Origin of the sequence: Streptomyces sp. A0592, from assembly GCF_004795115.1 — a bacterium.
GTDB classification, from domain to species: Bacteria; Actinomycetota; Actinomycetes; order Streptomycetales; family Streptomycetaceae; genus Streptomyces; species Streptomyces erythrochromogenes.
The window spans coordinates 1-81,529 of sequence record NZ_SSBM01000031.1 but is presented as its reverse complement, the minus strand read 5'-3'; the positions used below and the strand labels follow the sequence as shown (position 1 = coordinate 81,529).

70 protein-coding genes, 1 tRNA gene and 1 pseudogene are annotated in these 81,529 nt (G+C 72.6%); 29 read left to right on the top strand and 43 right to left on the bottom strand.

What is annotated here, in order from left to right:
* Positions 1 to 589: 589 nt before the first annotated feature.
* On the bottom strand, positions 590 to 1,921 hold the full coding sequence (locus tag E6U81_RS31190; RefSeq protein WP_136233382.1) for a tetratricopeptide repeat protein: 1,332 nt from the start codon (positions 1,919 to 1,921) through the stop codon (positions 590 to 592).
* A gap of 250 nt (positions 1,922 to 2,171) precedes the next feature.
* On the opposite strand from E6U81_RS31190, the gene E6U81_RS31185 reads away from it, so the two are divergent.
* A complete protein-coding gene (locus E6U81_RS31185; protein ID WP_136233381.1) occupies positions 2,172 to 2,573 on the top strand; it encodes a hypothetical protein in 402 nt (133 codons plus the stop codon).
* Positions 2,574 to 2,607: 34 nt separating this feature from the next.
* Positions 2,608 to 3,486, top strand: a complete 879-nt coding sequence (locus tag E6U81_RS31180) for a fused MFS/spermidine synthase (RefSeq protein WP_136233380.1) — start codon at positions 2,608 to 2,610, stop codon at positions 3,484 to 3,486.
* A gap of 157 nt (positions 3,487 to 3,643) precedes the next feature.
* On the opposite strand, the gene E6U81_RS31175 is transcribed toward E6U81_RS31180, so the two are convergent.
* Entirely contained in the window at positions 3,644 to 4,528 is an 885-nt protein-coding gene (locus E6U81_RS31175) for a LysR substrate-binding domain-containing protein (RefSeq protein WP_206310053.1), read from the bottom strand.
* Positions 4,529 to 4,678: 150 nt separating this feature from the next.
* Between E6U81_RS31175 and E6U81_RS31170 the strand changes: the two genes are divergently transcribed.
* A complete protein-coding gene (locus tag E6U81_RS31170; protein WP_136233378.1) occupies positions 4,679 to 5,092 on the top strand; it encodes a hypothetical protein in 414 nt (137 codons plus the stop codon).
* 73 nt (positions 5,093 to 5,165) lie between these two features.
* On the opposite strand, the gene E6U81_RS31165 is transcribed toward E6U81_RS31170, so the two are convergent.
* Entirely contained in the window at positions 5,166 to 5,714 is a 549-nt protein-coding gene (locus tag E6U81_RS31165) for a hypothetical protein (protein ID WP_136233377.1), read from the bottom strand.
* Between the two features lie 79 nt (positions 5,715 to 5,793).
* Here E6U81_RS31165 and E6U81_RS31160 point away from each other — a divergent pair, with 79 nt between their 5' ends.
* The 6 genes from E6U81_RS31160 to E6U81_RS31140 all read left to right on the top strand — a co-directional run bounded on the left by E6U81_RS31160 (position 5,794) and on the right by E6U81_RS31140 (position 9,941).
* The gene (locus E6U81_RS31160; RefSeq protein ID WP_030655573.1) at positions 5,794 to 6,483 is read left to right on the top strand and encodes a response regulator transcription factor; all 690 of its coding nucleotides are present in this window, start codon (positions 5,794 to 5,796) and stop codon (positions 6,481 to 6,483) included.
* Positions 6,484 to 6,526: 43 nt separating this feature from the next.
* Positions 6,527 to 7,927, top strand: a complete 1,401-nt coding sequence (locus tag E6U81_RS31155; RefSeq protein WP_136233376.1) for a HAMP domain-containing sensor histidine kinase — start codon at positions 6,527 to 6,529, stop codon at positions 7,925 to 7,927.
* 52 nt (positions 7,928 to 7,979) lie between these two features.
* On the top strand, positions 7,980 to 8,144 hold the full coding sequence (locus E6U81_RS40110) for a DUF5993 family protein (protein WP_168714778.1): 165 nt from the start codon (positions 7,980 to 7,982) through the stop codon (positions 8,142 to 8,144).
* Between the two features lie 2 nt (positions 8,145 to 8,146).
* A complete protein-coding gene (locus E6U81_RS31150; RefSeq protein ID WP_136233388.1) occupies positions 8,147 to 8,797 on the top strand; it encodes a disulfide bond formation protein B in 651 nt (216 codons plus the stop codon).
* Positions 8,798 to 8,833: 36 nt separating this feature from the next.
* Entirely contained in the window at positions 8,834 to 9,496 is a 663-nt protein-coding gene (locus E6U81_RS31145; protein WP_136233375.1) for an NAD(P)-binding domain-containing protein, read from the top strand.
* Positions 9,497 to 9,641: 145 nt separating this feature from the next.
* Positions 9,642 to 9,941 carry a hypothetical protein gene (locus E6U81_RS31140; protein WP_136233374.1) on the top strand — a complete coding sequence of 100 codons (300 nt, stop codon included), beginning with the start codon at positions 9,642 to 9,644 and terminating at the stop codon, positions 9,939 to 9,941.
* 72 nt (positions 9,942 to 10,013) lie between these two features.
* Here the strand turns inward: E6U81_RS31140 and E6U81_RS31135 are convergent, their stop codons facing one another.
* The 3 genes from E6U81_RS31135 to E6U81_RS31125 form a co-directional block, all read right to left on the bottom strand.
* Positions 10,014 to 10,193 carry a hypothetical protein gene (locus E6U81_RS31135; protein ID WP_136233373.1) on the bottom strand — a complete coding sequence of 60 codons (180 nt, stop codon included), beginning with the start codon at positions 10,191 to 10,193 and terminating at the stop codon, positions 10,014 to 10,016.
* A gap of 168 nt (positions 10,194 to 10,361) precedes the next feature.
* Positions 10,362 to 11,657, bottom strand: a complete 1,296-nt coding sequence (locus E6U81_RS40105; protein WP_168714777.1) for an MFS transporter — start codon at positions 11,655 to 11,657, stop codon at positions 10,362 to 10,364.
* A gap of 147 nt (positions 11,658 to 11,804) precedes the next feature.
* Positions 11,805 to 12,305, bottom strand: coding sequence for a MarR family transcriptional regulator (locus E6U81_RS31125; RefSeq protein WP_136233372.1), 501 nt, complete (start codon positions 12,303 to 12,305; stop codon positions 11,805 to 11,807).
* A 115-nt stretch (positions 12,306 to 12,420) separates the two neighbouring features.
* Between E6U81_RS31125 and E6U81_RS31120 the strand changes: the two genes are divergently transcribed.
* Positions 12,421 to 13,239, top strand: a complete 819-nt coding sequence (locus E6U81_RS31120; RefSeq protein ID WP_136233371.1) for an NAD(P)H-binding protein — start codon at positions 12,421 to 12,423, stop codon at positions 13,237 to 13,239.
* A gap of 46 nt (positions 13,240 to 13,285) precedes the next feature.
* Here E6U81_RS31120 and E6U81_RS31115 read toward each other — a convergent pair whose 3' ends face one another.
* From E6U81_RS31115 to E6U81_RS31100, 4 genes are all read right to left on the bottom strand, one after another.
* On the bottom strand, positions 13,286 to 14,671 hold the full coding sequence (locus E6U81_RS31115) for a GH1 family beta-glucosidase (RefSeq protein WP_136233370.1): 1,386 nt from the start codon (positions 14,669 to 14,671) through the stop codon (positions 13,286 to 13,288).
* Positions 14,668 to 15,492 (bottom strand): carbohydrate ABC transporter permease, encoded by an 825-nt coding sequence (locus E6U81_RS31110; protein WP_136233369.1) that lies wholly within the window; start codon positions 15,490 to 15,492, stop codon positions 14,668 to 14,670. Before E6U81_RS31110 ends, E6U81_RS31115 begins: the two co-directional genes overlap by 4 nt.
* Complete coding sequence (locus tag E6U81_RS31105) at positions 15,489 to 16,394, bottom strand: sugar ABC transporter permease (protein WP_240804119.1); 906 nt, start codon at positions 16,392 to 16,394, stop codon at positions 15,489 to 15,491. The genes E6U81_RS31110 and E6U81_RS31105 overlap by 4 nt, the downstream gene beginning before the upstream one ends.
* Before the next feature lie 97 nt (positions 16,395 to 16,491).
* The gene (locus E6U81_RS31100) at positions 16,492 to 17,841 is read right to left on the bottom strand and encodes an ABC transporter substrate-binding protein (RefSeq protein WP_136233367.1); all 1,350 of its coding nucleotides are present in this window, start codon (positions 17,839 to 17,841) and stop codon (positions 16,492 to 16,494) included.
* 105 nt (positions 17,842 to 17,946) lie between these two features.
* Here E6U81_RS31100 and E6U81_RS31095 point away from each other — a divergent pair, with 105 nt between their 5' ends.
* Complete coding sequence (locus E6U81_RS31095; protein WP_136233366.1) at positions 17,947 to 18,990, top strand: LacI family DNA-binding transcriptional regulator; 1,044 nt, start codon at positions 17,947 to 17,949, stop codon at positions 18,988 to 18,990.
* 65 nt (positions 18,991 to 19,055) lie between these two features.
* Here the strand turns inward: E6U81_RS31095 and E6U81_RS31090 are convergent.
* The 4 genes from E6U81_RS31090 to E6U81_RS31075 form a co-directional block, all read right to left on the bottom strand.
* Positions 19,056 to 19,128, bottom strand: a tRNA-His gene (locus E6U81_RS31090).
* 108 nt (positions 19,129 to 19,236) lie between these two features.
* Entirely contained in the window at positions 19,237 to 19,839 is a 603-nt protein-coding gene (orn, locus tag E6U81_RS31085) for an oligoribonuclease (RefSeq protein ID WP_136233365.1), read from the bottom strand.
* Between the two features lie 105 nt (positions 19,840 to 19,944).
* Positions 19,945 to 21,117 (bottom strand): helix-turn-helix domain-containing protein, encoded by a 1,173-nt coding sequence (locus E6U81_RS31080; RefSeq protein WP_031145357.1) that lies wholly within the window; start codon positions 21,115 to 21,117, stop codon positions 19,945 to 19,947.
* Between the two features lie 376 nt (positions 21,118 to 21,493).
* Entirely contained in the window at positions 21,494 to 21,805 is a 312-nt protein-coding gene (locus E6U81_RS31075; protein ID WP_136233364.1) for a hypothetical protein, read from the bottom strand.
* 436 nt (positions 21,806 to 22,241) lie between these two features.
* Between E6U81_RS31075 and E6U81_RS31070 the strand changes: the two genes are divergently transcribed.
* Both E6U81_RS31070 and E6U81_RS31065 read left to right on the top strand, forming a co-directional pair.
* Positions 22,242 to 22,775, top strand: a complete 534-nt coding sequence (locus tag E6U81_RS31070; RefSeq protein ID WP_030655530.1) for a universal stress protein — start codon at positions 22,242 to 22,244, stop codon at positions 22,773 to 22,775.
* Positions 22,776 to 22,873: 98 nt separating this feature from the next.
* Entirely contained in the window at positions 22,874 to 23,443 is a 570-nt protein-coding gene (locus tag E6U81_RS31065) for a GPR1/FUN34/YaaH family transporter (RefSeq protein WP_136233363.1), read from the top strand.
* Positions 23,444 to 23,526: 83 nt separating this feature from the next.
* Here the strand turns inward: E6U81_RS31065 and glmS are convergent, their stop codons facing one another.
* From glmS to E6U81_RS31050, 3 genes are all read right to left on the bottom strand, one after another.
* On the bottom strand, positions 23,527 to 25,344 hold the full coding sequence (glmS, locus tag E6U81_RS31060) for a glutamine--fructose-6-phosphate transaminase (isomerizing) (RefSeq protein ID WP_136233362.1): 1,818 nt from the start codon (positions 25,342 to 25,344) through the stop codon (positions 23,527 to 23,529).
* 70 nt (positions 25,345 to 25,414) lie between these two features.
* Complete coding sequence (locus tag E6U81_RS31055; RefSeq protein ID WP_030025937.1) at positions 25,415 to 25,690, bottom strand: hypothetical protein; 276 nt, start codon at positions 25,688 to 25,690, stop codon at positions 25,415 to 25,417.
* A 97-nt stretch (positions 25,691 to 25,787) separates the two neighbouring features.
* Positions 25,788 to 26,675, bottom strand: coding sequence for a DUF4429 domain-containing protein (locus E6U81_RS31050; RefSeq protein WP_136233361.1), 888 nt, complete (start codon positions 26,673 to 26,675; stop codon positions 25,788 to 25,790).
* Between the two features lie 52 nt (positions 26,676 to 26,727).
* On the opposite strand from E6U81_RS31050, the gene E6U81_RS31045 reads away from it, so the two are divergent.
* Entirely contained in the window at positions 26,728 to 28,308 is a 1,581-nt protein-coding gene (locus tag E6U81_RS31045; RefSeq protein WP_136233360.1) for a beta-N-acetylhexosaminidase, read from the top strand.
* Positions 28,309 to 28,442: 134 nt separating this feature from the next.
* Here the strand turns inward: E6U81_RS31045 and E6U81_RS31040 are convergent, their stop codons facing one another.
* From E6U81_RS31040 to E6U81_RS30995, 10 genes are all read right to left on the bottom strand, one after another.
* Positions 28,443 to 30,224, bottom strand: coding sequence for an IucA/IucC family siderophore biosynthesis protein (locus E6U81_RS31040; RefSeq protein WP_136233359.1), 1,782 nt, complete (start codon positions 30,222 to 30,224; stop codon positions 28,443 to 28,445).
* The gene (locus E6U81_RS31035; protein ID WP_136233358.1) at positions 30,221 to 30,808 is read right to left on the bottom strand and encodes a GNAT family N-acetyltransferase; all 588 of its coding nucleotides are present in this window, start codon (positions 30,806 to 30,808) and stop codon (positions 30,221 to 30,223) included. The genes E6U81_RS31040 and E6U81_RS31035 overlap by 4 nt, the downstream gene beginning before the upstream one ends.
* On the bottom strand, positions 30,805 to 32,106 hold the full coding sequence (locus E6U81_RS31030; protein WP_136233357.1) for a SidA/IucD/PvdA family monooxygenase: 1,302 nt from the start codon (positions 32,104 to 32,106) through the stop codon (positions 30,805 to 30,807). The genes E6U81_RS31035 and E6U81_RS31030 overlap by 4 nt, the downstream gene beginning before the upstream one ends.
* Positions 32,090 to 33,580 carry an aspartate aminotransferase family protein gene (locus E6U81_RS31025; RefSeq protein WP_136233356.1) on the bottom strand — a complete coding sequence of 497 codons (1,491 nt, stop codon included), beginning with the start codon at positions 33,578 to 33,580 and terminating at the stop codon, positions 32,090 to 32,092. The genes E6U81_RS31030 and E6U81_RS31025 overlap by 17 nt, the downstream gene beginning before the upstream one ends.
* A gap of 147 nt (positions 33,581 to 33,727) precedes the next feature.
* A complete protein-coding gene (locus tag E6U81_RS31020) occupies positions 33,728 to 34,627 on the bottom strand; it encodes a siderophore-interacting protein (RefSeq protein ID WP_136233355.1) in 900 nt (299 codons plus the stop codon).
* Between the two features lie 106 nt (positions 34,628 to 34,733).
* Entirely contained in the window at positions 34,734 to 35,774 is a 1,041-nt protein-coding gene (locus tag E6U81_RS31015; protein WP_136233354.1) for an ABC transporter substrate-binding protein, read from the bottom strand.
* Positions 35,775 to 35,921: 147 nt separating this feature from the next.
* A complete protein-coding gene (locus E6U81_RS31010; protein WP_136233353.1) occupies positions 35,922 to 37,082 on the bottom strand; it encodes an acyl-CoA dehydrogenase family protein in 1,161 nt (386 codons plus the stop codon).
* A gap of 7 nt (positions 37,083 to 37,089) precedes the next feature.
* Positions 37,090 to 38,007, bottom strand: coding sequence for a hydroxymethylglutaryl-CoA lyase (locus E6U81_RS31005; protein ID WP_136233387.1), 918 nt, complete (start codon positions 38,005 to 38,007; stop codon positions 37,090 to 37,092).
* A gap of 11 nt (positions 38,008 to 38,018) precedes the next feature.
* Positions 38,019 to 40,076 carry an acetyl-CoA carboxylase biotin carboxylase subunit gene (locus E6U81_RS31000; protein ID WP_136233352.1) on the bottom strand — a complete coding sequence of 686 codons (2,058 nt, stop codon included), beginning with the start codon at positions 40,074 to 40,076 and terminating at the stop codon, positions 38,019 to 38,021.
* A 16-nt stretch (positions 40,077 to 40,092) separates the two neighbouring features.
* Positions 40,093 to 41,709, bottom strand: a complete 1,617-nt coding sequence (locus E6U81_RS30995; RefSeq protein ID WP_136233351.1) for a carboxyl transferase domain-containing protein — start codon at positions 41,707 to 41,709, stop codon at positions 40,093 to 40,095.
* Between the two features lie 120 nt (positions 41,710 to 41,829).
* Between E6U81_RS30995 and E6U81_RS30990 the strand changes: the two genes are divergently transcribed.
* The 3 genes from E6U81_RS30990 to E6U81_RS30980 all read left to right on the top strand — a co-directional run bounded on the left by E6U81_RS30990 (position 41,830) and on the right by E6U81_RS30980 (position 44,199).
* A complete protein-coding gene (locus E6U81_RS30990) occupies positions 41,830 to 42,408 on the top strand; it encodes a TetR/AcrR family transcriptional regulator (RefSeq protein ID WP_136233350.1) in 579 nt (192 codons plus the stop codon).
* 56 nt (positions 42,409 to 42,464) lie between these two features.
* Complete coding sequence (locus E6U81_RS30985) at positions 42,465 to 43,271, top strand: phosphatase (protein WP_136233349.1); 807 nt, start codon at positions 42,465 to 42,467, stop codon at positions 43,269 to 43,271.
* Between the two features lie 85 nt (positions 43,272 to 43,356).
* Complete coding sequence (locus tag E6U81_RS30980) at positions 43,357 to 44,199, top strand: DUF4253 domain-containing protein (RefSeq protein WP_136233348.1); 843 nt, start codon at positions 43,357 to 43,359, stop codon at positions 44,197 to 44,199.
* Positions 44,200 to 44,232: 33 nt separating this feature from the next.
* Here E6U81_RS30980 and tesB read toward each other — a convergent pair whose 3' ends face one another.
* From tesB to E6U81_RS30965, 3 genes are all read right to left on the bottom strand, one after another.
* Positions 44,233 to 45,108 carry an acyl-CoA thioesterase II gene (gene tesB / locus E6U81_RS30975; protein ID WP_136233347.1) on the bottom strand — a complete coding sequence of 292 codons (876 nt, stop codon included), beginning with the start codon at positions 45,106 to 45,108 and terminating at the stop codon, positions 44,233 to 44,235.
* Between the two features lie 6 nt (positions 45,109 to 45,114).
* Positions 45,115 to 46,272: an acyl-CoA dehydrogenase family protein gene (locus E6U81_RS30970; RefSeq protein WP_136233346.1), complete on the bottom strand. Its 1,158-nt coding sequence runs from the start codon at positions 46,270 to 46,272 to the stop codon at positions 45,115 to 45,117.
* A 125-nt stretch (positions 46,273 to 46,397) separates the two neighbouring features.
* Positions 46,398 to 47,795 (bottom strand): PucR family transcriptional regulator, encoded by a 1,398-nt coding sequence (locus E6U81_RS30965; RefSeq protein ID WP_136233345.1) that lies wholly within the window; start codon positions 47,793 to 47,795, stop codon positions 46,398 to 46,400.
* Between the two features lie 116 nt (positions 47,796 to 47,911).
* Here E6U81_RS30965 and speB point away from each other — a divergent pair, with 116 nt between their 5' ends.
* The 3 genes from speB to E6U81_RS30950 all read left to right on the top strand — a co-directional run bounded on the left by speB (position 47,912) and on the right by E6U81_RS30950 (position 51,339).
* The gene (gene speB / locus E6U81_RS30960; RefSeq protein ID WP_030655465.1) at positions 47,912 to 48,874 is read left to right on the top strand and encodes an agmatinase; all 963 of its coding nucleotides are present in this window, start codon (positions 47,912 to 47,914) and stop codon (positions 48,872 to 48,874) included.
* An 18-nt stretch (positions 48,875 to 48,892) separates the two neighbouring features.
* Positions 48,893 to 50,578 (top strand): thiamine pyrophosphate-binding protein, encoded by a 1,686-nt coding sequence (locus E6U81_RS30955; RefSeq protein ID WP_136233344.1) that lies wholly within the window; start codon positions 48,893 to 48,895, stop codon positions 50,576 to 50,578.
* A 128-nt stretch (positions 50,579 to 50,706) separates the two neighbouring features.
* The gene (locus E6U81_RS30950; protein WP_136233343.1) at positions 50,707 to 51,339 is read left to right on the top strand and encodes a hypothetical protein; all 633 of its coding nucleotides are present in this window, start codon (positions 50,707 to 50,709) and stop codon (positions 51,337 to 51,339) included.
* Here the strand turns inward: E6U81_RS30950 and E6U81_RS30945 are convergent.
* Positions 51,329 to 52,273: a hypothetical protein gene (locus E6U81_RS30945; RefSeq protein ID WP_240804118.1), complete on the bottom strand. Its 945-nt coding sequence runs from the start codon at positions 52,271 to 52,273 to the stop codon at positions 51,329 to 51,331. The genes E6U81_RS30950 and E6U81_RS30945 overlap by 11 nt on opposite strands.
* A gap of 220 nt (positions 52,274 to 52,493) precedes the next feature.
* Here E6U81_RS30945 and E6U81_RS30940 point away from each other — a divergent pair, with 220 nt between their 5' ends.
* Entirely contained in the window at positions 52,494 to 56,354 is a 3,861-nt protein-coding gene (locus E6U81_RS30940; protein WP_136233342.1) for an ABC transporter ATP-binding protein, read from the top strand.
* Between the two features lie 22 nt (positions 56,355 to 56,376).
* Here the strand turns inward: E6U81_RS30940 and E6U81_RS30935 are convergent, their stop codons facing one another.
* Complete coding sequence (locus E6U81_RS30935) at positions 56,377 to 56,931, bottom strand: EF-hand domain-containing protein (protein ID WP_136233341.1); 555 nt, start codon at positions 56,929 to 56,931, stop codon at positions 56,377 to 56,379.
* Between the two features lie 716 nt (positions 56,932 to 57,647).
* On the opposite strand from E6U81_RS30935, the gene E6U81_RS30925 reads away from it, so the two are divergent.
* On the top strand, positions 57,648 to 59,081 hold the full coding sequence (locus E6U81_RS30925; RefSeq protein ID WP_136233339.1) for a S28 family serine protease: 1,434 nt from the start codon (positions 57,648 to 57,650) through the stop codon (positions 59,079 to 59,081).
* 69 nt (positions 59,082 to 59,150) lie between these two features.
* Here the strand turns inward: E6U81_RS30925 and E6U81_RS30920 are convergent, their stop codons facing one another.
* Together E6U81_RS30920 and E6U81_RS30915 are read right to left on the bottom strand one after the other, a co-directional pair.
* Positions 59,151 to 60,971 (bottom strand): glycoside hydrolase family 3 protein, encoded by a 1,821-nt coding sequence (locus E6U81_RS30920; RefSeq protein ID WP_206310052.1) that lies wholly within the window; start codon positions 60,969 to 60,971, stop codon positions 59,151 to 59,153.
* 83 nt (positions 60,972 to 61,054) lie between these two features.
* Complete coding sequence (locus E6U81_RS30915; RefSeq protein WP_136233338.1) at positions 61,055 to 61,954, bottom strand: LysR family transcriptional regulator; 900 nt, start codon at positions 61,952 to 61,954, stop codon at positions 61,055 to 61,057.
* An 89-nt stretch (positions 61,955 to 62,043) separates the two neighbouring features.
* Here E6U81_RS30915 and E6U81_RS30910 point away from each other — a divergent pair, with 89 nt between their 5' ends.
* A complete protein-coding gene (locus tag E6U81_RS30910) occupies positions 62,044 to 63,048 on the top strand; it encodes an EamA family transporter (protein ID WP_136233337.1) in 1,005 nt (334 codons plus the stop codon).
* Here the strand turns inward: E6U81_RS30910 and E6U81_RS30905 are convergent.
* Both E6U81_RS30905 and E6U81_RS30900 read right to left on the bottom strand, forming a co-directional pair.
* Positions 62,999 to 63,490: pseudogene (locus tag E6U81_RS30905) on the bottom strand (GNAT family N-acetyltransferase); the annotation flags it as partial. The gene E6U81_RS30910 and the pseudogene E6U81_RS30905 overlap by 50 nt on opposite strands.
* Before the next feature lie 143 nt (positions 63,491 to 63,633).
* Positions 63,634 to 64,188 (bottom strand): DUF937 domain-containing protein, encoded by a 555-nt coding sequence (locus E6U81_RS30900; protein ID WP_136233335.1) that lies wholly within the window; start codon positions 64,186 to 64,188, stop codon positions 63,634 to 63,636.
* 277 nt (positions 64,189 to 64,465) lie between these two features.
* Here E6U81_RS30900 and E6U81_RS30895 point away from each other — a divergent pair, with 277 nt between their 5' ends.
* Together E6U81_RS30895 and E6U81_RS30890 are read left to right on the top strand one after the other, a co-directional pair.
* Positions 64,466 to 66,724, top strand: coding sequence for an ATP-dependent RecD-like DNA helicase (locus tag E6U81_RS30895; RefSeq protein WP_136233334.1), 2,259 nt, complete (start codon positions 64,466 to 64,468; stop codon positions 66,722 to 66,724).
* A 182-nt stretch (positions 66,725 to 66,906) separates the two neighbouring features.
* Entirely contained in the window at positions 66,907 to 68,196 is a 1,290-nt protein-coding gene (locus tag E6U81_RS30890; RefSeq protein ID WP_136233333.1) for a citrate synthase, read from the top strand.
* A 381-nt stretch (positions 68,197 to 68,577) separates the two neighbouring features.
* Here the strand turns inward: E6U81_RS30890 and E6U81_RS30885 are convergent, their stop codons facing one another.
* From E6U81_RS30885 to E6U81_RS30865, 5 genes are all read right to left on the bottom strand, one after another.
* A complete protein-coding gene (locus tag E6U81_RS30885) occupies positions 68,578 to 70,839 on the bottom strand; it encodes a heavy metal translocating P-type ATPase (RefSeq protein WP_136233332.1) in 2,262 nt (753 codons plus the stop codon).
* Between the two features lie 113 nt (positions 70,840 to 70,952).
* A complete protein-coding gene (locus tag E6U81_RS30880) occupies positions 70,953 to 71,186 on the bottom strand; it encodes a heavy-metal-associated domain-containing protein (RefSeq protein WP_136233331.1) in 234 nt (77 codons plus the stop codon).
* A 140-nt stretch (positions 71,187 to 71,326) separates the two neighbouring features.
* The gene (locus tag E6U81_RS30875) at positions 71,327 to 71,527 is read right to left on the bottom strand and encodes a MerR family transcriptional regulator (RefSeq protein WP_030655426.1); all 201 of its coding nucleotides are present in this window, start codon (positions 71,525 to 71,527) and stop codon (positions 71,327 to 71,329) included.
* 257 nt (positions 71,528 to 71,784) lie between these two features.
* Complete coding sequence (locus tag E6U81_RS30870) at positions 71,785 to 72,798, bottom strand: Gfo/Idh/MocA family oxidoreductase (protein ID WP_136233330.1); 1,014 nt, start codon at positions 72,796 to 72,798, stop codon at positions 71,785 to 71,787.
* A gap of 21 nt (positions 72,799 to 72,819) precedes the next feature.
* Positions 72,820 to 73,734, bottom strand: coding sequence for a sugar phosphate isomerase/epimerase (locus E6U81_RS30865; protein WP_136233329.1), 915 nt, complete (start codon positions 73,732 to 73,734; stop codon positions 72,820 to 72,822).
* A gap of 26 nt (positions 73,735 to 73,760) precedes the next feature.
* Here E6U81_RS30865 and iolC point away from each other — a divergent pair, with 26 nt between their 5' ends.
* The 4 genes from iolC to E6U81_RS30845 are packed head-to-tail and all read left to right on the top strand — an operon-like array spanning position 73,761 to position 79,023.
* Positions 73,761 to 74,741, top strand: a complete 981-nt coding sequence (gene iolC / locus E6U81_RS30860; protein WP_276615831.1) for a 5-dehydro-2-deoxygluconokinase — start codon at positions 73,761 to 73,763, stop codon at positions 74,739 to 74,741.
* 7 nt (positions 74,742 to 74,748) lie between these two features.
* Positions 74,749 to 75,630, top strand: a complete 882-nt coding sequence (gene iolB / locus E6U81_RS30855; RefSeq protein ID WP_136233384.1) for a 5-deoxy-glucuronate isomerase — start codon at positions 74,749 to 74,751, stop codon at positions 75,628 to 75,630.
* Positions 75,627 to 77,510 carry a 3D-(3,5/4)-trihydroxycyclohexane-1,2-dione acylhydrolase (decyclizing) gene (gene iolD, locus E6U81_RS30850; RefSeq protein WP_136233328.1) on the top strand — a complete coding sequence of 628 codons (1,884 nt, stop codon included), beginning with the start codon at positions 75,627 to 75,629 and terminating at the stop codon, positions 77,508 to 77,510. The genes iolB and iolD overlap by 4 nt, the downstream gene beginning before the upstream one ends.
* 13 nt (positions 77,511 to 77,523) lie before the next feature.
* The gene (locus E6U81_RS30845; protein ID WP_136233327.1) at positions 77,524 to 79,023 is read left to right on the top strand and encodes a CoA-acylating methylmalonate-semialdehyde dehydrogenase; all 1,500 of its coding nucleotides are present in this window, start codon (positions 77,524 to 77,526) and stop codon (positions 79,021 to 79,023) included.
* 100 nt (positions 79,024 to 79,123) lie between these two features.
* On the opposite strand, the gene E6U81_RS30840 is transcribed toward E6U81_RS30845, so the two are convergent.
* Together E6U81_RS30840 and E6U81_RS30835 are read right to left on the bottom strand one after the other, a co-directional pair.
* Positions 79,124 to 80,332 carry a hypothetical protein gene (locus E6U81_RS30840; protein ID WP_136233326.1) on the bottom strand — a complete coding sequence of 403 codons (1,209 nt, stop codon included), beginning with the start codon at positions 80,330 to 80,332 and terminating at the stop codon, positions 79,124 to 79,126.
* Between the two features lie 59 nt (positions 80,333 to 80,391).
* Positions 80,392 to 81,529: DUF916 domain-containing protein (locus tag E6U81_RS30835; protein ID WP_346766186.1), on the bottom strand; the 1,138-nt coding region annotated here is incomplete at its 5' end.

The window sequence follows — 81,529 nt, the reverse complement described above, 5'->3', positions numbered from 1 at the left end:
GCCGAGGAGATACTCCGCCGGGGCACCGCCCTACCAAGTCCGGCCCCGGCCCGCGAAAACCTGCCCACCCCCGGCGGGAGCCGAACCTTTCCGGCCCCGTCCCGCGGAATCCTGCCACCCCCGGCGGGAGCCGAAGGGCGCCGAGCCGAGGAGATACTCCGCCGGGGCACCGCCCTACCAGGTCCGGCCCCGCCCCGCGAAAACCTGCCCACCCCCGGCGGGAGCCGAACCGTTCCGGCCCCGCCCCGCGACAACCTGCCACCCCGGCGGGAGCCGAACCGTTCCGGCCCCGGCCCGCAGAAACCCGGCCACCCCGGCGGGAGCCGAACCGTTCCGGCCCTGCCCCGCGACAACCTGCCACCCCGGCGGGAGCCGAACCGTTCCGGCCCCGGCCCGCAGAAACCCGGCCACCCCGGTGGGAGCCGAAGGGGAAGCCGAAATCAGCCTCGCCGGCGATTGAGGCGCGGGGTACGGGGCGGAGCCCCGGGAACACCGGCCGACCCGAGGGGATACCTCGGCGGGGCACCCCCGGCCGAACCGTCCGCCCCGCGGAAACCCGCAACCCCGGCGGGAGCCGAAGGGCCGAGCCTCAGGCAGAGGCGTGGCGGGTCAGGAACGCGCCGACCCGGGGCGACCGCTGGTGGGGGACCAGGGCCGTGGCCGTCTCCGCGAGCATCGCGCGGACCCGCGTCGACTGGACCTCGCCCAAGAGGTCCAGTACCCGCCCGCCGGCCCACGCGGCCTCGTCGGGGGCGTCCGCCCGCGCCAGGTCACCGGCCAGCTCGGCGGTGTAGAGGGCCACGTTCCGGGCGAAGTGCGGATCCTGGAGGTCGGCCGCCCGCCGCGCGTGCCGCGCCGCGCGGGCGTGTTCCCCGAGCGCCGCCCAGCAGCGGGCCTCCAGCGACTCCAGCTCCGCCTCGCCGAAGAAGGACATCCACTCGGGGTCGGCCTCCGCCGGTCCCCGGGAGAACTCCCGGTGCGCCCGCGCCAGCGACTCCTCGCAGGCCTTGCGGTCGTCCAGCCCCGCCCAACCGCCCGCCTCCCGCAGCGCCAGCAGCGCCAGGAGCCGGGGCGAGCCGAGGGAGGACGCGGCGCGCCGCCCCGCCTGGGCCGCGCGTACCGCCTCGCGGGCGCGACCGGTGTCGCGGGCCAGGAAGGACATGTTGCTGAAGGCGTGCGCCTCCAGGCCCGCGTCCCGCGCCACCCGGGCCGTGGCCAGGGCCTCCGCGTAGTGCGAGCGGGCGTCGTCGAAGCGGCCGGAGTCGTGGGCCAGCCAGCCGACCGAGACGGCCAGTTCACCGGCGCCCGAGTGCAGCCTGTCCTCGGTGGACTGCCGGGTGGCCCCGGCGTCGAGCAGGGCGTAGGCGGTGCGCAGGGGCTCGGAGGCCCGGCGGTACAGGGCGTCCGCGCCGTGCCGGTCGTCCAGCAGCCGGATCCGGCGTACGGCGTCCTCGACGGCGGCGGCCTCGGACTCGCCGGCGCGCGCGGGCAGCCGGCGGTTGTCGCCGAGCAGGGTGAGGCCGAGCGTCGCGGCCGCCACGGTCGCGGAGCCGCCCGCCATGAACGCGCGACGCAGCACGTCGCTCTCCTTGGCACTGGATGGGGAACGGGGGACGGGGACGGAGAGGGCGGCGGGGCCCGGGCCGCGTTGCGCGGCGCGCCCGCGGACGCTCTCGCGGGGGGAGAAGCCCAGGTCGGCCAGGGCGCGGCCGGGGAACATGTGGAGGAAGACCCGCTCGTAGGCGTAGTTGGGGCAGCGGATCTCGCCGGACTCGACCCGGCCGATGTAGCGCGCGTCGCAGGAAACCGTTTCTCCGATCTCCTTCGCCGCCCGTCGTACCAGGGCCGCGAACTCGGCAGGGGAGTGCTGCCCGCGCAGCCGCCGGAACGTGGAGTTGGGTGAGTGGGGGAACGCCGCCATGGACGTGACCTCTCTGGCAAGGAACCCAGCGCCGGTGCGGTGGCTGGTGCAGTTGGGCCCGGCGCGCATGAACGTACCGCCAGCGACGGGGTGTTCACGCGATGTTTAGCTACAAAACGGATATCTCACCCGCGATCCGCCATGAACTGCCATCCTTTGCGGCGTCTTGGTGCCGCACCCGTTGACGTTCCCGTGCGTTGAACCCATGCGGATACGGATCGAGGAGGGGTTCCCCTTGGTGGAGGCCGGCATGGAGAGCACTGGAACGAACACCGCGCCCGGGCCCGGCGCGGCCCCGGACCTGGACCTGGTGACCGTGCCCGCGCGGCAGGGCCTGGAGGCGGTGGACATCATCCGCCGCTCCGCCGGCCGGTCCGGCCCGGTGGGGCCCGTCCTGCACGACGGGTCCGGCGACACCCTCGGCTTCCTCGTCCCGCCCGGCACCGCCGACGCCTGGGACCTCCCGGGCAGCGCGTGTACGCAGTCCGACGGCCGGGGGATGCGCTTCGGCGACGCCGTCTCGCCCACCGCGGGCGCCACGGGCTGGCTGCTCCCGCCGGAGGCGGTCGGGCCGGTCACCGACCCCGAGGTGCTGCGCGCGGCGCTCGGCGAGGCGGCCCGGCTGATCGAGGCCGCGGACAACTGCCGCTGACCGCTCCCGGCCAGCCGGCCCGCACAATGGGGTGGTGGCAGGCAAGGACAGGAACAAGGGCAGGCAGCGCGGGCGAGGCGGCGCGGAGGCGGTCGTCGGGCAGGTGGACGGCGGCCGGGCGGAGCTGGAGCCGGACCGCGAGCGCCCCGGCGCCTGGACCCTGCTGATCGACGGCGCCCCGCAGTCGCACGTCGACCTCGACGATCCCGCGTACCTGGACTTCTCCTACCAGCGGCGGATCGGCCACCTCATCGATCTCGTCGCGCCCGCCCGCCAGCCCCTGAACGTGGTGCACCTGGGCGGCGGCGCCTTCACCCTCGCCCGCTACACCGCGGCGTCCCGCCCCCGCTCCACGCAGCAGGTCGTGGAGATCGACGCCGCCCTGGTGGCCTTCGTGCGGGAGCACCTGCCGCTGGACCCGCAGGCGCGGGTCCGGGTCCGGGCGGTGGACGCGCGGGCCGGCCTGGCCAAGGTGCCGGACGGCTGGGCGGACCTGGTGATCGCGGACGTGTTCGGCGGGGCGCGGACCCCGGCGCACCTGACGAGCACCGAGTTCCTGGACGACGTACGCAGGGCCCTGGCCCCCACCGGGTGGTACGTGGCGAACCTTGCGGACGGGCCGCCGCTGACCCACCTGCGCGGCCAGATCGCGACGGCGGCGTCCCGCTTCACGGAGCTGGCGCTGGCCGCGGACCCGGTGGTGTGGCGGGGGAAACGTTTCGGCAATGCCGTGCTGGTGGCGGCGGACCGGGAACTGCCCGTCGCGGAATTCACCCGGCGGGTCGCGAGCGACCCGCATCCGGGCCGGGTCGAGCACGGCCGGGCGCTCGCGGCCTTCGCGGGCGGCGCGGCCCCGGTCGCCGACGCCTCCGCGGTGGCCTCGCCGCAGCCGCCGTCCTCCGTCTTCCGCTAGTGCTGTGGCCGGGCAGGTTTGCCGGGTCGCGGTGTCCGGTGCGGTGGACCGCGAGGCGGAGGGCCACGGCCCGTACCGGACGTACTTGCGTGGTTCGACAACGCGGCGAGGTGCCGTGCCGGGCGTCGCGACACGGTGAACCTTTCCGGTCACAGCACTAGGCGGTCTCCGCCCGGCACGGCCGCAGCTCCCGTACGACCTGGGCGAAGGCGCGCACCAGCTCGTTGCGGTCCTCACTGGGCCACACCAGCGCCCACTGGGCGGCCGGGGCGTCGCGGATGGGGAGGTAGGTGATGTCGGGGTAGGGGAAGTACCGGGTGGAGTGCTGGTGCAGGGGGCTGACGACCTGGCCGTCGCCGACGAGGGCGAGGACCTCCTGCAGGGTGCGCGCGGTCGGCCCGCGTTTGACGAGGCGTCCGGCCGGTGTGCGTCTCGGTGTCAGCGACTCCACCCAGTAGGACGGCGCCAGGGAGCCGAGGTCGGCGACCCGGTAGCCGCCCAGTTCCTCCCACGCGACGGAGCCGAGGCCGGCCATGCAGGACCCGGCCGGGACGGCGAGGACGCGCTCCTCGGTCAGCACCACGGGGCCGACGGTGAGGTCGGATTCGGTGACCGGCAGCCAGAGGATCTGCGCGTCCACCTCATGGGCGCGGAGGGGGCCGAGCGGATCGGAAAGCCGGGACTCCACCAGCGCGACGGAAATGTTCTGATGGCGTGACCGGAATTCCTCGATCAACGGCCGGATCTCATGCCCCAGGGCTCCGAGGAAGCCGACCCGCAATACCCCGCCCGTTCCGCGGGCCGCTGCCTGTGCCCTTTCGATCGCCGTCCGGAACAGGTCCCGCGCGTGCGTGAGGTCCTCGCGCAGGCCGCTGCCGACGGGGGTGAGGCTCACCGTGCGGGTGGTGCGCTCGAACAGCGCCGCCCCGATGGCCCGTTCCAGCTTGCGGACGACCTGGCTGACCCGGGCCTGGGAGAGGTGCAGGCGCTCGGCCGTCCGCCCGAAGTGGAGCTCGTCCGCCAGCGTCAAAAAGACGTCCACGTCTCGCATTTCCAATGCCGTTCCCCCGCCTCACCGATAAATCTGGCTTATCGAATTGGGTCCAGACTCTACGTCGATCTTTCCCATGTCGCTTCGATAGCGTCCGTGTTGTCAGTCGAGCACGTTCGAAACGAAGGAGCCAGAAAGAATATGGGCAAGCTCAGCACGTTCGCCGCCGCGGCGGCTTCCGCGACCGCTCTCGTCGCCCTCGCAGGGGCCCCCGCCGACGCCGCGGGCGCGGCGTACAACACACGGCAGCTGACCCTCACGGCGAACCCGACCGCGGGCATGCCCAACGCCTGCGTGAGCCGTCAGATCTTCCTGGCGACCGGGACCTACAAGTGGTCGCAGGTCCTCGACGGCGCGCGCGTACCCAGCCGGGAGATCTACCTCGCCGCCGGCACCTACACCTGGGACGACTGCCTGGTCACCCGCGACGGGTACTACAACCAGTACTCCCACCTGACCAAGGCGGGCTCGTCGACGGCCACCCTGGCCGACACCAGCGAGCTGAGGCTGTCGGGGACCCACACCTTCGGATCGGAACTCGACCCGCGCTTCTGAGTCCGGGGGCCGACCAGAGCAGGGCCGGCGCCAACGGGGGTGCGGCCCTGCAGGGCCGCACCCCCGGGCCGCCTCAGGGGTCGACGATCTCGACCATCGGCGGGTGGTCGTGCCAGGTGCAGAACACCGACACCTCACGGCCGTCCCGGGTGAAGGTGACCCGGATCCAGAAGTCCTGCTTCCACACCTGCATCCGCCAGCCGGCCGCCGGCGTCGCCGAGACCAGCTCGGCCGAGGAGGCGCCGAGGGAGAAGGTGACCCGGCCGCCGGAGACCGGATAGGCCTGCACCTTCCCCGTGTCCTGGCCGTCCGCCTGCCGCCGGCCGTCCGGGGAGGCGGAGGGCTTCGGCGAAGGCGTGTCGGCGGAGGCTCCGGCGGTCGGTGACGCGCTCGGGCCGGGCGACTGAGAGGGCGAGGCCGAGGCGGACGGCGTCGGCGAAGGGGATCCCTGGGGCTGCGCGCGCTGGGTCGAGGAGGACAGCGGCTGCCCGGTCAGCGGTACCGCGAGCGGCCGGTCGTAGGCCGTGCCCGACATGACGGTGTGGACACCCCACCAGCACAGCGTCACCGCCGCCCCGGTCGCGAGCATCCACGCCATGGCATGCACAAGTCCTCTTCGCATCAGGGCACATACTGCACCACGCGTCACAACAGTGGCCCGACACCCCGTGCAGTCGCCCGGATGGACTACGGTGCGGCCCATGGCAAGTGTGCTCGTGGTCGAGGACGACCAGTTCGTACGTTCCGCCCTCATCCGGCACCTGACCGAGGCCTCGCACACCGTGCGGAGCGTCGGCACGGCCCTGGAGGCCCTGCGCGAGGTCGCGCACCACCGCTTCGACGTGGTCATCCTCGACCTCGGCCTGCCCGACCTGGACGGGTCCGAGGCGCTCAAGATGCTGCGCGGCATCACCGACGTGCCTGTGATCATCGCCACCGCGCGCGACGACGAGGCCGAGATCGTCCGGCTGCTCAACGACGGCGCCGACGACTACCTGACCAAACCCTTCTCCGTCGAGCACCTCTCCGCACGCATGGCCGCCGTCCTGCGCCGCGCCCGGGCCGCCGCCGGCGCCGAACCGCCCTCGCGCGTCCTGCGCGTCGGCGGGCTCGCCATCGACCCGCTGCGCCGCCAGGCCGAGCTCGACGGGGCCGTACTGGACCTCACCCGCCGCGAGTTCGACCTGCTGGCCTTCCTCGCCGGGCGGCCCGGGGTGGTCGTGGCCCGGCGCGAGTTGCTCGCCGAGGTCTGGCAGCAGTCGTACGGCGACGACCAGACCATCGACGTCCACCTGTCCTGGCTGCGCCGCAAACTCGGCGAGACGGCGGCCCGGCCCCGGTACCTGCACACCCTGCGCGGGGTCGGCGTGAAGCTGGAGCCACCGCAGTGACCGCGGTGACCGCGGTGACCGCAGCGATCGCAGTGCTGCCGCGATGAGATGGGCCCTGGTCAAGGTGTGCCTCGCGGTCACGGCCATGGTGGTCGTGGCCTTCGCCGTACCGCTCGGGCTCGTCGTCCAGGAGATGGCCAGCGACCGGGCCTTCTCCAACGCCGAGCGGCAGGCCGCCACCATCGGGCCGACACTGTCGATCACCACCGACCCGACGCAGCTGAGCAAGGCGGTGGAGTCCACGCAGATGGGCGCCGCCCGCCGGATGGCCGTCCACGTGCCCGCGATCGGCGACAGCCCGCCGGTGAGCATCGGTGAGGGCCGGGCCGGGGAGCGCGCCGTCGCCGAGACCCGGCGGATGGGGCGGGCCACGACGGCCAAGGTGTCCGGCGGCGGCTCGGCGCTGCTCCAGCCGACCGCGCTCGGGTCCGGGGACATCGCCGTGGTGGAGGTCTTCGTACCGGAGAGCGAGGTCAGCAACGGCGTCGCGACCGCCTGGCTGGTGCTGGCGGGCGTCGGACTGGCCCTGATCGTGGGCTCGGTCGCGGTCGCCGACCGGCTCGGCGCCCGGCTGGTCCGGCCGGCCGAACGGCTCGCGGACGCCGCGCACCAGCTCGGCGAGGGGCGGCTCGGGGCGCGCGTGCCGGAGGCCGGCCCGAAGGAGCTGCGCTCCGCGGCCGTCGCGTTCAACGCGATGGCGGACCAGGTGGTCGAGCTCCTCGCCAACGAGCGGGAACTGGCCGCCGACCTCTCGCACCGGTTGCGTACGCCGCTGACGGTGCTCCGGCTCAACACCGCCTCGCTCGGGGACGGCCCGGCCGCCGAGCAGACCAGGGCGGCGGTGGAGCAGCTGGAGCGCGAGGTCGACACGATCATCCGCACCGCCCGGGAGCAGCGCCCGGCCACCGGCCTGGTCGGGGCCGGAGCGGGATGCGACGCCTCCGAGGTGATCCGCGACCGGATGGACTTCTGGTCGGCGCTGGCGGAGGACGAGGGCCGCGAGGTGCGGCTCGCGGGAGTGGACCGTACGGTACGGATCCCCGTGGCGCGGCCCGAACTCGCCGCCGCCCTCGACGCCATGCTCGGGAACGTCTTCCGGCACACCCCCGAGGGCACCCCCTTCGCGGTGGACGTCCACGACGCGGGCGACGCGGTGATCGTGCTCGTCTCGGACGCGGGCCCCGGCATCTCCGACCCGGACGCCGCCCTGCGGCGCGGCAACGACGGCGGCCGGGACGGGTCCACGGGCCTCGGCCTGGACATCGTGCGCCGGGTCGCGGAGTCGACCGGCGGCGACGTACGGCTGGGGCGTTCGGTGCTCGGCGGCACCGAGGTCCGCGTGTGGATCGGCCTGGACGGCCGGAGCGCGGGCGGCCCGGGCGGGGGCAGGCCCGGGCGCGGCCGACGCGGCAACCGACGTAACCGGGGGCGCGCCACGCCGTGACCGGGGGCGCGCCTAGCAGGCGGGATGTCCTCGTCTCGGTACGGTCCGCGGCATGGACACCCTCATCTTCGGCGGGCTCCTCGCCACGCTGATCGCCATGTACCGGGAGACGTCCCGGATGGTCGTGCTCGGGGCGTGGTGGGCCATGCTCATCGCCGTCACCCTGCTGATGGCACACCACATCACCGGCAGCCTGGCCCTGACCCTGAGCTGGTGACCATGGCGACGATCGAGAGCCTCATCCCGGAGAGCACGCCCGAGGCCACCCAGCCGGGCAAGGTCCAGTACTGGTTCGCCTGCTTCTTCGCCGTCGCCTGGAGCGGCGTGGTGGGCGCCAGCCTCTTCCACGAGTTCGGGGCGCGCGAGTTCCCGTGCCCGCTCTGCGTCGTGCAGCGGATGTTCATGCTGCTGGCGGCGCTGGGAGCGGCGTACATCATCCGTACGGCGCTGCTGCGCGGCTCGGTGACGGGCCGCCACTACATGACGGGCTGGGGCCTGACGCTGATCGCGCTCATGGGCGGCTCCTTCGCGTCCTGGCGGCAGACGGCGCTGCACATCCTGCCGGGCGCCAAGGGGTACGGGGGCGAGGTGTTCGGCCTGCACCTGTACGTGTGGGCGCTGATCCTCTTCCAGGTGTCGGTGGTCGTCGTCGGCATCGCCCTGGCCACCGCGCACACGACGGCGGAGCACGGTGTTCCGGCGACTGCGCCGGGGCTGCTGCGCACGGCGGGGCTGTTCGCGCTCTGGCTCCTGGGCGCGGTCATCGTCGTGAGCATGGCGGCCGTATTCCTGGAGGAGGGCTTCCACTGGTTCCTCCCCGATGCCCCGAAGCGGTACCGGTTCTTCTCCGACATCGGGATCCTGGGCTAGGCCGTCTCTTGCGGATCGGACCGGAAGGAAGCAGAGATGCGCTACGCAGTCCTCGGCACCGGGATCGTCGGCCGTACGGTGGCCGCCCGGCTCGACGCGCTGGGCCACCGGGTCGCCATCGGGACCCGGGACCCCGGGGCCACCCTCGGCCGGGCCGAGTACGCGGACTGGCAGGAGGTCCACCCGGGGGTGGGGCTGGCCGGCCTCGCGGAGGCGGCCCGGGACGGCGAGGTGCTGGTCAACGCCACGGGCGGGCGGGTCAGTATCGCCGCGCTGACGGAGGCGGACGCCGCCCACCTGGACGGCAGGATCCTGATCGACGTCGCGAACCCGCTGGACTTCTCCGGCGGCTTTCCACCGGGCCTGGACCCGGTGAACGACGACAGCCTGGGCGAGCTGATCCAGCGGACGTTCCCGGGGCTGCGGGTGGTCAAGACGCTGAACACCATGAACTGTCAGATCATGGTGGACCCGGCGCGGGTCGCCGGCGAGCACCACGTCTTCGTCTCGGGCGAGGACGCGGACGCGAAGCGGGCCGTCCGCGAACTGCTGCACTCCTTCGGGTGGCCGGAGGCGAGCGTGCTCGACCTCGGCGGCATCGAGACGGCCCGGGGCACGGAGATGCTGCTGCCGATCTGGCTCCGCCTGATGGGCGCGCTCGGCCACACGGACTTCAACTTCCACGTCCAGGGCGCCTGACGGGGACGCGGGCCCTACGCCGCCGCCCGTCCCGCCGCCGCCCGGCTCGCTGCGCCCGTCCCGCTGTGCCGTCCCGTACGGGGGCGCACCTGTTGCCGTGCCCCCGGTCCGCGCCGAGGGTGGGCCGTGACGGAAGGAGCCACGCATGAGGGTCATGCTCAGGGCGCACATGGACACGGCCGCCACCAACGAGTCCGTAAGGACCGGCGGCCTCCCCCGGGCCATCCAGACACTGATGGAGCGCGTGAAGCCGGAGGCGGCCTACTTCGGGCTGCACGAGGGCGTGCGCTCCTGCTGGATCGTCTTCGACCTCCAGGACAGCTCGCTGATGCCGTCGTTGATGGAGGACCTCTTCTTCGAGTTCAACGCCGAGGTCGAGGTGGCCCCCGTCATGAACGCCGATGACCTGGTGAAGGGCCTGGCCGCGATGAAGTCCTCGGCGTAGGGGGCGCCCCCTCCACGGAAGACCCTGCCGGCCGCTGCCGACGGGGTCTTCGGGCTTCGCCGAGGTGGAGCCTCACCGGCCCGTGTCGGCGGCTTTTCCTCCGCGGAGGAAACGCGCCTTGCTGAGCGCCAGTGCGCAGGCTCCGGCCAGGAGGAACGTCGCCACGTATTGCGCCCAGGTGACATCGTGCAGGGCCCGGTTGGCCAGGACGAGCACGACGCCCCAAGCGAGAGTGAATGCGATCTTGGCCATGATGTTCCTGCCGCGGGAGAGAGCTGCGGGACAGCCGGTTTCCTGACTCGCGGAGCACCTGATGGGCAAGGATCATTCCTCGCTGATGGCCCCCTGAGCAGGCACTTCCTCGCCATTCTGTTCATCTGCCGTGGGACATCGGGTACGCGCGGTCCCCCGGCCGGTTCGTCACGGGGTGCCGCGTCGGCTCTTCGCGCGTGGCGGCAGGGCCGAGGCCAGGGCGAGGACCGCGGAGGCGGCGACCGCGGCGCAGGAGACGGCGAAGGCTGCCCGGTGGCCGTGGGCGGCCGCCAGGGGACCCGCGACGGCCGCGGCCAGGGCCTGGCCGAGGATGAGGCCGCTGCCGATCACGGTCATGGCCTCGCCCATCCGCTCCGCCGGGCCGGCTCGTTCCACCAGCCCGAACAGGGCGATCAGGTGCGGGGCCACGGCCAGGCCGATGCCCGCGACCGCGAAGGCGGCCGCCCACAGCCCGGACACCGCGAGCAGCGGAAGCGTGAGCAGGGCCTGGAGGGCAATCGTCCACCGCAGTCGCGCGGCCAGGTCCGCCGAGCCGGGCCGGGCGACCGTGGCGAACCCGGCGATCGAGCTGGTCACGGCCATGGCGGCCCACACGGGCCCGGCCGCGCCCGCCTCGCCCAGTGACGCGGCGAGCGCGTTGACGCCGGTGTTGGCCCCGCTCCACGCGGCCCCCTGCAGCACGGCCATCGTGAACAGCAGGGCCAGACGGGGCGACCACAGCCGTACGCCGGCCCGCCCGCCCGGGGCGCCGGCGGTAGGGGAGCCGGCGGCCGGGCCCGGAGCGGTCGGGTGTACCGCGAACAGGGTGCCGAACACCAGGATCAGCCCGGCCGCGAGGACGAGAGCCGAGGCAGGGTGCACGGTCACGGCCAGGATGCCGGCCAGCGCGGGGCCGACCATGAAGCCGACCTCGTCCAGGGTGGTGTCGAAGGACAGGGCCGATCCGAGCAGCCGCTTGTTCCCACCGGCCAGCCGCGCCCAACGGGCCCTGGCCAGCGGGCCGACCTGCGGGACGGTGAGACCGGCCGCGGCGGCCGGCGCCAGGAGGGCGGCCGGCGGCAGCCCGCCGAGGACGGCCGTGACGAGGGCGAGCAGGACGGCGGCGTTGGCCGCGCAGGCGAGGAGCAGCACGGGGCGGTGGCCGCGCAGGTCGGCGAGCCGGCCGATGACGGGGCCGCCGAGGGCCTGGCCGAGCCAGAGCGCGGCGGCCACGGGGCCCGCGTCGCCGATGCCGTGGCGTTCGGTGATGAGCGTGAGCGTTCCGATGGGGCACAGCGCGGCGGGGAGCCGCGCGAGGAACGCGTGGAGGGGGAGGGCGCTGCCGCCGAGGGCGAACACCGCGCGCAGGCCGCCGGGCGCGGCCCGGGAGCCGGGTGGCGGGATGGGCGCGGATGTGGGCGGGGGCGCAGGGGTGGCTGCGGATGAGGGCGTGGGCTGGGACACGGACAACCTCCGACCGCGCGCCGACCCTCCCGTTTCTCCGGCGCGCGCCGTTGCCCGTTGTCCCGGACCGTAGTGCCGCAGCGGTCCCCGCGGAAGCCCTTCCGCAGCCCGTTCCGCAGTCGGTTCCGCAGCCCGTTCCGCAGTGCGTCAGCCGGGCTCGCCGGAGGTCAGCCGCTTGGCCTGGGCCCGCCCTACCTCGGCGGCACGGTGCAGGTAGTCGGCGATGACGGCGAGTTCGGAGTCGGAGTAGCTCTCCAGAACGGCGCCGAAGGCGCGGCCCGGGGTGTCCCACGCCGCGCCGATGCGCTTGCGGGCCTCGGGCGAGAGGGAGACGAGGGAGCGGCGGCGGTCGTGGGGGTCGGCCTGGCGTTCGACGATGCCCGCCTTGACCATCCGGTCGACGAGGCGGGTGGCCGAGCCGGAGGTCAGGCCGGTGAGGCGGGCGATGTCGCCGGTGCTGACGGGGCCGGGCTCCATGTCGAGGAGGGCGACGCACTGCATGTCGGTGGGGTGCAGGCCGACCGAGTCGGCCATCGCCTGGTTGAAGAGGGAGTAGTCGGCGTAGTGCCGCTGGCTTTCGATGACGATGCGCGCGAGCAGCTCGGCTCGGCTCCACTCGTCACCCGTACGGGGGGAATCGGTTGACATCGGATTCTCCGTGCTCCAAATTTATCTGTGTGACGCAGAGGATGTGTAGTGCAGAATCTGTGTCGCGTAGTCATCCTAGCGTCAGTCCGCACCCTTCCAGCATGAGGAACCAGTCATGTCCATTCTTGTGACCGGCGGCCGCGGTGCCGTCGCCCGCGGTCTCGTCGGCCTCCTCGCCGCCCGCGGCATCCCCTACCGACTCGGTTCCCGTGAGCGCGGCACCCCCGATGCGGTCCACTGCGATCTCACCGATCCGGCGACGTATCCCGGTGCCCTCGCCGGAATCCGCTCCGTCTTCCTCTACGCGGAGGCGTCCGGCATCGAAGCCTTCGTCAAGGAGGCGGTCGCCGCCGGGGTGGAGCACGTCGTGCTCCTGTCCTCCTCCTCGGTGCTCGCCCCGGACGCTGCCGACAGCCCGCTGTCGGCCTCCCACCTCGTGGTCGAGCAGGCCCTGTCGGCCTCCCCGCTGCGCACCACCCTGCTGCGGCCGGGGTCCTTCGCGAGCAATGCCCGGGGCTGGGCCTGGTCGCTGAGGTCGGGCCGACCGGTCCACCTGCCCCACCCCGGCGCCCACTGCGACCCCGTGCACGAGGCCGACCTCGCCGAGGCTGCCCTCGCGGTCCTCACCGATCCGGCCCTGGCCGGCCGCGCGTACACGCTGACCGGCCCGCAGTCGCTGACCTTCGCTGCCCAGCTCTCGATACTGGGCGAAGTCCTCGGCCGGGCCATACCCTTCGAGGCCGTCTCGGCCGAGCGGTGGAAGGCCGAGGTCGACGGCTACATACCCGGCCCCTACGCCGACGCGCTGCTGGACTACTGGGCCTCCACCGACGGCCTCCCGGTCGAGCTCACCGGCGCCGTCGAGCAGCTCACCGGCCACCCCGCCCGCACCTTCAGGACCTGGGCCGAGGACCACGCGGACGCCTTCGCGTGACCTCGGACCGGACTCCCGCCGCCGCGGACTTCGGCCGGCGCGGCGGCTACATGGCCCCCTTTCGGGCCAGTCGGGCGTACCAGTGGGCGCTGGAGCGCGGCGTGCGGACCTGGGTGTCGTAGTCGACGTGCACGATGCCGAAGCGTTTGCTGTATCCGTAGGACCACTCGAAATTGTCCAGCAGCGACCAGAGGAAGTAGCCGCCCACCGGGGCGCCGTCCGCCAGCGCGCGGTGGATGGCCGTGAGGTGTGCCTCCAGGTAGGAGATGCGCTGCGGGTCGTCCAGGTCCGGGGCGTAGGCCGCGCCGTTCTCCGTGACCATCAGCTGCAGGCCGGGTGCCTCGCGGGTGAAGCGCATCAGCAGGTCGTACAGGCCGGTCGGGTCGATCGACCATCCCATGTCGGTCTGGTCGCCCGGCGGCTGGTGGAAGGCCACCGTCTCCGCGGCGGGCCAGGGGGAGTGGGAGGTGGCGCCGTGGCCGTCGGCGCGCGGGCCGTTCCCGTCCGGGGCCGCGGACACCACCGCCGGCGTGTAGTAGTTCACGCCGAGGAAGTCCAGCGGCTGGCGAATCAGCGCCTCGTCGCCGGTGCGGACGAACGACCAGTCCGTCAGGGAGGCGGTGTCGGCGAGGAGGTCCTGCGGGTAGGCGCCGTGCAGCAGCGGCCCGGTGAAGATCCGGTTGGCGAGTGCGTCGATACGGCGGGCGGCGTCCAGGTCGGCCGGCGAGCCGGTCAGGGGCCGTACCGCGCTGGGGTTGAGCGCGATGCCGATCCGGGTGCGCGCCGGCAGGGCCGCCGCGGCCAGGCCGTGGGCCAGGTTGAGGTGGTGGGCGGCGCGCAGCGAGTCGGCGGGCGAGGTGCGGCCGGGCGCGTGCACCCCCGAGGCGTAGCCGAGGAAGGCGCTGCACCAGGGCTCGTTGAGGGTGGTCCAGAGCTCCACGCGGTCGGCGAGGGCGTCCGCGACCTGACCGGCGTACTGGGCGAAGGCGTAGGCGGTCTCCCGCTCGGGCCAGCCGCCGGCGTCCTCCAGCTCCTGCGGGAGGTCCCAGTGGTAGAGGGTCACGCAGGGCCGGATGCCGTGGGAGAGCAGCTCGTCGACGAGCTTGTCGTAGAAGCCGATACCGCCGGCGAGGACGCGTGGCCAGGACACCGAGAACCGGTAGGAGCCCAGCCCCAGTTCGGCCATGAGGGCGACGTCCTCGCGCCACAGCCGGTGGTGGTCGACGGCGACGTCGCCGGTGTGGCCGCCGTACACCTTGCCCGGGGTGCGGCAGAAGGTGTCCCAGATGGAGGGCCCGCGCAGTGCGGCCGCGCCCTCGATCTGGAAGGCCGCCGTGGCCGTGCCCCACAGGAACCCGTCGGGGAAGCGGAGCTCCCCGCCCGGATCCGTCGCGTCCGACGTGTGTGCCGTGTGCGTCGGGGTGTCAGTCATCCCTTTACCGCTCCCTGCATGATGCCGCCGACGATCTGGCGGCCGAAGACGATGAACACCACAAGCAGCGGGAGCGTGCCCAGCAGCGCACCCGCCATGATCACGGACTGGTCGGGGATGTACCCCCGGCCCAGGCCGGTCAGGGCCACCTGGACCGTCGGGCTGCCGTTCTGGGTCAGCGCGACGATCGGCCAGAAGAAGTCGTTCCAGGACATGACGAAGGTCAGCATCCCCAGCACCGCCATCGCCGGCCGGGCCGCCGGGAAGACCACGTGCCACATGACCCGCAGGGAGCTGGCGCCGTCCGTGCGGGCCGCCTCCACCAGTTCCGTCGGCAGCGCGTGCACCAGGTACTGGCGCATGAAGAACACGCCGAAGGCGCACACCAGGGAGGGCAGGACCACCGCCTGGAGCCGGTCGGTCCACGACAGCTTCGCGATCAGCATGTACAGCGGCACCACGCTCAGCTGCGGCGGGATCAGCATCGTCCCCACCACCATCCCCATCAGCATCCGGCGTCCGCGGAAACGGAGTTTGGCGAAGGCGAAGCCCGCCAGGGTGGAGAAGAGGACCGTCCCGACGGTGACGGTGCCCGCCACGATCACCGTGTTCAGCAGGGCCGTGCCCATGTTGGCTTCGGTCCAGGCGATCTGCAGGTTCCGTCCCAGGTTCCCGCCGAACCAGAACGGTGGCGGGGTCTGGGCCAGGCGCGTGTTGGTACGGGAGGCCGCGATCGCCGTCCACACCAGCGGGAAGAGCGAACCGGCGGTGAAGAGGCCGAGCACCACATAGGTGAGCCGTCCCGCGCGCAGCGATCTCATCGCGAGTCCCCCCGTCCGCGCAGCAGCCGGGCCGCCCCGGCGATCAGCAGCAGGATGAGGAACATCGCCCAGGCGATCGCCGAGGCCCGTCCCAGGTGCAGGTTCACCCAGCCCTGCTCGTACAGGTACAGCCCCAGTGTCTGGAACTGGTGGTCCGAGCCGCCCGTCGCGCCCGCCCCGCCGTTGAACAGCAGCGGCTCACCGAACAGCTGGGTCGCCCCGATCGTCGACACCACGCAGGTGAAGAGGATCGTCGGCCGCAACGAGGGCACCGTGACGTGCAGGAACTGCTGCCAGCGCGAGGCCCCGTCCAGTGCGGCCGACTCGTACAGCTCGCCCGGTACGGCCTGCATGGCCGCCAGGTAGATCAGCGCGTTGTAGCCGGTCCACCGCCAGATCACGATGGTGGAGACCGCCAACTGCGAGGCGAAGGTGCCGTTCTGCCAGTCCACCGCCCCGAAACCGACCGCCGAGAGCGCCCAGTTGATCATCCCGTAGTCGCGGCCGAAGAGCAGCACGAAGACGAGCGTGGCCGCCGCCACCGAGGTGGCGTACGGGGTGAGCACGGCGACCCGGAAGAACGCCGAGCCCCGCAGCCGGTAGTTGAGCAGATGGGCCACGCCCAGCGCGATCGCCAGCTGCGGCACCGTCGAGAGCAGCCCGATGGTGAGCGTGTTGCGCAGCGCGTTCCAGAAGAACTCGTCGTCCCACAGCCGGGTGAAGTTGCGCAGGCCCACCCACGTCATGGCGTCCGGGTCGGTCAGCTCCACCTGGTGCAGCGCGGCCCAGCCCGTGTAAAGCAGCGGGAACAGCCCGAAGGCGGCGAAGAAGAGGAAGAAGGGCGCCACGAAGGCGTACGGGCTCCAGCGCAGGTCCCAGCGGTAGCGGCGCGAGCGCCACACCTGGCCCGGCCGGCCCCGGCCGCCCCCCTCCGCCGCCGCCCGCTCCGGGGCGGCGGCGGAGGGGGACAGGAGTGCCGTCTCGTCCGTCACCGGCGCCTCACTGGTCCAGGGCGTTGTCGATGGCCTTCACCGCGGCCTCCCAGCCCTCCTGCGGGCTGCGGCCCTTCTGGTCGACCTGCAGCATCCCGATGTCCGCCAGGTTCTGCGCGATCACCAGGTCCTTCGGGCCGACCACCGTCACCGGCACCCCCTGCGCCGCCTTCGAGAAGATCTCACCGATCGGCGCGCCGCCGAAGTACTCGTGCTTCGCCCCCGACACCGCCGGCAGCTTGTAGGCGGCGCTCGCGCTCGGGAAGCTGCCCCGCTTCTCGAAGAGCTTCGCCTGCTGCTCGGGGGCCGTCAGCCAGGCCGCCAGCTTCGCCGCCGCCTCGGCGTTCTTCCCGGCCTTCGGGACCACCAGGAAGGAACCGCCCCAGTTGCTGGGCTTCGGCGCCTGCGCCACGTCCCACTTGTCCTTGCCCGCCGGACCGGCCTTGTCCTGGATGTAGCCGAGCATCCACGCCGGGCAGGAGACCGTTGCGAAGGCGCCGTTGGCGAAGCCCTGGTCCCAGCCCGGGGTGAACTGCTGCAGCTTCGCGCTGAGTCCCTCGGTGGCGAAGGACGCCGCCAGGTCGAAGGCTCCGCGCACCGCCGGGTTGGTCTTGTAGACGACCTTGCCCTGCTCGTCGTAGAACCGCTGGGCGCTGCTGCCCGTCACCGCGGCCATGACCCCCGACGCCGAGTCCACGAAGGACTTGCCTTCGCCGGCCTTCGCCTTGTAGGCCTTGCCCGTCTCCAGGTACTTGTTCCAGTCGCCCGCCCACAGCGCGCCGACCGCCTCCCGGTCCGAGGGCAGCCCGGCAGCCTCGAACAGGTCCTTGCGGTAGCAGATGCCCTGCGGGCCTATGTCGGTGCCGAGGCCGACCGTGGCCCCGCCCTTCGCCGCCGGCGCCGTGCCCTGCGCCCACTTCCACGGCAGGTACGCGGCCTTGTCCACGCCGGACACCTTGCCCAGGTCCACCAGCTTGTCGGCCTGGGTCGCGGTGATCTCGGCGATGTTGTTGACCTCGACGGCCTGGATGTCGGCGAGCCCGCTGCCCGTCCCCAGGTGCGTGAGGAGCTGGGGGTAGTAGTTCTCGTTGCGCTCGATGGAGGTCTGCTCGATGCGGATCCCCGGGTTCTGCGCCATGTACTCGTCGTAGAGCCCGGCCTCCTGGAGGCCGAAGGCCCCGAAGACGCCCACGGTCAGGGTGGTCTGGCCTTTCCCGCCGGCCGAGGGGCCCGCCTTCGGGTCCGTCTCGGGGTCCTGTGCGCACCCCCCGAGCAGCAGCGCGGCGGCGCCCATCGTGGCGACAGCCGTGACGAGGGTTCTTCGGGCTCGTGCTCGGGCCGGGGACTGGGCTCGCATGGGTTCCTCCCTGAAGGGTGGGCGACAACGTGGGGGTGTCGTGTGACACAGTGTGGGAGCGCTCCCACAGTAGTCAAGGGGTAGATTCACAACCGGGAGGAAGCCATGAACGGGAACGGGCGCAGCGGGGGACGGCCGACCCTGGAAGAGGTCGCGGTACGCGCCGGAGTCGGGCGCGGCACCGTCTCCCGGGTGATCAACGGGTCCTCCAAGGTCAGCGAGCAGACCAAGGCCGCCGTCGAGGCGGCCGTGACCGAGCTGGGGTACGTGCCGAACCGCGCGGCCCGCGCCCTAGCGGCCAACCGCAACGACGCCATCGCCCTCGTGATCCCCGAGCCCGAGGCCCGGTTCTTCGCCGAACCGTACTTCTCCGAAGTGGTCCGCGGGGTCGGGGCCGCCCTCGCGGAGACCGACATCCAGCTCGTGCTCACCCTGGCCGGGAGCGACCGCGAGCGACGCCGCCTCGCGCAGTACCTCTCCGGGCACCGCGTCGACGGCGTGCTGCTGGTCTCCGTCCACGCCGGGGACCCGCTCCCGGAGCTGCTGGCGGAGCTGGGCATCCCGACGGTGATCAGCGGCCGGCGCTCGGCGGCCGAGACGCTGCCCTGCGTGGACTCCGACAACCTGGCGGGCGCCGCCGAGGCAGTGCGCCACCTGCTCGACCGGGGGCGCCGTACGATCGCCACGATCACCGGCCCGCTGGACGTCTACGGAGCCCACTGCCGGCTCGACGGCTACCGGCAGGCCCTGGCCGCCGCGGGCCGCCCCGTCGACGAGAGGCTGGTCGCGGTCGCCGACTTCACCGAGGAGGGCGGCCGCCGGGCCATGCGCGAGCTGCTGGAACGCAGCCCCTCGCTCGACGCGGTCTTCGCCTCCTCCGACGTGATGGCGGCGGGCGCCCGTCGGGAGCTGCGCGCGTCCGGGCGCCGGATCCCGCACGACGTGGCCCTGGTCGGCTTCGACGACTCGGTGGTCGCCCGGCACATGGACCCGCCGCTGACCAGCGTCCGGCAGCCGATCGAGGAGATGGGCCGGACCATGGCGAGGATGCTGCTGGAGCGGGTCTCGGGCCGGCGGGGGAGCGCCGGGGCGGCGGGCGGGCCGGCGGTCGTCCTGCCGAACCGGCTGGTGGTCCGGGAGTCGTCCTGACCACGCCCGCCCGGCGACATGCAGAAGGCCCCGGTCCGCTTCCGCGTACCGGGGCCTTCCCGCAGGGTGAGTGACGGGACTTGAACCCGCGGCCACCTGGACCACAACCAGGTGCTCTACCAACTGAGCTACACCCACCATGTCCGGTCGGAAAACCGACCGGCCGAAGAAAAGGGTACAGGGTTCGGGAGGGTGCTCGCTCCACCGTTTCCCCGCACCCCTCTCCGGAGTGATCGGGCAGGTCCGCTACGCGCCCGGCGCCGTGTGCTTGGCCGCGATGCTGCGGGCCGTGTCCGAGTCGGGCCCGGGCTGCGGCACGAAGACCGCCTCGCGGTAGTAGCGCAGCTCGGTGATGGAGTCCTTGATGTCCGCCAGCGCCCGGTGGTTGCCGTTCTTCGGCGGGCTGTTGAAGTACGCCCGCGGGTACCAGCGGCGCGCCAGCTCCTTGACCGAGGACACGTCCACGATCCGGTAGTGCAGGTAGCTCTCCAGCGCGGCCATGTCGCGCAGCAGGAAGCCGCGGTCGGTGCCGACCGAGTTCCCGCAGAGCGGCGCCTTGCGCGGCTCCTTCACGTGCTCCCGCACGTACGCCAGGACCTGCGCCTCGGCGTCGGCGAGGGTGGTGCCCGCGGCCAGCTCGTCGAGCAGTCCGGAGGCGGTGTGCATCTCGCGGACCACGTCGGGCATGGTCTCCAGGGCCGCGTCCGGCGGGCGGATCACGATGTCCACGCCTTCGCCGAGCACGTTGAGCTCCGAGTCGGTGACCAGCGCGGCCACCTCGATAAGTGCGTCGTCCGTCAACGAGAGCCCGGTCATCTCGCAGTCGATCCACACCATGCGATCGTTCATGTGTCCCACCTTATGCGGTCCCCTGCGGAGCGGACCGCATATGCGGAAGGTCCCCCATCGGCGGTGACCGATGGAGGACCTTCGCTGTCGTACCCGTTGTGGGGGTTACGCGTGTTCCCGCAGGACCCGGTTCGGGGCGTACAGCTCCGTGACCGTGGGGCCCGCCGCGGCCAGGGCCGCCGCCGCCCGGTGGGGCTGCGGAGTGCGCTGGTGCGGCACCGGTCCCGTCGAGATCTCCGCCACCTGCGCGACGTCGGCCTGCGGCCGGCGTGCCCGGTAGGCGGAGCGGTATGCGGCCGGGGAGGACCCCAGCTGCCGTCGGAAGTGACCGCGCAGGGCGACCGGCGAGCGGAACCCGCAGCGTCCGGCGACCTCGTCGACCGAGTAGTCGGAGGTCTCCAGCAGCCGCTGGGCCTGGAGCACCCGCTGCGTGATCAGCCACTGGAGCGGCGCGCTGCCGGTGAGCGAGCGGAACCGCCGGTCGAAGGTGCGCCTGCTCATGTAGGCGCGGGCGGCCAGCGTCTCCACGTCGAACTGCTCGTGGAGGTGTTCCAGCGCCCAGGCGACGACCTCGGCCAGCGGGTCGGCGCCGATCTCCTCCGGCAGCGACCGGTCGAGGTAGCGCTCCTGGCCTCCCGTGCGGCGCGGCGGCACGACGAGCCTGCGGGCCAGGGCCCCGGCCGCCTCGCTGCCGTGGTCGGTGCGCACGATGTGCAGGCAGAGGTCGATTCCGGCCGCCGTGCCCGCGGACGTGAGCACGTCGCCGTCGTCGACGAACAGTTCGCGCGGATCGACGTGGACGGACGGGTAGCGCTTGGCCAGCGTCGGCGCGTACATCCAGTGCGTCGTCGCGGGCCGGCCGTCCAGCAGACCGGCGGCCGCGAGCACGAAGGCCCCGGTGCACAGTCCGACGATCCGGGCTCCCTCCTCGTGCGCCAGACGCAGTGCGTCGAGCGCCTCCGGAGGCGGTGGTGAAGTGATGGAGCGCCAGGCGGGAACGACGACCGTGCCTGCCCGGGCGATCGCCTCCAACCCGTATGGCGCGGTCAGTTCGAGTCCGCCGGTGGTCCTGAGCGGACCGTCCTCACCGGCGCACACGAGCAGTCGGTAGCGTGGAACTCCCGCGTCCTGCCGGTCAATGCCGAACACGGATAGTGGAATGGAGCTCTCGAAGATCGGTCCGCCGCTGAAGAGCAGCACCGCGACGATCTCCCTGCGGCGACGCCCCGCGAGCTTCCTGCCGGCGTCTGCGACGACGGCGGTGGAATCCTGGCTCATGGCGCTAAGCCCCCCTTGGGTGTCGCGACTCCTTGGTCTGGTCGCACCTGCACGTTTCCCCTCGGCCTTGCACGTGGATCCCCCGCCGTAAATACATGATCGAATCTACTGCGTCCCGTGGTGTCGGCGTGACAAGTTCAGCACGCAGCGCTATGTCGACTTCTCAACTTGGCGAAAAGCATTCGATCAGGAAGGGTTCCACTCCGCTACCCGGGTGGGAAGCGCGCATCGTGGCTGTGGCTAGTACCAGTAGGGCCAAAACGCCCCCCGGCGAATGTCGTCGCTGGTGGTGGGCGGGTCGGGCGGACATTCCGGCAAGGGGGGCAACCTGCCGGGAAGTTGGCTGAAAATATGCGGGTGTGGGTGTGCGAATGAGTCAGTCGTGCGGGGAGGCGGAGTCGGAGGTGCGGCAGCTCCGGCGGCCCGCGGGGCCGCCGCGCGAGTGCCGGCGGCGGGGCGCCGACGGAAGCCGCTCCTCCGCCCGGACCCGGGCCGCGGTCCGCTCCGAGTGCCGCAGCAGGACCAGGCAGGCGGCCGTGACGACGAACAGGCCGAGCGTGGCGACTGCCGCCCCGCCGAAGGAGGTTCCGTAGACGACGAGGACCACCGGGACGAGCAGGCAGCTGAAGGCGGCCCAGCGCACGACGTCACCCGCGGGGTCGTCGTGCGGGTGCCCGGAAGACTGCACGGACGGGTGAAGCGGTGGACGGGGAGAGGCGGTGAAGTGCGGGCTCGGGTCGGGGAAGTGGACGGACTGGGTCGGCTGAGCTGGCTGGACGGGGTGAACCGGATGGCCGGGCACGGCGTACTCCCTGCGGGCTCTTCCTGAACGGTCGGACGCATGTCCAACGCCGCCCGGCGGGGCTCGGTCACTGCGCGCACGGGTGGCAACTCCCCGTCTCGTCACTGGCTGTAGGGGACAGCGGCCATTGCCAAGGCGCGCTCGCTCCGGCATGCTCCCTGGGACGCTCTCCAAGTGCGGCAAGCCCTGTGCAGGACAGGAGTGTCGCCGTACCCTGGTGGGTATGGGCTTGGGAAGATGCTTCCCGGACAGAGCTCCGTCACACTGCGTCGCCGATATCGCCCCTGTTGCTTCCTCCAAGGACCTCTTCGCCGAGATACCCATGGCCGGTCACGAATTCTCCGAACCCGCGGACCGCAAGCGCAAACGGCTCGCCGACCCCGCGTCGGCCGCCGAGCTGCGCGCGGTGGAACAGACACGCTCACCCTGCGACCCGGCCTTCCGGCACGGCGTCGTTGTGGGATTCGACGGATCGACGTCCAGTGAGCGCGCGCTCGCGTACGCGATCGGTATGGCCCGCCGCTCCGGATCGGGTCTGATCATCGTCCATGTCGCCAACCGGCTGCCCACCACCGTGTGGGCCGGCTGCGAGCCGCCCGTCTTCGTGGACGTGCCGGACCACCGCACCGAGGTGCTGGGACTGGAGCTCGCCTGCGCCGACTACCTGGCCGAAGTGCCGTGGATCCTGGTCGAGCGCGGTGGTGACATCTGCCATGAGCTGGAGGAGGTCGGCCGGGAGTATTCGGCCGACGCCATCGTGGTCGGCTCCACGCACGGGATCGTGGGCCGGATCTTCGGCTCGGTGGCCGGGCGGCTCGCCAAGCGCGCACAGCGACCGGTTGTTGTCATTCCGTGACCGGTTGTTAAGTCGATTGTGCGGTTGTGCCCTCGTGTAAAGGGTAGATAAATGCTGCTGGGACGCAGCAAACAACTGCAGATCGAAGGGAGCCCGCCGTGGACAATGGTGTCTCTGCGGGAAGCACGGCCTCGACTTCGACCCTCGGGAACATCGCCCTGGGTCTCACCCTTCTCGCATTCGGTATCGGCCACACCGGTGTCATCGACGGTGTGACCGCTGCCAGCTCCGTGTCGCTCGCCACCTACGTCGGCGGTCTGGCCCTGTTCGTGCTCGGACTCCTGGAGTTCCGCGGCGGCAACGGCTTCAACGGCACGGCGTTCGCGGGCCTCGGAGCCTTCTGGTTCACCTGGGCCGCGGGAGCCGACGGAAAGGTTTCGGCAGATGCCGCCGGAACGTTCCTCGTCCTGTTCGCCCTCCTCGGCATCACCCTCACCGTGGGGGCCGCGAGCGGTCTCTTCGGCCAGGGCGTGTACGGCCTGTTCACCCTCTCCCTGCTGCTCCTGGCGATAGGTGCCTTCGCCGACAACAGCATGCTGGCCAAGGTGGCGGGCTGGGCGGCAGCGGTCGGCGGCCTCCTGGCCTGGTACGGGGCCACGGCGGCCCTGGCGCACTGGCCGATGGCCTTCGGCAGGGCCGGGCGCAGCGGCGCGGTCGCGGCGAGCTGAGCACGACACGCAAGAGCCCCCGTGCGCGGTGCGCACGGGGGCTCTCGTGTGTCTCCCGGGTGTCCGGCGACAGCCCGGGGCTGCTACTCGACGGTGACCGACTTCGCCAGGTTGCGCGGCTTGTCGATGTCCCGGCCCATGGCCAGGGCGGTGTGGTACGCCAGCAGCTGGAGCGGGATGCCCATGAGGATCGGGTCCAGCTCGTCCTCGTTCTTCGGGACCACGATGGTGTGGTCCGCCTTCTCCTGCTCGCGGTGGGCGACCGCGAGGATCCGGCCGCTGCGGGCCTTGATCTCCTCCAGGGCCGCCCGGTTCTTCTCCAGCAGGTCGTCGTCCGGGACGATCGCGACCGTCGGCAGCGAGGGCTCGATCAGGGCCAGCGGGCCGTGCTTGAGCTCGGAGGCCGGGTAGGCCTCGGCGTGGATGTAGGAGATCTCCTTCAGCTTGAGGGAGGCCTCCAGCGCCACGGGGTAGCCGCGGACCCGGCCGATGAACATCATCGACTTGGCCTCGGCGAACTCGGCCGCGAGCTTCTTGATGTCCTCTTCGCCGTCGAGGATCTCCTGGATCTGGCCGGGCAGCTTGCGCAGGCCCTCGATGATCCGCTTGCCGTCGGTGACCGAGAGGTCCCGGATGCGGCCCAGGTGCACGGCGAGCAGCGCGAAGGCCACGACCGTGTTGGTGAAGCACTTGGTGGAGACGACGCAGACCTCGGGGCCGGCGTGCACGTACACGCCGCCGTCGGCCTCGCGGGCGATCGCGGAGCCGACCACGTTGACGACGCCGAGGACGCGGGCGCCCTTGCGCTTGAGCTCCTGCACGGCCGCGAGCACGTCGTAGGTCTCACCCGACTGGGAGACCGCGATGTAGAGGGTGTCGGGGTCCACGACCGGGTTGCGGTAGCGGAACTCGGAGGCCGGCTCGGCGTCCGCGGGGATGCGGGCCATGCCCTCGATGAGGCCGGCGCCGATCAGGCCCGCGTGGTACGAGGTGCCGCAGCCCAGGATCTTGACCCGGCGGATGCCGCGCGCCTCGCGCGGGTCCAGGTTCAGGCCGCCCAGGTGGACCGTGTTGAAGCGGTCGTCGATCCGGCCGCGCAGCACGCGGTCGACCGCGTCGGGCTGCTCGGAGATCTCCTTGTGCATGTAGGTGTCGTGACCGCCCATGTCGTAGGAGGCGGCCTCCCACTCCACGGTCTCCGGGGTGGCGTTCGTCGTCGTACCGCTCGTGGTGTACGTGCGGAAGTCGTCGGCCTTGAGGGTGGCCATCTCGCCGTCGTTCAGGGTGACGACCTGGCGGGTGTGGGCGATCAGCGCGGCGACGTCGGAGGCGACGAGCATCTCCTTCTCGCCGATGCCGAGGATGACCGGCGAGCCGTTGCGGGCGACGACGATGCGGTCGGTGAAGTCGGCGTGCATCACGGCGATGCCGTACGTGCCGTCGATCGCCTTGACCGCCTCGCGGACCTTCTCCTCCAGGGTGTCGGCCTGGGAGCGGGCGATCAGGTGGGTGATGACCTCGGTGTCGGTCTCGGAGGCGAAGACGACGCCCTCGGCCTCCAGCTTGACGCGGAGCTCGGCGGCGTTGTCGACGATGCCGTTGTGGACGACGGCGACCTTGTTCTCCGGGTCCAGGTGCGGGTGCGAGTTGACGTCGCTCGGGGCGCCGTGCGTGGCCCAGCGGGTGTGGGCGATGCCGGTGGTGCCGGCGAAGCGCTTCGGGACCCGGGCCTCCAGGTCGCGGACGCGGCCCTTGGCCTTGACCATCTTGAGCGCGCCGGCCTTCGGGCTGTTCACGACGATGCCCGCGGAGTCGTATCCGCGGTACTCCAGCCGTGCCAGGCCCTCCAGCAGCAGCGGTGCCACGTCACGCTTTCCGATGTAACCGACGATTCCGCACATACGGTTCTGCCCCTCCTGAAGTTCGGTTCGTTGCCCGTCGTCCGCCCGCGGCCGCTCCTGCGGCGGCCGGTCAGCCGTAGACGATGCGGCGCAGCTGCCGGAGCGAGAGCTCCGGAGGCGCCACCGCGCGGTGCGGCAGCTCGGCCGCGATCCGCTCGAAGATCTCCGCGTTCACGGCTCCGCCGGCCTGCAGTTCGCGGTGGCGGCGGCGGACGAAGTCCTCCGTCGTCTCGTCGAAGTAGGCGAGCACGTCGAGGACCACCCGGGCCGCTTCGCCCCGCTGCAGCGAGGTGCTGCGCACCAGGTGTTCGACGAGGTCGTCATAGGACGGGCGGCGGTCGAGCACCCGTAGATAGTGACGTCTTCAGTCGCCCAACGCAAAGATCCTGCCCGATTCCGGGCAGGATCCTTCTGGTCTGGACCAGTGGAATGGGTGCATCCGGTCAGAATCTGCGCAAAACGGACTGCTTCGCCGCGGCGAACTCGTCGGCCGTGAGCACTCCCGCCTGGTGCAGCTCTCCCAGCTCCCGCAGCCTCCGCAGCAGGGCGTCGTGGTCCTCCCCGGCGCCGCCGGCCGGCGCGGCGAGCTCCTTCGGCGGGGCGTCCTCGACGGCCCGTTCCTGCGCCGGCGCGGCCGGGTGCGGCAGCCGCAGCGCCACCGCCGCGGCGACCAGCGCCATCAGCGGGTCCTTCTTGAAGCCGAACAGCTCCACCGTGTACGGGTCGTACTTGGGCGCGGCGGGCTGCGCGGCACCGGTCAGGCTGAAGCGGAGCCAGCCGTTCTCCAGCCCCTTCGCCGGGGCCCACTCCACCGTCCGCAGATCCGTCACCCGGAACTCGCGCGGCCCCCCGGAGCGCTTGGCCTCCTCGGTCGTCCAGTTCCACTCCAGTGCGATCCGGTCGCCGTCGAAGGTGACGGTCCCGTCGCCCGCGCCCACTGCCATCGGCACGGCGGGGCCGGGCAGCAGGTAGGTCGCCGAGGGGCCCGGATCCACCTGCTCCAGCAGCAGCGCGTTGCGCACCGCGTCCACGAAGTACTCCGCGACCCCCGTGCGGTCCGGCTCCACGCTCAGCCGGTACGGGTCGGATGCCTCCGGCAGCCGACCGCCCGTCACCTGCGTCAGCGGGTCCGCCCCCTCGCGCAGCCGCAGCCGCAGCCGCCCGGCCTTGCGGCCCGGCTCGTAACTGACCCCCGCGAGCGCGCGCAACGGCACGACCACCTCGCCCAGGGTCTGCCGCAGCAGACCCACCCCCTTGTCCCGGCCGGGCACGATGCGCACCGCGTCGCCGTCGAACGTCCAGGTTCCGTCCTTCTGGATGATTTCCGCCATTCGGCGATTCTCCCACCGCACACGGCAGGCCAGTTGGCCTATACCTGGGCACATGAGAGTCCTGCGACGCGCGCTCGGCACCCTCCTCGTCCTCGGTGCCGTCTCCTGCACCGCCGCCCGCGGCGACGACGCGAGCGCCGGTGACGACCCGCCCGCCGTCCTCGCCCCCTTCGAACGGCTCCTGCCGGCGCCGGTCTCCGCGCGCGCCGCGGGCCCCGGCTACTCCTTCGGGCCCGCCACGGTCGTGCGTACGGGGCCGGGCGCGGGCGAGGAGGTCCGCCGGGTCGGCGAACTCCTCGCGGAGCAGCTGCGCGGCCCGAGCGGGCTGCCGCTGCCGGTGGTCGAGGGGGCGCGGGGGGACGGAATCCGGCTCAAAATCGACGCGGGGGCCGAGGGGGTGGGGGAGGAGGGGTACCGGCTGACGTCCGGGCCGAGCGGGGTCGACCTCGTCGCGCGGACCCCGGCCGGCCTCTTCCGGGCGGGGCAGACCCTGCGCCAGCTGGTGCCGGTGGCCGGGCCCGGGACGGTACCGGGCGGCACGGTCACCGACCGGCCGCGCTTCGCCTACCGGGGGGCCATGGTCGACATCGCACGGCACTTCTTCACGGTGGAGCAGGTGAAGCGGTACGTGGACCAGCTCGCCCAGTACAAGATCAACACGCTCCACCTGCACCTCACCGACGACCAGGGGTGGCGCCTGGCGATCGACTCCTGGCCGCGGCTGGCGCAGTACGGGGGCGCCGGCGAGGTCGGCGGCGGCCCCGGCGGCCACTGGACCAAGGACGAGTACCGCGAGCTGGTCGCGTACGCGGCCGAGCGGTACGTGGACGTGGTCCCCGAGATCGACATGCCGGGGCACATGAACGCGGCCCTGGCCTCCTACGCCGAGCTGAACTGCGACGGGAAGGCGCCGCCCCGGTACACCGGGATCAAGGTCGGCTTCAGCTCGCTGTGCGTGGCGAAGGAGCGGACGTACGAGTTCGTCGACGACGTGCTCGGCGAGCTGGCGGAGCTCACGCCCGGCCGCTACCTGCACATCGGCGGAGACGAGGCGCACGCGACCCCGGCGGCGGACTACGCGGCCTTCATGGACCGGGCGCAGGAGGTGGTGGGCCGCCACGGGAAGACGGTGGTGGCCTGGCACCAGCTGGCGTCGGCGCGGCCGGCGCCGGGCGCGGTCCTGCAGTACTGGGGCCACGACAGGACCTCCGCCGCGGACCGGTCGGCCGTGACGGCGGCCGCGAAGGCGGGGCACCCGCTGATCCTGTCCCCGGCGGACCGGGTGTACCTGGACATGAAGTACGAGGCGGCGACGAAGCCGGGGCTGTCCTGGGCGGGCTACGTCCCGGTGGCGCGGTCGTACTCCTGGAACCCGGGGGCCTACCTGGCCGGGGTGGCGGAGTCCGCGGTGCTCGGGGTGGAGGCCCCGCTGTGGACGGAGAACGTCGCGACGCGGGCCGAGTGGGAGCTGATGGCGTTCCCGCGGGTACTGGGCCTGGCGGAGCTGGGCTGGTCCCCGGCGGCCGCCCTCGACTGGACCACGTACGGCCGCCGCCTCGCCGCGCAGGCGCCCCGCCTGGACGCCCGGGGCATCGGCTACTTCCGCGCCCCGGACGTTCCGTGGGCGCGGTGAGCCCCGGGTCCCGGCCGCGGACATGGCGAAGGCGCGACCGCGAAGAGGGCCTTTGACTTCGCGGTCGCGCCGTCACACTGGCGGGGCGGGGCGGGTGCCGAGGGACCGTCCCGACGCCCGCCCCGCCCCGTGTCTCACCGCCGGGCGAAGGCCGCGACGGGGTTCTTGAGGTTGCCGATCAGCTGGAGCGCGGCGGACGGGTCGGAGAGGTCGACCATCTGCTTGTTGTTGCGCAGCTGGAGGCGGTTGAGGCAGGACAGCTGGAACTCCTCCGCGAAGAAGTCGTAGCGCTCGAACTTCTCCGCGAGGGCCGGCATGGAGTCCTGGTAGTCGTGGGCGCAGTCGGCCACGGCCTGCCAGAAGGTGTCCTCGGTGCAGATGCCCTCCGTGACGAGGATGGAGGACAGGAAGCGGAAGAAGCAGTCGAAGACGTCGGTGAAGATCGACAGCAGCTTCATGTCCTCCGGGACGTCCGCCCGGATCCGCTCGACCGCGGGCGGCAGCACCGCGTCCGCGTCCATGATGACGATCTCCTCGGCGATGTCCTTGAAGATCGCACGCTGGACGACGCCGTCCTTGATGACCAGGATGGTGTTCTCGCCGTGCGGCATGTACGCGAGGTCGTACTGGTAGAAGCAGTGCACCAGCGGCAGCAGGTAGGCGCGCAGGTACGGCTTCAGCCACTCGGCCGCGGTGAGGCCGGACTCCTCGATCAGGGCGCCGACGAACGACTTGCCCTCGGCGTCCACGTGGAGGAGCGAGGCCATGGTGGCCAGGCGCTCGCCGTCCCCGAGGGAGTTCACCGGGGATTCGCGCCACAGGGCCGCCAGCATCTTGCGGTACGGCGAGTAGCGGTCGGTGGCGCGCTCGTACTGCAGGTGCCGGTAGCCGATGGCCGCGCGCTCGCGGATGATCGAGAAGTCGACGGCCTGCAGGACCTCGTCGGACTCGATCAGCTGGTGCAGCCAGTCGTTGATGGCGGGGGTGGCCTCCATGTAGGCGGCCGAGAGGCCCCGCATGAAGCCCATGTTCAGGACGGAGATGGCCGTCTTGACGTAGTACTTCGTCGGGGTGGTGGTGTTGAAGAAGGTACGGATCGACTGCTGCGGGAGGTAGGCGTCCTCGCCCTCGCCGAGCAGCACCAGGCGGCGGCCCGCGATCTCCGCGGCGAAGGTGATCGTGGTCTTGTTCCACCACTGCCAGGGGTGGACCGGGAAGAGCAGGTAGTCCGCCGGGTCCAGGTCCAGGGAGCGCAGCTTCGCGGCGAACAGGTCCACGGCGGCGTCGCCCAGCTCGGCGCGCATGAAGCTGTCGTGCTCCAGGCCGGCGCCCGCCGTGAAGGTGGCGACGTCCTTGTGCGCGGCCGCCCAGATCAGGTGGACCGGGCTCGCGGCCTCCGGGGCGTACGCGTGGTACTCGTGCACGCCGAAGCCGAGCCGGCCGTTGTTGGCGACGAAGCAGGGGTGGCCCTCGGTCATGCCGGTCTCGATGTCCTGGAAGGAGGACTTGGCCAGCACGTCGGCGGGGATCTGCGGCTTGGTGTACTTGAAGGCCGAGCCCGCCAGCGTGGAGGAGATCTCCTCCAGGTAGACCGGCAGGACCTCCGCGCTCAGCCCCAGGGTCTGCTGGAACTCGATGTGGAAGTCGATGGCGTCCAGCGGCAGGGACTGCCCGTCCCGCAGCCGGGTGATGGTGACCTCGTCCACCGACCAGTGGTCCAGGACCTGGCGGGAGGCGTCGAAGTGGTACTCCACCGCGCCGTCGTCGGAGACGACCGAGTAGCGGTCGCCGCCGAGGGACACGGGGGTCAGCAGGCGCTCGTGCGCGAACTCGGCGAGGGCCTTGCGGACCAGGGCGCGGTTGGCGCGGTCCCACAGCTCGGGGGAGAGGTGGGAGACGGCGTCGGAGAGCCTCATATCGACGCCCCCTGGGCGATGCCGGTGGCGGCCTCGAACTGCTCGCGGGTGCAGAAGCTCAGCAGCGCTTCCTTTTCCGGCTTGGTGACCTGCCGCTCCGGCCGGAAGCCGACGGCCTCGTTCAGCGCGTGCACGGCGGTGTTGGCGACGTCCGGCTCGACCACGACGCGGACGGTGGCCGGGTCGGCGAAGATCGCGGCCATGACGGTCGTGATGACCGCGCGGGTGAACCCGTGCAGCGGCCGGTCGCTGGGCGCGACCAGGAAGTGCATGCCGACGTCGCCGGGCCGGGCGTCGTACAGGCCGACCAGCTCCAGCTCGCTCGGGTCGTAGGTCTCCATCAGGAAGGCGGGACGGCCCTCGTGCAGGCCGATGTAGGCCTGGTGGTGCTCGTGGGCCGTGATGCGCATGTACTCGCGCTCGACGTCCGGCAGCGAGGCGTCCTGCATCATCCAGAACGAGGCCTTGGGGTGCGTGACCCAGCCGTGCAGCAGCTCCGCGTCGGCGAAGGGGTCCAGCGGGCGGATCGCGAAGTCCCCGAGGACCGCGTCCGTCCGGGAGTAGAGGGTGTCGGTGGTGCTCATGCGTGGGTGCCTTCCGGGGCGGCGAACTGCTGGAACGCGATGGACTTCTCGACCTTGTAGTACTCGCGGCCGAGCAGCTCACCGACGATGTACGCGTTGCGGTACGCGGCCATGCCCAGGTCGGGGGAGGTCAGGGAGTGGTTGTGGGTGGTGCCGTTCTGGAGGTACACCCCGCGGCCCGTGGTGTCGACGCTGTAGTTGCGGGCGGCGTCCAGGCGCCCGCGGCCGTCGAAGTTGAGGCGGTCGCGCACCGGGTCGAGGAAGTCCGGGGTCCGGTACTTGTAGCCGGTGGCCAGGACCAGGCCCTCGGTGGTGAGGGAGAAGTCCCGCTCCTGCTCCTCCTGGCGCAGCCCGAGGGTGTAGGTGCCCGCGGTGGTGTCGTAGGCCGTGCTGTTCAGCGAGGTGTTGGTCAGCAGGGTCGTCGGCACGGCGCCCGGCATGGAGATCCTCTTCTGGTAGAGCAGGTCGAAGATGGCGTTGATCAGGTCGCCGTCGATGCCCTTGAAGAGGTTCTTCTGCTGGGTCTCCAGCCGGTAGCGGGTGTCCTCCGGGAGGGCGTGGAAGTAGTCCACGTACTCGGGGGAGGTCATCTCCAGCGTCAGCTTCGTGTACTCCAGCGGGAAGAAGCGCGGGGAGCGCGTGACCCAGTTGAGCTGGTAGCCGTACACGTCGATCTCGGCGAGGAGGTCGTAGTAGAGCTCCGCGGCGCTCTGGCCGGAGCCGATCAGGGTGATGGACTTCTTCTTCTGCAGCTCCGCCTTGTTCGGCATGTAGGCGGAGTTGTGCAGGAAGTCGCCGCCGAGGCCGGCGCAGGCCTCCGGGACGTGCGGCGAGGTGCCGGTGCCCAGGACCAGGCGGCGGGCGCGGTGGGTCTCGCCCTTGTCGGTGCGGACCTCGTAGACGCCGGCCCGCTCCTCGTAGGTGACCTCGGTGACGGAGGTCGAGTACAGGACGTTGTCGAGGCGGTCGGCGGCCCAGCGGCAGTAGTCGTTGTACTCGGCGCGCAGCGGGTAGAAGTTCTCCCGAATGTAGAAGGAGTACAGCCGGTCCTGGTCCTTCAGGTAGTTCAGGAAGGAGAAGGGCGACGTCGGGTCGGCGAGGGTGACCAGGTCCGACATGAAGGGCGTCTGCAGGTGTGCGCCGTCCAGGAACATCCCCGCGTGCCACTCGAAGTGCGGCTTCGACTCGATGAACAGGCCGCTCAGCTCGTCGATCGGCGCGGTCAGGCAGGCCAGTCCCAGGTTGAAGGGACCGAGGCCGATGCCGATGAAGTCGAGGGGCTCAGTGGTGGACGGCAAGGGATTCTCCCAGGAACTGCTCGGCGTGTGCGGCGAGGAGGTCGAGGACGGCAGCGATGTCGGCCGTCGTGGTCTGCGGGTTGAGGAGGGTGAACTTCAGGTACTGCTTCCCGTCGACCTTGGTGCCCGCGACGACGGCCTCGCCGGAGGCGAAGAGCGCCTTGCGGGCGTGGAGCTGGGCCTCGTCGAGGAGTTCCGCGGGAACGTCGTCGCCGGGCAGGAAGCGGAAGACCAGGGTGGAGATCTGCGGCTCGACGACGACCTCGAAGCGCGGGTCGGCCGTGATCACGCCGTAGCCGGCGGCCGCGAGGTCGATGACCTCGTCGAAGAGCGAGCCGATGCCGTCGGCGCCCATGATGCGCAGCGTCATCCAGAGCTTGAGGGCGTCGAACCGCCGTGTGGTCTGGATGGACTTGTCGACCTGGTTCGGGATCCGCTCCTCGGCCATGCGCCGCGGGTTGAGGTAGTCCGCGTGGTACGTGGCGTGCTTGAGGGTGTCGCGGTCGCGGACCAGCATCGCGCTGGAGCTCACGGGCTGGAAGAACGACTTGTGGTAGTCGACCGTGACCGAGTCGGCGTGCTCGATGCCGTCGAGGAGGTGCCGGCGGGTGGGGGAGACCAGCAGTCCGCAGCCGTAGGCGGCGTCCACGTGCATCCACGCGGAGTGCTCGGCGGTCAGGCGGGCGATCTCGGGGAGCGGGTCGATGGACCCGAAGTCGGTGGTGCCGGCGGTGGCGACGACGGCCATGGGGAAGAGGCCCTCGGCGGCGCAGTTCTCCAGCTCCAGCGCGAGGACGGAGGTGTCCATCCGCCGGTTGCGGTCCACGGGTACGGAGATGACGGCCTCGTAGCCCAGGCCGAGCATGGCGGCCGACTTCTGCACGCTGAAGTGGCTGGCCTCGGAGGTGAAGATGCGCAGCTTCGGGAGGAGTTCGGCCTTGGTCAGGCCGATTCCGGCGCCCATGGCGCGCTTCATGACGATGCGGCAGGCCTCGTCGCGGGCCAGCAGCAGGGCGTGGAAGTTGGACTGGCTGCCACCGGAGGTGAAGATGCCGTCCGCCTTCTCCCCGAGGCCGATGCGGCGCGTGGTCCAGTCGATGAGGCGGCGCTCGATGAGCGTGCCGCCGATGGACTGGTCCCAGGTGTCGAGGGAGGAGTTGACGGCGGCCATGACGGCCTCGCCGACCACCGCGGGGATGACTACCGGGCAGTTGAGGTGGCCCAGGTAGCGCGGGTGGTGGAAGTAGACGGCGTCGCGGAGGTAGACGTCCTCCAGCTCGGCGAGCGCGGCGGAGGAGTCGCCGAGCGGGGCATCGAGGTCGATCCCGTTGATGACCGGGGCGAGTTCGTCGACGGATATACCGGTGTGGGGCCGTTCGGTGGTGGCGAGCTTGGCGGCGACGCGGTCGACGCCCTCGGTGACAGAACGACGGTAGATATCCGCGGTCGTCTCGTTCAGCAGATGCTGGCGCATCAACTTTCCTCCGGGCAGGGGGGAGAAGGGGAGGGTGGGGTGTGTGATGTTTAGGTTAGCCTAACCTAAGCGGAATGGCCAAATGAAGATGGACCCTGGGTTCGACCAGGGCCCATCTCGAACTGCTGTGGAGGGAAGCGGAGCTGACTACAGCTCGGACGCGGGGTCCTCGCTGGGAGCCTTGCCCGCATACGCCTCGGCGAGGAGCTGCTCCTCGCTCGCGCCGAGCCGCCAGTAGCCGGTGAAGCGCACCGAGCGGCGGTCGACGGATCGTTCCTGCACGAAGTGGCGGCGCACCGCGCGAACGGTGCCGGCCTCGCCGGCCAGCCACACGTACGGGGCCTCGGCGACCGGCGGCTGCGCCGCGCGGACCGCCTCCAGCACCCGCCCGGTCCGCTCCCGGCCGTCGCCCTCGCGCACGATCCACGTGATGTCCGCGTCGGCGAGCGTGTCGAGTGCGAGGCGGTCGTCCTCGTGCGGGACCTCGAACCAGGCCCGGACCCGGGTGCCCGCCGGCAGCCGGTCCAGGATCGCGGCCGCGGCCGGCAGGGCGGTCTCGTCCGCGTACATCCAGACCGCGTCGGTGCCGGCCGGGGCCTGGAAGCGCACGGACTTGTTCTCGGCGACGGCCGGGCCGATCGCCATGATCCGGCGGCCGGCGCTCGCGCGCCCGGCCCAGTGGGAGGCGGGGGAGGAGTCCCCGTGCAGGACGAAGTCGATGTCGACCTCGACCGCGCCGGCGTCGTCACGGCGCTGCTCGCGCACGGTGTAGGAGCGCATCACCGGCCGCTCCTCGTCCGGCATGCCGCGCCAGGCGGCGAACCAGGTGTCCTCGTCCGTGGACGGGAGCACGGTGTGCTCCTGGCCGGACGGGGGCAGGAAGAGCGACAGGCTCTGGTCGAAGCCGCCCGATCGGAAGCCCGCGAGGGACTCCCCGCCGAACGTGACCCGCAGGAACGAGTGGCCCAGGCGGCGCGTGCGGAGCACTTCGAGCGTGAAGAAGCGGAAGTGCGCCACGGCCGGGGCGTCGGACGCGGTGGCGGTCATGCGAAGGTCCCCCTGGGAGTCGGTACGGCCTCGGACGTGCCCGAGGGCGTGTCCGAGGACACGCCCTGGAGGCGGGCGCCCGGGGTCACCGGGCGCCGCGCGTGGGTCAGGAGACCTTCTTGGCGTTCTGGAGGGCCTTCGCGAAGTCCTCGAGGATCTGCGCGCACTTGTCGTACGAGAAGATCGGCTCGGTGGTGCGCGGGGCGATCTGGCCGGCCTTCACGGCGGGCATCTCGGCCCAGGTGGCCTTGGCCTTCAGCTCCTCCGGCTGCAGGGTGCCGGTGCGGTTGTCGAGCAGGACCAGGTCGGCCTTGTACTTGCCGGCGTTCTCCCAGCTCAGGCTCTCGAAGAAGCCGCCCTCGTCGAGCTTCTCCGGGGTGATGAACTCGACGCCCAGGGACTTGAAGTACTTCAGGTCGGCCGAAGTGTCCGGGGTGGAGGCGTAGAACAGGTCGGCGGAACCGGAGCCGACCAGGACCTTGATGCCCGGGTTGGCCTTGACGGCCTCGCGGACCTTGGCGGACGCGGCCTCGAAGCGGGCCTTGCCGTCGACGGCGGCCTTGGCGTTCATGTCGGCGCCCAGCGACTTGGCGAGGTCCGCCGTGCGCTCCAGGGCCTTGTCCATGGACACGTTGCCGCCGACGCCGATCGCGGCGGCCGGGGCGACCTTCAGGATCTTGTCCTTGGAGGCCTCGGGCACGTACCAGTAGGAGCCGTCCCAGGTGTTGGTGACGAGCAGGTCGGGCTGGAGGGCGGCGTACTTCTCGACGTTGAACTCGTCGTAGACGTTGCCGAGGATCTCGACCTTGGAGATGTCCATCGAGCCGGCCTGGACGTCGGGCTTGCCGTCGGCGGTCTTGGTCGGGCCGAAGACGCCCTTGACCGAGACGCCGTAGTCGTACAGCGCGGCGGCGGTGCCGGTGAAGGCGACGATGTTCTTCGGCGTGGACTTGGTGCTGACGTCCTTGCCGAGGTCGTCCTTGAAGCTCCAGGCACCGGAGGACGCGGACGCGGAGCTGCCCTTGTCGCCGTCACCCTTCGCCGTGTCGGCGCCGCCGCACGCGGCGAGCGTGGCGACGAGACCGAGGGCGCCGCCCGCGGCGATGAAGCCGCGACGGGTGAAGGAGGAGCTGCGGGACTTGGGCATAGTCGATGTCCGTTTTCGTGCGTACCGGGGCGGCCACCAGCGTGCCGTTCGTGGGGAAGGTTAGCCTAACCTTGGCCGAAAACGGTAAGGGGGCCCTTAGTTTTTTCGGGCCCCCTCCCATCACCCGCGCTCGCGCGGGCCCTTGGACTAGCCGCCGAAGCCCAGCTCGCGGGCGATCAGCATGCGCTGGACCTCGCTGGTGCCCTCGCCGATCTCCAGGATCTTGGAGTCGCGCCACATGCGCGCCACCGGGTACTCGTTCATGAAGCCGTACCCGCCGTGGATCTGCGTCGCGTCACGGGCGTTGTCCACGGCCACCGTGGAGGAGTACAGCTTCGCGATCGCCGCCTCCTTCTTGAACGGCTCGCCGGCCACCAGCCGGGAGGCCGCGTCGCGCCAGCCGATGCGGGCCATGTGGGCGCGCATCTCCATGTCCGCCAGCTTGAACTGGATGGCCTGGTTGTCGCCGATCGCCTTGCCGAAGGCGTGACGCTCCCTGGCGTACTTCACCGACTCGTCCACACAGCCCTGCGCGAGGCCCGTGGCGAGCGCGGAGATGGCGATCCGGCCCTCGTCGAGGATCCGCAGGAACTGGGCGTAGCCGCGGCCCTCGTCGCCCACCAGGTTGGCCAGGGGGACCCGTACGCCGTCGAAGGACAGCTCACGGGTGTCCGAGGAGTTCCAGCCCACCTTGGAGTAGGGGGCGGCCACCGTGAAGCCCGGCGTGCCGGACGGGACGATGATCGAGGAGATCTCCGGGCGGCCGTCCGCCTTGCGGCCGGTCACGGCCGTGACGGTGACCAGGCCGGTGATGTCCGTACCGGAGTTGGTGATGAAGCACTTCGAGCCGTTGATGACCCACTCGTCGCCGTCCTTGACGGCGGTCGTACGGGTGCCGCCGGCGTCCGAGCCCGCGCCGGGCTCGGTCAGGCCGAAGGCGCCCAGCACCTCGCCGGAGCACAGCTTCGGCAGCCACTCCCGCTTCTGCTCCTCGGTGCCGAAGAGGTAGAGGGGCATGGCGCCGAGGGAGACCCCGGCCTCCAGGGTGATGGCGACCGAGGAGTCGACGCGGGCCAGCTCCTCCAGGGCGATGCCCAGGGCGAGGTAGTCCCCGCCCATGCCGCCGTACTCCTCCGGGAAGGGCAGGCCGAACAGGCCCATGCGGCCCATCTCGGCGACGATCTCGTAGGGGAACTCGTGCCGCTCGTACAGGTCGCCGATCTTCGGGGCGACGACGTCGTGGGCGAACGCCTCGACAGTACGGCGGAGTTCCTCGTGCTCAGGGGTGAGCCGGTGGTCGAGGGACATGGTGTGACTACTCCTTGTGGGAGAGGGCGCGGACGGTACGGGAGGGGCTGGGGCGCCCCAGCTGTTCGGCCATCCACACGCTTGTGGCGGTGAGGGCGGCCAGATCGACCCCGGTCTCGATGCCGAGACCGTCGAGCATCCACACCAGGTCCTCGGTCGCGAGGTTGCCCGTGGCGCTCTTCGCGTACGGGCATCCGCCGAGGCCGCCCGCGGAGGCGTCGACGGTGGTCACGCCGTGCTGGAGCGCGGCGAGGGTGTTGGACAGGGCCTGGCCGTAGGTGTCGTGGAAGTGCACGCCGATGCGGTCGGTGGGGACACCGGCCTCGTTCAGCGCGGACAGCAGGGCCTGGACATGGCCCGGGGTGGCGACGCCGATCGTGTCGCCGAGGCTCAGCTCGTCGCAGCCGAGGTCGAGCAGGGCCTTGGCCACGGAGACGACCTGGTGGACGGGGACGGCGCCCTCCCAGGGGTCGCCGAAGCACATGGACAGATAGCCGCGCACGTGCGCCCCGCCCTGCCTGGCACGGGCCACGACCGGCTCGAACATCGCGAGGGACTCGGCGACGGTGCGGTTGAGGTTGCGGGAGGCGAAGGTCTCCGTGGCCGAGCCGAACACCGCGATACGGGTGGCCCCGAGCGCGAGCGCGCGGTCCAGGCCGCGCTCGTTCGGCACGAGGACGGGCAGCGCGGCGTCCACGTCGGCGAGCAGCGGGAAGAGCTGCTCGGCGTCGGCCAGCTGGGGCACCCACTTGGGGTGCACGAAGCTGGTGGCCTCGATCGTGGTCAGGCCGGAGGCGGCCAGGCGGCGGACGAACTCCGCCTTGACCTCCGTGGGGACGGCCGTCTTCTCGTTCTGCAGGCCGTCGCGGGCACCGACCTCGTGGATGCGGACCCGGGCCGGCAGGCCGGGGGCCGGGACGCTCATGGGCAGCCCGATCACGCGCTCTCCTCCTCGTCCGGGGTGACGACGGCCAGGACCTGGTCCATGGCGACGGTGGTGCCGGGGGAGACGTCGAGCTCGGTGACCGTGCCGGCGTGCGGGGCGGAGATGACGTGCTCCATCTTCATCGCCTCGACGACCAGCAGGCTCTGACCGGCCGTGACCTTGTCGCCGACGGCCACCTTGACGACGGTGACAGTGCCGGGCATGGGGGCGGCGAGGGTGTCGGCGCCGGCCCGGCCGGCGCCGCTGAGGTTCGCGACGACCGGGTCGTGGCGCTGGACGTGCCAGCTGTCGGCGTCCCGCCCGAGCCAGATCCCCTCCGGGGAGGTGGCGTGGCTGAAGCGGTGGGTGACGCCGTCGAGTTCGACGGTGACGGTGTCGGGGGTGCGGCTGACCGTCCGGCCGCGGGCCGGTGCGCCGCCCCCGGACCCCCGCGCCTCAATCGCCGGCGAGGCTGAATCTGTCCCGGCGGGGCCGGAAACGAGGACCTCGGTGTCCCCGCCCAGGGGGCGGGTGCGGACCTCCACCGGCTCCTGGCCCGGGAGGCGGAAGTGGTGGACCGTCCAGGCGGGGGTGCCGCCGAGGCGCCAGCCGTTGGCGGCGTCGAACGGATCGACCCACCCCGCCGCCCGCGGCTCCGGCGCGGTGCCCGCCAGCAGCGCCGCCGCCGCGTACACCTCGTCCGGGACCCCCTCCGGCAGGAGGGACGGGAGGTCGCGCTCGACCAGCCCGGTGTCCAGGTCGCCCGACACCACATCGGGGTGGGCGAGCAGGCGCCGCAGGAAGCCGGCGTTCGTCTGGACGCCCAGGATCACCGTGTCGGCCAGGGCCCCGCGCAGCAGGCGCAGTGCGGTGGCACGGTCGGGTCCGTGGACGATGACCTTCGACAGCATCGGGTCGTACGTCGAGCCCACCGGCACGCCGGCCGTCAGGCCGGAGTCCGTGCGGACCGCACCGCCCGCGGGCTCCGACAGGGCCAGGACGGTCCCGCCGGACGGCAGGAAGCCGCGCGCCGGGTCCTCCGCGCAGACGCGGGCCTCGATGGCGTGCCCGGTCAGCCGGATCTCGTCCTGGGTGACGGGCAGCGCCTCGCCGGAGGCGACCCGCAGCTGGAGCTCCACCAGGTCCAGGCCCGTGATCAGCTCCGTCACCGGGTGCTCGACCTGGAGGCGGGTGTTCATCTCCATGAAGTAATAAGAGGACGGGTCGCCGCCGGGGACGATGAACTCCACCGTGCCCGCACCGACGTACCCGCACGAGCGGGCCGCGTCGACCGCCGCCGCGCCCATCGCCGCGCGGGTCTTCTCGTCGAGCAGGACCGAGGGGGCCTCCTCGATGACCTTCTGGTGCCGGCGCTGGAGCGAGCACTCGCGCTCGCCGAGGTGGACCACGTTGCCGTGGGCGTCCGCCAGCACCTGGATCTCGATGTGCCGGGGCCGGTCCACCCACCGCTCGACCAGCAGGGTGTCGTCCCCGAAGGACGAGCGGGCCTCACGGCGGGCCGCCGCGATCTCCTCGGCCAGCACCGCCTCGTCCCGTACCAGGCGCATGCCCTTGCCGCCGCCGCCCGCCGAGGGCTTCAGCAGGACCGGCATGCCGATCTCCGAGGCGGCCGCGACGAGTTCGGCGTCGGTCAGCCCGCTGCCCGAGGAGCCGGGCACCACGGGCACGCCCGCCGCCTTCACCGTCTCCTTCGCGCGGATCTTGTCTCCCATCAGGGAGATGGCGGAGGCGGGCGGCCCGATGAAGGCCAGCCCGGCGTCCGTGCAGGCCTGCGCGAAGGCGGCGTTCTCCGCGAGGAAGCCGTAGCCGGGGTGGACGGCCTCGGCGCCCGTCCGCTTCGCGGCATCCAGCAGCCGCTCCACCGACAGGTAGCTCTCCGCGGCCGCCGCCGGGCCGATGCGGACGGCCGTGTCGGCCTCCCGTACGTGGCGGGCGTCCGCGTCCGCGTCGCTGAAGACGGCCACGGAGCGGATGCCGAGCTCCCGCAGGGTGCGGATGACCCGGACCGCGATCTCGCCGCGGTTCGCGACCAGAACAGTGCTGAACATCAGTGAGGTCCTCACGTCACATACGGAAGATGCCGAAGCCCGAGTCGCCCAGCGGGGCGTTCGCGCACGCGGTCAGGGCCAGTCCCAGCACCTGCCGGGTCTCCATGGGGTCGATGACCCCGTCGTCCCACAGCCGCGCCGTGGCGTAGTAGGCGTTGCCCTGCTCCTCGTACTGGGCGCGGACCGGGGCCTTGAAGGCCTCCTCGTCCTCGGCCGGCCACTCCTGGCCGGCGCCCTCGATCTGGTCGCGCTTGACCGTCGCGAGGACCGAGGCCGCCTGCTCGCCGCCCATCACGGAGATCTTGGCGTTGGGCCACATCCACAGGAAGCGGGGCGAGTACGCCCGGCCGCACATCGAGTAGTTGCCGGCGCCGTACGAGCCGCCTACCACCACCGTCAGCTTCGGGACCCGGGCGCAGGCCACGGCCGTGACCATCTTGGCGCCGTGCTTGGCGATGCCGCCCGCCTCGTAGTCGCGGCCGACCATGAAGCCCGAGATGTTCTGGAGGAAGAGGAGCGGGATGCCGCGCTGGTCGCACAGCTCGATGAAGTGCGCGCCCTTCTGCGCGGACTCGGCGAACAGGATGCCGTTGTTCGCGATGATCCCGACCGGGTGTCCGTGGATCCGGGCGAAGCCGGTGACCAGAGTCTGGCCGAACTCGGACTTGAACTCCTGGAAGCGGGAGCCGTCCACGACCCGCGCGATGATCTCGCGGGCGTCGTAGGGGGTGCGCGAGTCGACCGGGACCGCGCCGTACAGCCCGGCCGGGTCCACCTTCGGCTCCTCCGGGGCCTCGACCGACCAGGGCAGGGCCCCGCGCCCGGGCAGGGTCGCCACGATGTTCCGTACGATCCGCAGAGCGTGCGCGTCGTCCTCCGCGAGGTGGTCGGTCACGCCGGAGACGCGGGAGTGAACCTCGCCGCCGCCGAGCTCCTCGGCCGTGACCACCTCACCGGTGGCGGCCTTCACCAGCGGCGGGCCGCCGAGGAAGATCGTGCCCTGGTTGCGGACGATGACGGCCTCGTCGCTCATGGCCGGGACGTACGCGCCGCCCGCGGTGCAGGAGCCGAGGACGGCGGCGATCTGCGGGATGCCGGCGCCCGACATGCGCGCCTGGTTGTAGAAGATCCGGCCGAAGTGCTCGCGGTCCGGGAAGACCTCGTCCTGCATGGGCAGGAAGGCGCCGCCGGAGTCGACCAGGTAGAGGCAGGGGAGACGATTCTCCAGGGCCACTTCCTGGGCGCGCAGGTGCTTCTTCACGGTCATCGGGTAGTACGTGCCGCCCTTGACGGTGGCGTCGTTCGCGACGATCACGCACTCGCGGCCGCTGACCCGGCCGATGCCCGCGATGACCCCGGCGGCGGGGGCGGAGCCCCCGTACATGCCCTCGGCGGCCAGCGGTGCCAGCTCCAGGAAGGGCGAGCCCGGGTCGAGGAGGGCGTCCACGCGGTCGCGCGGGAGGAGCTTCCCGCGGGCGGTGTGGCGGGCGCGGGCCTTCTCACCGCCGCCGAGCCGGGCCGCGTCGAGCCGGGCGCGCAGGCCCTCGGTCAGCTCGCGGTGGGCGGCCTCGTTGGTCCGCCAGGCCTCGGACGCCGGGTCCGCGGCGCTCGTCAGCACTGGTGCCTGCTGCATCGGTCGAGCTCCCTTGCTCGTTCCACTTGCTCGGTACACGCTGTCACGCTGTTAATGAGCGTTAACGCTTCTGAGCTTTAGGTTAACGACCGCTAACGGCCCTGTCTAGAATGGTTTCCCATGACCACCAGAGCGGCCGCCCCGACCCGACGCGAGCAGATCCTCAGCGAGGCCGCCCGCCTCTTCGCCGCGCGCGGGTTCCACGGCGTCGGCGTCGACGAGATAGGGGCCGCCGTGGGCATCAGCGGCCCCGGCCTGTACCGGCACTTCGCGGGCAAGGACGCCATGCTCGCCGAGCTGCTCGTCGGCATCAGCGAACGGCTGCTCACCGGCGGCCGCCACCGGGTGGCGGAGGCGGCGGGAGACCCGGGCCGGGTCCTGTCCTCCCTCATCGACGGCCACATCGACTTCGCGCTCGACGACCGGGCGCTGATCACCCTCCACGACCGGGAGCTCGACCGGCTGCGGGACGCCGACCGCAAGCTCGTGCGGCAGCTCCAGCGCCAGTACGTGGAGCTGTGGGTGGAGGTCGTACGGGAACTGCACCCCGAGGTGGGCGAGGCGGAGGTACGGGTGGCCGTGCACGCGGTCTTCGGCCTGCTCAACTCCACCCCGCACCTGGCCGCCCTCGGCCGGGAGGCCGTGGAGTCGCTGCTGCGCAGGCTCGCGCACGGGGCCTTCGGGGCGCTGTCGGCATGACCCGGGGCGTCCGCCGACCGGAATGGACGCGCCGCCTCCGGCCCGGCGGCGGCAGAATGGCCCGCATGCCGAAGCCGATAGAGACGTCCGTACCCACCCGCGCCGAACTCGTCGACCATCTGGTCCGCACGCGGATCGCGGGGCAGGTCGCGACGCCGCGCGAGAACAACCTCTCCCACTACCGCAAGCTCGCCAACGGCGACCGGCACTACTGGCTCGGCCTGGAACTGGGCGACCGCTGGGCCGACGAGCAGGACGTGCTCGCCGTGATGGCGGAGCGCTGCGGCGTCGTGGACGACCCCGGCTTCCGCTACGGCCAGGACACCATCGACCCCGAACTGACCGTGGCCGGCCTGGACCGGCTGGCCGCGCGCCTGCGCAAGGCGGCGGCCGACCGGCAGAGCGTGCTGTTCGCCACCGGTCACCCGGGCGGCCTGCTGGACGTCCACCGGGCCACGGCGGCGGCCCTGCGCGCGGCGGGCTGCGAGATCGTCGTGATCCCGCAGGGCCTGACGGCGGACGAGGGCTCGGTGTGGCAGTTCGCGGACGTCGCGGTCCTGGAACGCGGCGCCACGCTGTGGCACACCCACTCCCCGGCCCCGATGGCGGCGATCCTGGACGCCCTCACGGCGGAGCAGCGCCCCCAGCCGGACCTGGTCGTCGCGGACCACGGCTGGGCGGGCTGCGCGGCACAGCGCGGCCTGGACGCGGTCGGCTACGCGGACTGCAACGACCCGGCCCTCTTCCTCGGCGAAGCCGAGGGCACCCTCCAGGTCGCCGTCCCGCTGGACGACCACGTCCGCGACCCGCGCTACTACGACCCGATGGTGGCGTACCTCCTCCACGCGGCGGGCCTGCACTGACGCCCCTGCTGCGCAGCCACGGCGAAGCCCCGGCCGGCCCCGCCGGACGGGGCGCGTTGTCAGTGGGCGCCGTTAGCGTCGCCGCATGGTGAAGCCCCCGAAGAAGCACGATCCGCTGTCCGTCCTGGCCGATGATCCCCAAGGGCATTCCCTGGGGCTGGACCTGCCGCCGGGTGGGGTCGTGCGGAGGTCCGGGCGGCGCCGGTGGGGCAAGGAGCCCGAGCCGCTGGTGTGGGTGTCCGCAGACGCCGTGGGCGTGGGCGCGCTCGCCGCGCACCGCAGCCCGCAGCTCGCGGCCGCCGGACTGCAGGCAGTGCTGCTGCAGGACCGCCCCGGGCTGGAACGCTGGTGGCAGGACGGGGAGTGTGTGCCGGAGCGGATGTCCGACCCGGACGACCACCACGTCGAGCCCGTGCTGCGCGAGTTCTGGAGCAGGGTGGTGCCCGACCCCGAGGAGAGGGAGGAGGGCGAGGAGATCATCGCGCCCTTCGGCAGGGACTGGCCCGGGCTCGCGGTGGCCGGCCCGCCGGACGGTCCCGACGTCCCGGATCCACAGGCCGCGGCCTGTGAGCTGGCGGACGAGCTCATCGAGCAAGGACACCTTCCGACGCCCCGGCTCGCGCTGGTCCCCGCCGGCCGCGGAGCCGACGCACCCACCGTGCTGGGCTGGGGCGGCCCGACCAACTATGAGAACGACACCGCCCTGATCAGCGTGGTGCTCCGGTCCTGGGAGGACCGCTTCGGCGCCCGGCTCGTCGCCCTCGGATTCGACGAGCTCCACCTGTCGGTGGCGCTCCCGCCGCCCACGACCGCCCGCGCCCTGCCCGTCGCGGCGGAGCACTTCGCCTTCTCGCCCGACAACATCTGGCAGGGCTCCGGCAGCATCCGCGCCTACGCCGACGAGGCCGTCACCGGATGCGGCCACTGAGGGTTCTGGTGGGACTGAGCCGCCCGCCGCGGATCAGGCGCGCGGGATGCGGACCACGCCCTCCTGGATGACCGTGATCGCCAGGCGGCCGTCCTGGGTGTAGATGCGGGCCTGGCCCAGGCCCCGACCGCCGTGGGCCGAGGGGGACTCCTGGTCGTACAGCAGCCATTCGTCCGCGCGGAAGGGCCGGTGGAACCACATCGCGTGGTCCAGCGAGGCGCCGACCACGTCGCCCACCGCCCAGCCGCCGCGTCCGTGCGCGAGCAGGACCGCGTCGAGCAGGGTCATGTCGGAGACGTAGGTGGCCAGGCAGGTGTGCAGCAGCGGGTCGTCCGCGAGCTTGCCCTGCGTGCGGAACCAGACCTGCGAGCGCGGCTCCAGCGGTTCGCCGACCGTGCCCCAGGGCGGGGTGGTCGCGTACCGCAGGTCCACCGCGCCGCGCGCCTCCAGCAGCCGCTCGACGGTGCCCGGGTCGCGGAAGATCTCGCGGTACGGCGGCAGCGCCTGGAGGGCCGTCGGCAGGGACTCGGGGTCCGGTGCGGCCGGCATCGGGACCTGGTGCTCCAACCCCTCCTCGTACGCCTGGAAGGACGCGGAGAGGTGGAAGATCGGCTGCCCGTGCTGGACGGCGACCACGCGCCGGGTGGTGAAGGACCGCCCGTCGCGGATCCGGTCCACGGAGTAGACGATCGGCGCGCCGGAGTCGCCGGTGCGCAGGAAGTACGAGTGCAGCGAGTGCGGCAGACGGTCCGCGGGCACCGTGCGTCCGGCCGCGACCAGGGCCTGCGCGGCCACCTGGCCGCCGAAGACGCGCGGCACCAGGGAGGTGCGGCTGGTGCCGCGGAAGATGTTCTCCTCGATCTGCTCCAGGTCGAGCAGATCGAGGAGATCCGTCAGTGCCTCGTTCAAGGGGGCTTACAGGCCCATCGACTTGGCGATGATCGACTTCATGATCTCGCTGGTGCCGCCGTAGATGCGGTTGACGCGGTTGTCGGCGTACAGGCGGGCGATCGGGTACTCGTTCATGTAGCCGTAGCCGCCGTGGAGCTGGAGGCAGCGGTCGATGACGCGGTGCGCGACCTCGGTGGTGAAGAGCTTCGCGGAGGCGGCCTCGGCCGGGGTCAGCTCGCCGGCGTCCAGGGCCTCCAGGGCGCGGTCGGCGACGGCCTGGGCGGCGTCCACCTCGGCCTGGCAGGCGGCCAGCTCGAACTTGGTGTTCTGGAAGTGCGCGACGGGCTTGCCGAAGACGGTGCGCTCGGTGACGTACTGCTGGGCGAACCGGACGGCAGCGGCGGCCTGGGCGTACGCACCGAAGGCGATGCCCCAGCGCTCGGAGGCCAGGTTGTGGCCGAGGTAGTAGAAGCCCTTGCCCTCCTCGCCGAGCAGGTCCTCGACCGGGACCTTCACGTCGACGAACGCCAGCTCGGCGGTGTCGGAGGTCTTCAGGCCCAGCTTGTCGAGCTTGCGGCCGATGGAGTAGCCCTCGGACTTGGTGTCCACGGCGAAGAGGGAGATGCCGAAGCGGCGGTCGTCCTCGCTGGGGGCGGAGGTGCGGGCGCAGACGATCACGCGGTCGGCGTGGACGCCGCCGGTGATGAAGGTCTTGGAGCCGTTGAGGACGTAGTGGGTGCCGTCCTCGGAGAGCTTGGCGGTGGTCTTCATGCCCGCGACGTCGGAGCCGGTGCCCGGCTCGGTCATCGCGAGGGCCCACATCTCCTCGCCGGAGACGAACTTCGGCAGGAAGCGCTTCTTCTGCTCGTCGTCGGCGAGCATCTTGATGTAGGGCAGGGCGAGCAGCACGTGCACGCCGGAGCCGCCGAAGTTCACGCCCGCGCGGGAGGTCTCTTCGTAGAGGACGGCCTCGAACTTGTGCGTGTCCAGGCCCGCGCCGCCGAACTCCTCGGGCACGTTGATGCCGAAGACGCCCAGCTCGCCGAGCTTGTAGTAGAAGTCGCGCGGCGCCTGGCCCGCGGCGAACCACTCGTCGTAGACGGGGACGACCTCGGCCTCGATGAAGGCGCGGATGGTCTCGCGGAACGCCTCGTGGTCCTCGTTGAACACCGTACGGCGCACGGCCGGCTCCCTTCGTCGCGGCGGTCCGCCGCCTAAATTAAGCGCTTGCTCAGACTAAGTTACCGACGAGTTGACCAGGCTGTCCAGAGTCGGTCGCACGCGCGTACGTCACACCCGTGGCCGGATCACTCCTGGCGCAGCGCGAACCACAGCTCCATCCGGACGTCCGGGTCGTCCGGGTCCCGGTCCAGCAAGGCCGCGCAGCGTGCCACGCGCTGGCGCACGGTGTTGCGGTGCACCCCCAGGGCGGCCGCCGTCCGGTCCCAGCTGCCGTGGTGCGCCAGCCAGGCCCGCAGGGTCTCGCGCAGCGCGGGGGAGAGCGGACCGAGCAGCGCCTCGGCGTGGGCGCGGGCCTCGGCCTGCCCGACCAGCCCCGCGAAGCCGGCGTCGGCGTGCCGGGCCAGCGGGGTACGGGCCGCCTCCGCGCGCTGCAGGGCCCGCCCGGCCTGGGCCTCCGCCGCGGCCAGGGCGTCCGGCGCCGCGGGGGCGCTCACCCCCAGCCGCCATCCGGGCTGCGCGCCCGGCTCCCGGTCGGTGAGCAGCCGTACGCCGCCCTCGTGCGGGTCCAGCAGTACGGTGCCCAGCGCGGCCGCGAGGGCCTGCGGATCCCCGCTGCCGCGGGCGTGGACGGCGTACCAGGGTCCGGCCGTCAGGGCCGCGGCCGGATCCCCGTCGAGCAGCAGCCGGGTCAGGGCCGCGGCCTCGACCCCGGCAGGCCGCTCGGCGGTGAGCAGGGTCAGCAGTACGGCGGCCACCGAGGCCACGGTGTGGTCGCCGGGCGCGCGGGCCGGGGTCGCGGTGCCCAGCGCGGCCCGCCCGGCCAGGGCGTAGGCGGCCAGGTGGTGCCCGCCCGCCCGGTCCGTGGCCGTGGCGGGCCCGCCCTCGCGGCCGACCCGGGCCAGCAGCGCGGCCAGCGCCTCCCGGGCCGGGGCGGGCAGCTCCGGCCCGGCCGTCCGGCCGCCCGGCCACAGGGCGACCGAGCCGCCCAGGCTGGCGGCGAGCCGGGCCAGCACCGCCGGGACCGGATCGGGCCGGGCCGCGGCCGCCGCCAGGGCCTGCTGGGCCTCGGTGGTCCGGCGCAGCTCCCGGGTCCGGGCCTCCGCCGTCAGCCGCCCCACCGCGCGGGCGACCGCCGAGAACGGGGTCCGCGGCGGAACCTCCAGCAGGGGCAGCCCGTGCCGGGCGCAGGCCTCGGCCAGCGCGGCCGGGACCTCCTCGTGCACCGGGGCCACACCGAAGCCGAGGGCGGCCGCCCCCGCCCCGGCCAGCCGGGCCACGTACCCGTCGGGGTCCTCGGCGGGACCCGCCCCGGCGGTCAGCAGCAGCTCGCCGCCGAGCAGGTAGGGGGAGGGGTCGGGCATCTCGGAGGCGTGCACGCCGTGCACCCCGGCGGCGGCCGGCCCGGCGAGGTGGCGCAGGCCGAGCTCCCGGTCGGCGAGCAGCGAGCCGAGCAGCACCGGCGGGGTGAGCGGCTCCCCGGCGGGTCCGTGGCCGTACTCCGGATCGCGGGGAGCGGCAGGCATGGATACTCCGTACATATCGGCAGGGCCAGATGGATGAAACGTACACTCCCCACCCTCCGGCGGCCCGCTTACGCTCGAAGGACCGCACACGTCAGGCCAGAGAAAGAGGCACAGCCATGAGCACGCAGCCGCGCGGACCCGTCGACTCCTCCCGCATCCCGCGCTACGCGGGCCCGGCGACCTTCGCCCGGCTGCCCCGCCTCGACGAGGTCGGCTCCGCCGACGTCGCCGTCGTCGGCGTGCCCTTCGACTCGGGCGTCTCCTACCGCCCCGGCGCCCGCTTCGGCGGCAACGCCATCCGCGAGGCCTCCCGCCTCCTGCGCCCCTACAACCCGGCGCAGGACGCCTCCCCCTTCGCCCTCGCGCAGGTCGCGGACGCCGGGGACATCGCGGTGAACCCCTTCAACATCAACGAGGCCGTCGAGACGGTCGAGGCCGCCGCCGACGAGCTCCTCGGCAACGGCTCCCGCCTGATGACCCTCGGCGGCGACCACACCATCGCCCTGCCGCTGCTCCGCTCCGTCGCCAAGAAGCACGGCCCGGTCGCCCTGCTGCACTTCGACGCCCACCTGGACACCTGGGACACCTACTTCGGCGCCGAGTACACCCACGGCACCCCGTTCCGCCGCGCCGTCGAGGAGGGCATCCTCGACACCGAGGCCCTCTCCCACGTCGGCACCCGCGGCCCGCTGTACGGCAAGCAGGACCTCGACGACGACGCCAAGATGGGCTTCGGCATCGTCACCTCGGCGGACGTCTACCGCCGCGGCGCCGACGAGGTCGCCGACCAGCTGCGCCAGCGCATCGGCGACCGCCCGCTCTACATCTCCATCGACATCGACGTGCTGGACCCGGCGCACGCCCCCGGCACCGGCACCCCGGAGGCGGGCGGCATGACCTCCCGCGAGCTCCTGGAGATCATCCGCGGACTGTCCTCCTGCAACCTCGTTTCCGCCGACGTGGTCGAGGTCGCCCCGGCGTACGATCACGCCGAGATCACCTCGGTCGCGGCCTCGCACACCGCGTACGAGCTCACCACGATCATGAGCCGCCAGATCGCGGCGGCGAAGGCGAAGTAAGAAGGGCACCACACCCCCGTGACGCACGACCACGACCTGGTACTCCGTCCCACCGAGGCCCAGACGGCCGCCGCCCTGGCCCCGCCGCCGGGCCGGACGGGCGGGGACCTGGTCGTGGAGACGCTGTGTTCGCTGGGCGCCACCACCGTGTTCGGACTGCCGGGGCAGCACGCCCTCGGCCTCTTCGACGCGGTGGGGCGCTCGGACCTGCGCCTCGTCACCCTCCGGGTGGAGAACAACGCCGGCTTCGCGGCCGACGCCTACGGCCGGATCACCGGCGAGGCGGCGCCCCTCCTGCTGTCCACCGGCCCCGGCGCGCTCACCGCACTGCCGGCCCTGGCGGAGGCGGCGGCGGCCTCGGCCCCCGTCCTCGCCATCTCCTCACAGGTGCCGGTCGCGGGCCTCGGCGGCGGGCGGCGCGGCCACCTGCACGAGCTGCGCGACCAGGCCGCCTCCTTCCGCGACGTGGTCAAGTCGGTCCACGAGGCGCGCACCGCCTCCCAGATCCCCTCGGTCGTCGCCGAGGCCTGGGAGTCGGCGCTCACGGCCCCGCACGGGCCGGTCTGGGTGGAGATCCCCGAGGACGTCCTGCGGTCGGAGACCATCATCCCGCAGGTCACGGGCATGGACGCGACCCCGCACGAGCTCGCCCCGCGCCCCGAGCTGACCGCCGTGGCGGCGCACTGGCTGTCCAGGGCCTCCCGCCCCGTGATCATCGCGGGCGGCGGGGTCGTCCGCTCCGACGCCTCCGGCAAGCTCAGGCAGCTCGCGGAGCGGCTGGGCGCGCCCGTGGTCACCACCTTCGGCGGCAAGGGCGCCTTCCCCTGGACGCACCCGCTGTCCCTCCAGTCCTGGCTGGAGGACCGCCACATGACGGACTTCCTGGAGGACGCCGACGTACTCCTCGTCGTCGGCTCGGGCCTCGGCGAACTGTCGTCGAACTACCACACCTTCTTCCCCACGGGCCGGATCGTCCAGATCGACGCGGACCTCGGCAAGCTGGAGTCCAACCACCCGGCGCTGGGCATCCACGCCGACGCCCGCCTCGCCCTCCAGGCCCTGCTGGAGACCGTGGCCGAACGGCAGGACGACCACGCCCCCGAGCGCGTCCGCATGGTCCTGGAGGACATCGCGGCCCGCCTCGCCGACCAGGACCTGGCCCTGGAGCAGTCCCTCCTGACCTCGATCCGGGCCGCGCTGCCGGCCCGCTCCCCGTCCTTCTGGGACATGACGATCCTGTCCTACTGGGCGTGGTCGGCCTTCGACGCCAAGCACCCCAACACCATGCACTCGGCCCAGGGCGCCGGCGGCCTCGGCTACGCCTTCCCGGCGGCCCTCGGCGCCTGCGTCGCGGAGCCGGACACCCCGGTGCTCGCCGTCTCCGGGGACGGCGGCGCGATGTACTCGCTCGCGGAGCTGGCCACGGCCCGCCAGCACGACCTGGACGTCACCTGGCTGATCGTGGACGACGGCGGCTACGGCATCCTGCGCGAGTACATGACCGACGCCTTCGAGGGCCGCACCACGGGCACCGAGCTCACCCGCCCCGACTTCGTCGCCCTGGCGGAGTCCTTCGGCGTCCCGGCCGCCACGACCACCCCGGAATCCCTGACGGCCGACCTCAAGAAGGCCCTCGCCACCCCGGGCCCCTCGGTCCTGGTCCTGCCGGCCACTCTCAGGATGTTCGCCCCGACCCACCTGTGACCCTCCGGGACCGCGCAGCGCGCTCCTTCGGGTGATGACGCTGTGTCACCGATCCGGGTGGGGCGGGACGCGGACGCAACTGTGGGACCTTGGCTGCGGACCCGATCCGGAGCGGAGGTGGTGGTGCCGTGCTGCGCACAGTCGTACGGGGTCTCACCGCGGCAGTGGTGGCCGGGGTACTGGCTGCCGCCGCAGGGTGCGGCGGCCCGACGCCCGACCCGCCCGGGCCGAGTTCCCCGCAGACCCTCTCGCCGACGCCCGCGCCCGAGGTGACGACCACCCCCGACCCCTCGGCATCGGTGTTCCTGGGAAAGGGGGTGGACGACTCGGACTCCCACGTCGACGTCCCGACCGCGCCGGTCGGCGAGCCCGCCAGCGGGGACGTCACCGTGGTCAACAGTGGCGGCGACCCCGTCACCGTTCAGAACCTCGCCGCCACCGTCGACAGCGGCGAGACGTCGATCGTCGAGGACACCTGTACGGACGTCGAGCTGCCGCCCGGCGGCACGTGCCGGATCAGGATCCGGCACATCGCGACGGAGCCGGGCTCCTACAGCGGGCAGCTGACGGCCACCACGTCCGACGGCGGTGTCCTGTCCGTCGGGATTTCCGGTCAGGCGGTGGGCGAGGCCACTCCCAGCGACGAGGACACCACGGGTACCGGGACGCCCTCGCCGTCCGTGACGACCGGCGACCCCACCCGGTCCGAGACTTCCGACCCGAGCCCCACGGACAGCCCTGAGCCCGGCCTCACGGACTGATCTCGATCCTGACCGTGTTGTCGTCGGGCAGTACCACCAGAGTGCGGGACTTCTGACCGGGTACGTGCGAGACGAGGTAGAGGCGGGTCGGCGTCTTGGCCAGGACGCGGAAGCCGCGGTACTGGTAGCGGTAGGGGCCCCCGGGGCCGCCCAGGTCGTCGAAGAGGATGCCCGGAGCGTGGTGGGTCACGGGCACCCGGGAGTAGATCACAGCCCTCGGGCTGGACAGGTAGCCGCCCGCGGCGTCCTGCATGGCTTCCGCACGGCCCGCCGCCGCCACGTACCGCGCCATGCCGAAGAACAGGCTCATCGTCAGGACCCCGAGGAGCAGGGCGCCGGCTGCCAGCCACAGCCGGTCGGCCGTACGGTCCCCGGGATCCGCCCGGTCCCGTCCGTCGGGGCTGCTCAGGCGCAGCTGTACGGCGGCGAACGCCAGCGTGGCGCCCAGGGCCACCGTCAGGCAGGGCACGAACTGGCGCAGCCAGCCCTCGGGCAGTCGCGGCAGCCGGTCCTCCCAGAAGAAGACCGGGAACCCCGCCAGCACCAGCAACAGCCCCGTCGCGAGCAGCCAGCCGGTCACCGCCGCACGACGTGCCTGCTGCTCCGGCCGGCCCAGCAGCCGCCCCGCACACCCCAGCACCAGCAGCACGGCCAGCCCGCAGAACAGCAGCAACCAGAGCGGGAAGAAGATCGCGCTCGGGCTCCGCACCAGATACGCCTCGACGGAGAGCTGGAGGTCGGCCGTCGGCACCCCGAACGTGGCGTAGTACGCCTGGGTGTAGGTGGTGCCGAAGTAGTAGAGGAGGCCGAGGACGATGGTCCCCGGCGCCGCGATGTACGCGACCTTCTCCAGGAACGCCCTCGACGGGCTCGGTGGGGCCGCCGGGTCCGCCGCCCGCGGTCCGGGCGGCGGCTGATCATGCGGCTCCGGCATGCGCCCAGTCTGTTCGCCGGTTCCGGTGCCTGCACCCCGGCGGGGCCGGGCGGCCGAACGGAGCGCGGAGCGGCGTACGACCCGGACGGCGCACACGGCGGGGCTCCCCGGGTGCGCCGGAGCCGACCTGCGTACACGTTCGAATTGTTGCGGCGGGATGAAATCCGCCGGTCGGGGCGTTCCCGCTTCCGGCAGGACAGGACCGAACGGGGAGGCCTACGTGGCGGCGGCACAGACAGCGGCGGGGGAAAAACAGGGCTGGGTGAAGCGGCTGGCCGCCCACACCTGGCGGTACAAGGCGAACGTGCTGCTCGCGCTCGGCTCCTCGCTGGCCGGGATGGCCGTCATGGCGCTCGTACCGCTGGTCACCAAGGTGATCATCGACGACGTCATCGGGGACCACACCAAGCCCATGGGCCCCTGGGCCGGGATGCTCATAGCCGCCGCCCTGCTCGTGTACGTCCTCACCTACATACGCCGGTACTACGGCGGACGCCTCGCCCTCGACGTGCAGCACGACCTGCGCACCGACATGTACGACACCATCTCCCGCCTCGACGGGCGGCGTCAGGACGAGCTGTCCACCGGGCAGGTCGTCGGACGCGCCACCACCGACCTCCAGCTCATCCAGGGCCTGCTCTTCATGCTCCCGATGACGATCGGGAACTTCCTGCTCTTCGGGATATCCCTCGGCATCATGCTGTGGCTGTCGCCGCTGCTGACCGTCGTCGCGCTGCTGATGGCCCCCGCCCTCTGGTTCATCGCCAAGCGCAGCCGCAAGAAGCTCTTCCCCGCCACCTGGTACGCGCAGAGCCAGGCCGCCGCCGTCGCGAGCGTCGTCGACGGAGCCGTGACCGGCGTACGCGTCGTCAAGGGCTTCGGCCAGGAGGAGCAGGAGACCGGCAAGCTCCGCGACGCCGGGCGCCGGCTGTTCGCCGGGCGGATGCGGGCCATCCGGCTCAACTCCCGCTACACCCCCGCGCTCCAGGCCGTGCCCGCGCTCGCCCAGGTCGCCATGCTGGCGCTCGGCGGCTGGATGGCCACGGAGGGGCAGGTCACCCTCGGCACCTTCGTCGCCTTCTCCACCTACCTCGCGCAGCTCGTCGGACCCGTCCGCATGCTCGCCATGGTCCTCACCGTCGCCCAGCAGGCACGCGCCGGCGCCGACCGCGTCTTCGAGCTCATCGACACGCAGCCCGCGATCCGGGAGGGCGCGCACGACCTGCCCGCCGACGCGCCCGCCACCGTCGAGTTCGAGGACGTCCACTTCGGCTACGACCCCGAGCGGCCCGTCCTCGACGGGTTCTCGCTGTCCGTGGCGCAGGGCGAGACCGTCGCCGTCGTCGGCGCCTCGGGCAGCGGGAAGTCCACCATCTCGCTCCTCATGCCGCGCTTCTACGACGCCGACCGCGGCACCGTCCGCATCGGCGGCCACGACGTCCGCGAGCTGACCTACACCTCCCTGCGGGGCGCGATCGGCCTCGTCCCCGAGGACTCCTTCCTCTTCTCCGACACCATCCGCGCCAACATCGCCTACGGGCACCCCGGCGCCACCGACGAGCAGATCGAGGCCGCGGCCCGCGCCGCGCAGGCCGACGGCTTCGTCCGGGCCCTGCCCGCCGGGTACGACACCAAGGTCGGCGAGCAGGGCCTGACCCTCTCCGGCGGCCAGCGCCAGCGCGTCGCCCTGGCCCGTGCCATCCTCACCGACCCCCGGCTGCTGCTCCTCGACGACGCCACGTCCGCCGTGGACGCCCGCGTCGAGCACGAGATCCACGAGGCCCTGCGCGCCGTCATGGCCGGCCGGACCACCCTGCTGATCGCCCACCGCCGCTCCACGCTCGCGCTGGCCGACCGGATCGCCGTACTGGACCGCGGGCGGCTCGCCGAGATCGGGACGCACGAGGAGCTTCAGAAGCGCTCGCCGCTCTACCGCAGGCTGCTCACCGACCCCGACGCGCTCGGCGCCGGCTCGCCGCGGACCCCGGACGCCCTCGCGATCGCCGAGTTCGAGAGCGAGCTCGACCGCGACCTCGAACGGGACATCGAGCTCGAGGCCGAGATCGACTCCGAGCCCGTCAACGCCAAGCGCAGGGTCCCCGCCGGGATCACCCCCGAGCTCTGGCGCCGCCGCGAGGAACCCGACGCCGCCGACGGCCCCGCCACCGCCGCCGCTCCCGCCGCCGGCAGGGCACCGGGCGCCGGCCACTCCATGGCCGGCGCGGTGGCCGGGACGCCCGCCACCCCCGAACTGCTCGCGCAGGTCGCCGCCCTGCCGCCCGCCGACGACCGGCCCGACGTGGACGAGGCCCGCGCCGCGGCCGCCGAGGAGAGCTACGGCCTGCGCCGCCTGCTCAAGGGGTTCTGGGCGCCGCTCGCCATCAGCCTCGCCCTCGTCGCCGTGGACGCGGGATCCGGACTGCTCCTGCCGATCCTGATCCGCCACGGCATCGACCAGGGCGTGGAAGCGGCCGTGCTCGGCGCCGTCTGGGCGGCCGCCGCGCTCGCCCTCGCGGTCGTCGTCGCCCAGTGGGCCGCGCAGGTCGCCGAGACCCGGATGACCGGCCGCACCGGCGAGCGCGTCCTGTACTCCCTCCGCGTCAAGATCTTCGCGCAGCTCCAGCGGCTCGGCCTCGACTTCTACGAGCGCGAGCTGACCGGCAAGATCATGACCCGGATGACCACGGACGTGGACTCGCTGTCCACGTTCCTGCAGACCGGACTGGTCACGGCCGTCGTCTCCGTCTTCACCTTCTTCGGGATCCTGGTCGCCCTGCTCGTGCTCGACGTCGAGCTCGCGCTGATCGTCTTCGCGACCCTGCCCGTCCTGGTCGTCGGGACGATCGTGTTCCGCCGCAAGTCCGTCGCCGCCTACGAGCTCGCCCGCGACCGGGTCAGCCTCGTCAACGCCGACCTCCAGGAGTCCGTCTCCGGTCTGCGCATCGTCCAGGCGTTCCGCCGCGAGGGCTCCGGCGCCACCCGCTTCGCCGAGCGCAGCGACTCCTACCGCGAGGCCCGGATCCGCGGCCAGTGGCTGATATCGGTCTACTTCCCGTTCGTCCAGCTGCTGTCCTCGGCCGCCGCGGCCGCCGTGCTGATCGTCGGCGCGGGCCGGGTGGAGGCGGGGACGCTCACCACCGGCGCGCTGGTGGCGTACCTGCTCTACATCGACCTGTTCTTCGCCCCGGTCCAGCAGCTCTCCCAGGTCTTCGACGGCTACCAGCAGGCCACCGTCTCCCTCGGCCGCATCCAGGCGCTGCTGCGCGAGCCCACCACCACCCCGCGGCCGCAGGACCCGCGCGAGCTGCCCGGGCTGCGCGGCGAGATCGCCTTCGAGGACGTCCGCTTCCAGTACGGGACGGCCGCCGAACGCGGTGAGAAGGCCGACGCGCTGGCCGGCATCAGCCTGCGCATTCCCGCCGGGCAGACCGTCGCCTTCGTCGGCGAGACCGGTGCCGGAAAGTCCACGCTGGTCAAGATGGTGGCCCGGTTCTACGACCCGACCTCCGGCCGGATCACCGCCGACGGTGCCGACCTGCGGGAGCTCGACCTGACGGCGTACCGCCACCGGCTGGGCGTCGTCCCCCAGGAGTCCTACCTCTTCCCGGGGACCGTCCGCGACGCCATCGCCTACGGCCGGCCGGCCGCGAGCGACGCCGAGGTGGAGGCCGCCGCCCGCGCGGTCGGCGCCCACGCCATGATCGCCACCCTCGACGGCGGCTACCTGCACACCGTCGCCGAGCGCGGCCGCAACCTCTCCGCGGGGCAGCGCCAGCTGATCGCGCTGGCCCGGGCCGAGCTCGTCGACCCGGACGTGCTGCTGCTCGACGAGGCCACCGCCGCCCTCGACCTGGCCACCGAGGCCCAGGTCAACCAGGCCACGGACCGGCTCGCGGGCAAGCGCACCACGCTGGTGGTGGCGCACCGGCTCACCACGGCCGCGCGCGCCGACCGGGTCGTCGTCATGGACCGCGGCCGCGTCGTCGAGGACGGTTCCCACGCCGAACTCCTGGCGCGCGGCGGCCGGTACGCCGAGCTGTGGCGCACCTTCGTCGGAGAGGACGAGCGCGCCGCGGCCTGACCGGCGGTGGGAGCCCCGGGGATCAGAACTCGCCGAACAGCAGGTTCCCCGGGGCGTCCTCGTCGGTGCCGGTGTAGTACTCGCGTACCGCGCCGAGGAGTTCGTCCACGGTCAGGGTGCCGTCCCCGTCCGCGTCGATCCGCCGGAACAGCGCCTCGGTGTGGGCGGGGCTCAGGTCCGTGTCGAAGGCCTCCTGCGCCCGGTGGAACTCCTCCGGGCTGACGACCCCGTCGCCGTCGGTGTCCACGATCGTGAGGATCGCCCGCATCATCGGGCGGAACGAACGGTCGTAGGCCGGCCCGCCCTGCGCGTAGAGCCGCGTCATGCCCAGCTTGTACTCCTCGGGCGTGACCTTGCCGTCGCGGTCCAGGTCCAGCTCGGTGAAGAGGTCCTGCCAGAAGTCGGCCAGCCCGCCCATCACCAGGGCGGCCTTGGGGGAGTCGGCCGGCTCCGCGAGGGCGGTCAGCAGCCGGGAGCCGAGCGCGATGATGTCGTCGGCGTCGATCACCCCGCTCCGGTCGGCGTCCAGGTGCGTGAAGGCGCGCTCCAGCTTGCGGTCGAGCAGGTCGTTCGTCATGTGAGTGCCTTTCACGGCTACGTCGTGCGGGCTTGCGGTCACCTAGCGTAATCTCCCGGCGGATCCCGAACTTCCGCTCCTCCGGCAGGGAGTTGTGGATGCACTCGTACGAGGGAGGGGCGGCGCACGGCGGCGCGGCCCGCTCCTTGGCTACGGCAACCTTTCGGGGTGTCAGGGCGTCGTACGTGCGTGCGCACTTCGACCGCGCGCACGACTGATCGGGGGACTGCATGGTGAAGGGGCGGAGCGGGCGAGGCCGTCGGACGGCGTCGTTGGGAGCGCTCACAGTGGCCCTGTGGCTCTGTGTCGGCGGGCTGTTCGCCGGGGCTCCCGTCCAGGCCGCGAGTGGCGGGTGCGCGGGGCGGCTGGCGCGGACGGTGCCGTTCGGCACGGGCGAGCTGCGCGTCTACAAGAGCCGCACCCGTGCCTGCGCGATGGCCGTCGCGCGGACGCCGGGCGAGCGGCGGCGGATGGCGGTCAGCATCCAGCCGCGCGGCGGTGCACCCGTGCGCGATGCCGGACGATTCACCCGATATGCCGGACCTGTCACTGTGGGTGCGATCAGCCGGTGTGTGTATGTAAAGGGGGGTGTGGGAGCCGGTTCGGCCGACTCGGGCTGGATCCTGTGTTGAGGGACAGTCCCAACTGGGTCTGTTCAGTGGCGTGTTGGCCCGGCTAGGTTCACGGCGACCGAAGTGAACTCAAGGGGAGGGCGAATGCGCAAGACGCTCGGATGGCTGCTGTCGCTCGTGGTGCTCATCGGCACCATGGGTGCGGCCGGCTCCACGGCACAAGCGGCCACCGCCGCGCAGCCGGCGGCCGCCGCGGACATCAAGGACCAGATCCTCGGCATTCCCGGGATGAGCCTGATCGAGGAGAAGCCGTACCCCGGCTACCGATTCTTCGTGCTGAACTACGAGCAGCCGGTCGACCACCGGCAGCCGTGGAAGGGCACCTTCAAGCAGCGCCTGACCCTGTTGCACAAGGACGTCTCACGGCCGTCGGTGTTCTTCACCTCCGGCTACAACGTCAACACCAGCCCGCGCCGCAGTGAGCCGACGACCATCATCGACGGCAACCAGGTGTCCATGGAGTATCGATTCTTCACGCCCTCCCGGCCCGACGCGGCCAACTGGGCCAACCTGGACATCTGGCAGGCCGCCAGTGACCAGCACCGCATCTTCACTGTCCTGAAGAAGATCTACAAGAAGAACTGGCTGTCCACGGGCGGCAGCAAGGGCGGCATGACGGCGACGTACTACGAGCGCTTCTACCCGCGCGACATGGACGGCGTCGTCGCGTACGTCGCGCCCAACGACGTCGTCAACAAGGAGGACTCGGCCTACGACCGGTTCTTCGCCAAGGTCGGCACCAAGGAGTGCCGCGACAAGCTGAACGCGGTGCAGCGCGAGGCGCTGGTGCGCCGCGAGCCGCTGGAGGCCAAGTACGCGGCGGCCGCCGCCGAGAACGGCTGGACCTTCAACACCGTCGGCAACCTCGACAAGGCCTACGAAGCCGTCGTCCTCGACTACGTGTGGGCCTTCTGGCAGTACAGCCTGCTGGCCGACTGCGCCTCCATCCCGGCCGCCGCCACCGCCGGCGACCAGGAGATCTGGGACTCGATCGACGCGATCTCCGGCTTCTCCGCCTACTCCGACCAGGGCCTGGAGACGTACACGCCGTACTACTACCAGGCGGGCACCCAGCTCGGCTCCCCGGACATCAAGCAGCCGCACCTGGGCAACCTGAGCCGCTACGGCTACCAGCCGCCGCGCAACTTCGTGCCCCGCGACATCCCCATGACCTTCCAGCCGGGAGCCATGGCGGACATCGACAGGTGGGTGCGCGACAACGCCCACCAGATGCTGTTCGTGTACGGCCAGAACGACCCGTGGGGCGCCGAGCCGTTCCGCATCGGGTACAACGCGCGCGACAGCTACGTGATGACCGCGCCGGGCGCCAACCACGGGGCGAACGTGGCCAAGCTCCTGGACGGCGAGAAGGCCCTCGCCACCGCCAAGATCCTCCAGTGGGCCGGGGTGGCTCCGGCCGCCGCGCTCGCCGACGCGGGCCGGGCGGCGCCGCTGGCGGCCCCGGACGCCGAGCTCGACCGGCGAGACCTGGAGCGCGAGCCGCAGCTGCGCCCGTAGGGACGTACCACCGGTGAACGGCGAGGGCGTGCCCGCATCCTGCGGGCACGCCCTCCGCCGTGCCGGGGGTCAGGTGTCGAGCGAGAGCCCGTGCCCCAGTGGGTAGCGGCCCGGCACCGGGACGGGCAGCCGGCCCGCGGGCCGGGCGGCCCCGGTGAGGACCCGGGCCGCCGCGCGCATCTCCGCGTCCCCCCAGGAGTAGGTCGCCAGCTCCGCCACGCACGCCGGCAGCCGGGCCGGGTCGTAGGGGTTGCGGAGCGCCACCAGGACCACGGGGACGCCCGTGGCGAGCAGCTCCGTCACCAGGGTGCGCTGCGGGCTGTCCCCTTCCGGGACGTTGTACGTGCACACCAGCACCGCCGTATGCCCGGGCGCCGCGGCCACCGCGCGTGCGGGCGCCACCGCCGTGGCCCGGCAGCCCAGCGAGGCCAGCTCGCGGGCCAGTACGACCGTGGGCGGGCCGGTGCTCGCGCTGGGGGAGGCCGGGTCCGTTCCGGTGACCAGCAGCCGGGGCGCGGCCTTGGCGTCCACGGGCACCAGCTTCGCGGGATTCGCCAGCAGGGTCGTGGTGGCGGCCGCGATCCGGTCGGCGGCGTCGAGGTGCTCGCGTACGCCGACCACCGCGTCCACGGCGCCCGCCGGGGGATAGGCCTCGTCGAACAGCCCGCGGCGGGACTTCACTTCCAGGATCCGCAGCACCGACTCCTCGACGCGGGCCTCGGTCAGCTCGCCCGACGCGACCGCCTCCAGCACGCTGCGGTGGGCCAGCGGCAGGTCCGGCGGGTTCAGCAGCTGGTCGCAGCCCGCAAGGAGGGCCAGCACGGCCACGCGGTCGTCGCCGTACTTCTGGCGGACCCCGGCCATGTCCAGGGCGTCGGTGACCACCACGCCCTGGAAGCCGAGGCGCTCGCGCAGGATGCCGGTCACGATCGGCCGGGAGAGGGTCGCCGGGTCGCCGGAGGGGTCCAGGGCGGGGAAGACGATGTGCGCCGTCATGATGGCGTCCACGCCGGCTTCCACCGCGGCCCGGAAGGGCGGCTCGTCCAGCTCCTCCCACGCGGCGCGGGTGTGCCGCATGACCGGCAGGCCGACGTGGCTGTCGGTCTCGGTGTCCCCGTGGCCGGGGAAGTGCTTGGCGGTGGCGGCCACTCCGGCGCCCTGGTAGCCGCGCACCTGGGCGGCCACCAGTTCGGCGACGGCGTGCGGGTCGGAGCCGAAGGAGCGCACGCCGATGACCGGATTGGCCGGGTTGACGTTGACGTCGGCCACCGGCGCGTAGTCCTGCCGGATGCCCATCGCGGCGAGCTCGGCGCCCGCGATGCGGGCGGCGCGCCGGGCGTCGGCGGCGGAACCGGAGGCGCCGAGCGCCATCGCTCCCGGGAACAGCGTCGCGGGCCTGCCGATCCGGGCGACGGCGCCGTGCTCCTGGTCGGTGGAGAGCAGGAGCGGGATCCGGGCGCCGGTGGTGAGGGCGGTCTGCTGGAGGCCGGCCGAGAGCGCCGCGATCTGCTGCGGGGCACGGGTGTTGTGGGCCCAGGCGAAGTAGACGATCCCGCCGAGGTGGTAGCGGGAGACCAGCTCGGCGGCGGTGCGCACGCCGAACGCCGCCTGGTTCTGCTCGGCGTCCGCCGGGTCGGGATCGGTCGCGGAATGCCCGTACGCCCGGGAGACGAAGAGCTGCCCGACCTTCTCGGCGAGGCTCATCCGGTCGACGGCGCGCCGCAGCCGGGCCCGGTCGGGCCGGCGGCCCGCGGGCCCGTCCGGATTGAGGGCGCCGTCGGAGGTGGTGGTGCGAGCGGGGCCCGAGGCGGAGGCGGCCGCCCCCGCGGCCGTGGCGGCGACCGCGGCGGCCGCGGCGAGCAGGGTCCGGCGGGAGGCGTGGTTCGGCACGGGCCGGACCCTACCGCTGCCGTCCGGCCCCGGCCGGGCGTGTCGCAGCGTGTCGCCCCTCCGGGGCGGGGCGCCTGCCGGGACTACCCCGCGGCCCAGTGCTCCTGGAGGGTGCGGACGGTTTCGGTGATGGCCGGGCGGCGGGCGGCGCCGGTGCGCCAGAGGGCGTACAGCCTGCGGACGGGGCCCGGTTCCAGCGGTACGGCCACGGCACCCGGCGGCAGGGTGCCCGTGCCCAGCCGGGGGACGACCGCCACCCCGAGTCCGGCCGCGACCAGGGCGACGATGGTGTGGTTCTCCTCGGCGACGTGCGCGATGTCCGGCTCGAAGCCGGCGGCGCGCAGCGTCCGCATCAGCCAGTCGTGGCAGACCCGGCCGGGCGGCTGGCACACCCAGCGCTGGCCGCCGAGGTCCGAGCGCCGGACGGTCCCGCGGGTGGTGAAGGGGTGGCCGGCCGGCACCACCAGGTCGCAGAGGTCGTCCCCGATGAGGGCCTGCTCCACCCCCTCGGGCGCGGGCAGCGGGGCGATGTCCCAGTCGTGGGCCACGGCCAGATCGGTGACGCCGCGGGCCACGAGGTCCACGGACAGGTGCGGGTCGACCTCGGTGAGCCGCACGTCCAGGGCCGGGTGCCGACGGGCCAGATCGGCCAGCACCCCCGGCAGCAGCCCGCGCGCGGCCGAGGCGAACGCGGCGACCGTGAGCAGCCCGCTCGGCCGCCCGCGCCGCTCCTCCAGGGTGGTCTCGGCGCGCTCCACGATCGCCAGCAGCTCCTGCGCGGTCTCCGCCAGATGGCGGGCCTCCTCGGTGAGGGCGACTCCGCGCCCGCGCCGTTCCAGCAGGGTGGTGCGGGTCTCCCGCTCCAGCTTGGCGATCTGCTGCGAGACCGCGGAGGGGGTGTAGCCGAGGGCGGCCGCCGCGCCCGCGACCGAGCCGTGGACGGATACGGCGTGCAGGGCGCGCAGCCGGGCGAGATCGAGCATGCCCTCATCCTATGCATTAGCAGTGCTTCATCCATGGATGAAGAGATCCGCGCTGGTGCTACATGGTCGGCCAGGCTGATGCTCGGTTCATGCGTCCCGTACACATCGCACTCGCCGTGCTCGTCGCCGCCGTCTGGGGCTTCAACTTCGTGGTCATCGAGATCGGACTCGACCACTTCCCGCCCCTGTTGCTGTCCGCGCTGCGCTTCCTCGTCGCCGCCCTGCCCGCCGTGTTCTTCGTCGGGCCGCCCAAGGTGGCCTGGAAGTGGATCGCGGGAGTGGGGGTCGCCCTCGGCATCGCCAAGTTCGGCCTGCTCTTCACCGGTATGGACGCGGGCATGCCGGCCGGGCTGTCCTCCCTCGTCCTGCAGGTCCAGGCCGTCTTCACCGCCGTCCTCGCCGCCGTCGTGCTCCGCGAGCGGCCGGGCCGGGTGCGGCTGTTCGGGATGGCCGTGGCGCTGGCCGGGATCGCCGTGGCCGCCGTGGACGGGGGCACCTCCGGGCCGGTGCTCGGCTTCACCCTGGTCCTGGCGGCCGCCGCCTGCTGGGGCGTCTCCAACGTGCTGACCCGCAGGGCATCCCCGCCCGACGCCCTGAACTTCATGGTGTGGGTGTGCACGGTGCCGGTGCTGCCGCTGTTCGGGCTGTCGCTGCTGCTGGAGGGGCCCGAGCGGGACCTGGCCGCACTGCGGGCCCTGGACTGGTCCGGGGTGGGCGTCATCGCGTACGTCGCGTGGGTCTCGACCGTGTTCGGCTTCGGGGCCTGGGGCTGGCTGCTGCGCCGCTACCCGGCCTCGTCGGTGGCCCCGTTCAGCCTGCTGGTGCCGGTCTTCGGGATGTCCTCGGCGGCCCTGGTGCTGGGGGAGCAGGTGTCGGCCCTGCGCTGGGCGGCGGCGGCGCTGCTGGTCGGCGGGGTGGCGCTGACGTCGCTGGCCCCCGCGCGGCCGGCTGCCCGTACGACGGCCCGTACGACGGCCCGTACGACGGCCCGTACGACGGCCCGTACGACGGCCCGTACGACGGCCCGTACGGCCGCCGCGGCCGTCAGCGCCGGGACTCGTCCTGCAGCGGCAGACGCCAGTCCTGTCCGATGAGGGAGACCCCGTAGGAGCGGTGCGGGCGCTCGGCGACCAGGGCGAACCCGGCCCGCAGGTAGAGCTCGCGGGCGTCGGCCAGCACGTCGTTGGTCCACAGCACCAGCTCGCGGTAGCCGACCGAGCGGGCGAAGGCGACGACGGTGTCGACCAGCAGGCCGCCGATGCCGCGGCCGCGCCCCTCGGGGTCGACCAGGAGCAGCCGCAGCCGCGCGGTGCCGGGTGCGCCGTCCTCCCGTACGCACATCACCGAGCCCACCGGGCGGCCGTCCAGCTCGGCGATCCAGACCCGTTCCAGGTACGGGTCGTGGTCCTCGGCGAAGTCCGCGACGATCCGGGCCACCAGGCCCTCGAACTCGGCGTTCCAGCCGTACTCGGCGGCGTACAGCGCGCCGTGCCGCTGCACGATCCAGCCCAGCTCGCCGGGCCCCGGGTCACGCAGGCGGACCCCCTTCGCCTCGGGGTCCTCAGCTGTCCGGGGTGCCGGGGGCGTGTCCATGGCGCCCGAGGATAGCGCGCGGGCCGGGCCGGGGGGATGCCTGCGGCCGCCGGCCCGGCCTGCGCCGTACGGGTTGCCGCGGCGGCCTACTTCTTGCCGCCGCCGAGGATCTGGCCCAGCAGGTCGCCGAGGCCGCCGTCGCCCGCGGGGGCCCCGCCCGCACCGGCCGAAGGGGCACCGGCCGAGGGAGCACCGGCCGAGGGGGCACCGGCGGCCTTGCCGGAGGCCGCGCGCTTGGCGAACACCGCCAGGAGTACCGGGATCAGCATCTCGATGACCCGGCTGACGGTGGCCGCGGGGATGCCGGTCTTCTTCGAGACGGCGTTGGCCACGGGCCGGCTCAGCTTGGCCAGCACCCCGGCCATCATCCCGCCGCTCAGCAGCCCGCCGAGACCGCCGCCGAGCGTGGAGACGCCCTGCAGAGGGGGCTCGGCCACCTCGGCGAAGGCCTGGCGCACCTCCACGCCGTCCTCGTCGTCGGCTCCGGCCTTCTGCTGGAGGTCGCCGGTCATCGCCCCGACCGTGGTCGTGACGGCGTCGCGTGCGCCGGCGGTGTCCGTGCCGAGCAGCGAGGCGATCTCGGTCAGCCGGTCATCGCCGAGTTCGCCCAGCACGTCGTCCTGGAATGAAGATTCGCTCATGCCTGAAACGCTACTTCTGTACCGATTCGCCAGCACCTCGGGTAGGCGTTGGGTAACGGAAACGTAAATGTGTGACTCCGGATGCAACCCTCCGGGGGTACCGCGGGTCGTATGTTGCGTCGGCACTTCCGGGGAGGGATCTGGGGGGATCGGGAAGTCCGACGAGGGAGGGGTAACCGTGAGGGGGTCCGGCCGCGAGGCGGGACCCCCTTCGCGCTGTCCGCGGCGTTGTCCACAGGCCTGACGGGATGTCGGCGCCGCCCGGTAGCTTCGGGTCATGGCAACGGACGGGGTGCGGGCGGCGGCGGTGCAACTGGCGGTGGTCGAGGGCGTCCTCGAGCGCATCACCTACGCCAACGAGGAGAGCGGCTACACGGTCGCCCGCGTCGACACCGGCCGCGGCAGCGGCGACCTGCTCACGGTCGTCGGCTCCCTGCTCGGGGCGCAGCCGGGCGAATCGCTGCGCATGGAGGGCCGCTGGGGCTCCCACCCGCAGTACGGCCGGCAGTTCACCGTGGAGAACTACCGGACGGTCCTGCCCGCCACCATCCAGGGCATCCGCCGCTACCTCGGCTCCGGGCTGATCAAGGGCATCGGACCGAAGATCGCCGACCGGATCGTGGAGCACTTCGGCACCGGCACGCTCGATGTGATCGAGGCCGAGCCGAAGCGGCTGATCGAGGTGCCCGGGCTCGGCCCCAAGCGGACGAAGCTGATCGGGGCCGCCTGGGAGGAGCAGAAGGCCATCAAGGAGGTCATGGTCTTCCTCCAGGGCGTCGGCGTCTCCACCTCCATCGCGGTGCGCATCTACAAGAAGTACGGCGACGCGTCCATCTCCGTCGTCAACAACCAGCCCTACCGGCTCGCCGCCGACGTGTGGGGCATCGGCTTCCTGACCGCCGACCGCATCGCCCAGGCCGTCGGGATCCCGCACGACAGCCCCGAACGGGTCAAGGCCGGGCTGCAGTACGCCCTGTCCCAGTCCACCGACCAGGGCCACTGCTTCCTGCCCGAGGAGAGGCTCATCGCCGACGGGGTCAAGCTGCTCCAGGTCGACACCGGGCTGGTGATCGACTGCCTGGCCGAGCTCGCCGCCGACCCGGAGGGGGTCGTGCGCGAGCCGGTGCCGGACCCGCAGGGCGGGCCCGACCCGCTGACCGCCGTGTACCTGGTGCCCTTCCACCGGGCCGAGCTGTCCCTGGTCGGGCAGGTGCGCCGGCTGCTGAACGCCGAGGACGACCGGATGCCCTTCTTCCAGGACGTGGACTGGGACAAGGCCCTCGGCTGGCTCGCCGGTCGTACGGGGGCCACGCTCGCCCCCGAGCAGAGGGACGCGGTCAGGCTGGCGCTGACCCGCCGGGTCGCCGTCCTCACCGGCGGCCCCGGCTGCGGGAAGTCCTTCACCGTGCGCTCCATCGTCGAGCTGGCCCGGGCCAAGAAGGCCAAGGTGGTGCTGGCCGCTCCCACCGGCCGGGCCGCCAAGCGGCTCGCCGAGCTCACCGGGGCCGAGGCCTCCACGGTGCACCGGCTGCTGGAGCTCAAGCCGGGCGGGGACGCCGCGTACGACCGGGACAGGCCGCTGGACGCCGACCTGGTCGTGGTCGACGAGGCCTCGATGCTGGACCTGCTGCTGGCCAACAAGCTGGTCAAGGCGGTGGCGCCGGGTGCTCACCTGCTCCTGGTGGGGGACGTGGACCAGCTCCCGTCGGTCGGCGCCGGGGAGGTGCTGCGGGACCTGCTGGCGGAAGGCGGCCCGGTGCCCGCGGTGCGGCTGACGCGGATCTTCCGCCAGGCCCAGCAGTCCGGTGTGGTCACCAACGCGCACCGCATCAACACCGGGCTGCCGCCGATCACCGACGGGCTGCCCGACTTCTTCCTCTTCCCCGAGGAGGACACCGAGGCGGCGGGCGTGCTCGCCGTGGATGTGGCGGCCCGCAGGATCCCGGCGCGGTTCGGCCTCGACCCCAGGCGGGACGTCCAGGTGCTCGCCCCCATGCACCGCGGCCCGGCCGGCGCCGGCAACCTCAACGGGCTGCTCCAGCAGGCGATGACGCCGGCCCGCCCCGACCTGCCGGAAAAGCGGTTCGGCGGCCGGGTCTTCCGGGTGGGCGACAAGGTCACCCAGATCCGCAACAACTACGAGAAGGGCGCCAACGGCGTCTTCAACGGCACGGTCGGCGTGGTCGTCGCCCTGGACGCGGACGAACAGCGCCTGACGGTGCGGACGGAGGAAGACGAGGAGATCGTGTACGAATTCGGTGAGCTCGACGAGCTGGCCCACGCGTACGCCGTCACCATCCACCGTTCCCAGGGGAGTGAATATCCCGCTGTGGTGATCCCGGTCACGACCGGAGCTTGGATGATGCTCCAGCGAAATCTGCTCTACACGGCGGTGACCAGGGCTAAGAAGCTGGTCGTCCTCGTCGGGTCCCGGAAGGCCCTCGGCCAGGCCGTGCGTACCGTTTCCGCAGGTAGGAGGTACACGGCTGTCGCGCCTCGGCTATCCGGCCGGATACCGGTGGGAAACATCACCTAGATGATCGATCATTTGGGGTTCCCGCCGCCGTGCGGAGGGGGCAGGATGAGCAGGTTGGCGGCACTCAGTGCCGTCAGAAGGACCAAAGGCCGACCCCGAGTGCACTCTCCTGCGCCAAATGGGGGAAGGTAGAGGCAGTCAGGGCACCTCGAAGAAGAGGCACTACGTCGGTGAGGGATGACGTGAGCGACAACTCTGTAGTACTCCGGTACGCGGACGGCGAATACACCTACCCGGTGGTTGAGAGCACCGTCGGCGACCAGGGCTTCGACATCTCGAAGCTGCGGGCCCAGACCGGGCTCGTCACGCTGGACAGTGGCTACGGCAACACCGCCGCCTACAAGTCCGCGATCACCTACCTCGACGGTGAGCAGGGCATCCTGCGTTACCGCGGCTACCCGATCGAGCAGCTGGCGGAGCGCTCGACCTTCATCGAGGTCGCCTACCTGCTGATCAACGGTGAGCTGCCGACCGTCGACCAGCTCGCGTCGTTCCGCAACGAGATCACCCAGCACACGCTGCTGCACGAGGACGTCAAGCGCTTCTACGACGGCTTCCCGCGCGACGCGCACCCGATGGCGATGCTGTCCTCGGTCGTCAGCGCGCTCTCGACGTTCTACCAGGACAGCCACAACCCCTTCGACGAGACGCAGCGCCACCTCTCGACGATCCGGCTGCTGGCCAAGCTCCCGACGATCGCGGCCTACGCGTACAAGAAGTCGGTCGGCCACCCGGTGGTCTACCCGCGCAACGACCTCGGCTACGTCGAGAACTTCCTGCGCATGACCTTCTCCGTGCCGGCCCAGGAGTACGACCTGGACCCGGTCGTGGTCTCCGCGCTCGACAAGCTGCTGATCCTGCACGCGGACCACGAGCAGAACTGCTCCACCTCCACCGTGCGTCTGGTCGGTTCCTCGCAGGCGAACATGTTCGCCTCGATCTCCGCCGGCATCTCGGCCCTGTGGGGTCCGCTGCACGGTGGCGCCAACCAGTCCGTCCTGGAGATGCTGGAAGGCATCAAGAACGACGGCGGCGACGTCGACGCCTTCATCCGCAAGGTGAAGAACAAGGAGGACGGCGTCCGCCTGATGGGCTTCGGGCACCGCGTCTACAAGAGCTTCGACCCCCGGGCGAAGATCATCAAGGCGGCGGCGCACGACGTCCTCTCGGCGCTCGGCAAGAGCGACGAGCTGCTCGACATCGCGCTCAAGCTGGAGGAGCACGCGCTCGCCGACGAGTACTTCGTCTCGCGCAACCTCTACCCGAACGTGGACTTCTACACCGGTCTGATCTACCGGGCCATGGGCTTCCCGACCGAGATGTTCACCGTGCTCTTCGCGCTCGGCCGCCTCCCCGGCTGGATCGCCCAGTGGCACGAGATGATCAAGGAGCCGGGTTCCCGCATCGGCCGCCCGCGCCAGATCTACACGGGCGAGGTCCTGCGCGACTTCGTTCCCGTCGAGGCCCGCTGACCCGAGGCCCTCGGGCGCCGCGCAGCAGTGTGCGGCGCCGCCCCAGGCATACGAGAAGCGCCCCGCCGTCGATCCCCCCACGGGTCGACGGTCGGGGCGCTTCCCTTTTCCCCCCGAAACGGATTCCCCCCACGGGACCCGGATCGGGGCGTCCTTGAGCCGGGACCCGTTCGGGTCGGGAGGGCCGCTCAAAGCCTCCCGCGGGCACGTGTCCCGGCCGGCGGATGCCACGGAAAACCCCCAAGGTTTCCGTGGAACGTCCCCCAAGACGTTCCTGGCATCGCCCCATTAGACCTGTCACGACCCCGGATGGTTACGTTGAGGTCACTGTGATCTGCGTCTCCCGTGAAGGAAGTGTGGGAACGATGCGAAGGTCATCCACTAGCGGAAGGACCTCAACCGCAGGCTGTTGGTCACCACGAAGACCGAGGAGAAGGCCATCGCGGCCCCGGCGATCATCGGGTTGAGCAGGCCGGCCGCCGCCAGTGGCAGTGCCGCGACGTTGTAGCCGAAGGCCCAGAAGAGGTTGCCCTTGATGGTGGCCAGGGTCCGGCGGGAGAGCCGGATCGCGTCCGCCGCCACCCGCAGGTCGCCCCGTACGAGGGTCAGGTCGCCGGCCTCGATGGCGGCGTCGGTGCCGGTGCCCATGGCCAGGCCGAGGTCCGCCTGGGCCAGCGCGGCCGCGTCGTTGACCCCGTCGCCGACCATGGCGACCGTACGGCCCTCGGCCTGGAGGCGGCGTACGACGTCCACCTTGTCCTGCGGGAGAACCTCGGCGATCACCTCGTCGATGCCCACCTCGCGGGCCACCGTCTCGGCCACGGCCCGGTTGTCGCCGGTCAGCAGCACCGGGGTCAGGCCCAGTTCCCGCAGCCGGGTGACCGCCTCGGCGCTGGTCTCCTTGACCGCGTCGGCCACGGTCAGGACCCCGCGCGCGGCTCCGTCCCAGGCCACGAGCACGGCGGTGCCGCCCTCGGCCTCGGCGGCCGCCTTGGCCCGCGCGAGCCCGTCCGGCAGGGTGATCGACCAGTCCGCCAGCAGCCGCTCGCGGCCCACCAGGACGGCGTGCCCGTCGACCACGCCCTGGACGCCGAGACCGGCGAGGTTCTCGAAGCCCTCCGGTACGGGCAGGGAGCCCGCCCGGTCGGCGGCGGCGGTGGCGACGGCGCGGGCGATCGGGTGCTCCGAGGCGTGCTCCAGCGACCCGGCCAGACGCAGCAGTTCGAGCTCGTCGACCCCCTCGGCGGTGACGACACCGGCCAGCGTCATCCGGCCGGTGGTCACGGTGCCGGTCTTGTCGAGGACGACGGTGTCCACGCGGCGGGTGGACTCCAGCACCTCGGGGCCCTTGATCAGGATGCCGAGCTGCGCGCCCCGCCCGGTGCCGACCATCAGCGCGGTCGGGGTGGCCAGGCCCAGGGCGCACGGGCAGGCGATGATCAGGACGGCCACGGCGGCGGTGAAGGCGGCCGTGGCGTCGTCGGTGACGAGCAGCCAGGCGACCCAGGTGCCGAGCGCGAGGACCAGGACGACGGGAACGAAGACCCCGGAGATCCGGTCGGCGAGGCGCTGCACCTCGGCCTTGCCGTTCTGCGCGTCCTCGACCAGCTTGGCCATCCGGGCGAGCTGGGTGTCGGCCCCGACCCGGGTGGCCTCGACGAGCAGGCGTCCGGAGGTGTTGACGGTGGCGCCGGTGACGGAGTCGCCGACGGACACCTCGACCGGGACGGATTCGCCGGTCAGCATGGAGGCGTCCACGGCGGAGCTGCCCTCGACGACCGTGCCGTCGGTGGCGATCTTCTCGCCGGGGCGGACGACGAAGCGGTCCCCGACGGCGAGTTCGGCCACCGGGATACGGACCTCCTGGCCCGCGCGCAGGACGACGACGTCCTTGGCGCCCAGCTCCAGCAGGGCCTTGAGGGCGGCGCCGGCCTTCCGCTTGGAGCGCGCCTCCAGGTAGCGGCCGAGGAGGATGAAGGTGACGACTCCGGCCGCGACCTCCAGGTAGATGGCGGAGGAGCCGTCCGTGCGGGAGATGCTCAGGTCGAAGCCGTGCCGCATGCCGGGCATGCCCGCGTGGCCGAAGAACAGCGCCCACAGCGACCAGGCGAAGGCGGCGAGCGTGCCGACCGAGACCAGCGTGTCCATGGTCGCGGCGCCGTGCCGGGCATTGGTCCAGGCTGCCCTGTGGAAGGGGAAGCCGCCCCAGACCACGACGGGCGCGGCCAGGGTCAGCGAGAGCCACTGCCAGTTGTCGAACTGGAGGGCGGGGACCATCGCGAGCAGGACGACGGGCAGGGCGAGTGCGGCCGAGACCAGCAGCCGCTGCCGCAGGGCGGACAGCACCGGGTCGGGAGCCTCGGCCCGCTCCTGCTCCGCGCCGGCCGCGGGGGCGGGCGGGGCGGGTGGCGCGGGTTCCTCGGCGGTGTAACCGGTCTTCACGACGGTCGCGATCAGGTCCGCGACCCGGACGTCGCCGCCGTAGGAGACGTGGGCCTTCTCGGTGGCGTAGTTCACCGTGGCCTCGACGCCGTCCATCCGGTTGAGCTTCTTCTCGATGCGGGCCGCGCAGGAGGCGCAGGTCATCCCGCCGATCGAGAGTTCGACCGCCGTTATCGGTCCGTCGTGCACTGTGCTGGTCATGTTCCGGCTCCAGGGGGATGGCCGGGCCGTACGGGTCCAGTATGAGCTGGCCGGCACGGCCCGGCGGGGTGCTGCGAAGTGCCGCGGGTGCTGCCGAAGGGGGCGGGCGGCGCTCAGGCCTGGCCGGCGAACTCGTAGCCGGCCTCGTCCACGGCGGCGCGGACGTCCTCGTCGGCGAGCGGGGCGGCGGAGACCACGGTGACCTCGCCGGACGCGGCGACGGCCTTGACCGAGGTGACGCCCGGCAGGGCGGCGAGTTCGCTGGTCACCGCGCCCTCGCAGTGGCCGCAGGTCATGCCGGTCACCCGGTAGACGGTGGTGGTCTGGGTGTCCGTCTCGGCACTCATGTCGTTCTCCTCTTCAGGCGTGTGTCCGGTCACCGGGAGGGGTGGCCGATGACTCCACCGTCCTCCCGACGATCCGAGACTATACCCCTGGGGGGTATTAAGCGAGCATTGGCATCCGGTCTTTCCGTGCCGTGGCGGGCTCAGTCCTCGCGGCGCCCCCGGTTGCCGGGCCGACGGGCCACCCAGGCCCTGACCGTCTCGGCGTACCAGTACGGTTTGCCGCCCTCGACGTGGTCGGGCGGCGGGAGCAGCCCGTGCTTGCGGTAGGAGCGCACGGTGTCCGGCTGGACCCGGATGTGTGCGGCGATCTCCTTGTACGACCACAGCTGTCGGTCGCTCATCGTGGACACCTCCTGCCCCACGCCGCCGGGCCGGCCGGGCGGCCGTCGGGGGATCCGGCGCGTGGACGCTGACGATCACTCGCGTTGTGCCCGGGGAACGACGCGGGACGAGGGCCCGGGAGCGGCTGTCGACCCCCTGTGACGGAAAACCCGCGTAACGCGGACATGCGTGACAGAAGGGAGACCCCTGTGACCGGAGTGCCACAGGGGTCGGACGAGCAACGCGCGGCGCGATACGAAAGGGGACGGGGAGGGGGTCAGCGGTACAGGGCGGGCCGCTCCGCGAGCTCCACCACGGTCCGTACGCCGCTGCGCGCCGCCGCCAGGCCCGCCTCGGAGACGGCCGCCGCCGCGTATCCGTCCCACGCGTCGGGCCCCGCCACCCCGCCGCGCGCGGCGGCGGCCACCCAGCGCCGCAGCTGACGGTCGTAGGCGTCGGCGAAGCGCACCGTGAAGTCCTGGACGATCTCGCCGCCCCACCGGCCCGCCGCCTGCACCACCATCGCGTGGCGGTCGCCGATCCGGGCGCTGCCCGACTCGCCGACCGCCTCGCACTGCACCTGGTAGCCGAAACCGCAGTTGACGAAGATCTCCACGTCGACGACGGCCCCTCCGGAGGTCTCCAGCAGCACCATGCGGGGATCGGCCAGCCCCTCGGGAGCGGCCGACGTGGGCCGCGGCGAGAGCACCGTGACCGCGGTGATCTCCTGCCCCAGCAGCCAGCGGGCCGCGTCCACCTCGTGCACCACGGAGTCGCTGATCAGCATGTCGCTCGTGAAGAACGACGGCGAGGAGGCGTTGCGGTGCCGGCAGTGCAGGAAGAGCGGACGGCCGATCCCGCCCGCGTCCAGCAGCTCCTTGAGCCGCTCGTACTCGGCGTCGTGCCGCCGCATGAACCCCACCTGCACCAGGCGCCGCCCCAGCCGCTGCTCGGCCTCCATGACGCGCAGCGCCCCCGCCGGCTCCGGGGTCAGCGGCTTCTCGCACAGCACCGGCAGCTCCCGCTCCAGGGCCTGCAGGATCGCCTCCTCGTGGGCCGGCCCGGGGGACGCGATCAGTACGGCCTGGACCCCGGGCGCGGCTATCGCCCCCGCCGGGTCGGTGTGCGCACTCGCGCCGTCGAGGGCGCCCGCGACCTCCTTGACCCGGTCCCCGTCCGGGTCGGCCACGGCCACCACCCGGGCCCCGCCGACGGTCCGCCCGAACCGGCGCACGTGGTCCGCGCCCATCTTCCCGGTACCGATGACGGCGATGCCGAGCGTGCTGGTCATGTCGTGTTCCCTCCGAAGGTGTCAGCGGGCGCCGCAGGAGCGCAGGTAGGCACGGGTGCGGCGGGCGATCGGCAGCGGCCGGTCGGGCGGGCAGGGGTACATGTCCTGCTCCACGATGGCGAACAGCTCCACGCCCAGGCGCTGGGCGGCCGCCAGTACGGGCTCCAGCGCGGGCACCCCCGACGGCGGTTCGCACATCACCCCGCGGCCCACGGCCGGCCCGAAGGGCAGTTCCTCTGCTACGACCTCGGCGAGGATCCGCGGGTCCACCTGCTTGAGGTGGAGGTAGCCGATCCGCTCCGCGAAGGTCTCCACGGCCTGCACGCTGTCCCCGCCGCAGTACGCGTAGTGGCCGGTGTCCAGGCAGAGGGAGACGAGGCCGGGGTCGGTGGCGTCCAGGAAGCGGGCCACGTTCTCCGGGGTGTCGATGTGGGTGTCGGCGTGCGGATGGACGACGATCCGCAGCCCGTACCGGTCCTGCACCTCGCGGCCCAGGCGCTCGGTCTGGGAGGCCAGTGCGCGCCACTGGTCGGGGGTGAGGGCGCGGTCCTCCAGCACCTTCCCCGTCTTGTCGTCCCGCCAGAAGGAGGGGATGACGACGAGATGGGAGGCGCCCATCGCCTCGGTCAGCGCCGCGATCCGCGACACGTGCGCCCAGGTGTCCTCCCACACGGCGGGCCCGTGATGGAGTCCGGTGAAGACCGTTCCGGCCGAGACGCGCAGGCCGCGCGCGGCCGTCTCCTCGGTGAGCCGGGCGGGATCCGTGGGCAGGTAGCCGTACGGGCCGAGCTCGATCCACTCGTACCCGGCGTCGGCCACCTCGTCGAGGAAACGCCGCCACGGGGTCTGCTGCGGGTCGTCGGGAAACCAGACACCCCAGGAGTCCGGAGCCGAACCGATGCGGATACGGGTCAACGCGGGCGGGGAGGACGTCATAACGGCCACCTTAGGGTGGAGGACGAGTGGGAGGACTGACTGTGACCGGCACCGGCGATCCGTATCCGTTCGACCTGATCACGATGGGCCGGATCGGGGTGGATCTCTACCCGTTGACGACCGGCGTACCACTGGCCGAGGCGGAGACCTTCGGCCGGTTCCTGGGCGGCTCCCCGGCGAACGTGGCCGTCGCCGCGGCCCGCCTGGGGCGGCGGGTGGCACTGATCAGCCGCACCGGCGCGGACCCCTTCGGCGCGTACCTGCGCACCGAACTGCGGGGCTTCGGGGTGGACGACCGGTGGGTGACCGAGGTCGCGGGCCTCCCCACGCCGATCACCTTCTGCGAGATGTTCCCGCCCGACCGCTTCCCGCTGTACTTCTACCGGCTGCCGAAGGCCCCGGACCTGGAGATCACGGCCGACGAGGTGGACCTGGACGCGGTACGGGCGGCCCGCGTGTTCTGGATGACGGGCACGGGCCTGAGCGAAGAGCCCTCGCGGGCGGCGGCGCTGGCCGCGCTGGAGGCCCGGGGCCGGTCGGGGACGACGGTGTTCGACCTGGACTGGCGGCCGATGCTGTGGCGGGAGAAACCGCAGCCGTACTACGAGCGGGCGCTCGCGCACGCGACGGTGGCCGTCGGGAACCCGGAGGAGTGCGAGATCGCCACGGGCGAGTCCGAGCCGTACGCGGCGGCCCGGGCACTGCTCGCCGCCGGCGTGGAGCTGGCGGTGGTCAAGCGGGGCCCGGAGGGCGTACTGGCGGTCCACCGCGACGGAACGGCGGTGGAGGCCCGGCCGGTCGAGGTCGAGGTGGTCAACGGCCTGGGCGCGGGGGACGCGTTCGGCGGCGCGCTGTGCCACGGGCTGCTGGCGGGGTGGGAGTTGGGGCGTGTCGTGCGGTACGCGAACGCGGCGGGGGCGATCGTGGCCTCGCGGCTGGCGTGCTCCAGCGCGATGCCGTTCTCTCACGAGGTGGAGGAGGTGCTGGGGCGTGCCGGTGGTGTCTGAGTGGGAGATGGAGTGGACCCGGCTGCGGGTGCTGGCCCTTGAGCCGGGGGAGACCCACGGGTTCGAGGCGGGGGAGTGCGAGTGGATCGTGCTCCCGCTGTCCGGCGGGTGCGAGGTCCGCTGCCGGGCAGATCCGGCCTCGCCGGCGTTCGAGGCGCGGGCGTTCGGGGGCGGCGCCCCCGCAGCGGAGCCGCACGTCTTCGAACTGCGGGGGCGGAGCGGGGTCTTCGGCGGGCCGACCGACTTCGCGTACGTGCCCCGGGACGCGCACACGGAGATCACCTCCGCGCACGGCGGCCGGTTCGCGCTCGCCGGAGCCCGGTGTGAGCAGCGGCTGCCCCCGCGGTACGGCCCCGCCGAGGCCGTGGCCGTCGAGCTGCGCGGCGCGGGCCAGTGCTCGCGCCAGGTCAACAACTTCGCCGCCGCGGGCCCCGACGGCTTCGAGTGCGACCGGCTGATCGCCGTCGAGGTCCTCACCCCCGGCGGGAACTGGTCCTCGTACCCCCCGCACAAGCACGACGAGCACCGCCCCGGCGAGGAGTCCCGCCTGGAGGAGATCTACTGGTTCGAGATCGCCCCCCACGGGGACGTCCCCGGCCTCGGGTACCAGCGCGTCACGCCCTCACCGGCCGGGAGGACCGACATCCTGGCCGAGGTGCGGAGCGGCGACGCCGTGCTGATCCCGGACGGCTGGCACGGGCCGTCCATCGCCGCCCCCGGGCACGACATGTACTACCTGAACGTGATGGCCGGACCGGCCGGCGGCGGGCCGCGGGAGTGGCTGATCCGCGATCACCCCGACCACGGCTGGATCCGCGGGACCTGGGCGGGCCAGGACGTCGACCCGCGGCTGCCCTTCCCCCGAGCAGGAGCGGAGGACCACCGATGAGGCTCACCGTCGCCCAGGCGCTCGTACGCTTCCTCGCCGCCCAGTACACCGAGCGCGACGGCCGCCGCCACCGGCTGATCGCCGCCACCTGGGGGATCTTCGGGCACGGGAACGTGGCCGGCATCGGCCAGGCCCTCCTGGAGACCGGCGGCACCGGCCCCGGCTCCATGCCCTTCCTCCAGGGCCGCAACGAGCAGGCCATGGTGCACGCCGCCGTCGGGTACGCCCGCCAGAGCGGCCGGCTCTCCACCCACGCCGTCACCACCTCCATCGGCCCCGGCGCCACCAACCTGGTCACCGGCGCCGCCCTCGCCACCATCAACCGGATCCCGGTGCTCCTGCTGCCCGGCGACACCTTCGCCACCCGTCCCGCCGATCCCGTCCTCCAGCAGCTGGAGGTCCCCCACGCGGGGGACGTCTCCGTCAACGACACCCTGCGGCCCGTCTCCCGCCACTTCGACCGGGTCACCCGGCCCGAGGCCCTGGTCCCGGCCGCCCTCCAGGCCGTACGGGTGCTCACCGACCCGGTGCAGACCGGCGCCGTCACCCTCGCGCTGCCGCAGGACGTCCAGGCGGAGGCCTACGACTGGCCCGAGGAGTTCTTCGCCGAGCGGGTCTGGCGCATCCGCCGCCCGCGCCCCGACCGCGCCGAGCTCGCCGCCGCCGCGGACGCCGTACGGGGCTCCGCGCGCCCCCTGATCGTGGCCGGCGGCGGCATCCGGCACAGCGGGGCCCAGGCCTCCCTCGCCGCCCTCGCCGAGGCCACCGGGATCCCGGTCGCCGTCACGCAGGCGGGCAAGGGCGTGCTCCCGTACGGCCATCCCGCCGACGTCGGCGGGATCGGCCACACCGGTACGGCCACCGCCGGCGCCCTCGCCCGGGAGGCCGACCTGGTCCTCGCCGCCGGGACCCGGCTCAGCGACTTCACCACCGCTTCGGCGACCCTGTTCCAGAACCCGGCCGTCCGGTTCGTCGGCCTCAACCTGGACCCGTACGACGCCCACAAGCTCGCCGCCCGCCCGCTGGTCGCCGACGCCCGCGAGGCCCTCGACGAGCTCCGGGAGGCGCTGGCCGGCCACCGTGTCGACGCGGCGTACGAGACGGCGTACCGGCAGGAGGCCGCCCGCTGGGAGGCCCGCGTCGACCGGGCCTACGCCGTGTCCGCGCCGGACGAGGAGCTCCCGCCCACCCAGGCCCAGGTGCTCGGCCTGCTCGACGCTCTCGTCGACGGCTCCGACATCCTGGTCAACGCGGCCGGCTCGCTCCCCGGGGACCTGCACAAACTGTGGCGGGCCCGGTCCGCGGACCAGTACCACGTGGAGTACGGCTACTCCTGCATGGGCTACGAGATCCCCGCAGCCCTCGGGGTCGCGCTCGCCGCGCCCGGCCGGCCCGTGTGGGCGCTGGTCGGCGACGGGACGTACCTGATGAACCCGACCGAGATCGTCACCGCCGTGCAGGAGGGCGTCCCGATCAGGGTGGTCGTCCTGGACAACCACGGCTACGCCTCCATCGGAGGCCTCTCGGGGGCGGTCGGCGCCGAGGGCTTCGGCACCGCCTACCGCTTCCGGGCGCCCGACGGCACGTACACCGGGGACCCCCTTCCGGTGGACCTCGCGGCCAACGCGGCCTCCCTCGGCATGGCCGTGATCCGCGCCCGCACCGTACGTGACCTGCGGGAAGCCCTCGCCGAGGCCCGCTCGGCGACACGTCCCACATGTGTCTACGTACAGACCCGAACGCCCGACACTGTGTCGGGCCCACCCCCGGCACAGGCGTGGTGGGATGTTCCTGTGGCCGAGACCGCGACCCGCAAGGCGGCGTCCCGGGCCCGTGAAGAGTACGACCGGCAAGCCGCGCAGCGACGTCGCCATCTGTGAAGGAGCAATAGGCATGAAGACCGTCAACCACTGGATCGGTGGCACGACCGTCGAGGGCGCGTCGGGCAACTACGGCCCGGTCACCGACCCGGCCACCGGCGAGGTCACCACGCAGGTCGCGCTCGCTTCGGCCGAGGAGGTCGACGCCGCGGTACAGGTCGCCAAGGAGGCCTTCCTGACCTGGGGCCAGTCCTCGCTGGCCGCCCGCACCAAGGTGCTCTTCGCCTACCGGGCGCTGCTCGACGCCAACCGCGACGCCGTCGCCGAGCTGATCACCGCCGAGCACGGCAAGGTTCACTCGGACGCGCTGGGCGAGGTCGCCCGCGGCCTGGAGATCGTCGAGCTGGCCTGCGGGATCACCACGCAGCTCAAGGGCGAGCTGTCGACGTCGGTGTCCAACCGGGTCGACGTGTCCTCGATCCGCCAGCCGCTGGGCGTCGTCGCGGGCATCACGCCCTTCAACTTCCCGGCGATGGTCCCGATGTGGATGTTCCCGCTGGCCATCGCCTGCGGCAACACCTTCGTCCTCAAGCCGAGCGAGAAGGACCCGTCGGCGTCCAACAAGCTGGCCGAGCTGATGACCGAGGCCGGTCTGCCGGCGGGCGTGCTGAACGTGGTCCACGGCGACAAGGTGGCCGTCGACGCGCTGCTCGCCCACCCGGACGTCGCGGCCGTCTCCTTCGTCGGCTCCACCCCGATCGCCCGCCACATCCACACCACCGCCTCCGCGAACGGCAAGCGCGTGCAGGCGCTCGGCGGCGCCAAGAACCACATGCTGGTCCTGCCCGACGCCGACCTGGACGCGGCCGCCGACGCGGCGGTCTCCGCCGCCTACGGCTCGGCCGGTGAGCGCTGCATGGCGATCTCCGCCGTCGTCGCCGTCGGCTCCATCGCCGACACGCTGGTCGACAAGATCCGCGAGCGCGCCGAGAAGATCAAGGTAGGCCCCGGCAACGACCCGACCTCCGAGATGGGCCCGCTGATCACGGCCGCCCACCGCGACAAGGTCGCCTCGTACGTGAAGGGAGCGGCCGCGCAGGGCGCCGACGTGGTCCTGGACGGCACCGGCTACACGGTCGAGGGCAACGAGAACGGCCACTGGATCGGCCTGTCGCTGCTCGACAACGTCCGTACCGACTCCGACGCCTACCGCGACGAGATCTTCGGCCCGGTGCTGTGCGTCCTGCGCGCCGAGACCTACGAGGAGGGCGTGGCCCTCATCAACGCCTCGCCGTTCGGCAACGGCACCGCGATCTTCACCCGCGACGGCGGCGCCGCCCGCCGCTTCCAGCTGGAGATCGAGGCGGGCATGGTCGGCGTCAACGTCCCGATCCCGGTGCCGGTGGGCTACCACTCCTTCGGCGGCTGGAAGGACTCGCTCTTCGGCGACCACCACATCTACGGCAACGACGGCATCCACTTCTACACCCGGGGCAAGGTCGTGACGACCCGCTGGCCGGACCCCTCGGACGCCCCCGCTGGCGTGGACCTGGGCTTCCCGCGCAACCACTGACGCGCGAACCCCGCCCGTAGGACCTGCGGGCGGGACCCGTAGGACCGACCCGCCCCCCGCAGCCTTCACCGCGGGGGGCGGGTTCCGTTCCCCGGCGGGGTCAGAACCGCGACCAGACGTCCGACGCGGCCGTGCCGGAACAGACCACGTCGCCGTGGCCGAGACCCGGGACCACGGTGAAGGAGACGCGCTCGTTGCCGCCGGCGCGGATCAGCTCCGCACCGCGCGGGTGGTCGCCGCGGCCCAGCTCGGTGTTGATCCAGACCACCTCGGCGGTGATGCGGTCCCAGGCGATCCGGTACGTGTCGTCGTCGCCCGCCCAGACCGCGGCGAGATCCCGCATCAGCGCCGCCGGCAGGAGGCCGCTGCCGAGGGCCGCGGTCGCGGCGTGCCAGGTCTCCAGCGGGGTGCGGGTCAACGTGAAGCGGTCCTCGGCGGGAGTCGCGCCGAAGGCGTAGGTCCCGGCGCTGTGCCCGCGGGTGTAGATCCAGTTCGCCGGTCCCGGCAGGGCGGCCGTGCGGATCAGCGCGAAGTGGGCGAGCCCGGCGTGGGTGAAGCGCCGGGCCGGGTCCGGCGGCCACGGCACCGGGGAGACGCCGTCCGGATCGGCCACCGCCTTGGCGATCACGGCCGCGAGCCCCGGATCGACGACGGGGAAGCCCTGCGCGAGCTGGGTGGCGTACGCGTCCCGGGTGTCGGCCGCCCGCAGCGCGAGATCGCCCGTGTACGGCCCGGTCGTGTCCAGGGCCACGACCCGGCGCAGCCGCGGCGAGGTGTCGTGCGAGGCCGCGTCCAGCGCCAGGGCGGCTCCGGCCGAGTGCCCGACGTACTCGTACGGCAGCCCCATTACGGAGTCCAGCGCGCCCACCACCCGGGCCAGGTCCCGGCGGTGCGCCTCGAGCCCCCACGCGGCGCGGACGTCGGCCGCCGCGGCGGCGTCCTCGCGCGGGGTGACCCCGACGACGAGCAGGCCCCGGCGGCGCAGCGCGTGGGCGAGGTTGCGGCCGCCCGGGGTGCCCGGCGTGCCCGGCGTGCCAGGGGTGAAGAACTCCGCCGCGAAGTTCAGCCCGCCGCCGGGCAGCAGGTACGCGATCCCCTCCGGTGCCCGGGCCGTGTCCGCGATCACGTCCACGGTGACGGGGGCCGGGCCGCAGCCACCGTGGACGTCGCCGTCGCCGTCGAGCGGGAGGGTGAGGCGGATCCAGCCGTCGCCGGGCAGGTAGGCGGCGGTGCCGGTGCCCAGGGCGCGCTCGATGCGGGTCAGCAGTCCGATGCCCCCGGCCGCGTCGCCGTGCTGTCGTTCCCTCAACTGTGCCCCCCTTGAGCCGGTGATGGCCGAATACCGTCACCCGGAGACACCTTTGCCGGTCAGCGCGTCCCAGCCAAGTCCAGGACGGAATCATCCTGTTCGCTCTCGGCGCGACGGCGCCGCCGCAGCACCCGCACGGTGATGCCCGCACCCGCCAGCACCAGCAGCAGGCCGACGGCGGGCCACGGCACGGCCACGAAGCCGGTCTCGGAGCGGGAGACGAGGTCGGGGTGCGCGGCGGTGCCCGCCGTGATCCGGACGGTCACCCAGTCCGACTGGGGGGCGTCCGGCCACGGTTCGGAAAGCTCGATCCGCTGGCCCGGCAGCAGGGTCAGCTTCAGCTCGCGCCCCGGCCGGTCCAGCACCCGGCGCCCGAACAGCCCCTCCGCGGAGATCGCCACCTTCGGCTCGACCACCACGTTGCCCCGGTTGACCAGCGCGTACGAGACAGTGGCGCGGGCGTCCTGGACCCAGGGCAGTAGCGGCGCGGACCGGCTGACCCGCATGTCCTCCACGCTCAGCCCGGGCGTGACGGGCCCCGGCACCCGGAAGTACAGGCGGGCGCCCACCGAACGCCTCACCCCGACCTGGACCTTGCCGTCCTGCTGCACGCCCTCCACCGCGGTGCCCAGCGCCACGATCCCGCCCACGTGGTCACCGGGCGTCGCCTCCGCCGGGACCTTCACGGTGAAGGGGATGTCCTTGCGGCCCTTGGCCGGCACGGTGACGGTGCCCGCCGCCTCCGGCGCCAGGCTGATCCACGTACCGACGTCCTTCGGCTTCGTCTCCACCGGCAGCAGCGCGAACGCGCCACCGGCCGGGGTGTTCACGGCGTCGGTGGCGAAGACCTGGAAAGTCAGCTCTTTGTCGGAGGAGTTCAGGATCGTCACGCTGTCGGAGAGCGTGCTCCCGGCAGCGCCCTGGTGGAAGAAGTACGCGCGATCGGTCATGGCCGCACCGGCCGCGGGCGTCGGGAACACCCCCCACGTGCCGTTGTCCGCGGCGGCCGCCGGGCCGGCCGGCAGCAGGCCCGCGCCCAGGAGCAGCAGGCCGACGAGCAGACCGTACAGGGAGGCGCGGGTGCCGAGGCCGAGGCCGATGCCGGATCCGGTGCCGGTGCGGGAGCGGCTGGGCGTACTGCTGCGGGGGCGCATGGGCGGTCTCCAGTCGGCGCGGAAAGGGGAAGGGGTGGTGCGG

What these genes read in the sequence shown, in the direction of transcription:
- E6U81_RS31190 (WP_136233382.1), bottom strand. Translation starts at nt 1,921, where the DNA reads ATGGCGGCGTTCCCCCACTCACCCAACTCCACGTTCCGGCGGCTGCGC.
- E6U81_RS31185 (WP_136233381.1), top strand. Translation starts at nt 2,172, where the DNA reads ATGGAGAGCACTGGAACGAACACCGCGCCCGGGCCCGGCGCGGCCCCG.
- E6U81_RS31170 (WP_136233378.1), top strand. Translation starts at nt 4,679, where the DNA reads ATGGGCAAGCTCAGCACGTTCGCCGCCGCGGCGGCTTCCGCGACCGCT.
- E6U81_RS31165 (WP_136233377.1), bottom strand. Translation starts at nt 5,714, where the DNA reads ATGCGAAGAGGACTTGTGCATGCCATGGCGTGGATGCTCGCGACCGGG.
- E6U81_RS31160 (WP_030655573.1), top strand. Translation starts at nt 5,794, where the DNA reads ATGGCAAGTGTGCTCGTGGTCGAGGACGACCAGTTCGTACGTTCCGCC.
- E6U81_RS31155 (WP_136233376.1), top strand. Translation starts at nt 6,527, where the DNA reads ATGAGATGGGCCCTGGTCAAGGTGTGCCTCGCGGTCACGGCCATGGTG.
- E6U81_RS40110 (WP_168714778.1), top strand. Translation starts at nt 7,980, where the DNA reads ATGGACACCCTCATCTTCGGCGGGCTCCTCGCCACGCTGATCGCCATG.
- E6U81_RS31150 (WP_136233388.1), top strand. Translation starts at nt 8,147, where the DNA reads ATGGCGACGATCGAGAGCCTCATCCCGGAGAGCACGCCCGAGGCCACC.
- E6U81_RS31145 (WP_136233375.1), top strand. Translation starts at nt 8,834, where the DNA reads ATGCGCTACGCAGTCCTCGGCACCGGGATCGTCGGCCGTACGGTGGCC.
- E6U81_RS31140 (WP_136233374.1), top strand. Translation starts at nt 9,642, where the DNA reads ATGAGGGTCATGCTCAGGGCGCACATGGACACGGCCGCCACCAACGAG.
- E6U81_RS31135 (WP_136233373.1), bottom strand. Translation starts at nt 10,193, where the DNA reads ATGGCCAAGATCGCATTCACTCTCGCTTGGGGCGTCGTGCTCGTCCTG.
- E6U81_RS31125 (WP_136233372.1), bottom strand. Translation starts at nt 12,305, where the DNA reads ATGTCAACCGATTCCCCCCGTACGGGTGACGAGTGGAGCCGAGCCGAG.
- E6U81_RS31120 (WP_136233371.1), top strand. Translation starts at nt 12,421, where the DNA reads ATGTCCATTCTTGTGACCGGCGGCCGCGGTGCCGTCGCCCGCGGTCTC.
- E6U81_RS31115 (WP_136233370.1), bottom strand. Translation starts at nt 14,671, where the DNA reads ATGACTGACACCCCGACGCACACGGCACACACGTCGGACGCGACGGAT.
- E6U81_RS31110 (WP_136233369.1), bottom strand. Translation starts at nt 15,492, where the DNA reads ATGAGATCGCTGCGCGCGGGACGGCTCACCTATGTGGTGCTCGGCCTC.
- E6U81_RS31100 (WP_136233367.1), bottom strand. Translation starts at nt 17,841, where the DNA reads ATGCGAGCCCAGTCCCCGGCCCGAGCACGAGCCCGAAGAACCCTCGTC.
- E6U81_RS31095 (WP_136233366.1), top strand. Translation starts at nt 17,947, where the DNA reads ATGAACGGGAACGGGCGCAGCGGGGGACGGCCGACCCTGGAAGAGGTC.
- orn (WP_136233365.1), bottom strand. Translation starts at nt 19,839, where the DNA reads ATGAACGATCGCATGGTGTGGATCGACTGCGAGATGACCGGGCTCTCG.
- E6U81_RS31080 (WP_031145357.1), bottom strand. Translation starts at nt 21,117, where the DNA reads ATGAGCCAGGATTCCACCGCCGTCGTCGCAGACGCCGGCAGGAAGCTC.
- E6U81_RS31070 (WP_030655530.1), top strand. Translation starts at nt 22,242, where the DNA reads ATGGCCGGTCACGAATTCTCCGAACCCGCGGACCGCAAGCGCAAACGG.
- glmS (WP_136233362.1), bottom strand. Translation starts at nt 25,344, where the DNA reads ATGTGCGGAATCGTCGGTTACATCGGAAAGCGTGACGTGGCACCGCTG.
- E6U81_RS31050 (WP_136233361.1), bottom strand. Translation starts at nt 26,675, where the DNA reads ATGGCGGAAATCATCCAGAAGGACGGAACCTGGACGTTCGACGGCGAC.
- E6U81_RS31045 (WP_136233360.1), top strand. Translation starts at nt 26,728, where the DNA reads ATGAGAGTCCTGCGACGCGCGCTCGGCACCCTCCTCGTCCTCGGTGCC.
- E6U81_RS31040 (WP_136233359.1), bottom strand. Translation starts at nt 30,224, where the DNA reads ATGAGGCTCTCCGACGCCGTCTCCCACCTCTCCCCCGAGCTGTGGGAC.
- E6U81_RS31035 (WP_136233358.1), bottom strand. Translation starts at nt 30,808, where the DNA reads ATGAGCACCACCGACACCCTCTACTCCCGGACGGACGCGGTCCTCGGG.
- E6U81_RS31025 (WP_136233356.1), bottom strand. Translation starts at nt 33,580, where the DNA reads ATGCGCCAGCATCTGCTGAACGAGACGACCGCGGATATCTACCGTCGT.
- E6U81_RS31020 (WP_136233355.1), bottom strand. Translation starts at nt 34,627, where the DNA reads ATGACCGCCACCGCGTCCGACGCCCCGGCCGTGGCGCACTTCCGCTTC.
- E6U81_RS31015 (WP_136233354.1), bottom strand. Translation starts at nt 35,774, where the DNA reads ATGCCCAAGTCCCGCAGCTCCTCCTTCACCCGTCGCGGCTTCATCGCC.
- E6U81_RS31010 (WP_136233353.1), bottom strand. Translation starts at nt 37,082, where the DNA reads ATGTCCCTCGACCACCGGCTCACCCCTGAGCACGAGGAACTCCGCCGT.
- E6U81_RS31005 (WP_136233387.1), bottom strand. Translation starts at nt 38,007, where the DNA reads ATGAGCGTCCCGGCCCCCGGCCTGCCGGCCCGGGTCCGCATCCACGAG.
- E6U81_RS31000 (WP_136233352.1), bottom strand. Translation starts at nt 40,076, where the DNA reads ATGTTCAGCACTGTTCTGGTCGCGAACCGCGGCGAGATCGCGGTCCGG.
- E6U81_RS30995 (WP_136233351.1), bottom strand. Translation starts at nt 41,709, where the DNA reads ATGCAGCAGGCACCAGTGCTGACGAGCGCCGCGGACCCGGCGTCCGAG.
- E6U81_RS30990 (WP_136233350.1), top strand. Translation starts at nt 41,830, where the DNA reads ATGACCACCAGAGCGGCCGCCCCGACCCGACGCGAGCAGATCCTCAGC.
- E6U81_RS30985 (WP_136233349.1), top strand. Translation starts at nt 42,465, where the DNA reads ATGGCCCGCATGCCGAAGCCGATAGAGACGTCCGTACCCACCCGCGCC.
- E6U81_RS30980 (WP_136233348.1), top strand. Translation starts at nt 43,357, where the DNA reads ATGGTGAAGCCCCCGAAGAAGCACGATCCGCTGTCCGTCCTGGCCGAT.
- E6U81_RS30965 (WP_136233345.1), bottom strand. Translation starts at nt 47,795, where the DNA reads ATGCCTGCCGCTCCCCGCGATCCGGAGTACGGCCACGGACCCGCCGGG.
- speB (WP_030655465.1), top strand. Translation starts at nt 47,912, where the DNA reads ATGAGCACGCAGCCGCGCGGACCCGTCGACTCCTCCCGCATCCCGCGC.
- E6U81_RS30945 (WP_240804118.1), bottom strand. Translation starts at nt 52,273, where the DNA reads ATGCCGGAGCCGCATGATCAGCCGCCGCCCGGACCGCGGGCGGCGGAC.
- E6U81_RS30935 (WP_136233341.1), bottom strand. Translation starts at nt 56,931, where the DNA reads ATGACGAACGACCTGCTCGACCGCAAGCTGGAGCGCGCCTTCACGCAC.
- E6U81_RS30925 (WP_136233339.1), top strand. Translation starts at nt 57,648, where the DNA reads ATGCGCAAGACGCTCGGATGGCTGCTGTCGCTCGTGGTGCTCATCGGC.
- E6U81_RS30915 (WP_136233338.1), bottom strand. Translation starts at nt 61,954, where the DNA reads ATGCTCGATCTCGCCCGGCTGCGCGCCCTGCACGCCGTATCCGTCCAC.
- E6U81_RS30910 (WP_136233337.1), top strand. Translation starts at nt 62,044, where the DNA reads ATGCGTCCCGTACACATCGCACTCGCCGTGCTCGTCGCCGCCGTCTGG.
- E6U81_RS30900 (WP_136233335.1), bottom strand. Translation starts at nt 64,188, where the DNA reads ATGAGCGAATCTTCATTCCAGGACGACGTGCTGGGCGAACTCGGCGAT.
- E6U81_RS30895 (WP_136233334.1), top strand. Translation starts at nt 64,466, where the DNA reads ATGGCAACGGACGGGGTGCGGGCGGCGGCGGTGCAACTGGCGGTGGTC.
- E6U81_RS30885 (WP_136233332.1), bottom strand. Translation starts at nt 70,839, where the DNA reads ATGACCAGCACAGTGCACGACGGACCGATAACGGCGGTCGAACTCTCG.
- E6U81_RS30880 (WP_136233331.1), bottom strand. Translation starts at nt 71,186, where the DNA reads ATGAGTGCCGAGACGGACACCCAGACCACCACCGTCTACCGGGTGACC.
- E6U81_RS30875 (WP_030655426.1), bottom strand. Translation starts at nt 71,527, where the DNA reads ATGAGCGACCGACAGCTGTGGTCGTACAAGGAGATCGCCGCACACATC.
- E6U81_RS30870 (WP_136233330.1), bottom strand. Translation starts at nt 72,798, where the DNA reads ATGACCAGCACGCTCGGCATCGCCGTCATCGGTACCGGGAAGATGGGC.
- E6U81_RS30865 (WP_136233329.1), bottom strand. Translation starts at nt 73,734, where the DNA reads ATGACGTCCTCCCCGCCCGCGTTGACCCGTATCCGCATCGGTTCGGCT.
- iolB (WP_136233384.1), top strand. Translation starts at nt 74,749, where the DNA reads ATGGAGTGGACCCGGCTGCGGGTGCTGGCCCTTGAGCCGGGGGAGACC.
- iolD (WP_136233328.1), top strand. Translation starts at nt 75,627, where the DNA reads ATGAGGCTCACCGTCGCCCAGGCGCTCGTACGCTTCCTCGCCGCCCAG.
- E6U81_RS30845 (WP_136233327.1), top strand. Translation starts at nt 77,524, where the DNA reads ATGAAGACCGTCAACCACTGGATCGGTGGCACGACCGTCGAGGGCGCG.